General features: G+C 48.0%; 102 protein-coding genes and 1 pseudogene (2 of these 103 running past the window's edge). 28 read left to right on the top strand and 75 right to left on the bottom strand.

Translation table 11 applies throughout. The features are described 5' to 3' along the window. Positions 1–899, bottom strand: partial view of a cache domain-containing sensor histidine kinase gene (locus AC0YNW_RS09140; RefSeq protein WP_475831676.1) — the 5' portion only. It extends 829 nt beyond the left edge of the window; 899 of the gene's 1,728 nt are visible here — the first part of the coding sequence; the start codon lies at positions 897–899; its stop codon lies off the left edge, out of view. 339 nt (positions 900–1,238) lie between these two features. Between AC0YNW_RS09140 and AC0YNW_RS09135 the strand changes: the two genes are divergently transcribed. Next, entirely contained in the window at positions 1,239–1,478 is a 240-nt protein-coding gene (locus AC0YNW_RS09135) for a hypothetical protein (protein WP_475831675.1), read from the top strand. A 199-nt stretch (positions 1,479–1,677) separates the two neighbouring features. On the opposite strand, the gene AC0YNW_RS09130 is transcribed toward AC0YNW_RS09135, so the two are convergent. Then, on the bottom strand, positions 1,678–3,630 hold the full coding sequence (locus AC0YNW_RS09130; RefSeq protein ID WP_475831674.1) for a helix-turn-helix domain-containing protein: 1,953 nt from the start codon (positions 3,628–3,630) through the stop codon (positions 1,678–1,680). Positions 3,631–3,802: 172 nt separating this feature from the next. Here AC0YNW_RS09130 and AC0YNW_RS09125 point away from each other — a divergent pair, with 172 nt between their 5' ends. After that, entirely contained in the window at positions 3,803–4,582 is a 780-nt protein-coding gene (locus AC0YNW_RS09125) for a MerR family transcriptional regulator (RefSeq protein ID WP_475831673.1), read from the top strand. Between the two features lie 115 nt (positions 4,583–4,697). On the opposite strand, the gene AC0YNW_RS09120 is transcribed toward AC0YNW_RS09125, so the two are convergent. The 5 genes from AC0YNW_RS09120 to AC0YNW_RS09100 all read right to left on the bottom strand — a co-directional run bounded on the left by AC0YNW_RS09120 (position 4,698) and on the right by AC0YNW_RS09100 (position 10,188). After that, complete coding sequence (locus AC0YNW_RS09120; protein WP_475831672.1) at positions 4,698–5,819, bottom strand: TolB family protein; 1,122 nt, start codon at positions 5,817–5,819, stop codon at positions 4,698–4,700. Between the two features lie 80 nt (positions 5,820–5,899). Then, positions 5,900–7,360, bottom strand: coding sequence for a sensor histidine kinase (locus AC0YNW_RS09115; protein ID WP_475831671.1), 1,461 nt, complete (start codon positions 7,358–7,360; stop codon positions 5,900–5,902). Next, a complete protein-coding gene (locus AC0YNW_RS09110; protein WP_475831670.1) occupies positions 7,347–8,042 on the bottom strand; it encodes a response regulator transcription factor in 696 nt (231 codons plus the stop codon). The genes AC0YNW_RS09115 and AC0YNW_RS09110 overlap by 14 nt, the downstream gene beginning before the upstream one ends. A 156-nt stretch (positions 8,043–8,198) precedes the next feature. After that, on the bottom strand, positions 8,199–8,858 hold the full coding sequence (gene catA / locus AC0YNW_RS09105) for a type A chloramphenicol O-acetyltransferase (protein ID WP_475831669.1): 660 nt from the start codon (positions 8,856–8,858) through the stop codon (positions 8,199–8,201). Between the two features lie 226 nt (positions 8,859–9,084). Then, the gene (locus AC0YNW_RS09100) at positions 9,085–10,188 is read right to left on the bottom strand and encodes a BclA C-terminal domain-containing protein (protein WP_475831668.1); all 1,104 of its coding nucleotides are present in this window, start codon (positions 10,186–10,188) and stop codon (positions 9,085–9,087) included. A gap of 361 nt (positions 10,189–10,549) precedes the next feature. Between AC0YNW_RS09100 and AC0YNW_RS09095 the strand changes: the two genes are divergently transcribed. Continuing rightward, positions 10,550–11,023 (top strand): S-Ena type endospore appendage, encoded by a 474-nt coding sequence (locus tag AC0YNW_RS09095; RefSeq protein ID WP_475832196.1) that lies wholly within the window; start codon positions 10,550–10,552, stop codon positions 11,021–11,023. A gap of 73 nt (positions 11,024–11,096) precedes the next feature. Here the strand turns inward: AC0YNW_RS09095 and AC0YNW_RS09090 are convergent, their stop codons facing one another. The 5 genes from AC0YNW_RS09090 to AC0YNW_RS09070 all read right to left on the bottom strand — a co-directional run bounded on the left by AC0YNW_RS09090 (position 11,097) and on the right by AC0YNW_RS09070 (position 15,805). Then, a complete protein-coding gene (locus tag AC0YNW_RS09090) occupies positions 11,097–11,483 on the bottom strand; it encodes a DUF3992 domain-containing protein (RefSeq protein ID WP_387470281.1) in 387 nt (128 codons plus the stop codon). 39 nt (positions 11,484–11,522) lie between these two features. Then, entirely contained in the window at positions 11,523–11,885 is a 363-nt protein-coding gene (locus AC0YNW_RS09085) for a DUF3992 domain-containing protein (protein ID WP_387470283.1), read from the bottom strand. Positions 11,886–12,099: 214 nt separating this feature from the next. After that, positions 12,100–12,981, bottom strand: a complete 882-nt coding sequence (locus tag AC0YNW_RS09080) for a DUF6999 family protein (protein ID WP_475831667.1) — start codon at positions 12,979–12,981, stop codon at positions 12,100–12,102. Further along, entirely contained in the window at positions 12,978–14,843 is a 1,866-nt protein-coding gene (locus AC0YNW_RS09075; protein ID WP_475831666.1) for a 3-oxoacyl-[acyl-carrier-protein] synthase III C-terminal domain-containing protein, read from the bottom strand. Before AC0YNW_RS09075 ends, AC0YNW_RS09080 begins: the two co-directional genes overlap by 4 nt. Positions 14,844–14,974: 131 nt before the next feature. Further along, positions 14,975–15,805 carry a ribosomal RNA small subunit methyltransferase A gene (locus AC0YNW_RS09070; RefSeq protein WP_475831665.1) on the bottom strand — a complete coding sequence of 277 codons (831 nt, stop codon included), beginning with the start codon at positions 15,803–15,805 and terminating at the stop codon, positions 14,975–14,977. Positions 15,806–16,435: 630 nt separating this feature from the next. Between AC0YNW_RS09070 and AC0YNW_RS09065 the strand changes: the two genes are divergently transcribed. Beyond that, on the top strand, positions 16,436–17,230 hold the full coding sequence (locus AC0YNW_RS09065) for an MORN repeat-containing protein (protein WP_475831664.1): 795 nt from the start codon (positions 16,436–16,438) through the stop codon (positions 17,228–17,230). 393 nt (positions 17,231–17,623) lie between these two features. Beyond that, positions 17,624–19,477, top strand: a complete 1,854-nt coding sequence (locus AC0YNW_RS09060; RefSeq protein ID WP_475831663.1) for a helix-turn-helix domain-containing protein — start codon at positions 17,624–17,626, stop codon at positions 19,475–19,477. Between the two features lie 173 nt (positions 19,478–19,650). Here the strand turns inward: AC0YNW_RS09060 and AC0YNW_RS09055 are convergent, their stop codons facing one another. After that, the gene (locus tag AC0YNW_RS09055; protein WP_475831662.1) at positions 19,651–20,370 is read right to left on the bottom strand and encodes an SDR family NAD(P)-dependent oxidoreductase; all 720 of its coding nucleotides are present in this window, start codon (positions 20,368–20,370) and stop codon (positions 19,651–19,653) included. 578 nt (positions 20,371–20,948) lie between these two features. On the opposite strand from AC0YNW_RS09055, the gene rsgA reads away from it, so the two are divergent. Continuing rightward, the gene (gene rsgA, locus AC0YNW_RS09050) at positions 20,949–22,010 is read left to right on the top strand and encodes a ribosome small subunit-dependent GTPase A (RefSeq protein ID WP_475831661.1); all 1,062 of its coding nucleotides are present in this window, start codon (positions 20,949–20,951) and stop codon (positions 22,008–22,010) included. Positions 22,011–22,117: 107 nt separating this feature from the next. Here rsgA and AC0YNW_RS09045 read toward each other — a convergent pair whose 3' ends face one another. The 4 genes from AC0YNW_RS09045 to AC0YNW_RS09030 all read right to left on the bottom strand — a co-directional run bounded on the left by AC0YNW_RS09045 (position 22,118) and on the right by AC0YNW_RS09030 (position 26,435). Further along, positions 22,118–23,365, bottom strand: coding sequence for a DUF4153 domain-containing protein (locus AC0YNW_RS09045; RefSeq protein ID WP_475831660.1), 1,248 nt, complete (start codon positions 23,363–23,365; stop codon positions 22,118–22,120). A gap of 24 nt (positions 23,366–23,389) precedes the next feature. Beyond that, positions 23,390–23,602 carry a helix-turn-helix domain-containing protein gene (locus tag AC0YNW_RS09040; protein ID WP_119800105.1) on the bottom strand — a complete coding sequence of 71 codons (213 nt, stop codon included), beginning with the start codon at positions 23,600–23,602 and terminating at the stop codon, positions 23,390–23,392. Positions 23,603–23,612: 10 nt separating this feature from the next. Next, positions 23,613–24,095 (bottom strand): DUF2975 domain-containing protein, encoded by a 483-nt coding sequence (locus AC0YNW_RS09035; RefSeq protein WP_475831659.1) that lies wholly within the window; start codon positions 24,093–24,095, stop codon positions 23,613–23,615. A 240-nt stretch (positions 24,096–24,335) separates the two neighbouring features. Next, positions 24,336–26,435: a serine hydrolase domain-containing protein gene (locus AC0YNW_RS09030; RefSeq protein WP_475831658.1), complete on the bottom strand. Its 2,100-nt coding sequence runs from the start codon at positions 26,433–26,435 to the stop codon at positions 24,336–24,338. Between the two features lie 359 nt (positions 26,436–26,794). Here AC0YNW_RS09030 and AC0YNW_RS09025 point away from each other — a divergent pair, with 359 nt between their 5' ends. Both AC0YNW_RS09025 and AC0YNW_RS09020 read left to right on the top strand, forming a co-directional pair. Then, on the top strand, positions 26,795–27,877 hold the full coding sequence (locus tag AC0YNW_RS09025) for an NAD(P)/FAD-dependent oxidoreductase (protein ID WP_475831657.1): 1,083 nt from the start codon (positions 26,795–26,797) through the stop codon (positions 27,875–27,877). After that, a pseudogene (locus AC0YNW_RS09020) lies at positions 27,874–28,413 on the top strand (YbhB/YbcL family Raf kinase inhibitor-like protein). Before AC0YNW_RS09025 ends, AC0YNW_RS09020 begins: the two are co-directional and overlap by 4 nt. A 152-nt stretch (positions 28,414–28,565) precedes the next feature. Here AC0YNW_RS09020 and AC0YNW_RS09015 read toward each other — a convergent pair. Beyond that, on the bottom strand, positions 28,566–28,748 hold the full coding sequence (locus AC0YNW_RS09015) for an ATP-binding protein (RefSeq protein WP_475831656.1): 183 nt from the start codon (positions 28,746–28,748) through the stop codon (positions 28,566–28,568). A 111-nt stretch (positions 28,749–28,859) separates the two neighbouring features. Between AC0YNW_RS09015 and AC0YNW_RS09010 the strand changes: the two genes are divergently transcribed. Next, positions 28,860–29,552, top strand: a complete 693-nt coding sequence (locus tag AC0YNW_RS09010) for a Dph6-related ATP pyrophosphatase (RefSeq protein ID WP_475831655.1) — start codon at positions 28,860–28,862, stop codon at positions 29,550–29,552. 367 nt (positions 29,553–29,919) lie between these two features. Here AC0YNW_RS09010 and AC0YNW_RS09005 read toward each other — a convergent pair whose 3' ends face one another. The 6 genes from AC0YNW_RS09005 to AC0YNW_RS08980 all read right to left on the bottom strand — a co-directional run bounded on the left by AC0YNW_RS09005 (position 29,920) and on the right by AC0YNW_RS08980 (position 34,410). Further along, positions 29,920–30,378: a type II toxin-antitoxin system VapC family toxin gene (locus AC0YNW_RS09005; RefSeq protein ID WP_475831654.1), complete on the bottom strand. Its 459-nt coding sequence runs from the start codon at positions 30,376–30,378 to the stop codon at positions 29,920–29,922. Between the two features lie 13 nt (positions 30,379–30,391). Beyond that, a complete protein-coding gene (locus AC0YNW_RS09000) occupies positions 30,392–30,700 on the bottom strand; it encodes a hypothetical protein (protein ID WP_387470317.1) in 309 nt (102 codons plus the stop codon). 554 nt (positions 30,701–31,254) lie between these two features. After that, on the bottom strand, positions 31,255–31,686 hold the full coding sequence (locus tag AC0YNW_RS08995; protein WP_475831653.1) for a hypothetical protein: 432 nt from the start codon (positions 31,684–31,686) through the stop codon (positions 31,255–31,257). Positions 31,687–31,710: 24 nt separating this feature from the next. After that, a complete protein-coding gene (locus AC0YNW_RS08990) occupies positions 31,711–32,469 on the bottom strand; it encodes an SDR family NAD(P)-dependent oxidoreductase (RefSeq protein WP_475831652.1) in 759 nt (252 codons plus the stop codon). A gap of 141 nt (positions 32,470–32,610) precedes the next feature. Then, positions 32,611–33,039 carry a MarR family winged helix-turn-helix transcriptional regulator gene (locus AC0YNW_RS08985; RefSeq protein WP_475831651.1) on the bottom strand — a complete coding sequence of 143 codons (429 nt, stop codon included), beginning with the start codon at positions 33,037–33,039 and terminating at the stop codon, positions 32,611–32,613. A 516-nt stretch (positions 33,040–33,555) separates the two neighbouring features. Further along, positions 33,556–34,410: a sulfurtransferase gene (locus tag AC0YNW_RS08980; RefSeq protein ID WP_475831650.1), complete on the bottom strand. Its 855-nt coding sequence runs from the start codon at positions 34,408–34,410 to the stop codon at positions 33,556–33,558. A gap of 355 nt (positions 34,411–34,765) precedes the next feature. Between AC0YNW_RS08980 and AC0YNW_RS08975 the strand changes: the two genes are divergently transcribed. Together AC0YNW_RS08975 and AC0YNW_RS08970 are read left to right on the top strand one after the other, a co-directional pair. Beyond that, positions 34,766–34,912: a DUF1540 domain-containing protein gene (locus AC0YNW_RS08975; RefSeq protein WP_119800084.1), complete on the top strand. Its 147-nt coding sequence runs from the start codon at positions 34,766–34,768 to the stop codon at positions 34,910–34,912. A gap of 250 nt (positions 34,913–35,162) precedes the next feature. After that, positions 35,163–35,471: a putative quinol monooxygenase gene (locus tag AC0YNW_RS08970; RefSeq protein WP_475831649.1), complete on the top strand. Its 309-nt coding sequence runs from the start codon at positions 35,163–35,165 to the stop codon at positions 35,469–35,471. A gap of 64 nt (positions 35,472–35,535) precedes the next feature. Here the strand turns inward: AC0YNW_RS08970 and AC0YNW_RS08965 are convergent, their stop codons facing one another. The 12 genes from AC0YNW_RS08965 to AC0YNW_RS08910 all read right to left on the bottom strand — a co-directional run bounded on the left by AC0YNW_RS08965 (position 35,536) and on the right by AC0YNW_RS08910 (position 56,669). Then, complete coding sequence (locus AC0YNW_RS08965) at positions 35,536–36,867, bottom strand: ABC transporter substrate-binding protein (RefSeq protein ID WP_475831648.1); 1,332 nt, start codon at positions 36,865–36,867, stop codon at positions 35,536–35,538. Positions 36,868–36,896: 29 nt separating this feature from the next. Then, positions 36,897–38,057 carry an efflux RND transporter periplasmic adaptor subunit gene (locus tag AC0YNW_RS08960; protein ID WP_475831647.1) on the bottom strand — a complete coding sequence of 387 codons (1,161 nt, stop codon included), beginning with the start codon at positions 38,055–38,057 and terminating at the stop codon, positions 36,897–36,899. A 15-nt stretch (positions 38,058–38,072) separates the two neighbouring features. Next, on the bottom strand, positions 38,073–38,903 hold the full coding sequence (locus AC0YNW_RS08955; protein WP_475832195.1) for a carbohydrate ABC transporter permease: 831 nt from the start codon (positions 38,901–38,903) through the stop codon (positions 38,073–38,075). Positions 38,904–38,959: 56 nt separating this feature from the next. Continuing rightward, on the bottom strand, positions 38,960–39,862 hold the full coding sequence (locus AC0YNW_RS08950; protein ID WP_475831646.1) for a carbohydrate ABC transporter permease: 903 nt from the start codon (positions 39,860–39,862) through the stop codon (positions 38,960–38,962). A gap of 79 nt (positions 39,863–39,941) precedes the next feature. Next, the gene (locus AC0YNW_RS08945) at positions 39,942–41,060 is read right to left on the bottom strand and encodes a sensor histidine kinase (protein ID WP_475831645.1); all 1,119 of its coding nucleotides are present in this window, start codon (positions 41,058–41,060) and stop codon (positions 39,942–39,944) included. Next, on the bottom strand, positions 41,053–41,757 hold the full coding sequence (locus AC0YNW_RS08940) for a response regulator transcription factor (RefSeq protein WP_387470335.1): 705 nt from the start codon (positions 41,755–41,757) through the stop codon (positions 41,053–41,055). The genes AC0YNW_RS08945 and AC0YNW_RS08940 overlap by 8 nt, the downstream gene beginning before the upstream one ends. Before the next feature lie 50 nt (positions 41,758–41,807). Further along, positions 41,808–42,293 (bottom strand): VanZ family protein, encoded by a 486-nt coding sequence (locus AC0YNW_RS08935; protein ID WP_475832194.1) that lies wholly within the window; start codon positions 42,291–42,293, stop codon positions 41,808–41,810. Positions 42,294–42,405: 112 nt separating this feature from the next. Continuing rightward, positions 42,406–43,302, bottom strand: a complete 897-nt coding sequence (locus AC0YNW_RS08930; protein WP_475831644.1) for a M15 family metallopeptidase — start codon at positions 43,300–43,302, stop codon at positions 42,406–42,408. Between the two features lie 114 nt (positions 43,303–43,416). Further along, positions 43,417–44,292, bottom strand: a complete 876-nt coding sequence (locus AC0YNW_RS08925; RefSeq protein WP_475831643.1) for an alpha/beta fold hydrolase — start codon at positions 44,290–44,292, stop codon at positions 43,417–43,419. Between the two features lie 187 nt (positions 44,293–44,479). Then, positions 44,480–44,863 carry a hypothetical protein gene (locus AC0YNW_RS08920; RefSeq protein WP_475831642.1) on the bottom strand — a complete coding sequence of 128 codons (384 nt, stop codon included), beginning with the start codon at positions 44,861–44,863 and terminating at the stop codon, positions 44,480–44,482. 145 nt (positions 44,864–45,008) lie between these two features. Beyond that, positions 45,009–50,360, bottom strand: a complete 5,352-nt coding sequence (locus AC0YNW_RS08915; protein ID WP_475831641.1) for a cadherin-like beta sandwich domain-containing protein — start codon at positions 50,358–50,360, stop codon at positions 45,009–45,011. Positions 50,361–50,594: 234 nt separating this feature from the next. Next, entirely contained in the window at positions 50,595–56,669 is a 6,075-nt protein-coding gene (locus AC0YNW_RS08910) for an S-layer homology domain-containing protein (RefSeq protein ID WP_475831640.1), read from the bottom strand. A gap of 344 nt (positions 56,670–57,013) precedes the next feature. On the opposite strand from AC0YNW_RS08910, the gene AC0YNW_RS08905 reads away from it, so the two are divergent. Continuing rightward, entirely contained in the window at positions 57,014–57,667 is a 654-nt protein-coding gene (locus AC0YNW_RS08905; RefSeq protein WP_475831639.1) for a hypothetical protein, read from the top strand. A gap of 52 nt (positions 57,668–57,719) precedes the next feature. On the opposite strand, the gene AC0YNW_RS08900 is transcribed toward AC0YNW_RS08905, so the two are convergent. The 8 genes from AC0YNW_RS08900 to AC0YNW_RS08865 all read right to left on the bottom strand — a co-directional run bounded on the left by AC0YNW_RS08900 (position 57,720) and on the right by AC0YNW_RS08865 (position 64,984). After that, positions 57,720–59,174 (bottom strand): alpha/beta hydrolase family protein, encoded by a 1,455-nt coding sequence (locus tag AC0YNW_RS08900; RefSeq protein WP_475831638.1) that lies wholly within the window; start codon positions 59,172–59,174, stop codon positions 57,720–57,722. A 248-nt stretch (positions 59,175–59,422) separates the two neighbouring features. Beyond that, positions 59,423–59,863 carry an SRPBCC family protein gene (locus AC0YNW_RS08895; RefSeq protein ID WP_475831637.1) on the bottom strand — a complete coding sequence of 147 codons (441 nt, stop codon included), beginning with the start codon at positions 59,861–59,863 and terminating at the stop codon, positions 59,423–59,425. Then, positions 59,860–60,309 (bottom strand): SRPBCC family protein, encoded by a 450-nt coding sequence (locus AC0YNW_RS08890; RefSeq protein WP_475831636.1) that lies wholly within the window; start codon positions 60,307–60,309, stop codon positions 59,860–59,862. Before AC0YNW_RS08890 ends, AC0YNW_RS08895 begins: the two co-directional genes overlap by 4 nt. After that, positions 60,306–60,812, bottom strand: a complete 507-nt coding sequence (locus AC0YNW_RS08885; protein ID WP_475831635.1) for a MerR family transcriptional regulator — start codon at positions 60,810–60,812, stop codon at positions 60,306–60,308. The genes AC0YNW_RS08890 and AC0YNW_RS08885 overlap by 4 nt, the downstream gene beginning before the upstream one ends. 228 nt (positions 60,813–61,040) lie before the next feature. Then, on the bottom strand, positions 61,041–61,622 hold the full coding sequence (locus tag AC0YNW_RS08880; RefSeq protein WP_475831634.1) for an LOG family protein: 582 nt from the start codon (positions 61,620–61,622) through the stop codon (positions 61,041–61,043). Positions 61,623–61,640: 18 nt separating this feature from the next. Then, entirely contained in the window at positions 61,641–61,961 is a 321-nt protein-coding gene (locus AC0YNW_RS08875; protein WP_475831633.1) for a MazG nucleotide pyrophosphohydrolase domain-containing protein, read from the bottom strand. A 119-nt stretch (positions 61,962–62,080) separates the two neighbouring features. Further along, positions 62,081–62,761 carry a hypothetical protein gene (locus tag AC0YNW_RS08870; RefSeq protein WP_475831632.1) on the bottom strand — a complete coding sequence of 227 codons (681 nt, stop codon included), beginning with the start codon at positions 62,759–62,761 and terminating at the stop codon, positions 62,081–62,083. A 192-nt stretch (positions 62,762–62,953) separates the two neighbouring features. Next, entirely contained in the window at positions 62,954–64,984 is a 2,031-nt protein-coding gene (locus tag AC0YNW_RS08865) for an ABC transporter substrate-binding protein (RefSeq protein WP_475831631.1), read from the bottom strand. Between the two features lie 298 nt (positions 64,985–65,282). Between AC0YNW_RS08865 and AC0YNW_RS08860 the strand changes: the two genes are divergently transcribed. Continuing rightward, positions 65,283–69,242 (top strand): fibronectin type III domain-containing protein, encoded by a 3,960-nt coding sequence (locus AC0YNW_RS08860; RefSeq protein ID WP_475832193.1) that lies wholly within the window; start codon positions 65,283–65,285, stop codon positions 69,240–69,242. A gap of 486 nt (positions 69,243–69,728) precedes the next feature. On the opposite strand, the gene AC0YNW_RS08855 is transcribed toward AC0YNW_RS08860, so the two are convergent. Beyond that, positions 69,729–70,394 (bottom strand): hypothetical protein, encoded by a 666-nt coding sequence (locus AC0YNW_RS08855; RefSeq protein WP_475831630.1) that lies wholly within the window; start codon positions 70,392–70,394, stop codon positions 69,729–69,731. 52 nt (positions 70,395–70,446) lie between these two features. On the opposite strand from AC0YNW_RS08855, the gene AC0YNW_RS08850 reads away from it, so the two are divergent. Continuing rightward, on the top strand, positions 70,447–70,827 hold the full coding sequence (locus tag AC0YNW_RS08850) for a CopG family transcriptional regulator (RefSeq protein ID WP_475831629.1): 381 nt from the start codon (positions 70,447–70,449) through the stop codon (positions 70,825–70,827). A gap of 116 nt (positions 70,828–70,943) precedes the next feature. Here AC0YNW_RS08850 and AC0YNW_RS08845 read toward each other — a convergent pair whose 3' ends face one another. Further along, complete coding sequence (locus tag AC0YNW_RS08845) at positions 70,944–72,284, bottom strand: aminotransferase-like domain-containing protein (protein ID WP_475831628.1); 1,341 nt, start codon at positions 72,282–72,284, stop codon at positions 70,944–70,946. Positions 72,285–72,431: 147 nt separating this feature from the next. On the opposite strand from AC0YNW_RS08845, the gene AC0YNW_RS08840 reads away from it, so the two are divergent. Both AC0YNW_RS08840 and AC0YNW_RS08835 read left to right on the top strand, forming a co-directional pair. Then, complete coding sequence (locus AC0YNW_RS08840) at positions 72,432–73,388, top strand: DMT family transporter (RefSeq protein WP_475831627.1); 957 nt, start codon at positions 72,432–72,434, stop codon at positions 73,386–73,388. A gap of 6 nt (positions 73,389–73,394) precedes the next feature. Beyond that, a complete protein-coding gene (locus AC0YNW_RS08835; RefSeq protein WP_475831626.1) occupies positions 73,395–74,021 on the top strand; it encodes a nitroreductase family protein in 627 nt (208 codons plus the stop codon). Positions 74,022–74,055: 34 nt separating this feature from the next. Here the strand turns inward: AC0YNW_RS08835 and AC0YNW_RS08830 are convergent, their stop codons facing one another. Next, a complete protein-coding gene (locus tag AC0YNW_RS08830) occupies positions 74,056–75,006 on the bottom strand; it encodes a helix-turn-helix transcriptional regulator (protein WP_475831625.1) in 951 nt (316 codons plus the stop codon). 117 nt (positions 75,007–75,123) lie between these two features. On the opposite strand from AC0YNW_RS08830, the gene AC0YNW_RS08825 reads away from it, so the two are divergent. Continuing rightward, on the top strand, positions 75,124–75,549 hold the full coding sequence (locus AC0YNW_RS08825) for a VOC family protein (protein ID WP_475831624.1): 426 nt from the start codon (positions 75,124–75,126) through the stop codon (positions 75,547–75,549). An 89-nt stretch (positions 75,550–75,638) separates the two neighbouring features. On the opposite strand, the gene AC0YNW_RS08820 is transcribed toward AC0YNW_RS08825, so the two are convergent. After that, positions 75,639–76,061, bottom strand: a complete 423-nt coding sequence (locus tag AC0YNW_RS08820; protein ID WP_475831623.1) for a VOC family protein — start codon at positions 76,059–76,061, stop codon at positions 75,639–75,641. Between the two features lie 75 nt (positions 76,062–76,136). Continuing rightward, positions 76,137–77,117: a sigma-70 family RNA polymerase sigma factor gene (locus tag AC0YNW_RS08815; protein ID WP_475831622.1), complete on the bottom strand. Its 981-nt coding sequence runs from the start codon at positions 77,115–77,117 to the stop codon at positions 76,137–76,139. Between the two features lie 186 nt (positions 77,118–77,303). On the opposite strand from AC0YNW_RS08815, the gene AC0YNW_RS08810 reads away from it, so the two are divergent. The 4 genes from AC0YNW_RS08810 (at position 77,304) to AC0YNW_RS08795 (ending at position 82,294) form a co-directional block, all read left to right on the top strand. Further along, positions 77,304–78,239 (top strand): LytTR family transcriptional regulator DNA-binding domain-containing protein, encoded by a 936-nt coding sequence (locus AC0YNW_RS08810; protein WP_475831621.1) that lies wholly within the window; start codon positions 77,304–77,306, stop codon positions 78,237–78,239. Positions 78,240–78,377: 138 nt separating this feature from the next. Further along, complete coding sequence (locus tag AC0YNW_RS08805; protein WP_475831620.1) at positions 78,378–79,223, top strand: ABC transporter ATP-binding protein; 846 nt, start codon at positions 78,378–78,380, stop codon at positions 79,221–79,223. Continuing rightward, a complete protein-coding gene (locus tag AC0YNW_RS08800) occupies positions 79,220–79,933 on the top strand; it encodes an ABC transporter permease (protein ID WP_475831619.1) in 714 nt (237 codons plus the stop codon). Before AC0YNW_RS08805 ends, AC0YNW_RS08800 begins: the two co-directional genes overlap by 4 nt. 72 nt (positions 79,934–80,005) lie before the next feature. Then, the gene (locus tag AC0YNW_RS08795) at positions 80,006–82,294 is read left to right on the top strand and encodes a preprotein translocase subunit SecA (RefSeq protein ID WP_475831618.1); all 2,289 of its coding nucleotides are present in this window, start codon (positions 80,006–80,008) and stop codon (positions 82,292–82,294) included. Positions 82,295–82,479: 185 nt separating this feature from the next. On the opposite strand, the gene AC0YNW_RS08790 is transcribed toward AC0YNW_RS08795, so the two are convergent. The 9 genes from AC0YNW_RS08790 to AC0YNW_RS08750 form a co-directional block, all read right to left on the bottom strand. Beyond that, positions 82,480–82,845 (bottom strand): cupin domain-containing protein, encoded by a 366-nt coding sequence (locus tag AC0YNW_RS08790; RefSeq protein ID WP_475832192.1) that lies wholly within the window; start codon positions 82,843–82,845, stop codon positions 82,480–82,482. 12 nt (positions 82,846–82,857) lie between these two features. Then, positions 82,858–83,844 (bottom strand): ABC transporter substrate-binding protein, encoded by a 987-nt coding sequence (locus tag AC0YNW_RS08785; protein WP_475831617.1) that lies wholly within the window; start codon positions 83,842–83,844, stop codon positions 82,858–82,860. An 87-nt stretch (positions 83,845–83,931) separates the two neighbouring features. Further along, positions 83,932–84,759: a helix-turn-helix domain-containing protein gene (locus AC0YNW_RS08780; RefSeq protein ID WP_475831616.1), complete on the bottom strand. Its 828-nt coding sequence runs from the start codon at positions 84,757–84,759 to the stop codon at positions 83,932–83,934. Positions 84,760–85,049: 290 nt separating this feature from the next. Continuing rightward, on the bottom strand, positions 85,050–86,135 hold the full coding sequence (locus tag AC0YNW_RS08775; protein ID WP_475831615.1) for an NAD(P)H-dependent flavin oxidoreductase: 1,086 nt from the start codon (positions 86,133–86,135) through the stop codon (positions 85,050–85,052). A gap of 206 nt (positions 86,136–86,341) precedes the next feature. After that, positions 86,342–86,731: a hypothetical protein gene (locus tag AC0YNW_RS08770; protein ID WP_475831614.1), complete on the bottom strand. Its 390-nt coding sequence runs from the start codon at positions 86,729–86,731 to the stop codon at positions 86,342–86,344. Between the two features lie 204 nt (positions 86,732–86,935). Continuing rightward, on the bottom strand, positions 86,936–88,675 hold the full coding sequence (locus AC0YNW_RS08765; protein ID WP_475831613.1) for an ABC transporter ATP-binding protein: 1,740 nt from the start codon (positions 88,673–88,675) through the stop codon (positions 86,936–86,938). Further along, positions 88,672–90,606: an ABC transporter ATP-binding protein gene (locus tag AC0YNW_RS08760; RefSeq protein WP_475831612.1), complete on the bottom strand. Its 1,935-nt coding sequence runs from the start codon at positions 90,604–90,606 to the stop codon at positions 88,672–88,674. The genes AC0YNW_RS08765 and AC0YNW_RS08760 overlap by 4 nt, the downstream gene beginning before the upstream one ends. A gap of 87 nt (positions 90,607–90,693) precedes the next feature. Continuing rightward, positions 90,694–91,644 (bottom strand): ABC transporter substrate-binding protein, encoded by a 951-nt coding sequence (locus AC0YNW_RS08755; protein ID WP_475831611.1) that lies wholly within the window; start codon positions 91,642–91,644, stop codon positions 90,694–90,696. Between the two features lie 256 nt (positions 91,645–91,900). Beyond that, positions 91,901–92,926, bottom strand: coding sequence for a helix-turn-helix domain-containing protein (locus AC0YNW_RS08750; protein ID WP_475831610.1), 1,026 nt, complete (start codon positions 92,924–92,926; stop codon positions 91,901–91,903). Between the two features lie 570 nt (positions 92,927–93,496). Here AC0YNW_RS08750 and AC0YNW_RS08745 point away from each other — a divergent pair. Both AC0YNW_RS08745 and AC0YNW_RS08740 read left to right on the top strand, forming a co-directional pair. Next, complete coding sequence (locus AC0YNW_RS08745) at positions 93,497–93,847, top strand: PadR family transcriptional regulator (protein WP_475831609.1); 351 nt, start codon at positions 93,497–93,499, stop codon at positions 93,845–93,847. After that, complete coding sequence (locus tag AC0YNW_RS08740) at positions 93,813–94,472, top strand: hypothetical protein (protein ID WP_475831608.1); 660 nt, start codon at positions 93,813–93,815, stop codon at positions 94,470–94,472. The genes AC0YNW_RS08745 and AC0YNW_RS08740 overlap by 35 nt, the downstream gene beginning before the upstream one ends. Positions 94,473–94,712: 240 nt before the next feature. Here AC0YNW_RS08740 and AC0YNW_RS08735 read toward each other — a convergent pair whose 3' ends face one another. Beyond that, entirely contained in the window at positions 94,713–94,970 is a 258-nt protein-coding gene (locus AC0YNW_RS08735) for a zinc-binding dehydrogenase (RefSeq protein ID WP_475831607.1), read from the bottom strand. Between the two features lie 8 nt (positions 94,971–94,978). Here AC0YNW_RS08735 and AC0YNW_RS08730 point away from each other — a divergent pair, with 8 nt between their 5' ends. Beyond that, positions 94,979–95,257: a winged helix-turn-helix transcriptional regulator gene (locus AC0YNW_RS08730; protein WP_475831606.1), complete on the top strand. Its 279-nt coding sequence runs from the start codon at positions 94,979–94,981 to the stop codon at positions 95,255–95,257. Positions 95,258–95,623: 366 nt separating this feature from the next. Here the strand turns inward: AC0YNW_RS08730 and AC0YNW_RS08725 are convergent, their stop codons facing one another. The 4 genes from AC0YNW_RS08725 to AC0YNW_RS08710 all read right to left on the bottom strand — a co-directional run bounded on the left by AC0YNW_RS08725 (position 95,624) and on the right by AC0YNW_RS08710 (position 100,367). Beyond that, positions 95,624–97,645 carry a serine hydrolase domain-containing protein gene (locus tag AC0YNW_RS08725; protein ID WP_475832191.1) on the bottom strand — a complete coding sequence of 674 codons (2,022 nt, stop codon included), beginning with the start codon at positions 97,643–97,645 and terminating at the stop codon, positions 95,624–95,626. 358 nt (positions 97,646–98,003) lie between these two features. Beyond that, positions 98,004–98,636, bottom strand: a complete 633-nt coding sequence (locus AC0YNW_RS08720; protein WP_475831605.1) for a flavin reductase family protein — start codon at positions 98,634–98,636, stop codon at positions 98,004–98,006. A gap of 199 nt (positions 98,637–98,835) precedes the next feature. Then, positions 98,836–99,813: a zf-HC2 domain-containing protein gene (locus AC0YNW_RS08715; protein WP_475831604.1), complete on the bottom strand. Its 978-nt coding sequence runs from the start codon at positions 99,811–99,813 to the stop codon at positions 98,836–98,838. Beyond that, a complete protein-coding gene (locus AC0YNW_RS08710; RefSeq protein WP_475831603.1) occupies positions 99,810–100,367 on the bottom strand; it encodes an RNA polymerase sigma factor in 558 nt (185 codons plus the stop codon). Before AC0YNW_RS08710 ends, AC0YNW_RS08715 begins: the two co-directional genes overlap by 4 nt. Before the next feature lie 612 nt (positions 100,368–100,979). Between AC0YNW_RS08710 and AC0YNW_RS08705 the strand changes: the two genes are divergently transcribed. The 3 genes from AC0YNW_RS08705 to AC0YNW_RS08695 are packed head-to-tail and all read left to right on the top strand — an operon-like array spanning position 100,980 to position 102,898. Next, positions 100,980–101,861 carry an SMODS domain-containing nucleotidyltransferase gene (locus tag AC0YNW_RS08705; protein WP_475831602.1) on the top strand — a complete coding sequence of 294 codons (882 nt, stop codon included), beginning with the start codon at positions 100,980–100,982 and terminating at the stop codon, positions 101,859–101,861. Then, positions 101,839–102,420, top strand: coding sequence for an SLATT domain-containing protein (locus tag AC0YNW_RS08700; RefSeq protein ID WP_475831601.1), 582 nt, complete (start codon positions 101,839–101,841; stop codon positions 102,418–102,420). Before AC0YNW_RS08705 ends, AC0YNW_RS08700 begins: the two co-directional genes overlap by 23 nt. 43 nt (positions 102,421–102,463) lie before the next feature. Then, positions 102,464–102,898 (top strand): hypothetical protein, encoded by a 435-nt coding sequence (locus tag AC0YNW_RS08695; RefSeq protein WP_475831600.1) that lies wholly within the window; start codon positions 102,464–102,466, stop codon positions 102,896–102,898. Between the two features lie 590 nt (positions 102,899–103,488). Here AC0YNW_RS08695 and AC0YNW_RS08690 read toward each other — a convergent pair. The 11 genes from AC0YNW_RS08690 to AC0YNW_RS08640 form a co-directional block, all read right to left on the bottom strand. Further along, entirely contained in the window at positions 103,489–104,247 is a 759-nt protein-coding gene (locus AC0YNW_RS08690) for an NYN domain-containing protein (RefSeq protein ID WP_475831599.1), read from the bottom strand. Between the two features lie 412 nt (positions 104,248–104,659). Next, the gene (locus AC0YNW_RS08685) at positions 104,660–105,523 is read right to left on the bottom strand and encodes a sulfurtransferase (RefSeq protein WP_475831598.1); all 864 of its coding nucleotides are present in this window, start codon (positions 105,521–105,523) and stop codon (positions 104,660–104,662) included. A 30-nt stretch (positions 105,524–105,553) separates the two neighbouring features. Continuing rightward, complete coding sequence (locus tag AC0YNW_RS08680) at positions 105,554–106,327, bottom strand: ABC transporter ATP-binding protein (protein ID WP_475831597.1); 774 nt, start codon at positions 106,325–106,327, stop codon at positions 105,554–105,556. 19 nt (positions 106,328–106,346) lie between these two features. Next, positions 106,347–107,375 carry an ABC transporter substrate-binding protein gene (locus AC0YNW_RS08675; RefSeq protein WP_475831596.1) on the bottom strand — a complete coding sequence of 343 codons (1,029 nt, stop codon included), beginning with the start codon at positions 107,373–107,375 and terminating at the stop codon, positions 106,347–106,349. A gap of 30 nt (positions 107,376–107,405) precedes the next feature. Beyond that, positions 107,406–108,188 carry an ABC transporter permease gene (locus AC0YNW_RS08670; RefSeq protein WP_475831595.1) on the bottom strand — a complete coding sequence of 261 codons (783 nt, stop codon included), beginning with the start codon at positions 108,186–108,188 and terminating at the stop codon, positions 107,406–107,408. 45 nt (positions 108,189–108,233) lie between these two features. Continuing rightward, on the bottom strand, positions 108,234–109,601 hold the full coding sequence (locus AC0YNW_RS08665; RefSeq protein ID WP_475831594.1) for an LLM class flavin-dependent oxidoreductase: 1,368 nt from the start codon (positions 109,599–109,601) through the stop codon (positions 108,234–108,236). Positions 109,602–109,649: 48 nt separating this feature from the next. After that, positions 109,650–110,639: an aldo/keto reductase gene (locus AC0YNW_RS08660; RefSeq protein ID WP_475831593.1), complete on the bottom strand. Its 990-nt coding sequence runs from the start codon at positions 110,637–110,639 to the stop codon at positions 109,650–109,652. Between the two features lie 113 nt (positions 110,640–110,752). After that, a complete protein-coding gene (locus tag AC0YNW_RS08655) occupies positions 110,753–111,613 on the bottom strand; it encodes an ankyrin repeat domain-containing protein (protein WP_475831592.1) in 861 nt (286 codons plus the stop codon). A 137-nt stretch (positions 111,614–111,750) separates the two neighbouring features. After that, entirely contained in the window at positions 111,751–112,407 is a 657-nt protein-coding gene (locus tag AC0YNW_RS08650) for a metallophosphoesterase family protein (protein WP_475831591.1), read from the bottom strand. A 213-nt stretch (positions 112,408–112,620) separates the two neighbouring features. After that, complete coding sequence (locus AC0YNW_RS08645) at positions 112,621–113,394, bottom strand: SDR family oxidoreductase (RefSeq protein ID WP_475831590.1); 774 nt, start codon at positions 113,392–113,394, stop codon at positions 112,621–112,623. Between the two features lie 270 nt (positions 113,395–113,664). Beyond that, complete coding sequence (locus AC0YNW_RS08640) at positions 113,665–114,090, bottom strand: NUDIX hydrolase (protein ID WP_475831589.1); 426 nt, start codon at positions 114,088–114,090, stop codon at positions 113,665–113,667. A gap of 114 nt (positions 114,091–114,204) precedes the next feature. Here AC0YNW_RS08640 and AC0YNW_RS08635 point away from each other — a divergent pair, with 114 nt between their 5' ends. Further along, entirely contained in the window at positions 114,205–114,594 is a 390-nt protein-coding gene (locus AC0YNW_RS08635) for a VOC family protein (RefSeq protein WP_475831588.1), read from the top strand. 113 nt (positions 114,595–114,707) lie between these two features. On the opposite strand, the gene AC0YNW_RS08630 is transcribed toward AC0YNW_RS08635, so the two are convergent. Then, positions 114,708–115,343: the 3' portion of a glycosyl hydrolase family 18 protein gene (locus AC0YNW_RS08630; protein WP_475831587.1), read on the bottom strand. Its footprint extends 2,571 nt past the window's final position; 636 of the gene's 3,207 nt are visible here — the last part of the coding sequence; its start codon lies off the right edge, out of view — the gene reads right to left on this strand; the stop codon is at positions 114,708–114,710.

The raw sequence follows: 115,343 nt of genomic DNA, 5'->3' as shown, positions 1-115,343 counted from the left end.
AGCGAAACCAAAATGAATGCATATAGGAGCAGCAGTATCTTTTTCATCAGAATGGCTTTCTGGAACAAGGTCTCATAGGGCACAAGGTTCACTAATGTCCAGCCTGTGAAGCTCATCGTGGATAAGGTGGTCAAATATTTATGCTTTTTCAGTGTCAGCATCTCATATTGTTCGCCTGATCGTTCATTCTGGATCAGAGAGCTAGGCATCCTTTTCTGCTTCCACTGCTCATCATTCCAATAAATAGGCTCATGATTTTCATATATAAGCAATGTATTGTTGAAGCCCGCGGAAGACGGATTGGAGCCGATAGAGTTAATCAAATCATCTGCGTTCACTCGAACAACAAACGTGCCCAGTCTGGGGAAGTCCATGCTTTTGACCCCTCTAATTTCCCTTAAGGAAGTAAATATCTTGGAATCGGGTTCTCCGCCCTTCCACAAGCTTCCGCCTTCCTTCTGCGCCGCCATGTCAATGAACTGCTTGATATACGCTGGCGCAGCAGCATCCTTCGTGGTGCCGAGCCAATAATCATTGCCCCAAAAATCGATTATCGCCACAGAGCGAATCGGATAATTAAAGATACGATACGACAACAGCTTCTCTTCGATGGCCTTAATCGCATAATAAGTTTCACTGCTATTCGTGCCTTGCTTGATCTTCTCCAGCCCCTGCTGAATGTCCGCATCGCTTGCGATCGCTTGTGTCATTCGGTCAATCGCTGCCAGCTTGTCCTCGATTCGCTCGGCATAGAGATACAGCTTCTCGCTGGTTTGCTCATAGACCAGTTGCTCATACAACTTATGCGTCTTTTGCACGTACAGAAGGCTAATACTACTCGTAAGCAGAACGCCGATGAGTATAAACAATACCAGCTTATGCCTGATTCTTATGTTCATTCTGCATTCTCCCTTTGCTCTATCGCCGATTCATAACCCTTTAAAGGAGCAGAGCGTCTCAAATAAAAAAATACTCTATATTTCCCAGTAAAACAATAGGAAATTAAGAGTATGTCGATATATATACCATGTTAAGATAACCGGCACGCTATCATAATGCCCAAACCTCATCCCGTCAAGAGATAATTTGAAATAAAGCGATATAACAGGAGGAGCCCCTCTTTGTCTTCTAGAGGAGCATGTATATGCCCGTATACGAAGCCATATCGCTTTTTCCAATCTGCATGGTTTCTCGTACAATTTGCATTAGATATGACTCTATTTAAAAGGAGAATGAAGATGCATCAAGTGGACAAGATCAGATTTGTGCTTCTTTTCGGAGAACCGCCTGAGGAACCCTGTTACGGGTACATGGAGCTGAACACGGATGGCCATATGATTGCGCTTTTCAATAAGCATGGCGAGGAACTGGACATGAATGGCGGGCATGAAGTAGTCAAGGTGAAGACGCTTGGTCAATTCGATAACGAAGACCGCGATAACTTCTATGACTTGCTGGAGAGCGATGGTGTAGGTTAACCGCACAAAAAACAAAATCCGCCTCCTATGAACTGCCCCTAACCAATGGGGGTGGAGTTCAATAAGGAGCGGACTTTTAGTGCGCGGCATAGCCAGTCTATTTCATTTGCTCTTGTGTTATCCTTTTGTTCTTTTCACCGCAACAGGTCTCTTCATTCAATCTGTTACAGCCCTTATCTTCCTCTCCCGGCGAGTCCTCTCAGTTCTCCAGCATGTGAGGGAACTCGTCCAGCAACATGTCGCTGGTCAGCATGTCCGTGTAATTCCATTTGGTCTCAATAAACGTGACTTTCCCGTTTTGAACGGAAGGAAGCTGCTGCCAGAGGGGGGATTCCAGCAATTCTTCAAATGTATGTTCCGCTTCCGGATTGGCAGGGAACAACACAAACAGGCGATCACCAACAAGCATCTCATGCATCAACTCAGCCGACACTTCAATATACGGGGATCCTTCCGCCGGTTCCAGCCCCTTCACGGTATCCGACATGCTGTAGCCCTTCTCCTGGTACAACAGTTCCGATAACCCTCCTGTTTTCATCAGATACATCACTTTGTTCCAATAATAGATAAGTACCACGGCCGTCTCATCTTCAACGATCTTCCCTTGCTGCCGCAGTTCATCCCACATGCGGCTCGCCTTTTCGTCGTAATCAGCCAGCAGTTGCTCCGCTTCCGCTTTTTTGCCAACAACCTCTCCAATGACCGAAAGGCGTTCATGCAAGGGAAGGGTTTGATCAAAAACAACAGTCGGAGCTATCTTGGACATTTCATCATATTGCTTGTCCATAACATAACCGAGCATCGTCAGATCCGGCTCCAGATCGAGAATCGCCTCCAGATTGGTAGGAAAGCCAATATCCTGCGCTGGCGTCTGCTCCTTATCCTGATAGACCGATTGCTCTATAAATCTACGGTCTATGCCAACTGGCTGAACGCCCAGCGCGAGCAAATCTCCGATTGAGTTGCCTTGAAGCACGATTCGCTGCGGTTTATCCGGGATACTGACTTCATGTCCTTGACTGTCTGTATACAATCTTACGGAAGACGCGGCCCCCGCCTGTTGATTCGTTTGGACCTCTGCCGAGGCTGTCGGCACTGGCAGTGAATTGCCTCCAGCAGTTGAACAAGCACTGAGCATAATGGTCAGACATAACAGCATGACGGTTCCTACGGATAGCTTGATGTTTCGATACATGGGTAAGTCGTCCCCTTTTCTACGTTGATAATGATTATCATAATCGTTATCAGTATAGACGAACCCTTTGCTTTCTGCATTAGACAATATCATCCTCTTCATTGGACGATCTGCAACTTTTATCCGAGTGCGCCCCACAGTCCTGAACTTGCCTGGCGAAATTCCGGTCGTTTTCTTGAAAATGCGTATGAAATAAGACAGGTCATTATAGCCCACGCCCGCGGCAATTTCTTGCAGAGATACTTCCGTATGAAGCAGCAGCTCCTCGGCCTTTTCCATCCGGATCTGAATGAGATAGTCAATCATGCTGCTTCCGGTTTTGCTTTTGAATTGTTTGGCTACGTATGCAGCACTATAGCTCAGCCGTTCGGCAATCATGGACAGCGTAATGGCTTCCTTATAATGATCACGGATATAACGCATCGCTTGTTCTACAAGATCCGGCTTGTCTGTATAATTGGCTTCCATCTGAAGTTGCTTCTCTACTTCGTATATGAATTGGTACAGCTTGGACTTGGTATGAATCCGCCCCAGCAGGCCTGGCTTCAACCAGCTTCGGCGCAGCTCATTCAACTGTTCGAGCAATTCCAATGGATCATGCGGAATATAGGCAAACTGCCTTTGGAACGGACTATTGCTCTCAAACAATCTTCCCACATTCGCAAAGGATTTGATCGATAGCGTTGCTTTATATAGAACAAGGTAGTATTCGAGCTTCTCTCTGACCGAATCAATGTCCAGACGGCCTCCTTTGCCGCTATGTATCACATGAAACCCCTCTGCGGGTTGTTCGATCCCATTAAGCCGGATGGTTGCGGCACCACGCACGATATATAGATAACCCGAAGTGGGAAAACAATAAGAACATAATCCCTCGCCCTGATCCAAAAACATGTGGCGAATATCCATCAGCCGAATATTGGCGAAGTCCCATATTAGCAAATCATCCTCATTCAACTTCGAAACGCCCCCTTTCTAGAATTTATAATTGATAATTGTTATCAATTATAACAGAAGTGTTGGCGGACATATTGAATCCTTTCCATTTTCATTTTTATAATAAATCTAAAGCATACCTTGACCCTCCTCTAAGAGGAGCCTTTACAATCAAACACGAGGTGAGGAAATCATGCGATATACCGTCAAGCAGTTAGCGGAATTAACAGGCGTCACCATTAAGGCGTTGCATCACTATCACAAAATAAAGCTGCTTGAGCCCTGTGAAGTCTCGGAGGCCGGCTACCGTCTGTACGGCACAGATGAGCTTGAGCAGCTCCAGCAAATTTTGTTCTACAAAGAGCTTGATTTCCCCCTCCAAGAAATCAAACAGGCGATGGCGGATGAGCCGAGCAGGCTTCGCTGTCTGGTGAGACAGCAGGAAGCGCTCCGATTGCGCAAGCAGCGAATGGACCGTCTGCTTATCACGCTCGAAGACTCTATCCGCTTCGCTGAGAGAGGAGAACACATGGATCAATCGCAAATGTTCCAAGGATTGAACAAAGAAGAATGGGAGGCCGCATTGTCGGAGCAAAACAGCTACTTGAAGGAAAATTACGAGTACGATATGCTTGCCGGTCAAGAAATCGATCCAGAGCAATTGAACGAGGTATCGCAGGGAGCTGAAGCGTTCATGTCGGGATTGGCGCAAGCCTTGCGTGATGGCTGGAGTCCGACCGATGAGCGATTACAAGAGCTGCTTGCCCGGCATATGGTCTACTTGAATGAGCTAGGGTTTGAGACAACTGCAAAATCTTTTGTGGATCAAGCCGCTTTCTTCGTAGAAGACGACTTTCACCGCAATATGATGGAAAGCCAGCAGACCGGTACGAGCTATTACCTTTACACGGCTGCTGTATTTTACAGAGATAAGGACAGAGAATCGCACCAGGATGAATCGAACGGGCAATAAACTTGCGATTTGAGAGTGACTGAGCTCTTCCAACAAAAAAATACAGAGCTGCAGCTTGAACTAGCTGAGCTCTGTATTTTTGCATTCCTGTATTCGTTCTCTCTATTAATGTCAATTATGGCTGCAAGGAAGAATGAATCTCGACGACGCTGCTGTCGTAGCTGCTGCCGTTCCATACCGAATAGGTCAGCTTGTCGCCCGCAGGGCTCCACGAGGAGTTCACGGCGCTGTCGACATCGGCTGCAATTCGGACGGCTTGGTCCGACAATAGATCGTGGACGTACAAGCCTTTGACTGTCGCCCCGCTTACCTCCGCTTGCATGCTGAATGCGATCAGCCGCTGATCCGCCGACCAGGAAATTCCGCCAAGCTCCGCTCCTTCCGCAATCGTCTTTGCGTTCCCTCCGTCCAGATCGCACAGCGTCAGCTTCACCTTGGAGCCTTCGTATTGCGTCACCAGCAGCTGCTTACCGTCAGGTGAAGGAATGACGCTGCCCACAGAACCGAGCACCATATCCTGGGTCTCTTTGGTATCCAGATGGAGCACCTTCAGCGCTTCATCCGCATTGGAATTATAGTAGACGCGGTTACCAAGCTTGGCTACGATAATCAGTGCTCCTTCGCTCAGTTCCTCAAGCGCGGCAATATCGCCTTTCGTCGTTGCCGTGTAAGCTCCGCCCCCATAAGAAGCGCCTATGACGCTGCCATCATCTGTCCATCTGGCGCTCATGGCTCCTCCAATGGGCTCGCCGGATAGGCTGAACGACTTCAGCGTGTCCAAGTTCATAACATGATACACGGGATCGCCGAGCGTATACTCCTGGTAGATCAGATGTTTGTTGTCGGGAGACAAGCTGGCGCCTCCCAAGAACACGTTCTCCTGTTCTTTCAACGGCACACGTTCTCCCGTATTCAGATTGACGCGGTATAAGCTACGCGGATAGGAATCCGCCAGCTCCTCCAGCTTCATCTTCGCTAACGAATCGTTCTCCTGGGATACGATGACCGTATCCTCATCCAGCCAGCCGAATATTTCCACCTTCTCGTACCGCTTAATGCCGCCCACCGTAATAGCCGGTCCGGCGGCCGGCGTCTTACTGTCGTTATCGATGACGGTGATGGTTTTCCCCGGCTCCCGAATGACCTCGCGATTCCCTCCGTTATCTCCGCTGCAAGCAGTGACCGTAAGCAACAAGGCAAGTACGCATGCTATGATGGCTGCTTTTGTTTTGTCCATTGTATTCGCCTCCCTAATGCATACAATACCAACCGAATGTTGCGATTCAACAATGAGTTGTTTCCAAGTTGTAAACAATTTCAGCGAGTTTGTAACGGGAACGTCATTCGGAACGTCGTGCCGCTGTCATCCGACTTCACGATGGAGATTTTGCCTCCCTGCGTCTCGACATACCGCTTCACCAGCGACAGCCCCAGTCCGGCGCCGCCATGCTCTCTGGATCTGTTCTTATCCACCGTATAGAACGCTTCGAAAATTTGATCTGCGACTCCCCCCGGAATGCCGATCCCCGTGTCGGCTATTTCGATGACAACCTCATTGTCCCTGACGAAGCTGCTTACGCGGATACGACCGTCTGTCTTGTTGTATTTGATGGCATTGTCCAGCAGATTCGCAAGCACAATATTCATATAATCCTTGTCGGCTTCCATATAGGCTTCGTGCAAATCCGTCTCCAGCGCAAGGCCGAACTTGTCCATCTTCCCCTTCAGGCTGTTCAGCACTGACTCAATTGTGCCCCGTACCTCAAGCTTTTCCTTGTTATACTCAAAATCATATTTCTCCATCGCTGACAGTTGCAGCACCTTCTCCACCATTTCGTAGAGCCTCTGCGCCTCTCTGGCAATATGGGTTTTGGCCGTGTTCAGCAGCTCTTCGTCATCGGGATACATGTCGAGCAGATCGAGATAGGCTTTAATGGAGGTCAGCGGTGTCTTGAACTCATGCGTGACATTGCCGATGAACTCCTTCTGCTGCCGATCCAGCTCCGATAGCTTGCGAACAGCAAGCGCCAGCTTCTCCCGCTCCTCGTCCTTATCCCGCATCGTTGCCATGAGCCGTTCGCTCATGGCGGCTATGCCTGCGCCGAGCTCCCCGATCTCGTCTCTCCGCTTCATGTCCGGCACAGCGAACTGTCCCTCTCGGATACGACCTACCGTATCGTTCAGCTTAATGATGCTCCCAGCGAAGGAGTTGAAAAACAAGTACGCCAAGAGGAAGCTGAGCACGAACACGCCTGTTCCAATATAAATGAACAATCGCTTGATCTCATCATAGAAAGCCTGGTGGTCACGGAGGGAATAATAGAATTGGACCACACCAATCTGCTCGCCCCCCGCGCGCAGAGGAGTCAAATAATACATGGACTCGCCTTCCACCAAATAAGCAGTCTTGTTCTCCAACGCATACGCCAGTGTCTGCTTGATGCTGTCGGATGGAGGGGCAGCGGTTCTCCTCCCTATGACGGCGCCGCTCCTATCATACAAGACGACGGGCTGCCCGCTGATCAGCGCTAGCTGCTCGCCGAACGCCGCACCTTTGGTCTCCAGGAATGTCTGAGGTACTTTACTGGATTGCTCCATGATGGATTGGAAGAAATAGACGTTCGCCGTGTCGGCTTGCTGAGCAAGAAGCCTCTCCGTCTGCATGCGTTGATTCCGCTCGATTCCCTGCAAGACCAGCAGGCTGAGCACGAATACCGTGAGCAGCAGAAGGCCGGCGAGGAACAGGCTGAACTTCAGCTTGATGCTAACTCTCACCATGTCCTCCGGACGCCCTGTAGCCGATGCCATGAACGGTCTGGATGGTATCGCCGTAGTCGGGTCCCAGCTTCTTGCGCAGCCTCTGCACATGAATGTCTACCGTACGCGTGCCTCCGTAATAATCCATCCCCCATACCAGGTCCAGCAATTGCTCCCTCTCGTATACCCTATCGGGATTGGCTGCCAGCAGAGCCATCAGATCGAATTCCTTGGGCGTCAGCTCCAGCTTCCGTTCTCCCGCAATAACCGTTCTTCTAGTGACGCTCACCTTCACTCCGCCCAGCTGAATCTCATTTGGCTCCTTCTTCTCTCCAGCGGCCTGTATCCGTCTAAGCAGGGACTTAAGCCGCGCGAGCAGCTCTCGCATGTCGAAGGGCTTCGTCATATAGTCGTCAGCCCCAAGCTCCAGCCCCAGCACCTTGTTCACAATGTCTTCCTTGGCCGTCAGCATTATGACACCGATTCCATCTTTGTCTTGCAGCTTCTTCAGCACGTCGTAGCCGTCCATGCCGGGCAGCATCACATCGAGGATGATAGCGTCGGGACGAGTCTCTCCGAGACGCTTCGCGGCGATATCCCCGCGATCGACGACCTCCACCTCGTAGCCTTCGCGCTTCAGGGCATAGGAGATCGCATCCGCAATCGCTTTTTCGTCTTCGATGACCATAATCTTCGCTTGCATGGCATTCCACCTGCCCCATGTCGTAATCGTTTGCTTCTATTATAAGAGTTTTCCTGCTGGAACAAAAATCCAACTTACTGAAATAAAAGAAGGAGCCGTGCGTCAACACGACTCCAACATGACTGCAACCTATAGGAATGCAGCCCGTGCGCAAGATTAATTTCCGGCCAGCCAGCTCTTGCAGCCAGCGGCCATTGCTTGAAGCTCGTTAAATAACAAGCCTGCATGGTAGCCATCGCATACCGCATGATGAAGCTGCACGGACAAAGGAAGCAACACCTTATCATCCAGCTTCTCGAACTTTCCAATTGTAAAAATAGGCAGCAAATACGTTCCCTCGTTATAAACATTCAGGTTAAACCCCGTGAAGTTAACCCATGGAATGCTGGAGATAGGAAATGTGCTTAGCGGTTCGCCAGGATCAGGGAATAACTGTTTCGCATTCTTGTAGGTTTCCGTCTGCTTTAGATACCCGTCATAAAATCGGATAAACTCTTCACAATACGGAGCCCATATGCTAGAGAAGGTCTGATCCTCTTCATGGAATATAGTGAAGCTGGGAGACATATGGTCCCAGTACCCCAACCGTCCCTCCGCATCAAAACAGGTTCGGAACTCATGATGACGATTAACTACCGTTGTGATCATGTAGATCAGGGCTGGATACAACTTCATCGCCCTGACTCTAAGCTCTGTCCGCAGTTCAGTAATGTCGATATTAGCGGTCATGCTGTAAGTGCATCTTACCTGATTCATATAATGGTCAAAATAAGGCCTTCGTGCCCAGCGCTCCATATCAATCCGATTAAAATTCATTGTTCACCCTCCTAAAATGTTTGTATTTTAGGAGGGACGGTCAACTGCTTTAACCATTACCTTCACGATCCTCATCGTTTTTTGTTTTCCTTGGCACTATTTTAACATGATTCTCGAAAATCATAATTAACGATAGCCTTTCAACCATCATAGATACATTATACCTTGACTCGTACTTGCATGACCACACGCAGCGGATCATACGCTCGGAGCATTCGTGAGCCGTTCAGGCAATTTGGTGGATAGACCATACAATGCCCAGACCGGAAGGGCCGCCCAAGTTCAAATTCAAGGTGAGGCCGCCGGTAACATAGACTAACGTGATTTGATCGCCAGCATTTAACTCCAAGTCTCCAGCGAGCGCTACGTCACCGGAGGCTAGAATAACTCTTATTGTCAAGAGCAATAGGATGCTTACGTCCAGTATAGACAATACTCCGTTAAGAACATCCGTAGTGACAGGGCCAGGAGCTGTTCGTCTTATACGGAAGGACGGAAAAACGCCAGCTCCCGTCTGCACATTAATAGCGGCTGTTGTTGTATAGTTAATCGTCGCTTTAATAGAATATCTTCCCGTATTCGGAACGGTAAATATGCCGGTAACAGGGTTAAAGCTTGCATTTCCATAGTATGGACTTGCCACAGACCAATTACTTAACACAGTAGTACTGTTCACAGTGAGGCTCGTAATTTGCGCCGAAAATCCCGTCGTGGCAAAATTAGGGCCTGTTGGACCTGTTGGACCTGTTGGGCCGGTTGCTCCTGTTGGACCTGTCGGACCCGTCACTCCTGTTGGACCCGTCGGGCCTGTGGGGCCGGTCGCGCCCGTAACTCCTGTTGGACCTGTGGGGCCTGTGGCACCGGTCGCTCCTGTCACTCCAGTTGGGCCTGTCGGGCCCGTGGCACCGGTCGCTCCTGTCACTCCAGTTGGACCTGTCGGGCCCGTGGCACCGGTCGCGCCCGTAACTCCTGTTGGACCTGTCGGGCCTGTGGGGCCGGTCGCTCCAGTTGGACCCGTCGGGCCGGTCGCTCCTGTCTCTCCAGTTGGACCCGTCGGGCCGGTCGCGCCGGTTGCGCCTGTCACTCCAGTTGCACCTGCCGGGCCTGTAGGGCCGGTCGCGCCTGTCTCTCCAGTTGGACCTTCCGGGCCCGTGGGGCCGGCCGGTCCAGTTGGGCCGGTCGGACAAACCTTTTCTTCCGTTCCATCGCAATATAAAGGACAACAAATCGTGTGTCTTTTTCTCGTTCCATCGACAATTCCCTCAACGCCGTATTCACAGCCCGGACCGCATCCAGAGCTGCAGCCCGTCTTGCATCCGCATGATTTCATATGCGACCCTCCTTCTTTCAAGTCACATGGACAGCCATTATTATTACATGTTGAAACCTGATATGTTGCTTATGCCATTGACCTTCTCCTTCATCCGTATTTTAGTAGAATAGGCGAATGACACAATTATGATCATTAGCCTTCAAACGTATAACCAATTACTCCATTCAATCATCTAATATAGTCAGGGATACTGGAAATCGGGCAGGAAAGGAAGTGAATTGGCTTGAGACTATTTGGGCGCACCCCCAGAGAAAAGCTCGTTTATCTCTTCATTTTATTATCTCTGCTGGAGTCGAAGAGATCTCGTATAGCTGCCAGACGAAGACGCAGAAAAAGAAAACAGACTTCTCAATGGCCTATGTTTATGCCCGCAAAAAAAACGCAAAAACGCCGCCGCGTTAAGAAGATACCCTGCAGCCGGCATCCTGTCGATTACACAGCATGGACCCCCCCTCCCGTCGACCCGCCTATTACGCAAGCCGATCCATCAAGCCGATTGATTGAGAAGGAATGCTGTGGCAATCTCTTGTTTCAGGAAAACCAGTATGCCCCGCAGCAAATATGGAAAAGCGCCCCCCTAGTTCAGGCGGCGCTTACACAAATATCGGTTTATAATGAGCGCTCAAGCTCCGGATATATGGAGGTTGTCGTAACGGGGCAGAATAGATCCAGCATACTAGTCCAGCCTGGCAATACCGGAACCTTAACCGTACCCAATGTCAGATCGGTTCAAGTATCCGCGCCAAACCAACCTTCTGAGCAAATTGAAGGAAAATATTTGATTACCTCATTTTTTAAGCTTAAGGCTCACAACGGGTGCCGATCACGCTAAGCCATTCAACATTAAGGAAGATGCAGCTCTCGCTAAAACCTATAACGTTTTTATCCGAAGCAAGGCTAAGTCATCAAGCAAGCGGATAACGGACTGTCGCGCAGAACTCCCCTGCAAAAGGTCCTTCGCCAGCAGCTGCCACAGGGAGGATGACTTGCAATTCATTAAATCTTCGGAAGGTAAATGAAGTGCTGGTACCCGGTGTAAGCGTTATGGGTGTGCCAATAACGGCATTATTTGCTCCAATCGCTTGAACCGTAATAGGCTCCGGGCCAGAGTCGTATTGCAGATACCCCGTGGCAACCAGATTCTGACCGAAATTATTGGTATACACGCTAACAGTAACGACTGCCGCTGCACCGGTGGGAACCTCGCCCGCCCAAGGCATACACACCTTGTCTTGCACATATTCCTGATCCTTACAACATGTCAACGATACGCTCGAACAGTTGCATGCCATCTTCAAATCCACTCCCCGAGATTTTATTCATATAAAAAACTAAGAGACGGGGTACCTGGTCGTGATGCAAAACTCTCCCTGGTAAACTCCAGCCGTAGCCGGAATGGCTACCTGTATAGTCGTAAAGCGACGACTCGTAAAAGAAGTACTCTGTCCGGGAGAAAGAATAAACGTCTCCAAAGCCGTTCCACCGCTATCGAGGATTTCGAGAGTAATCTCATCAGGTCCGGTTGTGTACTGAAGATATCCTGTTCCAACAATATTTCGATTGATGTTATTGGAATAAACGACTACATCGTTTGCCGCTGCGCCGCTTCCATTCCATGGATTGCACACTTTGTCTTGCACATACTTCCTATCGGGGCAACAAGACAATGAGGATGAAGAACTCTTGCATCCCATATGCAGAGCAACTCCTTTATTAAATAGTTTCCTTTACATATGAAATGCTGAATATGCTTGATTTGCGTGGATTTTTACCTACCATTATTATTGTTTTGATAGGTTTCAGAACCGCACAAAAAAACCGTCAGGGTTGATTGCATTCCCTAACGGTTTGTTAATAGTATTCTGGTTTCTCACACCGCTCAAGAAACGAGAAAATGTGCGTTGTGCGTCAAGCAGCAAGCTCCTGCTTGCACTTCAGCTCAACGAGCAGCGCGTGCAATTGCTCTGTTGCAAGCCCATGCAGCACGAGCCGGAAGCCGGCACTCAGCGTTGTCATCGGCACCATTGGATGCTTGTTGTTAATGAGCGCGAGCCGGTCGTTGCTACCAATGATTTTCGAAGCGAGAATGCCGATCGTTTCATCTAATTGCAAGGAATTGGTCGCACGCCAGAAGTCGTTGTCAGACAGAAACAACTGGTAGACCGGCGTGAAGCACTCGATCGCCGTCGTGAGGTCCATGAAGTTCGTCCACCGCTTCGGCAGAGGCTCAATTGGCAGAGGCGCAGACGTAATGGCTGCGAAGTTAAGATGCTCCTGCTTCGTTACCTCAATTCCCTTCTCCCGCAATTCCTTGTTCAAGTTAATGACGAAGTTGTATAAGTTCAGGTCATGAATAAGGAATAGATCATCCTTCACCGGTTCCAGATTCGTGGGCTTAAGCGGATTCATCGTGATATTCACGCCCGGCACATTGTCGCGGATGAACTGCAGCACCTCCGACCCGAGGTAGAAGTGACGCAGAATCATATAGTTCGCGCTCGGACTGACAAATCTACGCATGCCCCAGTACAGCACTCGGTGCAGCAACCGGGAAGATGTGAACGCCTTAGGTATGATGATCTTGTAGATTTGCAGCAAAATGATCATGAGGCGGGCAAGCGGGCGCAGCAGCGGAAGCAGAAACTGCCGTGACCGGCTCGAGCAATCCTTCAAATAGGCAGCCTTCGCTTCTTCATTGAACGGAATACTCTGATCGAGATAGATCGCCAGAAAAGGATTCGGGTCGTCCCGGTCATGCGTCATATTGCGGAAATAATCCGACTCGCTCATACGCAGTTCAACTCCTCTAGTTGCAGCAAATACAGCCGTGCAGTCGTCTTGGCCGTCTTGACGATACGGGCCGCGATGTCTGCCGTTAGCAGCGGGTGCTGCACAACCGTCTCCAGCCGTTCGAAGTGCAGCTCATCGGAATCGCTATGATAGAGCAAGAAAGATACCTGCTCGTCGCTCAGCCCAAGCTGATCGCGAATCATTTCACCCCAATATCGGGCCATCCGGCAGCCTAGCCCCTCGATAATCCACATCGCTCCGATCAAGTCTACGGGATTGTCGCGGCTTGCACGCTGGAATAGATAGGCGGACAAAGCCTCGCTGCCGATATTTTTCTCCCCCGCCTGGATAGCTGCCAGATCTCCTCCGACGGATACATAATTGCGCTCCAGAATTTGAAAATCCCGGTGCTCGTCGCTCGCATGGGCAATGAACGTGGAACGCAAATCGATATTTTCGATTGGTATGTAGGACGCTGCGCGCGCGATCCATTGCGATCCGTCGATGACTTGCTGGCGAATATTCTCCATCAGTGACTTATAATCGTTCATTGTGAATTTCCCTTGGTACAGCTTATGAATAACGGGCACACGGGCAAGCTTCTGCTCGAAGTCGATCCATACGCGCACGAGCTGGCGAACGAGCTGGGCCTGTATATCATTCGTGTTATCGTATTTCAGCTTCGGCGCTTCTGGTTCCCGCTCCTCGAAAGGCGTCCGAGGCACCTCATCCTTCGACCCAACAACAGTCATCAGCATATACGAGGTCTGGAACCGGCCGCTCTCCGGCACCATGCACAATACGCGCTCTCCGGGTGACAGCTTGCCGCTGGCCAGCAGCTCCTCCAGCATAATGTAGATCGATGCTGCTCCCGTATTACCCCGCGTGTACAAATTCGTGAACCATTTCTCCTCCGGAATGATTAAGCCTCCGAGCTTCAGCAGGCGGAATATTTCGTCGCGGAAGAAGTGCGAGGAATAGTGGCACACCATCCAATCGATGGAAGTCGGGTCGATGCCACCTTCCTCTACAAGCTCGAAGAAGCGGTCGACTCCGACCTTCGGCATTTCGTTCACGAGCCGGATATCCTGCTTCAGATTGACCGCGCCATCGTCGGCTGCGTCATGTACCGACGGATAGTCATGCCAGCTGGCATGCTCCTTATTGTCCTTGTTCACCCCGGCGTACATGCATACGTCATAGCTGTTCGCATACGACTTGTTGTCGATCCACTCAATTCGAAGCGATAAGCCGCTAGGGGCAGGGCTATTCTGCAAGATGGCCGCACCTGCTCCGTCCGACAGCATGAAGCGGAGGAAATCGGTATCGAATGGTACGGCACTATCTCTATAGCCCTGCTGCGCTTCGAATCGCGTATGCTTGAAGACGCGGCTTGGAAACTCGCTTGCGCAGGATATCGCTGTGCGGCTCTCGCCTGACAGCACTTGCAGATAGGCATTCTTCATTGCCTGCATGCCGCTGGCGCATACGCCGTGATGGGTTGCGATTTCCATTACAGGCAGATCTGTTTCAGCATGGACCATACTTGCAAAGCCGGGAACGAGCAGGTCTCCCTGCGTCGTGCCCACGGCTAGAAAGTCAATGTCGTTCTCATCTGCACTCGGATTGCGTTTCAACGCATCACGGATGGCGAGAGCCGCCATCTCGGCGTTGCTGTACAAGCTGCGCTGCTCCTTGTCGATGGCATAATGGCGATAGCGGATTTTATTTTGCTCAAGAATGCGTCGCATGGACTTGGAGCTCTTGCCGTTAATTCGTCCCAGGTAATCTTCCATTTCTTCATTCCGGACAGGCTCTCCCGGCAGAAACTTCCCCATGCTCGTCACATAAACATTGTTCATCCTGCAAACCTCCCAATGGATATGGTATATCATCCATAATCGCTGATAAGGAGCTGTACAGGTAGTTCCATCTTTTTGTAGTACTGGTGCATCATGCATATCCAGAATCAATTTTGTGACATGACGACTTTCTATCCTTTCGGCCAACGATGAGGCGCGACATGCTGCAGCATGCTGCAAAAAAGGGACGCCCACTGCTCCAAGGATAATGAAAGAACCATTTGCTCGCGGTCAACGTTTGCCAGTTTCACAGAAGCTTTGATCTGCGCAGGCGTGAAAATCCCCTTTAAGGCATGAACCGCTGCAATCCGGGGCTCGCGCAGCAAGAGCTTGGCAAATCCCACAAACCGGACGCCTTGCTGAATGGGAATTAGCGGACCCTCTCTTCGCTCAATACACAGTACGGCAGCATCCACCCGCGGCGGCGGAGCGAAGTGTGTGCGAGGAATGACCGTTCGCATCTCCAATACAAAATGCATTCTCCACAACAACAAACGCGGGTCCAGAGTCTCGGTCTGCGTTAACCGACGTGCAGCTCCTTTTTCTACAATCAGCACTCCCCGTTGAAACGCCCTTCCCTCGGGACCAAACAGCTTCTCAAGAATAGGCGTTGTAATGGAAAAAGGGATGTTCGCTACCACATGAAATGCTTCCTTAGGCAACCTCAGCAATCGGATGTCGCCTTGAATAATCCGTATGCGGGGATCTCCTTCCGCTTTTGCGCGGAGAACGCGAACAAATTCCGCATCCATCTCCACTGCAATTACTTTGCCAGCTTGATCGGCAAGCGGGAAGGTCAAGCTTCCTTTGCCTGCGCCGATATCAAGCACGGTGTCCGATGAGCTTAACCGGGCCGAAAGAATGAATTGCCGAATCGTCTCGGGATGATGCAGTAAATGCTGTGCCGAGAAATTAGATTTATGTGTTCTTGCGTTACCTTGCTTCTTGTTTTGTTTTCGCATATGATTCTCCCGTTTCGTTAATTTTTCGCAAAACAAAAAAAACGCAGGCATATGCCTGCGGCGAAAAACGGAAGAAAACAAGCTGAATCATGCACATGCAAACAAACGTATGGCACCATACAAAGTTGGCAGACGTTTCCCATGCACATATACACTTTTGCATACGCAAAAAAGAGACAGACTAGCTGTCCCTTGTTCTCCGATACGATCGGGATGTCCTAAAATGGGCAGACTGATTCCGTTTTACTCCGCACGCAGGCAGAGCCTTTGCTCACTATGAAATTTAGTGGGACAAAGGAACAAAACGAATTCTTCTAGTCAAAGCACCCAACATTAGAACAGCCCTCCTTAGCTTGAATTGGACCTATTTTAGCACAGATATGCGCTAGTCGGCAAGAAGTATAGTTGCGTAGCGGTACTGAACGCGACATGCAACTGCTCTCCAGACTTGTGTGCAGGTGCCCCCTACTCATCGCTTCCATTTCAAGTTAACATAAATGATAATACACATATTGCCGATTACTGTTGAACGATGAGTTCGACAAGCTTTTGAATTATCCCGCTTGAGTATCGGCAGTTACGAAGAGTTAGAAGAAATATCAATAAGAGAATTGAAGGGGCAATTTGAAAATGAAAAAGTGGCTTCCATATGCAAGCATCATTTTAAATGTCGTGTTGGTTGGGATCATCCTAGTTATTTTCAATGGGAATAATAGAGAGGACGCCAAAGCTTATCCTGACGGATCTATCTATACGGGCCAAATACGCGAGCAGCAGGCTAACGGTATAGGAGAAAAACATTATCCGGACGGAAAAGTGTTCACAGGTACATGGAAGAATGATGCCATCAGCGGATTTGGCCAAGCTCTCTCCCCAAATGGAGCCTATTATATTGGAAAGTGGTCGGAAGGCAAACATGATCAAGTCGGCATTCGCCGGGACATGAAAGGAAGCTTTTACTATGGAGAATTTTCGCTAGGACAAGAAAGCGGTCAGGGTGCCCTCTTTTTAACGAGCAATGATGCATATATCGGTTCATGGCTTGATGGAAAACGACACGGCTACGGCACATATATCTACCAAGATGGAACCATCTATTCGGGAGAATGGGAAAACGGTGAAAAATCCGGACAAGGCAAGGAATTTTTTGAGGATGGTGATCATTATGCCGGTGAATATAAATTCGGACAGTTTGACGGACAAGGTATCTATACTTTTCAGAATGGCAGTCAATTTGAAGGGGTCTGGAGTTCTGGCAAGCGAAACGGAGAAGGAACGCTGACAGACATCAATCGCACTACCTACACAGGTGAATGGTATGGTGACTGGGACGACAATACTGCTGAGGACATTGTAACCGCGGAGTACTTGAATGGCGAAAGTGCTCAGGGACAATATAGGGACGGGGAATTTATAAGAGAATAAGTATTGGTCTATGAAGCATTCGCGAAGGCATGGCCTCTCGGCTATGCCCCGTAGTTCGCTAACTTCTTCAAGCACTTGCACGCTGTGCGTGCTTGCTACCAGTGACCAAGGTGAGTCCGCAGGTCAGAATCAGAATAATCCCGGCTGATCCTTAATATTGCCAAGGCTGGTAAAAGCGGAGTTAAGTCCTGCCACATACCTCTGCTGTTCTTGCGCGACTGTAATACACGATGATTTCGGTGTCAATACGCTTGTCATGCAGCAGTTGGTGTAGCCGGCGGTGTCCGCTCTTTAAATCGCCATAGATGCACGCAGGAAGAGCGAGAATGGCCGCCGAATCGTACAGGCATAACCCCTGCATCGATCAACTATGCCGTGAGAGGAAGAGTCATTATGGATTGGGAAGCTCATATCGAGCGGTGGAGCCGCACTGCTGTCCAATTGCTGGATATTCGGCAGTATCGTATGGAGAATGGAACTGTACCTGATCACTATGGGGCGCATACCTGCTTTTTCGTAGTGACTACTAGCGGAGAAGCGAAACTGGAGCTGTCGGGAACGATCTATCGAACGCGCTCCCTTCACATTCTGCATGTAGGAAAAGGAGCAACGCTGCGCTTTATGCCGCTGGCAAACGACTTTGCCTGCTATCTGATTCTGTACAAAGCCGTTTGCATCTCGCAGGAGGATCAAGAGGGCTTCCATTTGCCGTATGCTTTTACTCCTTATGCATCGCTGCCTCTACAGGAAAAGTGCCAAGAGATGGATCGTTTGTGGCAGCAATCAAATCCGATGGACAAGCTGCAGGCGCAGGCTGCCTTCCTTCCGTTTGTGTACGAGGTGATGCGACAGATCCGTTCGATCGCAACGGAAAACAACAAAATAAATGTGGTAACCGAAGCGATCCACTATATTCATGAGCACTACAGAGATTCGATGACAGCCGAGGATTTGGCCGGGATGTATAGCTGCAGCACGAGCTACTTGTCCCGCTTGTTCAAGAACCAAATAGGAATAGGCCCGATCGAGTACCTGATTCATGTACGCATTCATAAATCGAAGCAGTTCCTGTTGAAATCAGAGGCTCGAATTCAGGAAATAGCAAGCAGCGTCGGCTATGCAGATGTCTATTATTTCAGCCGCTTATTCAAAAAGCACGCTGGCTGCTCTCCTCTTCAGTATCGCGAGATTAATGGGCAGACGGTTCAGCATAATCCATTTCCTTTGCTAAAATCGTCCATTGTATCTCTAAATCTTACTTCCCATAATGAGAATGAGAGTTATTATCAACAGATTGGGGAAGGGGACACATCGATGTTCAGATTTTCAAGACCAACGCTCGGAGTGATGATGCTGTTATGTACGGCACTGCTTCTGAATGCATGTCAGACAGGCAGTAAAGATAGCGATACGGAGAATACAGCCCTAGAAACGCGTATTTACGAGCATTTGCAAGGCCAAACGTCTATTCCAGTAAAGCCACAGCGCGTGGTTAGTCTCTTCCATTTGGGGGAATTGATGGCGCTTGGTGTAAAGCCGGTAGGTACAACAAGCTTTGTCCTGAAAAATCCGCTGTTAAGCGATACCTCCGATATTGCAGATATTGGCGTTCCGCCGGATGCGGAAAAGATTCTGTCGCTGGAGCCTGATTTGATCGTGACAACAGGACCATTCGCGGAGGTATTCGAAGGCGGGTACGAAGCGCTGAGCAAAATCGCACCAACGATTGTTGTGGAGCAGCACAATGATCCGATCAAGGATGTCGAAATGTTCGGCGATATTCTCGGCAAGCAGAAGGAAGCGCAGCAATGGAATGAGGCGTTTGCGGCAAAAATAGCCGATTACAGAGAGAAGATTAGCCCGTATGTTGGAGCCGATGAAACCTTCTCCATTCTGAATGTGCGGACTGGCAGCCTATTTGTTTACGGTGACACGAATATGGGAGGCAATATTATCTACAAGTATCTGGGCTTGAAGCCACAGAAAAAAGTAGAGTCCGATGTCATTCATGGCGAGACATGGGAAATATCTGCTGAGGTGATCCCGGATTTCATCGGCGACCGGTTGTTTCTGGCTGTCAATGAAGGCGCAGAGGAAGACATGAAGAAGCTGGACAGGCTTATTCAAAATTCCCCAGCCGGAAAAGCGGGAAAAATCTACAACATTGACTTTAATCAATTTCTCCCCAGTGATCCGATTTCCGTCGAACAGCAGCTGAATATTATCGTTGATTTGCTAAAGAAATAAAGCCTGCCAGGAAGTAACCTTTGGCAATGTTACTTCCTTCAGCAGGCTAGATAGTTTGCCCTGTGCTTCGAGCTAAAACAGCTTGCCAATGACGAACAAATCCCGCTCCGTGCGGATATCTCCAGCATTGGCAAGCTGCAGCCTAGGTGAATAGCTGTTCTCTATCTCACATGCTATGCATTCTTATCCATTAACGCCGGAATATTGATTTCTTTGACACAGGCTGCTTTGGACAAGCTAACCACACATCTCACTAGGGAAACCATATCTTGAAGCGGAATCCGTGTGCCGCCATAGGCAGCAAGAGCGCGTTCAGCCCCTTCTTCATACGGAATTTCGGCTGCCAGTTCACCAGGATTAATACACGTCACAGCAATGCCATCCTCTCTCGTATGCTCCCTAAGCGCCTCTGTAATTCCCCGAATCGCAAATTTGGATGCCACAAACGAAACTTGACTGCTGTTCGCATTATTCAAGCCTGCTGTCGAACCAATCAAAATAATTTTCCCTGCATCAGATCTGCGAAGCCGCGGCAATAAGGCTTGAATACATACAATGGCGGAAGTAATGTTCACTTGAATCAGATGTTGGATGTCGGCAGGCTCATCGTTATCGAACGTATAGTGATCCTCAAAACCCTCCTTCTCCCAAATACCTACATTGTAGATGAGAACATCCAATGTTTCATTCTGCAACTTTTCTTGAACAAGTGCGGCTGAATGAAGGTCAGACAAATCCGTCGGTATCCACTCCCGCTGAATGCCGTCCTCTACATCCAAGCTCTCGGGCTTGCTGCGAGCAACGACCCATACTTTATCTCCTTGCTGAGGAACTCCTCTTACAAATGCATCCCCCAATCCCTTGCTGGCTCCAAATACTATATATGTTTTCATCCTTATTCTCCTTTATTTGAATTGAGCTAAACCCCTGCTCTTCATACGTTCTATCGACTCTTTTGTTGCAAATGTCAGTTAGCGCGGTAAAGTTTGGTTTAAATCATATGTCGTCACGATCTTTCATTCCCACTATTGAAAAGTTATGGTATCTTTGAAAAGCGGCAGATTTTTCCTGTCTGTACAGTTTTCCCTTACTATTTTCGCCCATCGAAAGGGGATGTTTCTCAAATGACAATTCATGTAATGGTGATGAACGCCTAAAATTGAATACGGGCAGCATGCGCTTCTAGACAGTCTCTTACGTTCCGGCTCCAGTTAGCTCTACAGGAGTTGTGTGTACGTCTATTTGAGCTTGCATTCGTGCCCAAGTTGTCAAAGTAACCTTTCGTGAATACTGTTAACTGCAGGCACACTCGTTGAGGTGTGTTTTTTGTTGTTGTCCAAAGAAGCGCAGCAGAACAGCCCATGCACAGGAATGGCTGCTTGCTGCGCTTCTTTGTCATGTCTTTTTTCTGAAAGCATGAAAGTTATTTTGCATGAAAACAAACATAAAAAACTTGGAGGCAAAAAATATCATGAATACAAAGATTGAAGATTACGGTATTTCTCCTATCCATGAAACAACAGAACCCCCCGGTCTCATTCCGGGACGAATCACCGCCGTACACAGGGAACGCTATGAGGTTGTCTGCAAGCATGGAGAGATTGGAGCAAGGCTCAAGTCCGGTATTTACTATAACGGAAATGCGTATGAACTGTTCCCTACAGTTGGGGACTATGTACGGCTCCAGTATAATCCCGGCGGCGACAGCTTGATTGTAAAGACCGATGAGCGCAAGTCGTCTTTCTCACGCAGTGACTACTCCGGTCATGGTGCAGCCTATGTGAAGAGCATACTGGAGCAGCTGGTTGCGGCCAACTTCGACTATGTATTTATTATGGCTTCGCTCAATTATGATTTTAATGTGAAGCGGATTGAACGTTACTTGACGATGGCCTGGCAGAGCGGAGCTCAGCCTGTCATTGTACTGACCAAAGCCGATCTGTCCGATCAGGTATCCGAACAGCTTCAGCAGGTCAGAGAGATTGCGATCGGTGCAGACGTATTTGCCATCAGCTCCAAGACTGGCGACGGACTAGATGAATTGAAAGGCTACTTGCAGCCGCGCAAGACCATTGTATTTCTTGGCTCATCCGGCGTTGGCAAATCCAGTCTGGTAAATGCGCTGGCTGGAGAAGAAATGATGAAGGTTTCCGGCATTCGCGAGGAAGACTCCAAAGGCCGCCATACCACGACCCACCGCCAGCTTATGCTGCTGAACAATGGCGTAATGGTAATTGATACACCCGGTATGCGCGAGTTGGGGCTATGGGATGCTGATAGCGGGATTAGCGAGACGTTTGCAGATGTGGAGGCCTTGTTTCACCAATGCAAATTCGCAGATTGTACTCATGAGAAGGAGCCAGGCTGTGCAGTCAAGCAAGCGATTCATAACGGCGCACTTAAGGAGGATCGCTGGCAACGTTACCTGCAATTGAAGAAGGAAAATTTGTTCGTAGCCAATAAGGCTGCATACCTTAGGGAGAAGGATAAATGGCATAAATTATCCGTCATAGACAAGCGAAGGAAAAAGTAAGGACATATCCTCCCCCTATTCCCTTTCCGAAAAAGAGAATAAAAGATAGGAAGGGCATATCAAGCAGTCATGACAACGGCTTGATATGCCCTTTGTGTGGGAGGTTTTCAACTAAAAATCAAAGGAAAAGTAAAGGTAACCAAAGCAGCCCACACTCCGTAGACCGGCAAATACTTTGTAACGGCATCTTGAATGATAGTCGGTCCCGCTTTATTTCCCAGAAAACGCACATAAGAAAGTATAATCCAAATGAGATTGGCAAATATGAGCAGGTTTACGCCTAATACAGCAATTCTGTTGGGCGTAATCCCATAAGAAGAAAGCCTGAACACGATAGCCGATAAAGCAATGCCATCAATGATAAGAGCAAGAGCGATGAGAGCAAAGCTAATATAATCGGAAACGTTCTTCTTCTCACCCGTGCCGCGTTCGGTAATGGTGAAGATGGTGACGGCTAATACGCTAAGGAGCACTCCGTTGAAAAGGAGCAGGAAATTGCGATCCAAGAACGGATTTTTTCCAATCCAGATAACCGCTAGTAAGTAGACCAACAATGTGGCCAAAACAAGCGGACTAAAAATTTTGGCGATATAAGGCGCTATATGTTTTGCAAGCTTAGTGTCCCTCGTGACCAAATAGGCTGCTACGATCGCCAAAGCAGCGGCACCGAATAAAACGACGTTGCGAAAATAAAATTCCGAAATGTCCGTACCGATGAATTGAAATAACTGCATGGTTATTGCGGTTAGTATCATTCCGCATATAGCCATGCAAGCATATAAAATGCTAAATTCCCCGTTAAATTTAAGATAAGCCAATCTTGCGCTTCCTCTGCCGTATTCATTTCCGGTAAACGCCAGACCCATGACTACCCATAAGAAAATAGGCAGATGAAGATAAGCCATGATGATGCTGTCTTTATCGTCTAGCGGGAGCAAGTTCAAATAAAATCCGGAGAGCAGAAATAACGATGAAAGGATATAGATTAGCTTTCTATTGGCGGGGTTATGATACACAAAATAAACAGCTATAAAGGGAAGTATTCCGAAAATAAGGTTTATAGGGGCTATTGCTTCCTGTTCGGTAAAATGAAAAAGGAGCCTCGTGCTAATCCCGGCCAAGATTGCTAAAATGCCTATGAGCCATAACTTTTTGAATATAAAAGGAGGCTTTTCCGTGTTTTCCGTCTCCTTGAAATGCAGTCTTTCCTGCCAAACGGCAAGAACCTGCGAATCGGGGTTTTGTTCCCATGCATAGGAGAACGACTTTTTGAACAGATCGGGTTCCATTCTGAACAGTCTCTCCAACTCACGGGGATTATCCATGTTCTCTGTAATTAGGTTGATGCTGCCCATCGTTATGCCTCCTCTCCTCTATGCTTAGACTTCATCGTCTTTGTATTCCAGTATATCTCCCGGCTGACATTCCAAATGCTTGCAAATGGCCTCCAGTGTTGATAAGCGAATCGCTTTCGCCTTTCCGTTTTTCAATATAGAGAGATTAGCCATCGTAATGCCAACCCTCTCCGAAAGCTCTGTTACGCTCATTTTTCGCTTAGCCAACATCACATCAATATTAATTATAATCGCCATAATGTTCACCTCAGACCGTCAGGTCATTTTCTGATTTGATAGCAATAGCCTCTTTCAACAGCTTCTGAAGAACGGCGGCAAAAACAGCAATAACCATGGAGGCAAAAATGATAACCATCCCGATTATGATAATTCCCGGGGCATCATCTTTGTCCGCCACGAGATAGAATAGCGGCATGCTTAACGCAAACCAACCGCTGATTGCAATCGCGCAGTTTTTGATGTGCTTCAAAGCTCTCACAGATAATTCCGAGAACGCAATGCTCTTGTCGATGTAGCTTAAAAGCTGAAGCGCTTGATATAAAGCGATGTAAAAAGGAATCGCCGGCACATACAAGGCAATGTACACGAGAGCTTCCATATACGTTTTATCCGGATACAATTCCGTAGCGAAATTCGCGATCTCTGGCACCAGAAAGATGCACAAAGCAAGAATCGCAATTCCCATTAGAGCAATAGTCATCTTCAAAAAGAATGTTGTTCCTCGTCTCATAAGAAAGCCCCTCACTTCATTAAATTAGTTCTATAATAACATATATTTATCGTTTTACAATAAAACTATGACGAATTTAGATATATTTTTGTTGTTACAAACTTTACATTCCTCGCCTAAACGCCTTGAACAACACAAAAAAGAGGGCTGAAACAAGCCGCCCTCCCGGCAGCCTATTACAGCCCTCAGTCCGCATCCAACGCGGTCTCTCCTCTCCATAGATTCAATTGCTGTTCCAGTTTACTGGGTAGAAATCTCGAACTGCGCACCTGCATCTCCGGCGAAAACAATGGATCCTCCCGCCGGCAATGCAACCTGATCCTTGTCCTCGATGATGCTGAAGTAGACGCATTTTCCACTCGCATCATAAACCGCGAAGGAGGCATTCGAGGACATACTCACCTTAACGGTATTGCCCACGTCTTCCTCGCTTATCGTATACCACTTAGCGTATCCGCTCGCTGGAATGGTAACGTTTGACTCCTTAGCGATATTCAAGGGCTTGACGTTATCCTCGCTCACTAAGATCATTCCACGTTGTTCCAGGTACTCAACGCCTTCCTCCGTAAAGAATGTTAAACCTGAGAGATCCCGCCCACTCGTTCCCGGTATTTGCAATTCGGAGATTGCCGTATTGGGGCCTGTTATACGTTTATCCAAGACATACCCCGGCAATGGCTTGGACACATCCAATTGATAGGACATCTGGAACAAATAATTGACTGACGTATACTTCTCATTCAACAGATAATATTTTTTGCCATCGCGCCTGCTCCATGCCTCTGTTGTCTCTGTCGGAAGATCTTGGGGCTGAAGCTTCTCGGCAAAGTACATAGAACTAGCTATCTGCCCAAGACCCGGCGCTGAAGCATATGAGTTAAGCAGGAAATAGGTGCGGCCGTTGTCCTCCGTTACGAAGCTGGCCATCATTCTTCCGTCCCCACTCCTGAACGTGCCGTCCGACGTATATCTATAGGACTCGATCAGTTGTTTCGATATGACGGACATAAGGCCGCTTTCCGTAATATTAATGTTCATCGTTGCATCAGACGAGCCATAGATCCCCGCATACTGGAGCATGGACTCCGGCATATCAGCCTTTACCGGCTTGCCATACGACTTCTCAGTCTTGAACTCGGCAATTGTCCCTTTCTCCTTCAGCGCCTGAAGCAGAATCTCGTTCGCCAGAAGCTGGTTGATCCCGCTGTTTCCTCCGGAAGTGACGACCGCGGCTGCTATATCCTGCTCAGGAAGCACAACGAGCGATGCGTGATAGAAAGTAAGTTTCCCGCCTTTGGTCAGCGCCTTCATCCCATATTCACTGAAGGGATACAGATTAACACTGTCCCAGCCAAGGCCGTATGCCAATGAGTTATCCGCATCGTCAGGCCACAAAGACGTCTTGTATTCGTTCTGGGTCATGGCTTCAGCTGATTGGACGGACAATATTTGTTCTGCTCCCCCTGTAAATAGTTGCGAGAATCGAACCAAATCCTCTGCAGTAGAATAGATGCCCCCAGATCCGATTGTGTTGACCGTCTCGTTGGGAAGTTGTCCTGTATAGGCGGGATAATAGAGTCCCGCCATCTCGGCCGTGTTCGGAGAATCGAGCGGCGTCACCGTATTGGCCATGCCTAAGGGCTCCGTAATATATCGATGGATATAAGAGGTAAAGTCCATGCCGCTGACATACTCGACCAGAATCTCGGCCAGCGTAAATCCATCATTGCAGTATACCGAGAATGCGCCCGGGTCCGCCTTCAAGGTCTGTCCGGCCAGTTGCTCCAGCAGTGTGTCGTGAGCGTAAGTATCGTTATCTTCGAATAGATAGACATTTATCCCCGTCGTTCCGTTCAGACCGGAAGAATGATTTAACAGCATACGCGGCGTAATCTGCTTATAACGCTCATCTCTCATCGTAAACTCGGGGATATACTGGACGATCGGCGTATCGAGATCGATTTTCCCCAGGTCGACCAACTGCATGACGGCAACCGTGGTGAATATTTTGCTGACCGAGCCTGTCCCATACATCGTGTCTTTGGTCAGCGGCTTCTGTCCTTGCTCATCATTCTTCCCAGTTTGGCCGGACACGACGATATTGCCATGATCGATAATGGCGTACTGCACACTGTTCGTGTCGTATACTTTCGTGAGAAGATCAGCCTTCTCCCTTGCAACTTTCCGGGTTTCATCGTAGTTGAACACAGCCTCGTTCGGATCGGTCTGCTTCTCTACCGGCGTATAGTCTCCATCACAAGAGGTTAGCAGCAAACTGAAAGCCAGTAATACCAGGAAGGTCAAGCGAGTATTCTTAAACACCTGTCGTAGAAAGCTCATGCTTTGTATCCCCCTTATTTTTGTTAAGATAGATTATAATGGATAAACCTTTGATTTCCCTTTGAAGAACGACTACATCTTGAGATTGTAGTCCAAGCCTCTTGCTGTTTGAATACATTGATCGCATCTCCGTTATGACACTCCATAACCTCGTACCCTTCATTTGATGGACGTATATGAAAATAGGGTAATATATTAAAGTTTATTTGCGAGTCCTCTCACAGAAAATATTCCCAGTCAATTTTATGCTATTGAAATCTCGTTGATTTAATGATGAATGGTTCTCTTGTTCAGCTATGTTCCGACACGGATGATCATGACGCCTATGCTACAATAGAGTGATAAAGGGGGAGTCATGATTGAGTAAGCAAAAAATCGTGATTATTGGCGCAGGGATTGTCGGAGCGTCCGTGGCATATCATCTGGCCAAACGAAACCAAGATGTAACCGTGATTGAACGACACCCCGCCGCGGCGCGTGAAGTCACAGAAAAATCATTTGCCTGGATTCATACGACGCATAAAGTAGCTCCCGTATTCAGGCATTTGTACGATGCGGCCGTGGAAGAATACCATACGCTTCAGCAAGAGCTGTCCGAACTCCAAATTCAATGGCACGGAGCGCTGACTTGGGACAATCCGACCCTAGGGGAGCAACTCCACTTGCAAAAATTAAACCGGGAGCAGCTTGAGGCATTGGAGCCGAACCTGAAGGAATATCCGGAGGAAGCGATGTTTGCCAGCGAAGAAGGCGCGGTGGACCCGATCGTGTTAACGGAGCTGTTGTTGAGCAAAGCGCGGGAGTACGGAGCAAAGGTTCATTTCGATACCACCGTTACGCCGCTGCAGCAAGAAGATTCCCGCCTGGTCGGCGTCCACACGTCCAAAGGTTTTCTGGAGTCGGATATCGTGGTATTGGCCGCAGGTACAGGCATACCGGAACTTTGCAGCCCGTTAGGCTGTCCCGTACCTGTAACGCCGTCGCCTTCCATTCTGATTCGAATGAAAACGGAGAATAGACTCATACGCACATTAATCTCTAATGCACAATTGGAGGCGCGTCAACCGACGGATCAAGTGCTGCTAGCTGCGGAAGATTACATCGACGAGTCTAAGGAAAACGGACCCGATGCGGTCGGCAAGCGAGCGTTCGCGACGTTGAGCCGCAGTTTGAAGGGCGGGGAACAATTAGAACTGGAAGGCATTAAGGTCGGCATGAGACCCATGCCTGAAGATGGCTATCCGATTGTGGGCTACCACGATCACATAAAGGGACTTTATCTGACGGTGATGCATTCTGCGATTACACTGGCACCGCTGATTGCGCGTCTGGCGGCAAGTGAAATCATCGACCGGGAATCAAGAAGCGAATTAGACCCTTGCCGGCTCTCTCGTTTTAAGGACGGCACTATCAAACTTATAAAAGATGGAGGTTCAAAATGAAAAGTGAGCAAAATAACCCGTTAGCCAGATTGCCTGAAGGAGCCAGCTTTCATGTGAAAAGTTCGGATATCCCTGACAACCTTGTATTATCCGCACCGCAGCTTTCAGGAAAATTCGGAGTAGAAGGCGGGCAAGATATTTCGCCCCAATTGAAATGGTCCGGCGCCCCGAAAGGAACAAAAAGTTACGCGGTTACGGTGTATGACCCCGATGCTCCGACCGGATCAGGATTTTGGCACTAGTCTGTCTGCAATATTCCCGTTGACGTGACACAACTGCCATCTGGGGCAGGCGGCGAGGACGGCTCCTGTCTCCCGAACGGAGCTATTCAATTGAACAACGATGCCTCGTTTGCAGGTTATATTGGTGCTGCGCCGCCAATTGGAGATGGACCGCACCGCTACTATTTTATTGTTCATGCTTTGGATGTTGAGGATATAGGTGTCCAGACTAATTCAACACCGGCCTTTCTAGGCTTTCAAATGCTTACCCATACTTTAGGCAGAGCGGTACTAGTAGCAACGTTTGAAAGATAATATACGTGTCCAACGTTAATGCGCGACAAGAAATTTTTGTTGCGCATTTTATTTTTCACATCTTCTTGTCGGATTCTTTTTCATGCTCTAACTGTTCAGAAATGCAATCATTTCTCTATTAACATAATCAGCGCCCTCAATAAATCCATTCTCTAACCAATCGCCGGAAAACGAATCGTAACCGTTGTGCCGCGTCCTGCCACACTGCCAATATAGATAAAACCCTGATGTTGGTCGACGATCCAGCAGGCGATCGATAGTCCTAAGCCCGCTCCATGATTCCCTCTATCTCTAGCGGAATCTCCGTTGTAAAAGCGATTAAAGACGAGTGGCAAATATGCGGACTAATCAGACCGACAAAAAAATCGAACCGCCGAGCCGCTACGCTCCCCGAAGCAAGTCGTGTTACAATTCACAGAACACACTAACAAAGGAGAACGATAGCAATGAAAGAAACGGTGAACTGGAAAAATGGCGCTCATGGGCATAAATTTATAGCTTCTTTTAGCGGGGGAAAAGATAGCGTTCTGGCTCTGTATAAATCTATGTTGGTTGGAGAAGCGATCGGACTGATTGTTATGATGGAGGAAGAAGGAAAACGTTCCAGATCCCATGGAATGCCTCCGGCGCTTATCCATGCCCAAGCTGAATCGATCGGCTTGCCCCTTTATACTGCAGCTGCAAGTTGGGGCGACTATGAAAACAAATTTATGGCTCTTTTAAAACACGCAAAGCGTCAAGGCGCAGAAGTATTAGTCACAGGAGATTTGGATGTGCCTATTGAGGACTGCTGGCATGACAAGGTTACCCAAAATGCCGGCCTAAAGCTTGGCATGCCCCTATGGGAAATGGATCATTATGAAGCCGTCAAAGAGTTTATTGATCTCGGCTTTATATCGACTCTGGTCACAGTAAATCTATCGCTGGGGATGTGGGAAGAAGATTTAGGACGAACGTTAACTTACGACTACATTAAGGAGCTGCAAGCTCGTGGTATTGACCCGTGTGGAGAAGGCGGCGAGTTCCATACCACCGTAATCGATGGCCCCATCTTCAAGCATCCTATTCCTGTTCGCAAATGCAGCATTGTTAAGAACGGCGATTATGCCTTTTTGCCTTTGGAACTACTGGGCACTTGAAGAAGGTAACCTTTGCAATCTGGTCTTTTTTAAATATTCAAACCCTTCCCGTTGGTCGACCTTTCCTTGGGCTTCTCTACAGTAGGCTCCAGGGTTCTTACAACTGCCTTCCTCGAACTCTTGTATGCAAGCTGTTTTCAAGAAGCTCAAAAAGGGCTGCAACAGTCTGCCCATCGGCAATCTGTCACAGCCCATATCCCGCGTATTTTTCCGTCGCGCGCTGCTTATTTCATCTTTATTAACTACGAATGAGATTCTCCCATAACGCCGAAGGAAAAGTGATAGTCTCCAAATATTTGTAGATACTGTTATTGCAACAAAAAAATACAGCCGGCCTCTTAAGGGAGCTGCATTTGTTTAAAGGCTTTTAGTTGGATGGAATGATTCGAATATCCTTATCCAAATTGGCAAGCATCATGTAATTCCGATTGAAAGTAAAGATGCGTTTAATCTGATAATAGGACATAGTGACAGCAGTCAATGCTTCACTGAGAGAGAATCGAAGCTCAGGCCTGTCTATAAGCAGTCTGCGCGATTCCCTCACAAATTCGGGGCCGCTGGAGATGACCTCAAGCTTTCCGTTACTCACTGCTTTATCAATTGCATTCAGAAAAAATTCTGCCTGCTGATAGCTGTATTCATTGCAGAGCCATTCGTGAAGATCAAATATAATGGCGTTGGTCGTCACGTAATTACGTTCAAGATCATGTAAATCCAGAAACAGGGAACGAGCTTTTATGTAGCGGGGGTTTTCAGGGTTCATTAAAGCGGCTAAAGCTGTTTCATCCAGAAAAATGGTATTTTGAACGTTCAAATGGTTATCCATATGTCGGCACTCCTTACTTCTCTAGTTTGCAAATACCATCCAAATACAGAAGCGGGTTATCTTCCTTTTGATCCACTGAGATGGGGGTTGATTCGTATTTGCCGTTTACGCTTACCAGGTACTGGACAATGATTTCATTGACGATCGCTTGCACATTCGTACGTTGCAGATCGGCGATGGCTTTCAGCTCAACATAATATTGCGGATTGAGTTCTATAGTACCTTCTTCTTGATCTTCGCCTTTTGAAGATATGAATCCGGAAGCGGTAGACTTCGCTTTTTCGTATTGATTTTGAATGAAGCGTTTGTATTTATTCTCCATCGAGATTCACTCCTTCTATCTATCTTTTATAAAGTTTCGTCGAATACTGTCGATTAAAGGGGGTGATGTCGGGTGAAAAGCTAATTTCTGGTTTCCTTCAAGATGAAGGGGTTTTTATTAAAATAAAGCAGAATCCACTTTCTCCAACTTCTTGTTTGCAAGTTGTTGAACGAAAACGCAAAAAAAGAGCCGTGACAACTCGCCCTCCTAGCAAGCTGTCACAGCCCTCAAACCGTGTCCAACGCTGTCTCTCGCCTCTAACTCATCCCCCGTCGCCTCATGATTCTCGCTGTATGAGATCCAATTACCCCAGCTTCTTACTCTCCCTCGCCCCCTATGTACACAGTGCTGAACGATGTATCGAGCAACGCCGAGCGTTGTCGCAGTCAGATGCTTGCTGAAAATGTTCTCAGAAGGCGAACGTTGACTCCTTGTTAACTTAGACGCCCCTGAGCACAACGCAAAAAAGTACATCGCCACATAAGCGATGTACTTGAAGCTGCATCCTATATCGCCGCTTAAACTTTCTTCTCGTCCCCCACCGCCACCGGATTCTAGCTGTACGAGATCCAATCGCTCCAACTCGATTCCATGCCGGCCGTCCCGTATATACGGTCGTCCTCACAGGCAAGATGCTGGAATGCGGAAGCCAGACTGTCCGCAAATTTTAATTGAATCGATCCATGCCGCTCGACTTGTCTAGCTGCTGCAGTCTCTTTGACGGCTTCGGGCAGCACGACAACAATCCATCGCAGGTGCGCATGTTGGAGGATCGGCAGAGCTTTCAACATCGAATCCAGAGTGGCGACCGCCCTTTCGGCGATAATCCGATTATCGATCAGGAGGTGAAAGGGCTGCGTCGCCTCTTGCAAAGCCATGTGCGCATCCGCAGCGATATCCCGGAAATCCTCCATTGTTACCACCGGTTCAAAATGCGTCAAAGCCAAAATATGATTTTGCACCAGCCACCCTGCTTTATAACGCATGCTTAACTCCCCTTTGTTATGTGGTCAAATATATTGTCGACTATATGCCCATAGCGCCTCAGCTTCTTGGCCTACGGGCAAAGGAACGCGGAAACGCATTGGGCGATCCTGCTTCCAATGCACCCCCGAATGCTTCTCCAAGATCAGCCGACCCAAATAAGTGCTGCCTTTGGCTATCGGCTGACCGAACATTCGAGACAAAAATCGGAACAGCAACGGTGCCTCTTGGAACAAATTCGTTCGGACCATTCCCGGATAGCAGGTATGTACGCGTAACTGCGGATATCGCTTGGCGAGCTCAGAAGCATAGAGATCGACCGCAAGCGCTGCCTTCATCGCGGATGATAGACCGGCTTGAGGTTCAGCCCAAGAGGTCGAAGCATTCTTGTGGACGCCATTACCTCCTACCATAACGATGCATCCGTCAGGTACGATCTTGTTCTGCTGAAGAAGCATCTCCGATAACGCGAATTTACTCAAATAGTTTGTTGCGAAAGTCGTCTCCAACCCTTCATTGGTAAGCCGTGCCTCTTTGTCGGTAGATATTCCTCCCGCACACAGCGCCAACGCATTAATCGGCCCTTCGAGCTGTTCCGCTAACCGACGTACATCCGACATCTTGGACAGATCTGCATAGAGGTAGTCGGCCCCCAGCTCGGCGGCAATCTTCTCGCCTTGGGTTCGATTACGACCGACGATCATTACCTCCCAACCGCGTTCCGCGGCAAAGCGCGCCGTCCCGTAACCGATTCCGCTTGTTCCTCCTGTAACTACGATTCGCATAATATGCCTCCCCATATTAATTAGGATCCTAGCTATAAAACAAACATAATTCATCTTCATACTAATAAACGCACCATTGCACTCACCCCCCCCCCCTCTTTAATCGTAAGGATCCTAGCTATAAGCGTAGGCGGAAAGCCCCTATTGATAATACTCCTTATCCCCTAGATTCTTGGCCACTCGTTGCAGCCACTGTCCCAGCAAATCTCTCTCGGCTTGCGTGAACCCTTTAAGCATCTCGTTCTCGAATTCCAGAATAAGACCGACCAGCTTACCGAACACCTCGTTGCCCTGCTGCGTGAGCGTCACAACGTTAGCCCTTCCGTCCGTGTGGCTAGGCTTGCGGGAGATGTCTCCCCGAGCCTCCAGCTTATCTAATATTCCGGTCAACGTCGCGGATGTAATTCCACTATGATGCTGGAGCTTCTGCTGCTCCAATCCCCCGGATTGAGCCAAATAACCCAGGATCTCGAATTGCGAAGTCGTCAGATTGAATGTGCTTAACCGCACGTCAAGCTCTTTGCGCATAATAATATAGGTTCTTTTCAAGTAAAGGATAGATTGAGACATGCGGTATGGCTCCATTCTGCGATCATGTCGATATTACTAGCATCCTAATTATATGTTAGATGTTTCCAGAATGTCAACCGACTTCGCCTCATAAGTATCTCAAGTTGCGCTTGTCGTTCAGCCCGACCTTGAATTTCGGCATACAAATAAAACGGAGCTACGACGATTTCCGCACGTAACTCCGTTTCTCTTGTCACGACTAGGGAGTCGATATTCGAACTCACTCGCCTCCTCTATGAAAACATCGTTGATTTCGTGTTGATTATCGATTTTGTTTCCTCAAGTTGTTGACTTGCTCTGGAGTCGGAAGCCAAACAGTTAACACTAACGACTTGGAAGGCAACTCGCCATGGTTAGACAGGCTTAAGTATAACGAGCATGATCACTTGGTCGGCTACGCCCTCTCTGTTAGTACTTTCAGGAGTGATGCGTTGACTCCTTGTTGACTCAGAACATAGAAAAATACATCGCCCGGGCATGCAAGCTACATGGCGATGTATTCAACGGCACATACTGCTACATGTTTTTAGGTTCTTCCTCGTCCCCCACAGCCACCGGATTCTCACTGTACGAGATCCAATCGCTCCAGCTCCCCGCGTACAGCCTTACATTCGTAAAGCCCGCTTCCTGCAGAGCAATTACATTCGGCGTTGCTGTTACGCCCGAGCCGCAATACACGATGAGCTCGCGGTTCTTATCTAGATCGGCGAAGCGCTCCGCTTGCTCTGCCCCATCCTTCCAGCTGCCGGATGCCGTGAGGCCGTCCTTCCAGAATCGATTGATGGCGCCCGGAATGTGGCCCGCTACGCGGTCAATCGGCTCCACCTCGCCACGATAGCGCGGTGCTTCACGGGAATCAATCAGCGTAACGCCATCTCTATCCAACAGCTCCTGCACTTGATCCATCTCCACTAGCATCGTATGCTCGACCGTTGCCAGGAATTTCGTAGGTGCAGGCTCCACAACCTCGTCCGTTACCGGATGTCCTTCATTTGTCCATGCGGCAAATCCTTCGTCCATCACATACACTTGCTCATGGCCCAAATATTTCAGCAGCCACCACAGCCGGGAAGCCATCGCTCCCCCTTGATCGTCGTAAGCTACCACTTTCGTCTCATTGCCGATCCCTGCGCGGCTAAGCGCAACGGTCAGATCGAATATATCCGGCAGAGGATGACGGCCGCCATGCTCATCCACTGGGGCGGACAAATCCTTCTCCAAATCCAGATAGACCGCTTCTGGAATATGAGAAGCCTCATAGGCCTCGCGTCCAGCCTCCGGCTTGCCAAGTACAAAACGGCAATCGGCGATAACGACATCCGGCGCTCCGATTTGCTCCTTCACCCATGCCATGGAAACAATATTGTTCATGTTTAATCCGTCCTTTCACATTCAACCCATGCGTCCTATTATACGGATTTTTGCCTCATCACAAAAGTCCGCTCCATTTTTATTTTCATCTATCATAAAAAAGCCCGCTGCGCCTGCATACAGCGCCACGGGTTCGTGTGGAATACTTCTATGAAATTCCTATGAAATTTCTCGACAGCAACGATAGACAGCTTGCGGTCACGCCTAATTTCGGTGTATTATAAGGTATGAAACACAAATAGCCCTTTGTGCGAAAAAGGGACATGCATGCGAGCGATGACAAGGTGCGAACTTGAATATCGCCTTGCTGTATTCCATTTGTGTCTTCCATCAATCTCATAAGGAGGTGTCCTCAATGGCTAAAGACGTTCTTTGTGAAGTCGACTCCTGCCGTCACTGGAGCAACGGCAACAAGTGTGCTGCTGAACAAATTTACATCGTTTCCAAACACCAAGCTAGCACATCGTCGGAAACAGACTGCAAAACATTCGAAGTTAAATAAGCCACATGGAGAAGGAATACATCAGGTGTTCCTTCTTCTTTTTTGATTTTATCAAGAACGATAATTATTATCAAGTCTTTTCTGCTGGAAAATGTAGTTTCCTTCCCAACTCCACATCTTCATACCTGGCTCAAACCTATACCCCTCTCCACTTCCCATACATTCCCACAGAAAGAAGCTGTCGCTTTTTTACAATACAATAACGGACATCCTAACCTACACTACTTCTAAAACGTTGGGAGCGATGAATATGAGCAGATTTGGAATGTATGTCAAATTCACAGCGAAACCCGGTGAACGGGATGCGCTGGTGGAGATATTGCTGGAGGGCGAAGCCGCCATGCAAGCCATGGAGGAATGCGAGCTGTATATCGTCAATGTCTCGGATACCGAGTCGGATGCCATATGGGTGACTGAGGTATGGAGTAGTCCGGAAGCTCATCGCGCCTCCCTCGACCATGAAGACACCAAAGCCTCTATTGCGCGCGCCATGCCGTTAATCGCAGGAGTGGAGTCAACAACAATTAGACCTGTCGGCGGAAAAGGATTACGATTTTAATACCCGTTCCGTTCACTCGAAGAAGTCCTGCCTCCACATAAGACAGGACTTCCCTGTAAACCAACTATTCGTTCAAAAAGGTCGTAGCCCGGTTTTGAATCAGTCCGGCTGCTTCCTCCGCAGACTTCTGCCCGCTGAAATAAGCGACTGACTCCTCCCCTACAATGGCAATTACTTTCCCGTCGAGAACCGCATATTGATCCGCCTGATCCAACAGTTGATGGAACCGGTCAAATTCCGCATCCTCTGCTTTTACCGTTTTGCCGTCATACAGCTGCAAGGTGCCCGCCTGGATTTGCTCCTTGATCTCGTCCAGCTTCCTCTCGTTCACCGATTTGAGCAGCGAGAATCCGCTGCGTTCCGGTATCGACTGCCCCTCTTCGGACAAGAGGAAGCTGAGCAGCTTCCACGCTTCCTCCTGCACCGGGGATTTCTCCCGAATCGCAAACGTGGAGGATGGGATGATCCGCATCATGCCAGATTGCTCTGCGCTATGCGGCTTTTGCAGCAGCCGAGGGTGATCGAACATGGTATGCGTTACATTAATTACGTCGGCCGGCTCACGCAATACGGCAGAATAAAATAATTGCTTGTCAAGCTGCCCTGGCTCGGCGGTCATTACGCCTTCATCGTACATGTTCTTCACCTGTTTCAGTAATGCCACAAATTCCGGAGTATTGAACTTTGCTTTTTTCGCCGCCTTATCCACGTATGTGCTGTAGCTGTCTACCGTCATTTCCTGCATCAGCATATCCGGTGTATAATCAGCCATTGCATACAAGCCCTCTTCACTCTGCGTCAGCCTCTTACCAATATCGGCAAAATCCTGCCAGGTCCAAGTCTGCTCATTGATGCCCGCGTCCTTCAGCCTCTTTCCATCTCCGATGAACGCTCTCACCGAAAATCCGGACGGAATCGCATAGTTTCCGCCTTTTTGCTTCATCGCCTTTAATACATTCATGTACATATGGTCTGGCTTCAGAGTGTCGTCCTGGTTCATTAAATCCTCCATATTCAGGAGAAGTCCTTTCTCGACATATTCGTTCGCGGGCAACCCGTCTATCAGCTCAAGAACATCAGACCCTTTCCCGGATAATAAAGCCGTATTCATGGACTTCCGGTATTCCTCCGAATCCCCGGCTTTATCCTCCTCTCCAGCCTGCTTATAAGCTTGAATCTGCAGATCGATGTCCGGATGTTTGGCTTCGAATTTTTTCTCCAACGCTTCATAATAGGGTGTAGACTGCATAATGGATAACGTTAGCACGGTTTTTTCATCTTTCGTTGCCGTCCCGTTCTCTTCTGTCTTTGCCCCGCCTTCTCCCGTACCGCAAGCAGTCATAGCTGCCAGCATGATTGCCGCCGATAACACGGTTACACCTAATCTTTTCATCATGTCTCTATACCTCTCATCTTTAAAATTTTTTATTGCAGACGAATCCGGTTCCCGTCCTGCAGCGGCTCGCTGCTTTCCAGAATGATTAGCTCCCCTTCATATAGCCGATCTGCCGGAATCATCGTCTCCCGCTCCGTGAACTCGCTTGCCTCAATCGCAATCTTGCGGGCCACAAACACATTGCCCAAAGCCCCCCTCTGCTGCTCCACCTTGAATATAAATCGCTTCTCGCCTTCCCGATGAATCGCCTCGTTCGGGATCAACCATCCCTTCCCGGCTGAAGCCCGATTCAGCTTAACCGAAACCTGCTCCCCCCCTTTCAGGGTGATGTCGGACACATGGATGCGCAGCTGCTTCTGTCGAATGACTGCTTGCGCTCCCCCGCCGCCTTCGGCCAAGCTCGCGGACCGAGAGCTCTCATCGGCAATCCCATCAATTGTGCCTTCCATTGTGCGTGCTGGCTGCTCCCCCTCCGCTGCGACTCTCAGCTCGATAGGCTGCTTAACCGCAAGACCTAAACGATCAATAAGCTCACCATTTGCCATGATTTCCAGCCGATAGCCCAAGTCGCGGTTTGTGATCAACACATCCGGCTGACCCGTAGAGACGAGACCTTCTACTGCGTTCACCTTCGTCACAACCCCGCCGAACGGAGCGGCCAGCTCTCTTTGCCGGTTCAACTGCTCCCGCAGCCCGTCGATCTTACGCTGCTGCATCGATAGATCGATATTGCGCGTTGCCAGCTCCCGCTTAACGTCCCGCGTAGCCGACTCATTCCCTTCGATCATCGACAATTTGAATTGGTCCTGCACGCCTTCCAGCGCGATCGTCAGCTTCTCCAGCTGCGCAAGCTCGTCCGCAAGCTCCCTCTCGGCTATGGTGCTGTCGTACACGATAAGCTTCTGCCCTTTCTGGACGGCCTCTCCTTCCTTCACAAGAACCTGCCGGACCTTCCAGCCGGCCGGGTTCGGCAGCTCCGCTTGATTAACTGGCAGCAATACACCGCTGCCCTCCAGCTTATAAGCGATTCCTCCAATTGCTGCCTGCTCCGCCCTTACCTTCGGCAAGGTAACCGACTGCAGCGTATTGCTGAATAACGTGAAGAACAGCAGCATTCCAGTCAACAGCAGCAGCACGGCGGATATCCATCTTTTACGATTACGATCAACCCGCTCCTTTGATAGCTCCATCCTTGCCTTCTCCTCCTACCCCTTGATCCCGGACAATTGAACACCTTCGATGAAATACGTCTCCGCATACAGGAACAACAGTACCATCGGAGCCATATACAGCATCGATGCGGCAAACACCGTATCCCATTCGCCGCTTAGCCTCGACAGAAATACCGATAAAGGCTGCTTAAACGGATCATTGATAAAAATCAGCGGCTGCTCGACCATATTCCAATAATCCACAAATAGCAGCACGACCAGAGCGGCAATCCCCGGCTTCACCATCGGCAAAATAACCGTCAGAAATATTCTGAGATGGCCGGCTCCGTCTATCTTGGCCGCTTCGATATAGGCATAGGGAATATGCAGCATGAACTGGCGCAGCATGAATACGCCGAAGGCGGCAAAGATGCCCGGAAGGATCACAGCACCCGAAGTATGCAGCAAGCCCAGCTTATCCGCCATAATATAGTTCGGAACAAGTGTGACCTGAAAAGGCATGAGCATCGTCAGCAGATACACGAGAAACAGAGAATCACGACCACGAAAGTTCAGCTTCGCAAAAGCGTAGGCTGCCAGCGCCGCGACAACCGTCTGTCCAAGGATAATCGGTACGACCAGGCCTGCCGAATTCCAAAATAGCAGCAAATAGTTAGGCGAATAGACCAGCAGCTCGCCGTATTGCGCCAAGGTCACCTTGTCCGGCAGCCATTTTAAATTCACGAATGTATCGGCACCCGTTGACGTTACCTCCGTGAGCTTCCCGATCACCCCATAGTTGATGCTCAGCTCCTGCTTGCTCATCAGCGAATTGGTGAAGGTAATGACAATCGGGGACAATAGCAGCAAACCAATCATCCCCATTAACGCCGTTAACAACACTTTATGTATGGTTGAAATGACTCGCAAAGCTCCTCCTCCTACTCCATAAACTGGCGATACCGGCGCTCCAGGCCGAACATCCCCAGTACGACCGCCATAATGCCGCAGACCATCAACGCTGCCGCCGCCGTCAGCTTCTGAATATCCAGTGACACGAACATGTTGTTCATGTAATGCTGCAGCATATAGATGCTGTCATGCGGGTAATCGCCGGCCATCAAATACGTCTCCCGGAACACCTTGAAGGAATTGATGATCGACATGATCACCACAAAGAACGTCGTTGTGGTCAAATAGACTAGCGTAATGCCGAAAAACTGGCGAACACGTCCGGCACCCTCAAGCTGGGCGGTTTCGTAATAATCCTTTGGGATTTGCTGGAGTCCCGCTAGAAACAAGATGACGTTGTACCCGACGTTTTTCCATAGATACACCGCAATGACCACATTCCGGGCCGTTTCCGTCTTCATCCAGTCCACCCGGTTGATCCCGAACCAGCTAAACGCATAGTTCAAAGCCCCATTCCAGTCAAAGATCATCTGCCAGATGATGATGACAGAGGCGACGGGAACGACAAGCGGCAACACATAGGAGGTCCGCAGCCATTTGCGAAAATAGATTTGCCGGTTCAGCAATAGCGCCAACCCCAGGGACAACGCCAGCATAAGCGGAACGCTCACCGCGCTGAAGTAAAAGGTGTTGGACGCCGCCTTCCGGAACGACTCGCTGGCCAGCAGCTCCCGATAATTCGCCAGGCCCGCGAACCCTCCGCCGGAGGCGCTGCTCATGAATGAATACAGCACCCCCATGACAAACGGGATCAGATAAAATACGGCAAAACCAACTGCGCTCGGCGCGAGAAACAGCCACGCCGCCGCGGTGTCCCGGCGCATCCACCGGGCGAGGCCCCGCGGAGCACGCAAAAAACCCCACTTCTTCATCTTTCAGTCCTCCTGCCGTTGATGCTCTAAGCATAGGCCAGACTGATAAAATAAGAAGTGGGGGAATTCTTAACTTTTCCTAAAATGGATTTGCTTGCACAGTCAAATCCAAGCAAGGCAATCGCACCTCGAATGCGGTGCGAATGACATCGCTTTGCACCGATATGGCGCCTTCATGCTGTTCTACAATGTTTTTGGCGATAAACAAGCCAAGCCCAGTGCTGCCTTCCTGATGGGTTCGCGCACGATCCCCGGTGAAGAACATATCAAACACATGTGGCTGCTCGTCAGGCGGGATGAACCTGCCGTAATTGGTGACTTGAATGACAACCTGCCCATCCTCTTGGCTGCCGCTGATATCGATATACTCGCCATCTGTACCATAACGCACAGCATTGGACAGCAGATTCTCGAACACGCGCGCGAGCAGGTCGCCGTCACCGGAAATCATCAGATTTGGCGCGATTGAAAGACGCGCGGTCAGCTTGTTTTTCTCAAATACCGGATACATTTCTTCGCTTAATTGGGTTAGCAGCTCGCCCAGATCGAGCGGCTCGCAACGAATATTCAGCTTGCCGTAATTCATGCGCGTTATCTCGAACAACTCGTCGATCAGCTTCTCAAGCCGCTGTGATTTCGTGAAGGCTATCGACGTGTAGTGCTTCATTTGATCAGCGGTCAAATCCTTGCCTTGCAGAATAAAGTCCAAATACCCGATGACCGAAGTCAGCGGGGTCCTCAAATCATGAGCAAGATTAAGCACCAGCTGCTCCTTGCTGTTCTCGGCAAAATCGCCCCGTTCCACCGCCTGCTTCAGCTTCTCGCTGGCAAGGTTGATGTCCCGAGCAATGTCCCCGATCTCATCCGTGGTCGGGATATGAACCCGATGGGAGAAGTCGCCCCCGGCGAGCTGGTTAATTCCGCGGGAAATTTCCCGGAAGTAAGCCACGTAACGCCGGGTCAACAGATAGAAGTATAGAAACGAAATTGGAAAAAATAGAATCAGGAACGCGTTAATATCGCCGATATCTCGAATAGCTTCGCGAACCTGGAACATCGGGTCCTCGCGGAGCAGCGTATAGTAATATTGCTGCAGCGCCAAGTAGATCAGAAAGGTAGTCGCGGCGGACAGCAGCATGCTGAACCCGAACAGGCGGACCATCTGGAAGCGGAAGCTTCGGAATTTGGGTTTAGCCATTGAACGCATAACCTACTCCCCACACCGTTCTGATCAGCTTGTTCTTATGCTGGTCCTCCCCCAGCTTCTTGCGCAACGTTCGGATATGCACCATCACGGTATTCCCGCTTTCATAATACGCCTCGCCCCACACCCGCTGGAAAATATGCTCCGAGCTGAATACCTTCTTCGGATGGCTGGCGAGCAGCACCAATATGTCGAACTCCTTGGGCGTAAGCTCGACCGGATCACCGTACAGGAACACATTGCGCTGCTCAGGATAGATCACAAGCCCCCCAGCTTCCAGCATAGACGTATCCGTCGCCGGAGCAGCCACTGACGGGTTCAACTGAATAAAGCGGCGCAGCTGTGCGTTCACCCGAGCCACCAGCTCCATAGGGTTGAATGGCTTGGTCATATAATCATCAGCGCCGCGAACGAGGCCCGTGATTTTATCCAAATCGGTCGCCTTGGCACTAAGAAAAATAATCGGCAGATGAAACTTCTCTCGGATGATCCGGGTCAGCTCGTACCCGTCGATCTTGGGCATCATAATATCCAATATCGCCAAATCCACGGATTGCGTCCAGATCATGCCGAGTGCCTCTTGTCCGTCAACGGCTTTCAGGCAACGGTAGCCCTCTTTGACCAGATGCAGCTCGATCAGATCGGCAATCTCCGCCTCGTCATCCGCAATTAGAATGGTGATCGATTTCATGACATTCTCTCCTTTTCAAGGTCAAGCATAACCGAGTCCGGCCAGCGATTTCAAATGCTCTTTTTGTTCGATGTACCGCGGAAGGTGAGAGTAGCTATCCGGTATATCGCGAAGCCTAGAACTCCTCCCCCTGTATTCAGTAATATATCATCGACATCGAACTGGCCGATCATGAATAGCAACTGGGCAGTCTCCAGGCACAGGCTTAAGAAGAAAGCACAAAACAACACCTTTATTCCAGCCATCCTTTTACGAGTGAACATCAATCCTAACAAAATGCCCAGTGGCATAAAGATCGCCACGTTGCCAAGCAAATTATACATGTCGTGGCCGCTGAACGATAGCAGCGATCTGGAGATTTCCCGGAAGAGAACCAGATTGCCGCTATCTAGACGCTGGGACAGTAAGTCGGGCTGCTGCAGCCCGGCGAGCAGGCGGTTCCATAGAAACCTCATATCCAGAGAGTGAAACTTCAACAAGATGATCTTGATTAGCAAATATACATATAGTACAAGAAGAGCTCGGAGGAGCAGCATGCTCAAGGGACTACTCCCTCCTGCCATGCTTTTATGAGGATTATCGACACTTCTCTTGTTCGTCTCTATTCCGTTTGTTGCCATCGTCCCCATCCTCATATTCATTCGCTCTTCACTCCCCTTGTCCTATTGTTTGGCGGACCGTCACAATAATTCCGTCTTGATTGTTGCCAGAGATTTCATATTCGCCTCGCACTGGCACGTCGACCTTATGATCGCGGGATACCGGATAATAAAAGACCTGATAACGATCCTCCCCAACGCTTGTACTCACCGAGCTCTGTTCCTTCAAGTAATCCAGATACTCCTCCAGCACGAGGTTTTTGTCCTTCATAATGGCGCTATGCGGCAAACCGACATAACGAAAATGCCACGGCTCGAATTGAACGCCTGTAATTGCCGTTTTATCCTCGGGAAAGCGCAAAACAAACCCGTATTTCCATGAGTGGTCGATCAGCCACTTCCCTTCCGGGGCACGACTCATTTCGGCCTGCGAGGAGCCGATATCCATCGATAGGCCGATATTGTGCTCGCTATACCCTGGAGGCATGGCAATCTCTGCTCCCAATGTGCGATACAACTCCTCTTGATCGGCTTCATTCCGAAAGCCGCTGCTGATCAGAAAACTGGATACTCCCTCCTGTGCCGCATCCTTCACCATGGCACGGAACTTCTCCACCAGCCAGGGCGATAGCAAAACGCGATTATCCAGCACGCCGAAGCCGTCGATCAATTCGGGATTTCTAACCAGGCTCACCGCTTCCGACTCCGCGTCAATTCCATCCGGAACAGGATGGTCTTTGTTAATGAGCAGCAGCTCTCCCCTGTAGATCATTTCTTGAGATACGTCTATCGAAAAGCCGTCCCTTTGAACAGGCGCATCAGGCTTAATCCCGTTTTCTATGCGAGGTTTCGATTCGTCAGGCAAGCTGCTCGTCCCCGTCTTCCACTTCGTCAATCCATAGCCAAGCAGCAACAAAACCACAAGACAAAAAACCCATTTCTTCATGATTCAGCTTCCTCCTCATCCTTCTTATCCTTGAAGAATAAAGAAAACTGTTAAAAAAGAAATGGGGTCAATCTTAAAGTTTTTATTAAAATTGAAAACTTGCTTACAGTCAGCTCAGTCCCGCCCCGCTTCGTACAGCTTCTGCGCAACCATAGCAGGCCTTGTGCGCGAATCGGTCATATGGTCCCCGTCTCCCACAATCAGGCGGAAGGTGCCAAGCCGGGAGGACATATGCGGATGCCAGCCATACTCCCCTCCCTCTGCAAAAACGTTATCCTGGTAAAAGAAGAGATAGCTTTTCGGCGTAGGAAGCGCATAGAACGCTTTAAGGTCCAGCTTCTCGAAGAGCGGCTTCGCAGGCTCCGGCATAATGCGCGCGTACATCTGCTTGGCGACCTCCAAGGTTGCCGTATTGACGAATAAGTCACGGAAGATCGGAAAAGGGAGCATAATCGTATCATCATGCGATGCGGCTCTTATCTGCTCGAAGCCTTGCCTCGTTCCGGGCGGCAGCTCGTCGGCAGCAGCTTCTCCGTCTTTTAATACGAACGCATCCCAGAAGACAAGTCGCTTGATCCGCTCCGGAATCTGCTCCGCAACCTTCTGAATGACCGTTCCGCCGAAGCTATGTCCGACGAGTATAATGTCATGCAGATTCATCCTTGTTATATAATCCACAACAGACTTGGTGATCATCGCATGTGTGACCGCTTTGTTCGGGTCATTGCCATGGCCTGCATACTCCGGCGCATAGACGGTATGCCCTCTTCTGCGCAGCTCCGCCGCTATGCCGTCCCAGAAGTATGCATCGGCCCAGGCGCCATGCACAAGCACAAAGGAAAGCAGTTGTTGCGGAGGCAACAGGTAGCTCTCTTGAACCTCTCTGCCGTCACACGACCACGTCCAGCCACTGTAGCTATAAGGATAGTTATCGTAGCCGGGAGCCATGAGCCGGTAGAAATCATACACTTGCGGGTAATAGGGAAACATGGGGCAAACATCCTCTCCATCTATATGATTCAGCTTATGCCTCATGGTTTTGTGAGGTTCTGTTGTCCATTCAAATGGCTTAGCAGCCACAAACCAAAAAGGAGCGGCTTTGGCCCGCTCCTTTATCAGTATTTGGATATGATTTAATCCTAGGTCTGGCCCGATAGGAATGGCAATTTCCATTTATCTACTTATCAATGACTTCCCAATCGAGATCGATAGATGCATCTTCTAAAAAATAGCGAAGTGCAGACTCCACCAGTTCGAATCCAACGATATACTTCTGGGGAAATTCACAGGCTTGGCCGCCCACTGTAATCTCCACAAATTCATTCTCTTCCTCCGAGCTTAGCAAATTGTGAATCGCTATGCTGGATTCAACCGTAACAATGAACTCGTCACTGCCGCCGCCGACCATAATCATGTTGTCCCTATGCTGAATGGTGACCTGGCTGCGCGTGAACCCGTCCATCCGCCGAATAGCTTCGAAGCACTGCTCCATTGATGCATGGGAATGCTCGATAGTGTTCGCTATTGCTCCTTTACGCTCTTCCTCATAAATGTGGATCACCGGGTAACACTCCCTATTAAAAACTTTTAAGATATGTCTATGATATAAAGAGATGGGACAATTTTCAATTGAACCAAGCCTGCATAACCAATGAAGAAAGCCACCGAATCAATCGGCGGCCCTTCAGTGATTCAACTTTAACTTTTTAAATCAAATCAGATTTCTTCAACAATTGTTGCAGCATGATGGTTACTTCCGCTCTTGTGACGATTGCCTTGGCGGCAATAGTCCCGTCACTTCTACCCGTTATAATTCCCGCCTGGATGCAGGCTGCTGCGTCGTTTCTCGCCCACTCGGATACCTGCTCGCCATCAGCGAATGACCGAAGCGTAACAATCGTTTCTTGCTCAGGCAGCCGATCCTTTATCCCCGTAATCGTCATGGCTTTGGAAATCATCATCATAGCTTGCTCGCGTGTGATCATCTCCATTGGCCGGAAGCTGCCGTCTTCAAATCCGCTGATTAATTGATACTGCTTCGCCGTTCGCACCGCGTTGCTATACCAATCTGATTCTTTTACATCGACAAAGCCTGTAGTATCGCTTTTCGGCTTTAGTCCTAGCGCACGCACGACAATAGCTGCAAATTCGGCACGGGTAATCGGTTTGTCCGGGCTAAATAAACCTTCTCCCATACCTTGCACGATCAAACGCGAGCCCATATCATTAATCGCTTGCTTGCCCCAATGACTGGCGATATCGCTAAACTCCACTTTGCTCGATATGATCGAGTAAGGACTGTTTGATAGACTACTAATAATGGCATGATATTGCCCATCTTGTTGAACAACCTTGGTAGGCACATGACGAATTGTTCCATCCTCATCGATCACTACGCCTGTCGTTATAAGACTAGAATCCATATTGTTCGGTATTGCGATCGAACGTTGAATAAAAGCATTAAACGCCTTAACTTCCACCTGCTGATTGCGATAGATCGCTCTTACTGTAAAATCAAGCGGAGGAACGATAAGGGTAATGTTCGCATCTCGTGCAGCATCTTCAACGAACTTAACTTTGTCCGTAGTAAGTGCGGCTAGTTCCACCTGAACTGTGATGTCTTCAAGCGACACTGATGCTCCAAGTTCTCTCACTATGTCATCGATATTGATTTGCCGGGCCGGAATCCTGTAGCTGCCCCTTTCAGACCTGATTTCCAATTCAATATTGTTGTCTGCCAACAGCTTAATCGTAGAGCCGTTTAATTCGCCTATCCAAACATCGGAATGACTGTTGAACGGGATTGTCATCACAGAGTGTTCTCCGCCAAGCTTCAATATCTCAGCAATCTTGTTTGGATCAACGGTTAGTGTAGTCACCGTTTGATCATTTCTTCGTGAAGTGGTCACCGTTCCAACCTTCATCGCTTGTCCATTGATAAAGATCTCAGAATAGGTGTCCGTATCGATTGGATCAGGAGTTCCACCGCTGTTGGGCTTATTGGCACGCGTCACCGTAACCGTATAGCTTTTCTGTGTTGTGCCATCTTCCGCAGTCACTTGAATCGTAATTGTGTTCTTTCCTACGTTTAACGCGACACTTTGTGCCTTACCGCTTGTTTCTTGCACACCGTTTACGGTTACCTTTGCATTAATATCCGCGATTGTTGGTGTGACAGTAAGACTCGTCACTTCGTTCCCTACGGCTGCCGTGTAGCTCGTTGTCGCCGCACTGAATACCGGGGACAATGTTCCTGCGCTCAGCGTCAGTCCGTTCAAGTCAGCGTTCGTTGATGCCACCCGCGTCACCTTGATGGTGTAGTTTTTCTGTGTCGTGCCATCTTGCGCTGTGACTTGAACCGTGATCGTGTTGTCTCCGACGTTCAGCGAGATCGTCTTGTCTTTTCCGCTCGCGACAGCCGATCCGTTCACCTTTACTGTTGAGCCTACAGCCACAGCCGCTGGTGTGATGTCGATGCTCGCTACTTCATTTCCTACGCTTGCCGTGTAGCTCGTTGTCGTCGCACTGAATACCGGAGACAATGTTCCTGCGCTCAGCGTCAGTCCGCTCAAATCGGCGTTCGTTGACGCCGCCCGCGTCACCTTGATCGTATAGCTTTTCTGTGTTGTGCCATCTTGCGCTGTAACTTGAACCGTGATCGTGTTGTCCCCTACGTTCAGCGAGATCGTCTTGCTTTGTCCACTCGCGACAGCCGAACCGTTCACCTTGACTGTTGAGCCCACAGCCACAACCGTTGGCGTGATGTCGATGCTCGTCACTTCATTTCCTACGCTTGCCATGTAGCTCATTGTCGCCGCACTGAATACCGGGGACAATGAACCTTCGCTCAGCGTCAGTCCGCTCAAATCGGCGTTCGTTGATGCTGCCCGTGTCACCTTGATGGTATAGCTTTTCTGTGTCGTACCATCCTGCGCAATAACTTGAACCGTGATGGTGTTGTCTCCGACGTTCAGCGCCTGCGTCTTGGCTTGTCCACTCGCGACAGCCGAACCGTTCACCTTGACTGTTGAGCCCACAGCCACAGCCGTTGGCGTGATGTCGATGCTCGGTACTTCATTTCCTACACTTACCGTGTAGCTCGTTGTCACCGCACTGAATACCGGGGACAATGCTCCTGCGCTCAGCGTCAGTCCGCTCAAATCGGCGTTCGTTGATGCTGCTCGTGTCACCTTGATGGTGTAGCTTTTCTGTGTCGTACCATCTTGCGCAATAACTTGAACCGTGATGGTGTTGTCTCCGACGTTCAGCGCCTGCGTCTTGGTTTGTCCGCTCGTAACAGCCGAACCGTTCACCTTGACTGTTGAGCCCACAGCCACAACCGTTGGCGTGATGTCGATGCTCGTCACTTCATTTCCTACGCTTGCCATGTAGCTCATTGTCGCCGCACTGAATACCGGGGACAATGAACCTTCGCTCAGCGTCAGTCCGCTCAAATCGGCGTTCGTTGATGCTGCCCGCGTCATCTTGATGGTGTAGCTTTTCTGAGTAGTACCGTTTTGCGCTGTGACTTGAACCGTGATCGTGTTGGCCCCGATGTTCAGCGCCTGCGTCTTGGCTTGTCCACTCGCAACAGCTGTGCCGTTCACCTTTACTGTCGCGCCTGCTGCTGCAACCGTTGGCGTGACATCGATGCTCGTCACTCCATTCCCTACGTTTGTGGTGTAGCTCGTTGTTGCTGTGCTGAAAGTTGGAGATAGTGTGCCTGCACTCAGCGTCAATCCGCTCAAATCAGCGTTCGTTGATGCCGCCCGCGTCACCTTGATGGTGTAGCTTTGCTGAGTGGTAACATCTTGCGCTGTGACTTGAACCGTGATCGTGTTGTCTCCTACGTTCAGCGAGATCATCTGGCCTTGTCCGCTCGCGACAGCCGAACCGTTCACCTTTACTGTTGAGCCTACAGCTACAACCGTTGGCGTGACATCAATGCTCGCTACTTCATTTCCTACGCTTGCTGTGTAGCTCGTTGTCCCTGCACTGAATACCGGGGACAATGTTCCCGCACTAAGCGTCAGTCCGTTCAAGTCGGCGTTCGTTGATGCCGCCCGCGTCACCTTGATGGTGTAGCTTTGCTGAGTAGTACCATCCTGCCCTGTGACTTGTACCATGATCGTATTGTCCCCTACGTTCAACGCCTGCGTCTTGGCTTGCCCGCTCGCGACAGCCGAACCGTTCACCATCACCGTGGCATCGCTATCCGAAACCGTTGGCGTCACATCGATGCTCGCCACTTCGTTCCCTACACTTGCCGTGTAGCTTGTTGTCACTGAATCGAAGACCGGAGATAATGTACCCGCACTAAGTGTCAACCCGTTTAGATCGGCGTTCGTTGATAACGCCCGCGTCACGGTCACCGTATACGTCTTCGTGTTGCCACTACTTGATGTTACTATGATCGTTATCGTGTTGGTCCCTGCGTTCAGCGCCAACGTCTTGGCTTGCCCGCTCGCGACAGCCGAACCGTTCACCGTCACCGTGGCATCTGTATCCGAAACCGTTAGCGTCACATCGATGTTCGCTACTTCGTTCCCTACGCTTGCCGTGTAGCTTGTTGTCGACGAATCAAATACCGGAGATAATGTACCCGCACTAAGCGTCAGCCCGCTCAGATCGGCGTTCGTTGATGCCGTCCGAGTCACATTAACCGTGTACGTCTTCATGTTTCCGTTACTTGACGTAATTATGATCGTTATTGTGTTGGCCCCTGCGTTCAGCGGTATCGTCTTGGCTTGTCCGCTCGTGACAGCCGAACCGTTCACCGTCATCGTGGCATCTGTATCCGCAACCGTTGGCGTGACATCAATACTCGTCACTTCATTACCTACGCTTGCTGTGTAGCTTGTAGTCGCCGGGTTGAATGACGGAGACATCGCACCAGCGCTCAGTGTGAGTCCAATCAAATCAGCGCTATCCCCAAACTTCATGAGCCGATCCGCCATAAATGGAATCATCCAAACATTTTCCCCATCGTACACACCGCCCATGAACGCATTATTGCCTTTCGTAAAACCGCTAGGCCAATTGTCAAATCCCGTCATTTGGCCGGTTGCAGCATTAATCTTGATTAACATATTTGCGTTCAGCGGCACGAGCCATATATTCGTACCATCATACACCCCTCCTACAAAGCTTCCGCTCCCTTTTCCAAATCCTCCGGGCCATCCGTTGTATCCGGTCATTTCCCCAGTTACCGTATCCACCTTGACCACATGAGTAGCATTCTGCGGTATCATCCATATATTCGTACCATCGAATACGCCGCCCCCAAATGCATTTGCGCTCTTGGTAAAACCGCTAGGCCAATTGTTGAATCCCGTCATATCCCCGGTTGCCGTGTCCACCTTGATCATACGGTCTGCATTATTCGGAATGAGCCATATGCTTGTTCCATCGAATACAGATCCATAAAACGGGTAACTGCCGAGAATGGTTCCACTAGGCCAGCTATTGTAACTAGTCATTGCTCCTGTCGTTGTATCCAACTTGATTAATCGGCTGCCGGAGTAGGGAGTAAGCCAAATGCTGGTCCCATCAAAAACGCCTCCAATAAATTGATCGCTGCCTCTCGATCCACCTGGCCAGTTGTTATAACCTGTCATTGCGCCGGTAACAGGATCAACCTTGATAATCTGATTAGCACTATATGGAATTAGCCATATATGAGTTCCGTCATATACACCACCCGCAAATGCATTGCTCCCCTTTGCAATTCCGGCGGGCCAGTCGCTATAACCCGTCATTTCTCCAGTGGATGGATCGACCTTGACCAATTGACTAGCGTTATAGGGGATCATCCAAATATTCGTACCGTCATAGACACCACCGACAAAAGCAGAGGACCCTTTTGTAAATCCACCAGGCCATTCCTGATATCCAGTAAAAGCATTTCCCACTACTTCGCTACCAGAAAGGGAGCCGCTAAATCCAATACCATCTTGATTAAAGATGCTTGCAGCCGCTTCAACATTCGATACACCGCCAATGCCTGCGCTGAACTTCCCCGGAATTGTGTTTGCTATAAAAAAAATAATTAAAACCATAATTGCTACTTTTCTACTTGTCCTTCTCACCATACTTCGATCCTTTCGCATAAAGAATTATCCGTCACAACATCATTTCATGGTTGTCTTCACGGTACAACTCTATGATTCCACTCTATCTAGACATCATAAGCTAAAAGATAAAAGTTTGTAGTCCTACTAAAGTAGTACGGAACAAGAAACCCAGCACCGGTTAGGTACTGGGTCGTATCATGAATGGCTATTCTACAAATCTTATTCAGTAGTGACTTCAACCTCACCGCTCAGATAATAATGGGCTTCCAGTGATTGAGAAGCGGAGCCAATCGCCCCTGCTGCCCAATGGGAAGCAGGCACATCTGACCATACATGGCTTCCGATATGAAGTGGACGATGGAGCACTCTGTTCAGTATAGTGACCGCTTCCGCTCTTGTCACACTTCGGCCTGGACGGAAGCTTCCATCCGCATATCCAGTGATCCAGCCTTCACGTTCGGCGGAGGCTATGTCAGAAGCTGCCCAATGCGAGTTCGCATCGGCGAAGCTGCTTGATCCAGATCCCTGCAGCTCGCGCCATCTCGCGAGTATGCTAGCAAGCTCCGCTCGGGTCAGTGGTTTGTTCGGATCAAACGAACCATCCGGGTAGCCGCTCATCCAGCCATTAGCAGCAGCCAATGCAATGGCTTCTGCCGCCCAATGTGATGAAGATACATCAGCAAACTTCGTATTCGTGTTGCTTGCTGTGGAAGCATTGCCCGCCTGACTTGAAAGCTTCATAAGAAGTGTAGCCAGTTCTGCCCGAGTAACCGCCCGGTCAGGTGCGAAGCTGCCGTCTGAATAACCGTTAATATAACTCTCATAGGCGACCCTTACAGGCTCAACCTGCAACACAATGGCACGGCCAGAGGTAGTAGCTTCCAACGCAATACCGATCGCTTGACCCTTGGAATTATAGCGTATGGTTGCCGGCATGATCGAATTTTGATTGCCTTCGAAGTAGACGGCAAGCTTACGCAGCTCGATCTCGTCAAGACCTACTGGTAATGGAAGCACAATTGAACCCATGTTATCTTTTGCATTGGATGAGAAAGCAATAGGTACGCCTACTGGCTTCGGCTGCCACCTCTTGCCCTCTGGCAAATCTGCTACGTTGCGCAGCAGTTGCTCTGTCTCGCTAGATTGGCGCAGTGCCTCTAAATTCACGACCAACTCGCCATCCTCAATGACTTGAACGTCTGCCGGAATCTCATAGACAGCATCGCCAATGCCCAGCATAATTCCGATCGAATGCCCCTTTAGCTGCGACAACGCTTTTGCGGACATTTTGAACGTAACCGCATCAACTTGCTGAGCAGCTTGACCATTAAGCTCAATGCGCAGCTCGTTTTCTCCATCGGATGTGATGAAATCAACCATGGATGCCGCATCGTCAAGCATCAAGTCATAGACTAATTGGCCGTTCTGGCTGCTTCTAATCGTCTCATCAAGCCCTGTCCATTCTTGGCCGTTCAGCTTGGCAGAGAACGCAGTGCTCGATTCGTTTCCAGAGGAAGCTGGCCTCTCGCGTGTGGCTTCGATCGTATAGATCTGCTGTACAGAAGCAAGCGGAGCAGTTACCACTATACGAATGGTATTCACGCCAGGGCTAAGCGATACGGAGATTGAATCTCCTGCAGCAAGTGGATTTCCATTCACAGACACAGATGCCGAAGCCACTTCTGCACCAGCCTTCAACTGAATGGCGCTCACATTGCTTCTCACCTGCAGCGTATAATGCAGCTGTTCTGGTGAGAAAGAGGGTGATAACGAAAGCACCTGATTGGCGTTTTGAACAACAAGTGCAGCTAAGCTGGCATCTGTACTCCGAATATTGTTAATCTTGACCGTTGCTACAGCTTCATTGCCTGCCAGATCGCGGGCATAGACAGTATAGGTTCCGTTGGTTGCTGCATCGAATTCGAGCGTATCTGTAATGTCCTTGCTTTGTCCTTCATGGAAATAGCTAATGGCCTGTTCGCCTTCCGTCCACAGGATTTCTTCGATGGCATTGCCGTCTCCTAAGGCTGTTGCCTTCACCGTTACAGACACCTTGTCTCCAGTTGGCTGAGTCGTATCGGGACTTAACACCAGCATTGGAATAGCAGTATGAATATTACCCACCGTAATTTGCTGCAACGTTTCATTGCCCGCTTTATCTACCGCGATCACGGTATACGTTCCATTCAAAGTTACCTGGAATGAGCCATTCGCAACCTCGCTGGACTGCCATGGAAGGTCAGGCACTGGAGCCGTGGCCGACCAACGCACCTCGCTAAGCCCACTCTCGGCATCCTCTGCCGATACAGTAATGACGACATGCTTGTTGGTTAGATTCGTAGTATTAGGCGTTAGTGTCAATCTAGGCGCTGTTCGATCAATATTGGATATTTGAATCGCAGCTACTGTTTCATTGCCTGCTTTATCTCGTGCATATACGGAATACTTACCATTCTCGATTCCTTCGAACTTCAATGTATCCAGAATGTCGCTTCCTCCGCCAGATGCAAAGTACGCCGGATCTTGTTCGTCTTCAGCCCAGCGAAGAGCCGACAGGATGTTGCCGTCAGCCTCTCCTGCCGTCTTTGCATCTACTCCTACGGTTACTGTTCCATTCGTAGGCGTGACAGGAGAAGGCGTTAATGTCAGCTTCGGCGCTTGCTTGAACACATTCGATACCGTAATCGTGGCAATCGCATGATTGCCCGCTGTATCCTCTACATAAACGGTATAGACGCCATTTTTAGCAGCTACAAATTGATTCGTCAACGGAGTGCCTCCTCCCCCTTGGAAGTAAGCCTTGTCTTGCAGACCTTCTGCCCATAGCTGCTTGCCGATTGCGACATTATCAGCAGCCGCAACCTGCACCACAACATTCGTATTGGTCAGCGTTGTTGTGCTTGCTGTAAGGGAAACAGTTGGCGCTGCATAATCAAGGTTGGCAATCTTAATCGTTTCTACAGCTTCATTACCTGCACGATCACGAGCATAGACCGTATATGCTCCGTTCGTGGTTGTATCAAAGCCAAGCGCATCCGTAATATCATCGCTCTGACCTCCGTGAAAATAGCTGATAGCCTGCTCGCCTTCCGCCCAAAGCACTTCTTCTATTCCATTGCCGTTTCCTGCAGCCGTTGCCTTGACCGTCACAAACACCCTATCTCCCGTTGGCTGAGTCGTACTTGGACTTAGCAGCAGAGTTGGCTTATCTGTCTGAATATTCGTCACGTTAATTTGTTTTATCGTTTCATTGCCGGCCTTGTCTACTGCTTTCACCGTATACATCCCATTCGAGGCTACCTGGAAAGAGCCATTCATGACCTCGTTGGACGACCATGGAAGGTCTGGCACTGGAGCCGTCGCTGACCAGCGCACCTCGCTAATTCCACTTTCATCATCCTCTGCGGTTACCGTGATGACGACATGACCATTGGTTAGAGTTATAGGATTGGACGTTAATGTCAGCCTCGGCGCTACTCGATCAATGTTGGATATATCTATCGTGGCTACCGTCTCGTTGCCCGCTTTATCTCGCGCATATGCCGAATAGTTGCCGTTCTCGGCACCTTCAAACTCCAATTCGTCAAGGATATCTTCTCCTCCACCAGAGGTGAAGAAGGCTTTAGTCCGCTCCCCCTCTGCCCAGCGGAGAGCAACCAATGTATTGCCCTGAGCTTTTCCTTCTGTCTTAACATCAACACCTACGAACACTGTGTCAGTTGTAGGCGTAACAGAAGAAGGAGTTAAGGTCAGCTCTGGCGCCTGCTTGAACAGATTCGATACTGTAATCGCAGCAATCGCATGATTGCCGGCTGTATCCTCTACATAGACGGTGTACACGCCGTTTTGGGCAACCGCAAATTGATTAGTCAAAGCCGTTCCGCTACCCGCTTGGAAATAAGCCGCGTCTTGCAAGCCTTCCGCCCACAGCTTCTTGCCTATCGCCACATTGTCGGCGGCTGCAACCTGCACGACAACATTTGCATTCGTAAGCTCTGTTGTGCTAGCTGTAAGGGAAACGCTGGGCGCTACTCGATCAATGTTAGAAATGTCAATCGTTTCTATCGTTTCATTGCCTGCCAGATCGCGGGCATAGACGGTATATGGCCCATTCGTAGTCACCTCAAAGCTAAGCGCACCAGTAATGTCCTCGCTTTGACCTCCAGGGAAATAACTGACGGGCTGAACTCCTTCCGTCCAAAGCACTTTATCGATTGCATTGCCGTTCCCCGAAGCTGTTGCCTCTACCGTTACAGACACTTTATCACCGGTTGGCTGGGTTGTACTTGGAGTTAACGCCAGCGTTGGCTTTTCTGTCCGAATATTGGTGACGGTAATTTGCTGCAACGTTTCATTGCCGGCTTTATCTACTGCCATCACTATATACGTGCCATTCGCGGTTACCTGGATGACGCCATTCACAACCTCGCTGGACGACCATGGAAGATCAGGTGCTGGGGCAACCGACGACCAGCGCACCTTGCTAATTCCACTTTCATCGTCTTCTGCCGTCACCGTAATGATGACATGACCGTTGGTTAGAGCTGTAGTATTTGGCGTGAGCGTCAGCCTAGGCGCTGTACGATCAATATTGGAGATATTAATCGTAGCTACCGTTTCATTACCGGCTTTATCACGCGCATACACCGAGTACTTGCCATTGTTGACTCCTTCGAACTCCAATTCATCCAGAATGTCCTCTCCTCCGCCAGAGGTGAAGAAGCTAGTATTCTGTTCACCCTCTGCCCATCGAAGAGCAACCAAGATGTTGCCCTCAGCTTCTCTTTCCGTCTGAGCAACCACATCTACAAACACCGTTTCTTTGGTAGGCGTGATTGGAGTTGGGGTTAAGGTCAGTACAGGCGCTTGTTTGAGAATATTGGTTACCGTAATCGAATCAAGCACATAATTGCCCGCTGTGTCCTCCACATAAACGGTATAAACGCCATTTTTCACCGCATCGAATTGGTTGGTGAACGATATGCCTCCTCCCCCTTGGAAGTACGCTTTGTCTTGCAGACCTTCTGCCCATAACTGATTGCCAATTGCGACATTATCAGTAGCGGTCACCTGTACGACAACATTTGTATGTGTCAACGCTGTTGTGCTTGGTGTCAGTGATACGTTCGGCGTTACACGATCAATGTTGGATACCGTTATTGGAAGCAGCGTCACATTGCCAATATGATCCTCAGCGTAGACTGTATAATTTCCATTCGTAATGACCGTAAAGTTGCTTATAAAAGGAATACCATTAGTCGCAAAGTAGCTCTCCGTGTAAGTGCCGGCTGCAAATTTAAGCAGTCTTAAGCCACTTATCGCATCACTCGCTTGTACCTGTACGCCTACATTCTGATTAGTAGCATCACTAGGCGTCAGCGTATACGACAAGCTTGGGCCTGTATTGTCGTAGGTGACTGATGAACCATTGGTTGTACTGTCGAGGACAGGCCCTGGCGCACCATTAGTCGTGAATACAGAAGCAGATACTGATAGTGCTCCTTCATTAATAGCATCAGTCAGTTCAAGACTGGCGCTCCAAGCGGTCCCAGCACCTGTCGCTGTCAGTTCCATATCCGCAATCTTGATTACGGGGGGAGCAATTGGAATATCCGTTTGAAGAGCAACGGTTACCGTATTTCCTTTCTTGGCGTAAGCAGGGTTCCCGCTGTTGGATGAGATCGTGAATGACTGTACAGCTGGAGCCGTTCGATTAATCGCATAGTTAGTAAAAGCATGATTGATCGATTGAGTCCAGCCATCCTGAAAATTAACAAGCGCCACCCACAGTGCGTTAGTCGGAATGGTTAGGGCATTTGTTTCTTCTAGTACATCAACCCCGTTAACCGAATAATGAAATTTCGTATCACGAATCGGTGGTGCCGGTATGCTTGGACTACCGCTACTTGCTACATAAAAAGCTGATATGGTTGCCCAAGTCGCTGTTGATGGTATACTCATCGGGTCATTCGTCTGATTAATTTCACCAAAATTGCTATAGGTGAAAACTTCATTCGAGCTATTATTAGCCCAGCCGTTATCGTAAAAATTGGAAGGCGTAATCCAATCAGCTTCGGTCGGCGGCAACGAGCTTTGCTGCACCACGCCATTAAGACTAAATGTGTATTCCGTGACGGTCCCTGTGTATAAGTTATTGCTTTGTGTCTGGTAGCTCCTCATGACCTTTCCCTGGAAAGCTGCAGCGCTAACCGGAGGAACATAAACAAACGATCCAATTAGCGGCAGCAAAAGCGTAACAACCGCCAAAGCGGATAAAATCTTACTTTTTTTCATATCAAAATTCCTCTCATTTATAAAATTAAATAAAATGTATAAGATAGATTGTTAAAAGCTTTGTTTGCGATACAAAACCAGGCTATCGCCTTGTCTACCACTAGTCATAATATACTATAAACTTCTAAGAGACTATTCCCCATTTGGGGGAGGCAACTAGTAAGAACGTATCAGATACATCGTCAACTCGTAAAGAAATGATAGTCGAATCATTTCAGATTGTAGTCCAACTAAAGTTGTAGTTTGCAAAAAAGGATATATCAGAACTCTGTGTTGATGCCATACTGGAAAGCCATTACAATCAAATGGCTTCGAATTGAATCTCCTGTTACAGGAGATTATATATGATTGCAATTTTGCGGGAAGCGAAGCAGCACCAGGGCGATTCCTTGCGTTATATTCATAAATTGGTCAATGAACGAACCATTAACAGTGAGAAGCGCAAACAGTTCATCACCGAAAAAATGGAGGCCACTCGCGTGTTGGATGGCATTCCTGAGGAATGGCGAGACTCTTTGCTCCATTTTTTTGATAAATATATTATCAATCAAGTGAAGGCATCCGCCAAACAAGCGGACGCTTGGAATGAATTGCAGAAGCTCATCAACGATCCCCAGTTCATCGAGGATATGAGGAACAATCAATTTATGTTCTTTAATATGGTTCTGCAGCCTCCATTTAAGGCCGGGCTGTGGGTCAAGAAGCTGGAACACATTCACAACCGCTTGAATAAAGCATTAAAGCAAAAACTACCGCCAAGCAGCCCGTATGTTCAAGCAATTGTTAATGATACGGCCATGCTGTACACGAATGTGGAGCAGTCTGCTAATAAGGAAGATTTTTTTCGTTATTTTGCCGAGCATTCACAAACGCCTTTAACAGAACGAATGGAAAGATTCGACACGCTGTGCTCGATAATCAGTCCAACCTTTTTGCAATTTTCAAAAGGAAACGTCTTATTGCATCAGGCCATACGGTGGAAGCTTCAGCAGATGTAAAAAAGAACAGACGAGGACATGATGTCCACGATCTGCTCTGTACGTTCTCTAACTAACCTCTCTCCAACGAGAAGTCCGAATGGCTGCCGATAGTCGATTCCAATAGCTTAGTCGGCTGCTGCTTTAAATAGTGGTTGAAGAAATCCAGCGAATAATCGTTAATAAGCCGATGAACCTTGCTCACATTGACTCCCTCCATCCGTTCAAACAGAGGAGAAAGCATGTACATATCAGAGAAGCCCATATGCTTCATATGGTTCATTTTCATCCAATAGTTGCCGCCGACTGCTACATGCTTATACCTCTCCAGCGTGTCTGCAAAGAACTTGTCCAGTTCTGTCCTGGTCGTGCCTTGGGATGCGATGGTCGCATCGCTCATATTTTGAGTTCCGGCTAATGTATCATCGGCGCTCATCATTAGAAATGGCTTTTTCAACCCTTCTTCTGGAATCCGAAGCTTGCCATATAGTCCCCCATCCATATTAATGCCTGCTTTAATTCTGGAATCCGTCATCAGCATTTGGGTCGTGGTCGCTCCGCCAAAAGAATGACCGAACATGCCGATGTTGTTCAAATCCATCCTGCCTGTGAAGCGCTGATTCGGATCATTGCCGGCCAGCCCCTCCACTTGATCCAGCACGAACCTGGCATCCTCCACCCATCTTTCATTCGATCGATCCAGATAGTCGATCGTATTGCTTTCCTGCGGTACGAAATGAACAATACGACCGTCAGGGAAAATGGAGATTGTGCTGTTGTACGTATGATCAATACCTACGACAATATAGCCATGACTGACTAAATGTTCAATTTGAAAAGTATTTTGGGTTTTCACTCCGTTCAAGGAATGGGAGAAAATAAGGACCGGGTAAGTCGGCTCTTGATCGGACATCTCCGCGTTTTCAATCGCATGCGTCTCAACCAAACCAATGCTTGTAAACAATTGCTTCGGCATATGCAAAGCCCTGCCATACCCTTCTGCGAATAGATCCCCGTCCGATACATAGGGGGCGCGCTCACCTTTCGCTTTGGAATCGGCCGGATACCAAATCTGTATCATTAATTCACGTTTGTTTCCAGATCCTGGTGCATAAGCTTCTTCCCGCTTCTCGTCCTTCCAATGATAAGTGACAGTTCCGATCTGGTATGGACCTGACGGCTTGTCGAACTGGATGACCGGAAGCACGAGCGGCAGAGTCAAAGCAGCGAAGGAATAGAACACCGCTAATGCAGCGATTAGCGCAAGCTTTAATGGTGATGCTTTACGGGGAGTTTCCCTCCGTCTGAAGATATACCTGAAAGCAATGATCACGAGCGGTACTACTGTCATGACATATGCCGGGATCATCTGCCAGCGCATGCCCTCCATTAACCACTGCATCAGCACACATACAGCGGAAATGCCGAACCCCATAAGCAATCCCCTCTGCGACTTTTGCTTGCCAAATATCAACCAGCCAAGCATCAAGATATTAAACCCAACAGATAACATTTCAAAAAATCTCATCACCTTGAACCTCCTCATTTACTGTTGCATGATATTGATTTCAACATTACAACCTCCTGTAAGAGGAGATTCAAGTCGTGTGACATTTGTTCAAGACGTGGCGCAGGAGTCAGTGAAAATTCTATCTTTCCATTACTAAAACAAAAATCGCCGTTCGATTCCCGACAGGGATTATGAACGGCGACAATTATAAACTCATAGCATAAGCAGCAGCCTCTTCGGGAAAATGCAGATATCACTTTGCAAAGCTAGTCTGCCAATTCCGCCAGTACCTTGCCAAGCCGGTCAAGGTTCTGTTCATTCCCCTCTACACAGTACGGCTTAGCTTGTTCAAACTCCTCTTTTTTCTTGAAAAGCTGACGGAAGGTGACCCTTGTGCCGCCAGCGAAGCCTTCGAAGGCAGCCGTTACCCGAAATTCATGCCCGGATAAATGATCAAGCACGACCCGCTCCGGCGGTACGATTTCAACAAAGACGTTTTGGTTAGGATAATCCACGCCATCCGGTCCGTGCATGGTGTACCGCCATGTCCCTCCCGGCCTCATATCGCACTCATGAAATGTATTCGTAAAGCCTTGCGGACCCCACCATTGGGCTAATAATTCGGGAGTTGTCCATGCCCGAAACACAAGCTCCTGCGGGACATCGTACTCGCGCGTTGCAATGAGTTCATTTTCTCCTATCGTCATGCTCCCGCCTCATCTTCTACTACCTTGCGCAGTGTGTCCAACATGATGTTTGTTCCGTGTTCTCGTATTTCTGGCGTATCATGTCCGTCAAAGAATGCGCCTTGTTCTGTGAAAATCAGCTTCGTACCATCCTCCACCTTGATAAGCTCGACCGTTGTAATCGAGACGGAGATGCGTACACCACCCGAATCCAGTGTGTACGTATAGACTATACGCTGGTCTGGAACAAGCTCCTGGTAGCTGGCGTCGAAGGTAAAGATCGGCCCTTCCGGCGGCCCGCCGCTGCTGTACTCACGCCCGCCAACCTGAAAATCGAAGATCTCTGGCTTTGAAAACCACTTGGCTTTGGCAATGGGATCGGCCCATGCGTGATAAACCCGCTCCGGTGAAGCCGCATAAACCCGTTCTACAACAAAGGTCCCATGCTTGACGAATCGTTCGTTCATGGATTGTCCTCCTTATGTTTCGGAATTTCGTTCTCTTCAGTAAGAAAGTCTCCCAACAGGTCCAAATGCCGCTCCCAGCTTTTTTGCCGCTCAATGACCGGTTTCTGGAATCCCATCTTCATCACCTGCAGAAGGCTCGTGAAATCTTCAACCGTTAATTCTGCTTTGTTCTGCATAAGCTTGGACACATATCTTAGCTGCTCCAATCGTTTCTGCTGCTGTTTAATCTGTTCTTTGATTTGATCTATCTGCAGTCCCACGATCTCAAGCGGACTGATCTGCCCGCCATTTAAGGCCGATTTTATCTCCTCGAGAGATAATCCCAGTTCCTTAAGCGATAATATCTGGTGCAATCGTGACAAGTCTAATTCATTGTACAGCCTATGTCCGGATTCCGTTTGTCCCGATGGAGCGAACAGCCCGATTTGATCATAAAACCGCAAGGTTCGTACGGTAAGCCCAGTCAGCTTGGCGAGATCCCCGACCTTCCAATGTATCTTCATGAACCACCTCCACTCTTTGGTGCTAGCTATGTACCGGTAGCTTTATTGTAAAACATTACGTTACGTAAGGTGCAAGTGAAATCTTGTAACCAGAGGAGACAGAGGCATGGGCATCTCAGGGAACCATTTCGGTGAAAAAGCGAAAGGAGCTGCTGCTGCATGCTCCTTTTTCAAATCTCTTATGTATTTATCTATTCTCGCAGTTCCTAATACCCCAACCAAATGGCATCAAGTACGCTTTTCATTAAGATAGGTCTTGACTGAGGGGGCAGTATACTTCGAGAACTGACTCAAGATCCCTTCAGGAGTATGATCTGTGATGACCATTGAACGGTACTTGGGCTGCATGAATTGCTCACGCTGCATCACATCAAACATGGATACAATCGGATCAAAATAGTGATTAATATTCAGTAAACCACATGGCTTACGATGTAACCCCAGCTGGCCCCAGGTAAAAATTTCGAAAAACTCTTCCATCGTCCCCGGGCCTCCAGGAAGAGCAATAAATCCGTCAGCCAATTCGGCCATCTTGGCTTTGCGCTCATGCATGGAATCCACCTTAATGAGCTCTGTCAGCCCTTTATGCGCAATTTCGCGATCTTGCAGGAAATAAGGTAGAACCCCGATCACTCGGCCTCCTTGTTCCAACACAGCATCGGCAACAGCCCCCATCAAACCCACATTGGCCCCGCCATAAATAAGGGTGATCTGTTGTTCAGCAAGCACGCGGCCTAGCTTTACTGCACTTTCTTTATATATAGAAGAGGCTCCCTCGCTGGAACCGCAAAATACTGCGATAGAATTCATGACCACACACTCCCATTATTATTCTGTAGAATAGCGTGCTTCAAGCTTTTGCTTATGAGCTTTTAAAATATCCTCGAGCGTTATATCATACTTATTGGCGATGACAATGAGATTACCTAGCACATCTCCAAGCTCTTCGGTTAGATCCAATTTATTTTCCTGATACGAGCCTTCAACCTCATCGGGGCGATCTCGTCCGATCTCCAGCGCACGAATCGCACGCGCTACTTCGCCGGTTTCCTCCGCAAGAAACCCAATCCGCACAAAGATATCCAAGTCGGACCAGTTCCTATGCTGATAGTACTCCTTCACCCACTGTTGAAATTCATTTATATTCATGTTTCCCTCCGCTTGCCAAGCATCTTTTCCATCTAGAATTCTCAAAAAATCATACCATAATGGATAGGCGCTAGCTACGCGCATGAAATAACTCTGTGAACTGGAAAATTTAGTATGCCTTAATTGACTAATAGCTCCTTAACTATATTACATGGCTTATTCTCAATATCATCAGAATAACAATACGGCGGATCTTTTGAATTTGTCCGAATCGAAAAATCGATTTTAAACTGTCCGTTTAGAGCATATTTTTCACTACCATAATAAATAAATACTCTCACGGCATACTTTGCTGGAGGAATAATATCAATTACTTCTTTTAAATCCTCCCTCGATAATTGTGTCCCTTCTCTCTTGCTGAGTTTAACCCAAATATCCCCATTCCAGTACCTAATCGTATCAGAAATACTCTCTTTATCATCAAAATCCAATTTAGTGATATTCTCTGAGAAGGTTGTTTTCAACTCAGCCATATAGCTTTCCACATAAGGCTTCACACGATTTTTTTGAATACCACTTATCATAGCAGACCCTACTTCAATAACCGGCATAGTGAGAATTGCCGCAACAATGATAATTCCTATGGTTGGACCTATATAGCTAGTGGACTGGTAAATAAACCAGCCGACAAATAAAAGCAATAAAATCGCTACAATTGGGAATGCGACTAACCCGAATGCTGCAAGAAAGTCGTCTTCCGTATCAAAAACAGTGAACATAAAAGCCCAAAAACATCCAACACCAACTGCAACCGCAGAGATCAGATAGACCACTTTCCAAACCGTATTCGGATATCCCATATGTATTCTCCTCATCAATTTTAACTTCATCATAAGGAAGGATCTGGGATCCTCATAGTTCTAACTTATTGTAGTACCTGCTTAAATAACGCCCAAGAGGTTGTAACAGGTCACTTGCTCATGATCTGTCACAACCTCTCCGCTTTATTATTCTCTTGTCGGAATTAGATTAATTGCACTATGGCACCTTACCTACTTCTGAGCAATCGGCAGCTTCAACAATGCATCGACAAACGTATTGAGCGAAACGGTTCGGCTGGCGTAATCAAAATCTACCAATGTATCGTTAATGGAATAGAAGCTCACATTGCCCTCCTGTACAGCCGGGATAGTATTCCATATTCCGATAGACGATAGTGTTTTTTCAATCTCTTCGACAGCAGGACCAAAGTTTAAGTAAACGATAATCTCCGCATCGCCGAGGTATTCACCAAGCACTTCCAAGGAAATGGGCGAATAATAGCCCTCTGAATTGGAGTTTCCTCTGTTGAAAAATTCCTTTTCAACGATGTCAGGAGCATGCATCCCCAGATCCTCATACACAATTCCTCTGGTTCTGTCTCCTTGGAACCCTGGCGTCCCTTCTTCCACTCCTTGCAGGAACACAATCTTTTTATCATAAAGACCTGCGTCCATGAGTCGCTGCTTGGCTGCTTCTACCTTATCCTCATATTGCGCGATCCATGATTGGGCTTCATTCGGCATTCCGAATACTTCGCCGAAAAACGTCATTCTCTCGTCCAAGGCAGACATTTCATTGTAAAAAAGGGTAGGGGCGATTTTTGTTAATTGCTCTAACGAAGAAGATGTCCAGGTTGCTGAACCAATAATGAGATCCGGCTCTAAAGCGAGAATACCTTCCAAATCACCGCTAGGAACAATCTTTACATCCGAAACCTGCTGCCCCCACTGTTGTCTCCATGCTTCAGGTCGGTCCGCTGGATCGCCATACTTATCTACCCCCACAATCGTCTTGCCAAAGGGCAGGATGTCCCCAAAATTGTTGCCTACCAGATATACGATCCGCTGCGGGTCCGCTGGAACTTCAACTTCCCCATGCTCAGTTGTGACAATTCGTGTCTGTGCCGCCATCTCCGACTCCTTTACTCCTGTGCTCGACGTTGCTTGGGATTGCGTCTGCGGAACAACCGGAGAATTGGTATTCGTCGGTGTGGCCGATGTACATGCGGATAAAATTAACATAAGGCTTAACGCAGCCACTATAAAAATATCCTTATTTCTCATCTGTCTAAACATGGTAAGCTCCCCGTCTCCTATGAATTTGGCTAGTTTCTCTAGTCCACCCTCATTGTATGGAAGATGAGAATCGTTATCAATATCACTTTTGGTAATGTTAGCTATCATTTTTCTTCTATAGTCACTCGGCGTCATATGAACATATTTTTTGAACATCCGATTCAAATTCAATTCATCTGTAAAACCGCATCCCATTGCCACCTCTTGCATCGTTGCAGCAGGGTTAAGCAAATATCGCTTGGCTGCATTCAGTCTGATATCGTTTAAATATGCCTGCAAGCTTTTGCGCTCGCGCTGTCTGAACGTCTTGCTCAGCAGGCTTCTACTGATGGGAAGCATCTCTGACTGAATCGATACTTGCTCGGCATGATGCTCCATTAAATACTGTTTAACCAGTTCCACATAATCCGGTTCAAAATAATGAATGCTCCCTTGCCCCACTTCCTTGTAGACTTCATAAACAAGCCGATAGAGTGCGATCTTGGAAAACAATTGACTATGTGCAGACCCGCTGCTCCAATGCTCATACATACTCCGGCACTTCTCCATGAAGATGATAGGATTTTGGGGAGAGAACCCATAGATTTGAGTAAACGGATTGATGTGTTCCAGCAGGCGATGAATCTCTCTTTTGTAGAATGGAGCGGCTTCTGCCTTATACAAGACCATATACATCTCCAAACTGGTGTCAGTAGGGTGAATCGACAAATCAGTTCCCTTCCCCGCATGAAGAACACCAAATCTGCCGAACTGGTAGAACCACTGATCCAGCTTCGCGCTAGCCGTTCCTCCAAAAGTGAAAACCAGCGTACTGGTCGGAAGCTTATAGTGTTGCATCGGCTTGTCCGGATGTATGAACTGGTAACGGACATCAATTAGCGATATGGAAGACCGCGACCATAACCTCATAGCTATATCTATCATCTCATTAGTAAAGAAACTGGAACTTCCCATGTAACCTTGCATCTATTCTCGCTCCTTGAATACCCTGTCTACCTGTATGGTAGTCTAAATGAGTTTGATTATCAATATCATTTTAAAATGAGAGCACCAAACAGGACGTAACAGGCCCACTTACCCATAACCTGTCACAGCCTCTGCAGCCGCGTCTGACTTTTAGATTAACGGCCTACCCTAATGACGTGTAAAATATTTAACGAAATTGAGAGAAGAGTTAACTTTCGTTAATAGTATTAATAGCATATTCCTGCTATATTTATGAATGGTTTTTGAGAGCCTATTCAGCAGGAGGACGACAACCGTGATGAAACTTAATTTTATGAATTTGAGGCAACGAATAATATGGCTTGTTATTGCATCGATGTTCGCCGTTAACGGGTTCGGACATACGGGTGGCAAGGCTTACGCGGAAAAAGCGATGCTGACCGATATTGCCGGCTCCTACTCGCAGAATGAAATTGCTGCGTTGGTCGAAGCTGGTATAATGACCGGTTATGGCGATGGCAGCTTCAAGCCAGCAAACCTTATCACAAGAGCCGAATTCGCTACAGTGATAGCCAAGCTGCTCGGTTTGCCGGAGATGCCGGACAAGGCTGCCGTATTCACGGACGTCGGCACCTCGGCTTGGTACAGCGGCTATGTGGGGACGCTTACTCATTCAGGAATGATTAGCGGGACTGCTCCCGGTATTTTTGATCCGCAGTCCTCCATCACAAGAGAGGAAATGGCGGCTCTAATCATTCGTGCATTAGGATTGGAGGAAATTGCCCACAAGCTTGTATTGGAAGAAACATACGCCGATTCGGAGCTTGTATCGGATTGGGCGAAGCCTTATATCTCACTCGCTTACCGTATCGAACTCATCCGAGGCATCATTGATGAACATGGAACTGTGACAATTCAACCTAAGCAAAAAGCGCAGCGGCAAGCGACAGCCAGACTTGCTTATGAGTTCATGAAAAATAAAGAAGTTTATTCGAGAGAAGCCCGGCGGCTCTTGCAGTTATTGGCAAGTCCGAGCCCCGAACCGACAGCCGTTCCATCTGTTTCGCCGACAAGCGAACCGACAGTTGCGCCTTCGGCGACACCCACACCGACGTTGACACCGGAGCCTTCTCCTTCGGCAACGTCGACAACAACACCGACGCCGGAGCCTTCTCCTTCAGCAACGTCGACATCAACACCGACGCCGACACCGAAGCCTTCTCCTTCGGCAACGTCGACAACAACACCGACGCCGACGCCGACGCCTACTCCATCGGCAACGTCGTCACCAACACCGACGCCGGAGCCTTCTCCTTCGGCAACGTCCACATCAACACCGACGCGGGAGCCTTCTCCTTCGGCAACGTCGTCACCAACACCGACGCCGACACCGAAGCCTTCTCCTTCGGCAACGTCAACACCAACACCGACGCCGACACCGAAGCCTTCTCCTTCGGCTACGTCGACACCGACGCCGACACCGGAGCCTTCTCCTTCGGCTACGTCGTCACCGACGCCAACACCGGAGCCTTCTCCTTCGGCTACGTCGACACCGACACCTCAGCCTCCAACTGGTTTGATCGCAGCCAGCGGGGATACCGTTGTCACATTGACTTGGGAGGCTTCGGCAGTTGCATCTTACTATACGGTGTATCAATCAACCGTATCTGGGACAGCGTTCGAAGAAGTGGTCACGAATGTTACAGCAACTACTTTTACTATAACGGGGTTATCCAATGGTACGCTGTATTACTTTATCGTTCGAGCAATCAATGCTGGCGGTGAAAGTGAGGTTTCGGCAGAAGCCTCCGCGACTCCGCAAGTTGACGCTCCTGTCGCTCCCGTATTAAACGGGGCTGTTGCCGGGGACATGCAAGTCACGCTCTCGTGGACTGCCGTGCCTAAAGCCACGAGCTATATCGTTTACACGTCGACTATACAAGGCACGAACTATGTTGAAGCGGCTCGCCACATATCGGGAACAACGGCAACGATAACGGGACTGGATAACGGAACAACCTATTACTTTGTCATGCGAGCAATCAATGCTGGTGGTGAAAGTGAGGTTTCGGACGAGGTCTCCGCGACTCCTCAAGTTGCCACTCCGACGGCTCCCCTATTAAACGGGGCTGTTGCCGGGGACATGCAAGTCACGCTCTCGTGGACTGGCGTGCCGAAAGCCACGAGCTATATGGTGTACACGTCGACTATACAAGGCACGAGCTATGTTGAAGCAGCTCGCCACATATCGGGAACAACGGCGACAATAACGGGACTGGACAACGGCACAACCTATTACTTTGTCGTTCGAGCAATCAATGCCGGCGGTGAAAGTGAGGTTTCGGACGAAGCCTCCGCGACTCCGCAAGTTGCCGCTCCGGCCGCTCCCGTATTCAACGAAGCTGTTGCCGGGGACATGCAAGTCACGCTCTCGTGGACTGCCGTGCCAAAAGCCACGAGCTATATGGTGTACATGTCGACTATACAAGGCACGAGCTATGTTGAAGCAGCTCGCGACATATCGGGAACAACGGCGACAATAACGGGACTGGATAACGGAACCACCTATTACTTTGTCATGCGGGCAGTCAATGCTAGCGGTGAAAGCGAGGTTTCGGACGAAGCCTCCGCGACTCCGCAAGTCGCCGCTCCGGCTGCTCCCGTATTAAACGGGGCTGTTGCCGGGGACATGCAAGTCACGCTCTCGTGGACTGCCGTGCCGAAAGCCACGAGCTATATCGTTTACACGTCGACTATACAAGGCACGAACTATGTTGAAGCGACTCGCCACATATCGGGAACAACGGTGACAATAACGGGACTGGATAACGGAACCACCTATTACTTTGTCGTTCGGGCAGTCAATGCTGGCGGTGAAGGCGAGGTTTCGAACGAGGCCTCTGCGACTCCGCAAGTTGCCGCTCCGGCCGCTCCCGTTTTAAGCGGGGCTGTTGGCTTAGACACACAAGCTACTCTCTTGTGGACTGCTGTACCTAAAGCCACGAGCTATATAGTGTACACATCGACTACATCAGGAACGAACTATGTTGAAGCGGCTCGCGACATTACGGGAACAACGGCGACAATAACGGGACTGGATAACGGAACCACCTATTACTTTGTCGTTCGAGCAGTCAATGCTGGCGGTGAAAGCGAGGTTTCGAACGAGGCCTCTGCGACGCCGCAAGTCGCCGCTCCAGTCGCTCCCGTATTAAACGGAGCTGTTGCCGGAGATCTGCAAGTCACGCTCTCGTGGACTGCGGTGCCTAAAGCAACGAGCTATATCGTGTACACATCGACTACACAAGGGATGAATTATGTTGAAGCGGCTCGCGACATATCGGGAACAACGGTGACAATAACGGGACTGGATAACGGAACCATCTATTACTTTGTCGTTCGAGCAGTCAATGCTGGCGGTGAAAGTGAGGTTTCGGCAGAAGCCTCCGCAACTCCGCAAGTTGCCGCTCCGGCCGCTCCCGTATTAAACGGAGCTGTTGCCGGGAACATGCAAGTCACGCTCTCGTGGACTGCCGTGCCTAAAGCAACGAGCTATATCGTTTATAGGTCGTTTGCTCCAGGCACGAGCTATGTTGAAGCAGCTCGCGACATCACAGGAACAACGGCAACGATATCAGGGTTATCCAATGGTATGTCCTATAACTTTGTCGTTCGGGCAGTTAATGCCGGAGGAGAAGGTCCCGCTTCCAATCGTTTATCGGCAATTCCTAAGCTGCCGCCTCCTAATTCGCCGGTCAACATAAGAGTAACGAACGGGTATCGGCAATCGACCGTGCAGTGGAATGCAACTGCCAATGCAACAGGATATAATTTGTATATGTCGACCGTTCCCGGCAGCGATTACAGCTTGATCGCTTCCAATGTAACAGGGACAAGCTACACGGTAACAGGCCTTACAACAGGCGTCTCCTATTACCTTGTCGTCAGGGCGGTTAACTCTTCAGGAGAGAGTGCTCCCTCCGCCGAAGCGAATGCTATGTCGTATCTTGAGGCACCTAGAGGAAATTCGCATTATAACTATCCATCCGACGTAATGTTATATTGGTCCAAGCCGGCTAACGCGACAAGGGTAAGAGTATTCTGGTCGGTAACGAGCGATGGCCCATTCTCGGAATATCTTCCGCAATATTCGTTCAGCACCAGTGTGGCGTTCAGACCGGTCGTAAACGGAACAACCTATTATTTCAAGTTTATTGCGGTCTATCCTGATGGAGAGAGCCAATTTTCCTCGGTATATACCGTAAATTACAGATATTAAAAGCTATCTTGGCACAAAAAGCCCCCATAGTCTGTGCGCTTGAAAAAGCGTTAAGTCTATAGGGGCATTTTATTTCCTATGGCATGCGGCCTTCATAACCCGCACCCATCTTTATCATTGCGCTGTCTCTTCGCTCTCTACCAGAAGGCTATACGAACGATTGATTATGGCAGCCGTTTGAAGAGATCGGGTATACGGAGACGAAATGATCATATCAGCACTGGTGAAATTATATTTTTCACGACTTGCTCCGCCTGTGCAATGCCCATTTCAGTTAACGGAACAAATTCTCTAAGAGTTGCTCTTCTTTTTTTGTCTCTTTAAGTTCCCAGTTCGGCTCAACGTGTTTGATCAAATAGAAATTCGTCATCTGATCCCTCACACAACTAACATCATTTTTGTATCCTTACAATTCGATAACAATATATTTTATAAAAAGCAACTTTTCCCTCCAAGTTTGCAAGCTATTAACGAGTACCTGAATCATTACTCAAGAGCTTCAAGTTCTTCACGAATCGACCTTAGCTCTTGTATCACCTGATTAAGTATTTCTTTATGTGGCTCAAATTTAATATCTACCTTTTTACCGGATCTACTAATTCTCCAATCTCGTAATGCTTTATCCATAAACAAATCATAAGTTTCATTTAAATGAGTAGCAAAGGCTGCTAATTGTTCCTTAGTCATTAACGGTAACCTGGATTTAAAGTGATTTCCAATTGCTTCGTACTCTTCATCAAATTCTTGAATGAATGCTAAATAATTATCGTAATGGTCATAGTCTGCTTGTATCTCATATGTACCTTTCGCAATGATCGATCTTGAAGGGAATGCCAATAACCAATAAAGACTAGATTGTTCGGCACTAATAGGGATTTGTTCATCATCTTTTGCTGCTAATTCGCCGACAAATGCTCTGAAATTTCTTAATCCCTTTTCCCTTTCAATAAATTCATTCATAACAATTCCTTTTTCAAGCGTAACCTGGTTATGCTTAGCGTCAAAATACATCTTCAGCAAAAATGCATTTACGACAAGCGAAAGGATGAGACAAACAGCTATCACGCTATTTTTATTCACTTTTCTTCCTCCCCAATTAAAAACATTACATTCTATAGCATATAAAAATTGTTTACATCCAATTAATTCCATGATACCATCCATATGGATGGTGTATAGATGATAATTGAAAGGATGTGCTTTCATGTCGGAGACAGAGAAAATTACGATAAACCTTGGTGCTGTTGATTTAGGTCAGATTGATTTATTGGTGGAGCAAGGCTTTTATACCAATCGAACAGATTTGATAAGAACAGGAATACGTAACCAAATCAACTTACATGCCCATGAAATTAAGCAACTAACTCAACAAAAAGCCATAACTATTGGTGTTCAGGTTCTAACCTATGACCATCTTCAATCCCTTTTAAAGCAAGGTCAAAAACTTAATCTTAAGGTTGTTGGCATGCTTATCGTCGAACCTGCAGTTACCATAGACTTGTTTAGAAAAGTCGTTCAAGCAGCCAAAGTGTATGGCATTGTTAAAGCTGACAATGAGATCAAACAGGAAATAAATCGGCAGTAGTATACTCTGTTAAAGACTTTGCTCTTCGTTAGAGGATTCGTTTCTATGCTTGTCCGCTTGCATTTCATAAATTGCAACATGCGAGCGATTGACATCCGCCGCGATCGTATTGATTGCTACCGGCCACCCTTGCGAACTTCCTCTACAATTACCTTGACCCCTTCATCGATCTGCTCTGGCTTTGTCTGGGAAATGCTGATCCGCAGAAACTTCTCCCGTTCCAGATAATTGGATAAGTAGAACCCTTTACTGGATAAGACACTGATATTTCTCGCTGCAAGCCGCTTCAAGAGACTCTCCACATTAACTGTCGGCTTCAGCTTGAAATGCGTATAGATGCCTGAAGGGATATAAGGTACTTCCATGATCCCCGGTTCATTATACCGCTCTACCGATTCATTCAAGGCCAGCATTCGTGACGCGTACAAGCTGCCTATCTTGCGTTTATGCCGCTCGTACATGCCATTTTTAATGTACACTTCAAGCGCCGCCTGGGATAAGAGTGAAGTGTCAGGATATATTTTGTACGTATGAAAAGTCTTCAATAGCCGTTCTGGCAATACAATCGCGCCTACTCTTAAGCCTGGAAAGATGATCTTAGAGAAGCTTTTTACGTAAATGACATGCGAGCCCCCATCGTAAGCGAAAATCGGATCGGATTGCCGGTCAGCGCCCAAGTCAGCCATATAATCATCTTCCACGATAAATACGTCGTATTTTCGGGCCAACTTGGCGATAGTCCTTTTCTCTTCCGTACTATAGGAAGTGCCAAGCGGATTCTGATACCTGGACATGGTATAGAAAAATTTGATGTTGCCGCTTTTGAACCACTGCTCCAATTCCTGCAGGTCTATGCCTGCTGCCGTACGAGCGATGCCATAGACAGGTATGCCTTCCCTCTCAAGAAATCGCAAATAACGATCGTAGCTCGGCTGTTCAACCAATACCGTTTCTTTACCGTTTGGAAATGGCATCTTCGCTAAAACTTCCAGTGCCTGCTGCGCTCCAGAGGTGACAAAGATTCTCTCCATTTTGGTGAATACCTGGTCATTGGCCAAGTGAGAAACAAGCGTGTGGCGAAAAGACTCTAGTCCCAGGGAATCGCCGTACGTAAACAAGTCGTATTTGTAAATATCGATGGCTTTGTTCAGACAATGTTGAAAATCCAAATAAGGAAACGCCTCTACATCCGGCAGTACGGTAGCGAAATAGATCATTTTGCTGTCCCGGTTGTCTCGCCAGTCTCCCGGCTTTACAACCACATAAAAACCGCTTTGCGGGACCGAATAAATCATGTGGCGCTTCTCCAGCTCCGCATAGGCTCTTGTGATTGTGCTGATGCTGCACCCGTAGACTTCCGCGGCTCTGCGAACAGAAGGCAGCTTTTGACCAGCAGGGTATATCCCTTGCCGAATCTTATTCTCCATATCTGTTATGATCGAAAAGTACTTTTTCATTCTGCCCTCCCACTCACGCCGGACCAACTGTATCGATACAGTTAGAGCAACATGACGTTGTTCCGTTTTTCATTCTATCATATCTTCAAATTAACGGTTTAAGACGTTCACGAATACTCCGCCGTTAGTTAGAGAGGATGATGCAACATGAATCAAAAAGAAGCAAGACTTCCCTATTTCATTGCCGTGCTTAACGCGGTCATTATCGGATTGTCATTTCTGTTTGCTAAGCTCGTACTCGATTATGCCGGTCCGATCGACACGCTGGCCTTCCGCTTTGCCCTATCGTTTCTGGTCATGTCTGTTCCGGTAGCTTTCGGCTGGATTAAGCTTTCTTACCGCGGCAAGCCGATCTTCAAAGTGCTGCTGCTGGCAACCATGTACCCGCTTGCGTTCTTCCTGCTTCAAGCGTTTGGGCTGCAGCATGCCACCTCGGCGGAAGGAGGCATTCTGTATGCATTCACCCCAGTCGTTACCATGATTTTCGCCTCCCTATTTCTGAAAGAGGCCATTACCGTTCTACAGAAGCTATCGATCTTTCTGTCGGTGTTCGGCGTCGTGTTTATCTTCGTCATGAAAGGCAGCCGCATCGATCTATCGAACCTGACAGGGATCTCGCTGCTATTGCTGACCTGTGTCGCTTTTGCCGGATATACCGTTCTAGCCCGCTCGCTATCCAAACAGTTCAGACCAGCGGAAATTACTTATTTGATGATGGGCATCGGGTTCTTCTTTTTTATGATCACTTCGTTTACCAGCCATGCGTCCAAAGGAACGCTTCATCACTTATTCGCTCCTTTCGCCAGCGGCACTTTTATCGCATCCATCCTCTTCCTTGGGGTTGTATCCTCACTGCTTACGGCATTAATGGCTAACTACATCCTGTCCAAGATGGAAGCATCTAAAATGAGCGTATTTGCCAATCTCTCTACCATCGTCTCCATAATAGCCGGAGCGGTATTTCTTGGGGAAGAAGTGACGATCTATCACTTAATCGGCTCGGTTATGATTATTGCCGGGGTTATCGGCACGAATAAACTAGGCCGAATGAAAACATTGGAGAACCGAAATAAACAAACGGAATTGAATCGATCAAGGAGTTGAATGTAAATGGCATTAACAACCTATTTTCACGCTATCGTTCGAGAACGTCATTCGGTCAAGCAATATGACGCTTCGTACGAACTGAGCAAACAAGAGATCAAAGAGCTGCTGGAGATCGCGAGCTGTGCACCGTCCGCCTGGAATCTTCAGCATTGGAAGTATCTCTCCATCCATGACCAATCTGCTAAAGAGAAGCTGCTGCCTATCGCATACGGTCAAAAGCAAATCGTCGAAGCCTCTGTCGTCGTAGCTATACTTGGCGACCTGGAGGCCAATCTGAATGCCGTGGACGTCTTGGAATCGGATGTAGAAGCCGGGTTATTGCAGGAAGATATGAAGTCGCGCTTGATCGGCCAAATTAACACAGCATACTCAGACAGATCTGCCTATGCGCGTGAAGAAGCGATTAAGAACGCATCGCTTGCCGCCATGCAGCTCATGCTCGCTGCGAGAGCGAAAGGGCTTGATTCATGTCCGATGGGTGGATTTGGCGCCGATGCCTTTATCGAAGCGTTCAAAGTTCCTTGCCGATATATCCCTATCATGCTAATCGCGATTGGCAAAGCGGCAGGACCCAGTCGTCCAACCTCACGAATTCCGATTGATCAGAAGATTGTCTGGAACAGATTCTAACGACACGGTCAACGCATGTTCGGCTGCGTACCTGCTACTCTTCTTCTTCGTATTGAACCATTATTTCAGACAGCAGCTGCCTAATCGCCGTGCGCAATTCCTTTGGTTGCCGCACCGTAGCTTTCTTGCCGAGCCCAACAAAATAAGAAGCAAAAAACGGGACATCTTTGCTCGCCACATGTCCTTCTAGCCACCCCGTGCTGTCATCGCAAACATGGAGCAGGGAAACCGACCAAGGTTCCGCCTCGCATGCTTCCACACCTTCTTTGGACAGCTCGGCATACAGATATACGCTATCTCCTTCAGGGCGAAACAGCTCCTCCTTGCTCCCCAGATGAATATGCTGCAAGTCAAGCGGCGGGGATTCTGAGGGAACCGCAGAATCAAACCGGTCGCAGCGAAACACACGAAAAGACTTGCTAAGAAAGCAATAGGCCAAGCAATACCACAATCCCTCTTGGGTGAAGATGCCAATCGGTTGAATCTCCCGCTTTCTCCGCTGGTTTTTAGATGCATAATCCACAAGTAAGACAATTTGGCGGATGGCTGCATCCAGCAAGACGGATAAATGCGGTGACTGTGCTTGCCGGGCCGGCGTAATAAAGTCAACTCTGTCTCTCATCTGATCGATCCGGTCACGCACATCTTCCGGCATAAAGTTATAGAACTTGTTCAGTGCAGTTGATGTTTCTGTTTCAAACGGCAGAGACGAATAATGACGCAACGCTTGGACAGCAAAAAATACGGCTGCTGCTTCCCGCTCTGTAAAAGCGATTGGAGGCAAGAGCCGTTCTTGCAAAATCCGGTATCCGCCATGGGGACCTACTTCAGAATACAGAGGTACGCCCATTTCGCTGAGCTCCTGTAAATCCCGAAGAATCGTCCTCGCAGAAACATTGAACTCATTGGCAAGCTCCTTTACCGTAAAACGGCGCTTGCGATTGACCGCAACAATCAATTCTATCAACCGTTTGGCCTTAGACACCTGCTAATCCTCCTCGCTTGAAAAAACAAAATAACTATGACGTAATTTGTCACCATTATCCGATACAATCGAAGATGAGTCCAGTACAACATCAAAACGATAAGGAGTTGAAGCAAGATGAATGTAAAATTCACCCCTTTTATCATGCTCGATGGTCATGCCAATGAAGCAATCCGATTTTACGAGCAGGCTCTCGGCGCGCAAGTTGTGTTCAAACAAACATTCGGAGACATTCCAGAGGAAGGTGACACTTCGGCGATGACCGAAGAAATGAAGAAAAGAATTGCCCATTCCGTAATGGTTGTCGGTGGCTCTGAACTGTTTGTCAGCGATTCAGAGCCCAACCAGCCATTGGTGCGTGGAGACCAGGTCAATATCTGCCTTACTGTGAAGGAAGCATCAGAAGCGGAGCACATTTACGATGCGTTGCGTTCAGAAGGAAAGGTACTCTTGCCCCTGCAACCACTCTATTTCAGTCCCGCCTACGGTATGGTAACAGATCGGTTTGGAGTTACCTTTCAAATTTTCACAGAAAGAAGCTAGGCAGCACTACGATTATCTGCACTGTCTAACAGCAAGTTTAAGGGCCATCCTTTGCGGATTGACCCTTTTCTTTTTCTCGCTTTGTTGATTTAGCTTTCAATTTCCGTATAAATTTGAAAAGTCACGCCGAATTTATCCGTTACATCGCCAAATCCAGGGCTGAACGGTTCTTCATTAAAAGGCATATTGACTTGTCCACCTTGCCGTACGGCTTCATATATTCGTTTGGATTGTTCCACATCGTTCGTCGTGATGCAGATCGTAACCCGTTTTCCGTCTTCGATCGCCGCACCGCCCGGAGCATCCGAAAACATAAGTTCGGATTCACCAACTCGCAGCTTGGCATGTGCCACAAGGTCCTTGAGATCGTCCGTGAACGTATCCGGCATGTCCGGCATATCTCCGTAGGTCATGATGGAAAGAACCTCTGCTCCAACTGCTTGTTCATAGAACCGAATGGCTTCCTTGGTGTTTCCATTCAAAGTAATGTAAGGGGTAAGTTTCACGGTCATCGATTGTTCCTCCTTGGATTTGAATCATCATCTATTATTACTTTCTTCTATATAGACGATCCAGCTGCGGAAAAATCATCGGTGCGTTGTGAAATCCGTATTTGCGTCCAAACAGTCCGGCAAACCAAACCGGCCAAATAATTCGGAATCGATGAAATGATGGACATGCGCGATCCCTCCGTTTTGTATTTCAAGAACATGAATGGCCCACGGGACCAATAATCCGTCACGTCCGGTTGGCATATACTGCGCATAAGCAGGACAATTGCCGTTCGCCCGGATCGGCAGCAGCCGGGAGCCCGCACAATGGCTGCTCGTGATGTGATAGAATGACGACATATTGGGTCTACCGCTAACCCACATTGCAAAAGGCGGCATCGACAAGCTGCTGTTCTCATGGAATAGCGACAATAACGTATCGATGTCGTACTGTTCGAAAGCTTCAATGTAGCGGGCAAGTAGATCTTGATCTGCTTCGTCGTCCAGCTCTTGCAGAGCATCAGACCGGAGATTGGCATGAGCTAGAGTTGCCCGTGCCCGTTGCAAAGCGCTGTTGACGGCTGCCCTGGTCATCCCCATTGCATCCGCAGTCTGATTGGCCGGCCATCGGAAAACATCATGCAGAATCAATACGGCTCGTTGACGGGGCGGCAGCTTTTGCAGGATAGCAATAAACGATAATCGAATGGTCTCCCTGTTAACCACGATATCAACCGGATTGCCGACAGAATCGGGAGCTGGCCATATCCAAGAAGCTCTGGACAAGTTGTCCTTGGGTTCTGTTATCAGGGCGGCAGGTTCTGAGAGATCCATCGGAAGCGCCCGACGCTTCGCGCTCCGTAGCCGGTCTAAGCAAACATTGGTAGCAATTCGATAGATCCACGCTTTGCGCGATGCATCCTGCCGAATCTGGTCCCAGTTCTGCCATATGCGGATAGTGGCATCCTGCACCGCGTCTTCCGCCTCGAAGATGGACCCCATCATTCGATAACAATAGCCGATAAGTTCGGGACGCAGCTCTTCGATTATGTCTACCTCTCCATGCGTCCAGCTCATGTTCGCGTTTCCTCCTTTTGCACTTTAAATCTCCCATATTATAGCATATCCTTATCCCCTATCTGTTGCCCGTTCTTGTCACCGGAAGACATACCGTTATATGTTTCAATAGAAACTGACAAATACTTATCCCAACATTATAATTGTTTCATATATCCTATAGTGGAACTGACTAGGAGGACGGCCATGCAATTTCAACCAATATATGATAATGGGGCATTGTTTCTACCGAAGTTTGAATTACATATGACATTGAATCAATCGATTGGCATTATAACGGACTTGAAGCGAAAGCAACTTTTAATGAATCAATTAGCGGATCATTCCCACTATTATTTATTTCGAGCTGGGCAAAACGAGTACATGCGTTTAACGGTGAAAGAGCTCATCACTTTTCTAATCCAAGTAACGGAGAGGAATGAGCGTGTCGCTTCGTTAATCGATTATTTTGATTTAAAAGAAGAACGGAAGATAAAAATCAAGGATCTCAGCTCATCGAAAAGGATGTATGTGACATTGCTGCGTGTCTTTTTTGCGTATCAGCCTACTCTTGTACTGGAGGAACCCTATTTTTTCTTGGAAGAGCAAGATCGCCGTCATTTCAAACGGATTTTAGATGACCTATCGAAGGAAAAGCAGATTTTAATACTAACTTCAAATTTAGAGGATGCCATGATTTCCTGTGATGCCATTTATCGATTGAACGAACTTGGGTTTCATCAATTGGATATTCGGGACTCAGAAGAGGATAAGCAAGAAGCACAGAAACAAGATGAGGCCAATATAACCCTACAGAAGATATCTGCGAAAAGAAAGGACAAAGTGATTTTATTTAATCCTCCTGAAATCGATTTTATAGAAAGTATCAATGCCTCTATCCTTGTTCACGTCGGTGGAGAAAATTATGACTGTGCTTTGACGTTAACCGAGCTCGAGCAAAGATTGTTGAATTTCGGTTTTTTCAGGTGTCACCGATCCTACATCGTTAATCTGCAAAAAGTAAGAGAGATTATTACATGGACTAAAAATAGCTACAGCTTGCGATTAAATACAGGGAAAGATATCGTGGTTCCGTTATCTCGCTCAAAATTGCAGGAATTAAAAGCGCTGCTTAACATTTAATTTCCGGGGAAATTGTCGAACCATTCAAGCATTGGGTGGTACAATTCAGGCGAAAACAGCTACATTTCGGCGGGTTTTGATGGCTGGAGACATGCAATCTCTATATACTTAAGCGATCAACTTAAGGATGTGGTGTGAATGGCTGTTATCCAGGTCGAACATGTTCGAAAAAGATTTGGAAATAAGGATGCTTTGGAGGATGTGTCATTTTCGATTCCGAAAGGAGAAATTTTTGGTTTTCTAGGTCCGAGCGGTTCGGGAAAAACGACATTAATCAAAATTCTAACTGCGCAATTAAATCCGACAAATGGCCAGGCAAGTGTATTCAACCAGCCATCGGAGATGATGCAACAGTCTGCGCAGAAGATGCGTTTTGGCATTTTGACGGATAACAGCGGTCTATATGAGAGATTATCGATAGAGGAGAATTTAGAGCTGTTTCGTCAATTGTATGGTCTTCCTAAATCTTCGATCGACAAGGTGCTGCAATTTGTTAACTTAAGCGGAGAGCGCAAAAAGAAAGTCAATCGCTTATCAAAAGGGATGCGTCAGCGTGTCTTGTTGGCATGTGCAGTTATTCATGAGCCAGAATTATTATTTTTAGATGAACCTACTTCGGCTTTAGATCCAATAAACTCTGAACATATTTATAAAGGCTTACGCTGCTTAAATGAGCAAGGGACCACGATTTTTTTAACTACACATGATATGGCTGAGGCAGATTTGCTATGCAACCGTGTGGGGATTTTATATCAAGGACAAATCCAAACCATTGGCTCGCCAAAGGAACTTAAAAAACAGCATCGGGAAAACATAGTTCGTGTTGAGTTAATCAATGGGCACGCCTGCGAGCTCCCGATTAATGATGGAACGGCTGATCAAATAGCCGATTGGATGAAACAAGGGTTAATTGATACATTAGAAACGAAAGAGCCCAGTCTAGGTGATATCTTTATTAAAATGACAGGAAGTGAGTTACGATGAGTATCTCATTAAAACGTGCCGGGGCAATATTCGTGAAGGATTACAAAGAGTTTTCACGCAATTACGCGGTCTCCATTATGTTGCTCTTTCCAATTTGCTTTGCACTTATTTTCAAAAGTGCACCCACGTCTTTGTTGCCTGGAGCTATCGGTATTGTTTTTAATACTTCGTTTGTGATAATAGCATGTTTCGTACAAGCATGCTTGATTGCGGAAGAAAAAGAGCGTAACACTTTACGATCATTAATGTTGACTCCGGCTACGACCATGGATGTATTAATCGGTAAAAGCACTTTAGTTTTTGTCATGTCTGCTTTTACTCTGGCTATTGCTACGTATATATTGGGCTATAAGCCAGCAAGTATATGGGCGTTTGTGGCAGCAATCATTCTTTCAATTCTTCTATACACAGCAATCGGGACGATATGTGGTTTATTCTCCAAGACGTTGCTTGACGCATCATTATCTATCATTCCTGTGTTGATCGTATTCACTACGTTACCATATGGAGTGTTGCTAGCGGATAAATATCCGATTTTAAAAGTGCTGGAGTATACACCAAGCGTTCAACTTGTCCATTTGCTAGGTGTAAGCAGTACAGGCTTTACGACGGGAGATTTACTAAAACCCCTTCTAATTATTTTGGCATGGACGGTTGTATTCACGATTGTATCTGTTGTTTTGTATCAACGACGGTTAAAGGACGAGTAGAACAAGATTAGGAAATAGCGACCGCAACTACTATAAAATCGTGTATTTCTACCGAGGGGAGATCAAATTCCGATGAATGTAGCCTTCAAGTTGATGCAAAAATTCAAAGACCGCGTTAACCAGAATAAGCTGAAAGACTATCAGGATAAAGCGGAGCTCATCCGAAAACGGAATTTGGAAGCATGGGACGATGGGCAGCTTCAAGCGGAATCCCTCCGGCTGCAAAAAGAAGCAAAATCGGGCACGCCTTTGGATGAGCTGCTTGTCGATGCCTATGCGTTAGTCTGCGAGGCAGCGAAGAGAACGCTCGGATTACAGCCCTACGATGTCCAGATCATGGCTGCCATTGCTCTGCACGAGAGATTTCTAATCGAGCAGCATACCGGCGAAGGAAAAACGCTATCTGCTGTTATGCCCGCTTATCTAAATGCGCTGACAGGCGAAGGCGTTCATGTGCTGACTTTCAACGATTACTTGGCCAATCGGGATGCGGAGTGGATGGGCCCGATCTACCGTTTCCTCGGGGTAAAGGTACACGCGGTTCAAACTGGCATGAGCCTGTCTGAGAAACGAAAAGCGTACGCCGCGGATATAACCTATGTGACGGCCAAAGAGGCGGGCTTCGATTATTTGCGCGACACGATTGCACTAGAGGAAGCCGATACCGTGCATCGCCCTTTCCACTACGTCATCGTCGACGAAGCGGATTCACTGCTGCTCGACGAAGCGCGGGTCCCCCTGGTCATCGCCAGCGAGTCGGACTCTTCCAGCAACGACGGCATTCCTTTCGCAGAAGCGGCTCGTCAGCTTGTGCCACATGAGCATTACGACTTCGACGAGTCCAAGCGGAACGTTTATTTGAATGAAGCGGGCTCAGCAAAAGTGGAATCACTGCTTGGATGCGGCAATTTGTACGAAAGTCATAATAGCCATTTGTTATCGTCATTAAATTGCGCGCTGCATGTGGAAGTGCTATTAAAAAGAGACGTCGATTACATCGTACGGGACGAGAAAATCGAGCTAATCGACGAATATACCGGACGCGTGGCGGAGAACAGGCATTTGCCGGACGGGCTGCAAGCCGCGCTTACGGCCAAAGAAGGGCTCCAGTCAAAATCCGGAGGGAAAATTCTCGGGACGATTACCCTTCAACACTTCCTTAGCTTATATCCGAAGGCTTGCGGAATGACGGCTACTGCGCACGCTTCCGCAATGGAATTTGATGATATTTATGAGCTGCAGGTCGTGCAAATCCCTCCGAACCGGCCAAACATCCGGATTGACCATCCGCTCCGGATTTATACCCATAAAGCGGCCAAACTTAAGGCGCTTGTACAAGAAATCTCGTCCGTCCATGCGACGGGACGTCCGATTCTCATTGGTACGTCAAGCGTCGAGGAGTCTGACCTGCTGGCGGAGGCGCTAGCGGTCGCCAACGTGCCTTGCCAAGTTCTGAATGCAAAAAACGACGCAAAAGAAGCCGAGATCATCGCCAAAGCGGGAGAAATCAGCGCCGTGACGGTGTCTACGAATATGGCAGGACGAGGCGTCGACATTCAGCTCGGCGGCGGCAACCCCACGCAAGCAGAAGTTGTCGCCAAGCTGGGCGGGTTGTACGTGATTGGTACGCATGTGAACGAAAGCGTGCGGATCGACGACCAGCTGCGCGGGCGTTCCGGACGCCAAGGCGACCCCGGAGCTTCCGTATTTTTCGTAAGCTTGGAGGACGAGTTGATGCTTCAGTTCGGCATCGATAAATGGGTGCGCGGTCTTAGGCAAGACGAGGCGCTCAAAGACCCAGTGATTCACAGCAAAATCTCGCATATTCAGCGCGTTGCTATGGCCCAAAACTTCCATATCCGCAAGGAACTGAACGGTTATTCGGACATGGTGGAGGATCAGAGGAGAATTCTATACGAGGAGCGGCTCGAGATTTTGAAAGGCGAGCAGCCGATGAGTCCTTCGGAGCAGCGGGTGCGGCTTTTTTATATCGACGAGTTCTGGGCTGACCATCTGGCATATGTTTCTTACGTTCGCGAAGGCATCCACTTAGAGAGCCTTGCTAGCCGCCATCCCATCGACGAATTCCATATGCAAATCACCCAAGCATACGAGCAGATTCCTGCTAAAATAAATAGTGAGTCGGCGAATATGCTTGTAAGGCTCGAAGGCTCCAATGATCCGGCGAAGTGGGAAGAGTTCGGTCTGAGGAGCCCTACTTCCACTCGGACTTATATTATCAATGATCAATACCTCCAGAACAAGCGCAGCTCATGGACCCCGGCGACAATAATGGCTTATTATCTTCGCAAGATTTTCAGGCTCTTATTGTGGCCGGTATTCAAGCTGTCAAAATTTTGATTCAGCGTAAACCGATCATCGCCGCCATCATTTTGGCGGCCTTTTTGAATTTATTCGTATGCGGACGGCAACAGCCACATGCGAACGCAAAAAGGGCTGTGACAGATCGCCCGCTAACCTGTCACAGCCCCTAACCGCGTTCGACGCGGCTTCTCAGCTCTTACTCTTATTCCTAACAACAAGCACTAAATCCAAGTATCATTGGCTGCTGTTAATTCGGACTCAGTATCGCCAGTGTTTGCAACACTTTTAGGCTCCACCAACATGAGATGGCATTCCTTTTCAGCGGAAGGCTTCATCTCCACTCCCTTCGGGACTACAAACATCTCCCCTTTGGAAATTTTCACTTGGCCATCGCGGAAATCAAGGATCATCTCCCCTTCGAGCGCCATAAATACTTTGTCGGTATCTTCATGAACATGCCATTCGTAATCCCCGACAATCTTAATAAGCTTAAATTGATATTCATTCATTTCAGCAATAACTTTCAGAGACCACAAGTCGCTGAACTTAGATAGCTTCTCATTCAGATTAATAGATTCGTAATGGATAATAATCACTCCTTATTTTTCAACCTTCAAGGCATTGGTTATATTTTGTAATGCATATTCGATAGCTAACAGGCCCCCAGTAATAGCGGATGTATCCATTAAATAGACATTGCCTTTCTTTACAGCATTCAGATTATGCCATACATTACTTTGTTCTAAGCCATTCATTAATTCTTCCTGTTTTGTAATCTCACCTATAAGGAAAATATGGTCTGCTTGAACAGTTGAAATTCCTTCAAACGTAGTAAGTTTATTATTAAAGCCTTTATTTGCATCATCTGGCGTAAGACCCAAGCCCTTTTCTTTATCAAACGCAAGTCCATAGACAGAATTTTCTTCCCCTAGAAGATTAAAAGTTTTGCCATCCCAAGACAATATAAGCGCTACTGTCTCTCCTTGAATCGACTTTAATGCTTCCCGCCCGCTTATGATTTCTTTCATCATTCTATCAATTACTTTTTCCGCTTCGTCTTCTTTTCCAATAAGCTCGGCTACTGTACGAAGTCCATATTGCCAATCTTCAAGGATATCCTTGGATTTTAACGTTATGACTGGCGCAACTTTTTCCAGCGAATCATACAATTCTTCATGATATTCTGTTGCTAGAATAAGATCAGGCTCAATAGATAGAATTTTTTCAATACTAGGAGACGATTTATCCCCTAAATCTTCAGTTGAATCCAGCTTCCCCTTTAAATAAGATAAAGAAGATAGATACTCTTTATCCGTAGATGCAGCAGGCGGCTCGCTTAATGCAACTAATATTTCAGGATAGAAAAACCATAGTGCGGCTATTTTTTTCGGTTTTTTTTCGATAACAATTTCTTTGCCCAAGGCATCCGTAAATGTTCTTGGCCAATCAGTTGCATTTATATGAGCTGCTGCTGTTGATACGCCTTCTATAGCTGATCCTTTATTTGCAGCAGGCGTTCCAGTGCAGCCTGCTAGTAGGACTGCTAATAATAGCATGGAGATTAGCAGTCCTTTCATCTTTTGCATACGGAATTCCTCCAACATCATGTTTTCTTGGGGTTCTCCGTTATTATAGTAAAGTCATATTTGGATTAGAATGGATGCTTGCTGAAGTTAACATGGATTATTGATGAACTTCTCTCGATATTCAGTAGGAGAACTGCCACATTGTTTCTTGAACACTCTGCTAAAATAAAAAGGGTCAGCAATTCCAACCGTTTGCGCAATTTGTTGTACAGGCGCATCACTTGCATATAACATTTCTTGTGCCATGTTGATCCGATATTTTAATAAATATTCTGCCGGTCCCATACCTGCATGTCTTCTAAATACATAAGAAAGCCGATTTCGATTAACGTTATTCTGTTCTGCAAGCGATGCTATTGTAAGGCTTTGATCATAGTATTCATGAATATACTTAGATACCCGTTCAAATAAAGGTTGTGATTCACAGCTATTTTGCCGATTATCAACACATAATAAGGCTTCATTCAGTACATCGCGAAACAGCATCTCGGTCTGAAACCTCGAAATGCCTCCACGCTGATTATACACATGCCAAAGACGCATAATTAATTCGATAAGACGAGGAGATTGCCCTGTTACTAATTCAAAATGCTGATGAGAAAAGCTTGACTCTTCTAGTTCTGAGTGGCATATACGGTATAAAACAAGGATATACTCCCAGTTGGTTTCACCAAACATTTTATGAGCCAGCCTCATTTTTGCACCCCCATGTACAATCTTTCCTGGAGAAAAGATATAAGGCGTGCCATTAAATTGAAATTGTGTTTTCCCTATAAGAGGAAACACAAATCCAGGAAAAGAATCTGTATAGTCAGCATGAGGCACACCTGGATTGCTAGCGTATCGATATACTCCTTGTACTTGAAAAGGAGTGTGTGCCAGATGCTCTGCTAACTGATTAACGTCGATTTTCACATTGCATCCCTCATTTCAATCCGATTTTAAAGTCAGTTTCACACCCTCGTCCTGCTGCCATGAGGACTCTCGTCTACCTCCACATTATTGATAACAATTCTCATTGTCAACCTATATCAACCAAAACAGTAGATGAGAGAGTAGAATAACGAACAGAAGGCTGCAACAGGTCACATGCTTCTAACCTGTCAAAGCCCCACCCCCGCGTCGGACGCGGCCTTTTAAGCTCTTGCTTTTCCCCCATCGTGCGGGTTCCCCTTGGACGAAATCCAGTTAATTCAATGACGACATCAGGACCGCTCACCAAGTTGACCTATACTATTAATGAGAAGATAGGCCTGTTCAACGGTTTGTTTCACAATCTCGGCAGCTGCGTGATCTTGGGCTAACCTAAGACCTTGGCCAGCCCAGAGTGACATATATTCTGGGTTACTCCCATTAGAGGCTGCTTGGCGAATATCTCTCGTTAATGCATTTTGAATCGGATAGTCGGGTATTGTCCCCTCATAGAAGCTCATATCTTTCATAAAGCCCGTGAGAATGCCACGCGCAGCTTTTCCTGAATAAATTGTTGTAACTTGGGTTGAATCTTCATTAGATGAAAGTATCTTCTGCTTATGAGCTCTATGGGCGCCGCTTTCCATGCTTGCTAAAAAAGCAGTGCCCATCTGTATGGCGGAAGCCCCTAATGCGAGGCTTGCAACAAGCCCACGCCCATCCATGATGCCACCCGATGCGATTACAGGAACTGACACATGATCCACCACTTGAGGAACAAGCGCCATAGTACCAATCATGGTGTCTGTGCTGCTCGTTAAGAACGATCCACGATGTCCTCCCGCTTCACTTCCTTGGGCAACAACTGCATCTACTCCAGCGGCTTCTAGAGCTATAGCTTCAACGACTGTCGTAGCTGTACCAACGATGACAATTTCTTTCTGTTTCATGGATTGAATAATATGGTGCGACGGTATGCCAAAGGTGAAACTAAATACGGAGACATTTTCTTCAAGCACAACTTGTACTTGTTCATCGAATGACTCCGCAAACTTCGGAATAAATGGATTCGGAGCGATACCCATATCCGCGCGATATTTATTAAGATAACCGTTCATCTCGGCAATGGTGTGGTCTGGTGTACTTGGTTGCTCGGGAACGAACAAATTTACAGCAAAGGGGCGATCTGTTTTTTCCCTAATCTCCCTGATCGCATTTCTGATTTGCCCGGGAGTTAAATAACCTGCTCCTAAGCCTCCTAGTCCACCAGCGTTTGAAACGGCCGCAACCAGATCTGGTGTCGTCGGACCACCTGCCATGGGTGCTTGAAGAACAGGGTAATCAATCTTGAGCCTGCGTGTCAGTTCTGTCTTCATCATTTCGAGCTCCCTCTAGGATTCTGTGTCCCAGATCCTCTTGTTCTTAAGTATTGATTATGATATCACATCTTGAAACTATGCTCAGTTCGAAATTCATCCAGATACGCCAGGAAAGGTTGAACGAGAACGCCAAAGAGGACTGCAACAGCCTGCCTCTCGGCAACCTGTCACAGCCCCCCAAACCCGCATACGATGCGACAACCATACTAAACTTTAGCGTGCAAATAAAACCAATTAACGGTCCCATAGCTGCCTTCGAATTGAGCTTGTATAACTACTGGATTAGAATTAGGATTCGTATAAGATGCCCAGCAGCAATCAAGAACGGGACCATTGATCCAAGCGCTTCCGCTAGAGTCTAGCGTGACGGTGACGGACGATCCGTAGATAGGTTCGCGTTGCCCCAGGGGCCCTTTAGACATCAAAGTGACGGTTACTTGAGTATTCGGTTGTCCCGAAATGGACACTTCATAGGCATGTTTAGAGTAACCTGGCGTCCCATATCTCGTCTCTGTCGATTCCGCCGTATACGCGGCATAAGCCGAGCTGGAGAAAGCGAACATCGCAATAAGGACTAATAATAATACTTTTTTCATTATTTCACCTCCTTACTATAAAAGGTAATTGCAAAGAAACCAGCACACTCCCTGATGAAAAATATAGTAAATCAATTATATTATATAAAAAAAGGTAGAAATAAGAAACATATTTTTTTTGTTTGATGTTTCAGCCTATTGGTTCAGACAGGCTTCACGCCGGGGACTGCGTGCTGCCTATGTTAAAAAAGTTCCGAATGATTCTTATTTGAGCTGCCAGCCTGCAGCTTCCTGCTGTAGGGTCCATAAGCTAGCATAGCGTCCAGCCTGGGAGCATAACTCGTCATGCGTGCCTTCTTCTACAAGCCTGCCCTGTTCGAGAAACAGAATTTTGTCCGCATGCTGAACCGTCATCAGACGGTGGGCGATCATAATGACCGTCTTGCTTGCGACTAACTCATTAATGGCCTGCTGGACCTCAGCTTCATTTTCCGGATCAAGCGAAGCCGTTGCTTCGTCTAGCAGAACGATTGATGCATTCTTGAGCAGTGCGCGAGCAATGGAGATACGCTGCTTCTCGCCGCCGGACAATGTGGAGCCGCCCTCGCCAACCGGGGTGTCATACCCTTGAGGCAGCCGGGAAATAAACTCATGGCAACAGGCACGTCTGGCCGCCGCTTCAATCTCTGCTTGCGTTGCATCCAATTTGCCGATGCGTATATTGTTTCCAATTGTATCTTGGAAGAGGTATACATCCTGAAAGACCATCGACATATGCGATAACAACTGCTCAGCATCGGCCTGTTCGAGTGTCTGCTCCCCAATACGGATAGCGCCTTGCTGGACGTCCCAGAAGCGAGCGAGTAAGCGCAAAACTGTGCTTTTCCCGCTGCCCGACGGTCCCACTAAGGCTGTAATGCTTTGCGGCGGAATCGTAAATGACAGCTCCTTCAGAACAGGTGCTTCTGGCCGGTAACCGAAGGTAACCCGGTCGAATACAATCGCACCATTCTCGTCAATACTTCCCGTTCCCGGCATGGGCTGCTCCCGCCTAATATCCATAATGCGCTGGGCACTGTAAGCGGAATAGCGAATCTCCCCATAGTTCATCAATACGGCGGTCAGCGGGTCGAAGATACGGGTGCCCACAAGTAAAAATAGCAGAAAGACAGTCAAAGAAAGTGTTCCTCCGGCAAGCCATATGCTCCCTGCAGCAATCATGATCGTCATGCCTGACCGGGTCAATAGCGTCGCTCCCAGAATGAGCGGGCCCATTAACCCTTCAAGCCGAATCGAAGCCCGCTTGAGCTGGTCAAAGGCAAGACGCAAACGTTCGAATCGCTTGCCCCCCATGTTATGGGCTTTGATTTCTTGAATGCCGCTCAAATATTCCTGCAGTCGGTTGGCAGCTTCATTTTTGGCCCGGATGTGCCCTTCGCTCAAACGCACCTGCAGCGCGTCCGTCAGCCAAAGCAGCAGCAGGCCTGCTGGCACTGCCACGAACATCGCCAGTGCCATCCGCCAATCCAACAGCAGCAAGCCGCCAAACGCCAGCAATGGCAGCATTACTGCACTGATTAATTGGGGCACATTATGCGATATCGTATGCTCGACTTGAGCGTAATCACTTAAAAGCAGGTTAGTCATATCCGCCGGATCACGCTTTCCGAAATAGCCTAACGGGAGACGACGCAAATGTTCAGCCAGACTCATCCGACCCGCAGCAGCTAGGCTATACGCCGCTCTATAAGCTTTGTTGTACAGCAATGAATATACCGCGTATGAGACAGGCAGCCATGCAATCAATATAGCCGCCACCATCCAAAGCCGCCAGGTATTCCACGCAGTACCCGGCTCCGTATAGAAGGTATACATCGTATGAAATAGATCCGCCAGCAGAGCAGCGGGGACGATCTTAACCACGCCATCCAACATAGCGGCAAGTGCAGAAGGAATAAGAGTACGAGGATTCCCACCTGACAGGTTCGTCAAATAATGCTTCACGGCTTCCCCCTCCTCCTATCTGAAGCATGATGTACGTCCGCAACAATATCTTTGGACGATGCAGGAGCAGCTCCAGCTATCTCAACAACTACGGATGTTCCGGCAGCTTCTGCAGTCGCTTGGCCCCTAGCTGTGGCCCGTCCCGCCCCTAGCTTCCAAGAGGCAGCACTAATATGGGATTTCCACATCTGCTCATATAGTCCCTGCAATGCCCGAAGCTCGTCATGAGTCCCACGCTCTACAATTTCTCCTTGTCGGATGACCAGAATCTGTTCTGCCGCCCTTATGGAAGATAACCGATGGGCAATAATAAGCACTGTTTTCCCCTGCACCAGCTTAGCCAACGCCTGCTGAATTTGGTATTCATTTTCGGCATCAGCATATGCGGTTGCCTCATCCAGCACTAAAATCGGAGCATCCTTGATCAGTGCCCGAGCAATAGAGACCCGTTGGGCTTCGCCGCCTGACAGATAAGTGCCTCCTTCTCCGATCATGGTGTCATAGCCTTGCGGAAGCTGCTCAATAAAATCATGACAACGAGCCATAATCGCGGCTTTTGTGACGGCTTCCTTGGAAGCCGTCATATTGCCCATTCGGATATTGGCTTCGATTGTATCGTAGAAGAGATGCACATCCTGAAAAACAAACGATACGAGGTCCATCAGCTTTTCCGTTCCGATCTCCTGGATGGGAATGCCGCCAATCGTAATTCGACCTGCGTTGATCTCCCAAAACCGTAGCAGCAATTGAGCAATTGTAGATTTGCCCCCTCCCGAAGGACCAACAAGTGCAGTCATCTCGCCAGCTTTGGCAACAAAACCGATATCCTTGAGAACAGGCTTGTAATGTTTGCTTTCGCTGCTCTCATAGGCGAAGGAAAGCTGTTCAAACGCAATGTCATAAAAAGACGGCTCTCTAGGAACAGCAGGCTCTTCGACCATTCTTTCCTCAAGCACAGTCTCAATCCGCTTGTAGCCCTCCACAATTTCCCGCATGCCGCTCCCAGCTTGCATCAGCTTCAGCAGCGGTACTGCCATGCCTGGAGTAATCAGCAGAAACAGCACAAATGTAACCGTAAACGCCAGATTGCCAGGCGTATTGGAAGCAAGCGCCAGTCCAGCTGGAATGATGAATGTAAACAACGAACTAACCACCAGAAAAAACAGACCGTATGGCCTTCTGTAAAGGTCGGTTATCCGAAGGGATATATCCCGATAGCGCTCGACTGCATGCCTGAAGGTCAGAAAGCTGTCCGCTTTAATACCGAAAACTTTGACAGCAGGCATCCCGCGAACATACTCAACACCGGTTGCATTCATTTCCTCCACCGCATATTGAAAATCACGGTATGTGTTCCGCCCGCTTTCGCTTGCAAACATTCGGGCTTGCAGCCAGTAGCCGAAGCTGATCGGTACGAGCAGCACCAACGCCATCCTCCAATCCAGCCAGAACAAATAACCAATTAGCAGCAAAGGAATCATGATGGCGCTGACAGTATCCGGAAGCTGATGCGCAATAAATTTTTCGATTTTTTCCACACTGACCTCGATAATTTTTTTCAACTCTCCGGTCGCAGTTCTTGTATGATATCCCATGGGAACTTTGGCCACATGATCGGCAAGACGAACTCTTAATCGGTATAAAATATCAAAGGCCGCAATATGCGAGCACATACCGCCAATATAGAGCGTGATGAGAGCTCCGATTAACGCCGCCAATGCTGCAAGACCCCAATACATAATGAGACTCTTATCAATACCTGCCGGATCGTTGGCATGGAGAAACAACTCCTGCACAATTTGATATACCGCAACAAAAGGGGCCACCTGCAGCAAGCTGGAGATCGTCGAGAAAATGACGGCCACGGACAGAAGTCCTTTTTTCTCTGCGGTAATTTGTAGTAAGCCCGATAACTCGGATTTCAAATCCATGGCAGTAACTCCTTTACATTAGGATTGAACAGCCTGTCCGGATTCATGATTACCCCACCGACTTGATTGAGAGGAGAGAGGATCAACTTACTTCTTGTGCTTCTCCAGAATAAGTGACCCAATCATGTCCAGCAGATGCATCCTGCCCATTGCGGTATAAGAATAATTGTAGTTATCGATATTTGTAATCTGATATACATTGTTCTGCTGAACGGCCTTTAAATTGTTCCATACTTTACTATCACTCATTTTGTTCTCGCTGTTCTCCATGAGCAGCAAATGATCCGGGTTAATAGCAGTGAGTCCTTCTAAACTCATCTCCCGTCCTCCCCAATGATCAGGCTCGGGAATGCCCTCTGTGCGTTTGAAGCCGAAATCTTTATAGATTAACTCCGCACTGCCCGTAGTTGAATAGGCCACCAGATTGCTAGGATAGGTTTCAATCATAGCAAAGCTTTCATCCTGTATAATCGGCGATAGCTTCTCCTTCCAATCCACAACCTTCTGCTCATATTCCGCCAGCCATTTATCCATCACATCCTTTTTATCAAACAGATCGGCCAAAAAGGCAAAGCGTTCCCTCCAAGCATAATAAGGGTGCGGAACAACCACCGTTGGCGCAATCTGCGACAACTTTTCGTACAGGTCTTCATTGAACAGCGTCCCTAATATGATCAAATCCGGCTCAGCAGCTGTGACAAGCTCTATATTAATCGGCTCGGCATACCAGCCCAAATTGATCGTATCGGAGGCCAACTTGTCCTTAATGGTAGGCGTGAATACTTCCCGGGTTCCATAATCCGCATTTGCTGATGCAATCGGCTTAATCCCCAGAAGCAGCAGTTCTTCCGTTGATCCCGATAAATCTGCAATCCGAGTCGGATGAAGCGGCAATTTGATTTTATCCCCTCTAGCATTCTCTATTATTTTGAAAGTCGTTTGACCGTTCTCTCCCTTTTCCCCTGTTGTCTTCGCACTACCGCAAGCTGACAGTACGAACACCATACATGCTATTGCCAAAACTAAAACCTTCTTCATCTCTTACTCCACCCTTTCCAGTATTGAGTATGCTCTAGCGTAGCTGCCAACTGAATGAATTCCGTCCCCGTACGAAGATAGTATTCGTTTCTCCATTTCCGCCCCTAAAACTAATAACGATTATCATTATCAATTAAGTCATAAAAAAAAGAGCTTCGCTTCTCGTTAGGAGGTCATTCAGCCGATATGCCCTACTATCTCATACCTGCCCTGTCAGCTGCTACCCAAATCGGGAGGGGAAAAGGACAAATCCGGATTATTGTAAAGAAAGTACACGCTCCCCGTTCAGCTTCCGGTGATGAGGGAAATATTCAGAAGGTTTCATCCCATATTTGCGCTTAAACTGTTCTGAGAAATGACCTGCCTTGCTAAAGCCTACCGCATAAGCAGCCTCCGTTATATTCACAACTCCCTCTTCCAGCATGGAATAGGCCGCCGTTAGTCTGCAATCAATCACATAGGCATGGACCGGGAAACCGAACAGCTCCTTAAAACCTTTTTTAAGCTTGTATTCGTTCAGGCATACTTGCTTGGATAATTCGCCTAGCCCTGGAGGCATCAGCAGATTGGCATCCAAAATTTCTTTGGCCCGATGAAGGGCAGCAAGATCGGTTCTGGACAAATCCGGCATAGTTAGCGGCTTCTGAAGCAGTGATTCACTAAAGTATAGGGCAATAAGCTCCAATACCTTGGCACTCAAATAAATTTGCTTCACGTCGCCCGTATACCGACAGTGTGTAATCTCGTGCGCAATTTGCTTCATGCCTGGCGTCATCTTACTACTGAATATTCCTCCCTTTTTCTCGAAAAAAGTATGCATGACCTTATCGATAGGAAGATGCTGCAACGATTGGCTGGCCATGTGCCTGTTCAGCTTCAAGGTTAATCCCTGAAAATGCCTGTGGACATCATACTCACAGCAATTGCTGCCCTCCGTGTTGAAGAAGGCCGACACCTCGCCCGAATTAAGTCCGTACTCCTTCCTATTGCCCTCGACATTCCACCAGATCGGATCACCCAGACAAAAACCAATAATGGCTGAGTCCTCTGCTTCTTTGCTGCTCATCACCATATGTTTATGAAAACGCACATCACAAAGCACCAACTCGACAGCAGCAAGTGGCTGCATACGCTGCCAAGAGCCGTTTCCAATCTCAAACGGAACTTTCACTTGATGCTCCAGGGCATCTGCACTGTACATGCGATTCAAATGAGCAGTCAATTCACAGCCTCTATTTTGTTTATTTTCGATTTTACACCAGTGTCGTTGGATGTCCTCCATGCTGTTTTACCCCCGATACTTTTTTTCCATTATATTAGTTTGGATCGAGAAGTTAAACAGGAAAAGCGTCATCCACCTTCAGTTAGATGTATTCAAAACTTACAATCTATTTCGCCTTTCATGATTTCACGGTCCTTGTCCAGTCCGGTAAAATGCTCCTCAAGCTGCTCCCGCTCTTGTAGCTGCCGTCGGCATTCTATGTGACTTTCCAAAAGTAGTTGAGCGCACAGGGAATATGGCCGGCTTCTTAAGCATGCTTTGGGCCGTAGAACTTATTATACGGTTTCTCCATTCTATTTTTTCTGTCCAGTATTATCCCATTGCCCGTGACAAGTGGTCGGCCATTCTGCCTGTGGCGATGATCGTTGTTCTAGTGGAACTACTTGTTTTCTGGGAATTCTACAGTTAAGCATTTAGGGAAAACCGTTCAATAAACCATACAGATTCGCTAACTTGCATTGCAATATAGTCAATGGTATACTACCAATATCAGCTACCTTGCATTGCAATATAGCCTTTGTTTTATAACACAAGTAGTTTGCAATACAAATAGCAAGGAGGGAATATGGCTTGGATAGTCAGATGCTGAAGGGCTTGCTGGAGGGCTGCATACTTTCAATTATTTGGGAGAAGGAAGTATACGGATATGAGCTGAGCGAAAAACTGCATGAGGCAGGGCTGACGATGGTTAAGGAAGGAAGCATTTACCCGCTACTGCTGCGCATGCAAAAAAATGAGCTTATTGTAGGAACCATGAAGCCCTCTGCAACTGGTCCTGACCGAAAATATTATCGTCTTACTGCCAAGGGTGAACGCGCATTGCAGCTGTTTGATGAAAGCTGGGCACAGTTATACATGGCTATCGCTTATTTAAGGAGGAATCGCGATGAACACCAAGCAAATGATTCTATTGAACAATGAACGCCGCAAGCTTTTGAGCGATGAGAATTTGGCCGCTTATGAGAATGCTATGGTTTACATCCGACTGAATGCCCGATCCGAATATATCACGGAAAGTGTATTGCTCGAGCTGCTTGAGCATTTAATTGAAGCACAGCAGCATGAAAAAAACGCTCAGGATGTTTTTGGCGATGATCTTCACGCTTACTGCGATGCACTAATTGCCAACATCCCTCATCAAAGCAAGAAGTCCTGGGTGCTTGATGTGCTCAATTATACGGCCATTCTGCTAGGTTCGCTATTTGCCGTACAAACGATCGTTCAACTGCTCTCTTATTTCATCCCCTCTCTTAAAGTGGAGCATATCAGTATGGTGCCTATTCTGATCATAGTCGTTTTAAGCGGAATTGTTATACTTGTGCTGTTGTATGCACTTAAAGCTACTGTCTTCGGGCGCAAATCCTGGTTTATTCTCAGCGGCGTCACGTATATCTTAGCCCTCGCCATCTATGTATATTCAACCTTTCTGTTTAAAGATGTCTGGACTGTACCCATCAACTTCTGGTCCAGCTTGGCTTTCACCGCTGTCATGTTCGCCTTATCGTGGCTGTTCAAACAGCTATCCAGAAAAGCTGACCGTTCTTGACCATGGCCATCCTCAAGCTGCCGCTTGGGGATCTTCTTTTTGCCATTGATATCCCTTCCATCTGCGGAGTCACATGCGAATACTGTCCAGTGTCATATTGAGCTTGCAATGACCGAGTCGGCTAGACATGGTCTTCAGAGGTGTAAATTATCTGCCACCATTTTGTTGACGCCTTTTTGACCTCGGCACCTCTCAGCGTAACGCAAGAAGTACATCGCCTCATGAGCGATGTACTCTGAGTCACATACTAGCACTCAATAGTATTCTTCCGCGACTATGCCTACCCTCACTTCGCAAGTGTGCCTCCCTTACGTCGCTCAGCGGGTAAATCCTGTCAATTTCCGCTTTAATTGTGCCATCCGCAAGCAGTTGCGCTATCGCTTTATTATCATCATACGTAGGAGATGCGGTGCTATGTTTGGCTGTAACTTTGAATTCATTTGCTTTCTCTTGGGAGGGCGGTTGCACTAACGAGACGAGGCATCCACCCCGTTTCAATACCGACCATGCTCGATCTAGCGCACTTCCCCCGAACAAAACGCTTTGGAAAATTACATAGCGCGTTGCCGCACGTTACGCGAAAAGTACTGACACAACAACTTCGGGAGCTGGAAGATAACGGTGTCGTCATCAGAACCGTATTTCCACAAGTTTCTCCTAAAGTGGAATATTCTCTTAGTGATTACGGCAAGACTCTCATTCCGATTATGAGCTCGCTATCTGGTTGGGGACAAGCACACGCCGAACGCGACAATCATGACAGAGCCAACCAGGCTGATGGCTGATATTCATAATCGGATGCTTCTACAACTTAAACAATCGCAGATACAACCGTTCTGTTTCACAATTGGTCTGTAACATTTCCGCCCCTTCAGATCCATATTAATATTAATCCTATTTATTACATCTACATGACTACTATAATTTGAATGGGCTGTTGTTATCCTGCCTGTTCGTTTAGCGATTTTGCTTCAATGGGCTCTTGTTTGCAAACTGTTGAACGAACAACCCAAAAAGGGCTGTGACAGGTTTGCTCCTAACTTGTCACAGCCCCCAAACCCGCATCCGACGCGGTTTTACGCCTTCTCTTCATCCCCCACCGCAATTGATTCTACTCCTAGTTAATCCAATCGCGCCAGCCATTGGATTAGTTACTGGGCGAAAATCTCGAACTGCGCACCGGCATCTCCGGCAAAAACTATGGATCCTCCCCTAGGCAACGTAACCTGATCCTTGTCTTCAATGATACTGAAGTAGATACATTTGCCATTCGCATCATAAACGGCGAAGGAGGCGTTCGAGGGCATGCTCACCTTAACGTTTTTGCCCACGTCTTCCTCGCTTATCGTATACCACTTAGCGTATCCGCTCGATGGAATGATAACGTTTGACTCCTTAGCGATATTCAGTGGCTTCACGTTATCCTCGCTCACTAAGATCATTCCACGTTGTTCCAGGTACTCAATGCCTTCCTCCGTAAAAAAAGTTAAACCTGAGAGATCCCGTCCATTCACTCCCGGAATTTGCAATTCGGAGATTGCCGTATTGGGGCCTGTTATACGTTTATCCAAAACATACCCCGGCAATTGCTTGGACACATTCAATTGATAGGACATCTGCACCAAATAAACGAACGACGTATACTTCTCATTCAGCAAATAATACCTTTTGCCATCGCGCCTACTCCATGCCTCTGTTACCTCTGACGGAAGAGCCCCAGGCTGAAGTTTCTCGGCAGAGTACATAGAATAGGCTGTCTGCCCAAGGCCCGGCAGCGAAGAATATGAGTTAACCTGGAAATAGGTGCGGCCGTTCTCCTCCGTTACGAAGCTGGCCATCACACTTCCGTCCCCACTCCGGAACGTGCCGTCCGACGTATATCTATAGGACTGGGCCTGATTATTGGTCGGCTGCTCCGGAGTGACGGACATAAGGCCGCTTTCCGTAATATTAATATTCATCGTTGCATCAGACGAGCCATAGATCCCCGCATACTGGAGCATGGACTTCGGCATATCGGCCTTTACCGGCACGCCATACGACTTCTCAGTCTTGAACTCGGCTATTGTCCCTTTCTCCTTCAGCGCCTGAAGCAGGATCTCGTTCGCCAGAAGCTGGTTGTATACGCCGGATCCGCCAGAAGAGACGACAGCTGCCGCTATATCCTGCTCGGGAAGCACAACGAGTGACGCTTGATAGAGAACCGTGGCCCCGCCTTTGGCCAGCGCCTTCATCCCATATTCGCTGAAGGGATACAGATTAACACTATCCCAGCCAAGACCGTATGCCATTGAGTTATCCGCCTCATCAGGCCACAAAGACGTCTTGTATTCGTTCTGGGTCATGGCTTCAGCTGATTGGCCGGACAATATTTGTACCGCTCCCCCTGTAAATAGTTGCGAGAATCGAACCAAGTCCTCTGCAGTAGAATAGATGCCCCCAGATCCTATTGCGTTGGTTGTTTGGTTTGGAAGTTGTCCGGTATAGGCAGGATAATAGAGTCCCGCCATCTCGGCCGCGTTCGGAGAATCGAGCGGTGTCACCGTATGGGTCATACCAAGAGGCTCCGTAATATATCGATGGATATAAGAGGTAAATTCCATACCGCTGACATACTCGACCAGAATCTCAGCCAGCGTAAATCCGTCATTGCAGTATACCGAGAATGCGCCCGGGTCCGCCTTCAAGGTCTGTCCGGCCAGTTGCGTCAGAAGTATGTCGTGGGCGTAAGTATCGTTATCTTCGAATAGATAGATATTTGTCGCCGATGTTCCATTCAGACCGGAAGAGTGATTTAACAGCATACGCGGCGTAATCTGCTTATAACGCTCATCCTTCATCGTAAACTCGGGGATATACTGGACGACCGGCGTATCGAGATCGATTTTCCCCAGATCGACCAACTGCATGACGGCAACCGTGGTGAATATTTTGCTGACAGAGCCTGTCCCATACATCGTGTCTTTCGTGAGCGGTCTCTGTCCTTGCTCATCATTCTTCCCAGTTTGGCCAGACACGACAATATGGCCTTGATCGATAATGGCGTACTGCACACTGTTCGTGTCGTATACTTTCGTGAGAAGATCAGCCTTCTCCCTTGCAACTTTCCGGGTTTCTTCGTAGTTGATCGCAGCTTCATTCGGATCGGTCACCTCGGACGTATTCGGCGCCATCGTCGAATTCTGCGTCTCTACTGGTGTATTGACTCCATCACAAGAGGTTAGCAGAAAACAGAAAGCTAGTAATATCAGGAAGGTCAAGCGAGTATTCTTAAACACCTGTCGTAGAAAGCTCATACTTTGTATCCCCCTTACTTATATTTAGATGGATTATAATGGATAGACCTTTGATTTTCCTTTGAAAAACGATTACATCTTGAGTTTGTAGCCTAAGCCTCGTACCTTTTGAATACGCATGCCAGGGTAACTCGTTTATTGCCTCTTTGTTGACTTCAAAGCATAAAAAAACATCGCCGGGGCGCTTTGGCCACATGGCGATGTATTCAAAATTTATATCCTATTATCTATCTGTCTACGCTTCAGCCGGTCCGAACACCGGGGCTAGCCGGGAATTGGATAGTTGTTCGCTTAGGCCAAAATATTCGCAGAAATTCATGATCATCGGGTTCCATTTGGACGGATCAACATAATTCGGATGCTCTTTCATCGTCAAATGTTGTGCAACGTGAATTTTCCCAATGCGGACCTCCAAGGCAACTAGCGAGCTTGGCTCTTCGAAAGGGTGTATCTTGACGAGCTTCGCCTCCAAGTGAATGGGACATTGTTGCACCCGAGGCGCCATGACCTCCCGGGATGGCAGAGGGGTCAATTTCGACACCCCGAATTTATCCGCTTCGAATCGATAGCCCCTCGCTGCCTTGGATTCCGGGACCGGGTTTCGTCCGGTTAGTAGGGTGAGACGTTCGATCGCCGGGATTAAGTCAATGGACGGTAAGTTCAGCACACATTCTCCCTCTCTTATCATATTTCGAGCAGTCTGCGATTTATGGCTCAGCCCGAGCATGCAAGATCGATTCAACCACCAGGCCGATGACATAGGCGCCAAGTTTGGAGTTCCATCTTCATTTATCGTACTGATCAGCACAACAGATGAGCCAAAATAAAGGATTTTAGGTTTGATTTCAACATGCGTTGTCATACTCATAACGCTCATTCCTCCTCCAGATGATCATGTGCACCCAATGTAGCACAGATAGGGAGGCAATTATACGAATTGGGAATAGGATAGCAAGAACGCAAAATAGAGCTGTACAATATATCATGCTTCAAACGGAATGGCTGCTGATTTGAGATTTACATACTGTAATTGCCTTTCGACTTCCCAAATAGCCACCGGATTCTCGCTAACCCCAGTCCCAATAATCCATCTTCTGTGCCAGTACCCCGATCAGATTTCCTTCATCCAAGCCGAGATAACCCCCAATCCGGAAGGAGTGAGGTACATCGGAATAAGGATAGGTAATCAAGGACATCCGCCCAGATTGCTCCGTCCCGTGCTTATCAGTCAGGCGAATGTCTATCTGATAGCTATAAGCCGTATTTCGTTGCCCAGTCAATGGATTTTTCACCACGTCTCTCGTCGCCCAAATACCGCCCTCCCGCTGAAGCCGATACCCCAACCGCGTAAACTCCTCCATTCCTTGGACAAAACGTTCTTTACTGTAGGCGACAAACGTCTCGTATGTCATGCCCTCATAAATGGCCCGCTGCGCTTCAGAAAGTCCCCGTTCGAGTGATAAGTCATGCTGCAGATCTGCATATTCCTGCTCCATGTTAAAATAATCAAACGCAGACGCATGGTTGCCCTTTTCCAGTTCATCAATAAAGCGCATTGCCTGATAATGATCATAGGCATTGCGAAAGGACAGCCCCTCGCCTGTGGCCTCGTTCAGTCCCAACCAACTGGCAGGCACAATTACTATCAGCAATAGAAGTACCCGCAGCACCCTGGGTCTACGCAAGCGCTGCATAATCTTTACTGCCTGCCGGTCCCTCTCAAGTGGTGAGATGGGCAAGCCCGCTCCAATCAGAGCGCCAGGATCGCCGTGGTCAATATGACTGCCATGATCACCATATTCTTCCTGACCATCAGTCTCGCGGTACGCCCCCTCTTCACTTCCCTGCGGGAATTTCGCCATAATTACCGTATCATTAGCGATCTCCTGCACCATACGTTCGCACAAGCTGCGGCATGCAGGACAGGTCTTGAGATGCTCTTCGACCATGCGATGACTCTGTGGTGTACATTCGCGCTCAACATATAGGGGCAGCAAATCGTGCACAATGCCGCAAACACTCTCGTTATCCAGATTCTGCTTCATTCCTCCACCTCCATTTGCTGAATAAGGCGTTTCTTCGCCCGAGAGTATGTAATTTTAGCCCAGCCTTCCGTTCTACCAAATAACTCAGCAATCTCGCGGAATTTCAGCTCACCAAACACGCGAAGAGTGAATACCTCCTTGTAGGGCTCAGGCATGCCGTGCAGCACGCGATGTAGCGCTGTTGCCTGTTCCCTCTTCACAAGCCCGGCAACAAATTCACCGCGGTTGTGAGGAGTAGCGACCACCTCTTTTTGCTGCATCCGTTGCAGTTGGCTGCTGCGCTGTTCCCTGCTTCCGCGCTTGATTGCATTCAAGTACAAATTACGAGCAATTTTACATAACCAGGTATATAAGGAGCTGTCGCCTCTAAATCTTCCTATATGTAAAAATGCACGATAAAAAGTCTCCTGCGTCAGCTCCTCCGCCTGATCCCAATCCCCTGTCAACGACAGCACATAACGGAAAACCTGATCCGCGTATGCTTTATAGACATCAGCAAAGCCTTCCAGCCCGTCCCCTCCCTTCTGTCCGCTACCTATTAGACAACCAAGCACCTAAAAGGATACAACCTTTTCCAACAAATTTCGGCATAAGCAACATGCACAATATGGGCAACTAGCAAAAACAGAACCTGCGCAGCTGAATGCTAAAACCCTCATACGGTTAATTTTCCACCATATTATACTAGTCCTCGGGCAGATTCCGCTGGTCGAGATCGAGTTCGTGCCCGGGTTTGGAGGTAGCACAAAATGTTTTCAGAAGGTGAGAATTAGCTCATTGTTGATTTTGATCTCCTGAGCCAAACGCAAAGAAGTACATCGCCACATAAGCGATGTACTCCAATTTAGATACTAGTATGCTGACTAAGCTTTCTCCTCTTCCCCCACCGCAATCGGATTCTCGCTATACGAGATTCAATTGCTCCAACTGTCGTACGCCTAAATTAAGGTTCCTTGTATTGGCAAAGATATTGTCACATGTCGAAATTGGGAATATTTACTTGATTATATAGAACAAATAGACTAACATTAATATAGGTAAATTGTACTGTTTTCAAACTTAATATCGAGTCCATAGGAAGAGCAGACTGTCGAAGATCTTGTACCACATATTGCAACTTTTACAAAAGACGTCGAATTATTATTTCAAGAACTGGAGGGGTTAGGATGTCCGTAAGCGACTACTTTAGTCAGTTTTGTTCTAATCTTAGAATGAGTAATTCTACTGTCAGTACAATTCAACAAAGATATAAACAAATAACAAAGCGTATAAATCAGGATTACTGGGATAGCACTTCTGAAACATCTCATAGTCTATATGTTGGCTCGTACGGTCGGGGAACAGAGATTTGGACAAGCGATATTGATATGATCGTGCAATTACCTTATTCGACATATCAAAAATTTAATAATTATAGCGGCAATGGACAATCAGCATTATTGCAAGAGGTAAAAGGTGTTCTTCAAAAAACATATAGTAGCTCCTACATTAAGGGTGACGGTCAGGTAGTAGGGATAAATTTCACTGACAATATTAATTTTGAAATAGTACCAGCATTTCTCAATGATGATCATAGAAGTTACACTTATCCAGACACTAATAATGGAGGAAGTTGGAAAACAACTGATCCAAGGAAAGAAATCGAAGCCATGAATGAAAGGAATAAGGAAACAAATAAGAATTTGAAAAGGCTTTGCCGCATGGCACGTGCGTGGAAAGGGTACTGTGATGTACCAATGAGCGGTATACTAATTGATACATTAGCTTATAAATTTATCGGTCAATGGGAGTATAAAGATAAGTCATATTTATATTATGACTTCATGAGTAGAGACTTTTTTAAATATCTCAAAAATTTAGATACAACGCAAAACTACTGGTTGGCACCGGGAAGTGGTCGTTATGTTTGGAAAGATAAAAACTTCCAAAGTAAGGCTGCAACTGCATACAACAATGCATTAACTGCAATCGACTACCAAGAAAAAGGATATACTACATCAGCGAAACAAACGTGGAGGACAATTTATGGAACGAAGTTCCCAAGTTAGTCAGGGATATAAATTGGAATCACAGATCCGAGAGGCATATGGTCGGATAGTCTATAGTTTCACTTGTCACAATAAAATTGTTCATAGAATGTTGTCCAAGAATGAAAAAATTAAAATACTTCAGATAGTATTCTCTGCCCTTACTACTGGCGGTTTCATTATTTCAATTATCGCAGATGAAAAGATTGCAAGTATTTTAGGTGCTTTTGTCTCAGTCACTCTACTGATTTTGAATGCGTACACTAAGAATTTTGATTTAGTTGAGACTGCTCAAAGTCATCAAAAAGCAGCAGATGCACTCTGGGTAATACGGGAAGAGTACGTATCTCTGTTAACCGACTTCGATATATTGGATGATTCTTCAATAATGGCTAAAAGAGATGAGCTTCAGAATAGAACCGCTGAGGTATATGCCCAGTCGCCAAAAACAGATGCCAAAAGCTACTCTGAAGCTCAAAAAGCATTAAAGACAGAAGAAGAGCAAACTTTCAGCGATGACGAGATTGATGTTATGTTGCCTAATTCCATAAGAAGGAATAATAGAAAGTGGAAAGATTAAAGTTTTTTTCAAATATACCGCTTCGGATAATGGAGGAAGCACAATGGCTATGATACAAAATTATTATCCACTTGACCATATAAAAATTTCACAGGAAACCGTTGAAAAACAAGAAGCAGGAATATTAAATTATCTTAATAAAAACAACTATATTCATTTAAGTGATCAATTATCCAGCATAAGTAGGATAAAGTTAACGTATACAAAAGAGACTTATGACTTTGAAATCGAGAAAGTTAACAACCTATTGTCTGATTTTTTGGCTTTTCAGGAAGCATTGTTTAATTTAATGACAGACGGAAAAATTATTCCAATATATATATCTAACTATTCAAGTTACAATTTAGAAAGAGCAGGTAGAGTTCAAATCACATATGAAGAAAGACAATCAATGATGACAACTTCTGGTACAACAGAAATTTCTATTCCAATATTTGTTCATGGCACTTTTATGCTCAAACCTTCATTAAGAAAATAATGAATCACCGTCCGATTCATATACTTCAATTTAGAAATTTGTTGAATAATTGTTGATTCCGTTTGTCAAAATGCTTTGTTGTTAAATCAAAAAAATAATTCCCTGAGGGCCGTGGAATGCTATACCACTAAGGTGAGGCGTCCCGACCCTGTCTTTGGTTTTTACTGTCATTTTAAGTGTACGAGCAGATATCTACTTAAAGCCGAGCTACGAGTTTTTTCAGGAGCATATTGTTGACTCTTTGTGGACTCTAGAAATAGAAAAGTACATCATCGGGGCGTGTAAGCCGTATGGCGATGTATTCACGCTTTGCATACTGTTATACGCCATGCCCTTCTTCCTCGTCCCCAACCGCCACCGGATTCTCGCTATACGATATCCAATCACTCCAGCTGTCTGTTATGCTCTGAAAATGGTTACAGGCGCAAATTCGTGGTATGGACAGCGCAACTTTGAACCGTTAGCATCATTGCATTACCGCCATCGCTGATCAAGGATCTTCCACTCCACTGCCAAGATCAAGCGCTTGGTTTGCGACACGCCAACGCTATCGACTCGGAAAACGAGAGACTTGATCAAAGTAAGGGATACTAAGTAATTTTATTTCTGACGTATATCAACTTAACCTTTGATCCTGCACTCTTTCTGGTGTCAATCTCGTATCTATCCAAGCTACTTATTAGTGGGGTTAGTTTTTGAAAACCATAATTTCTAGAATCAAAGTCAGGTTTTTTCTTCAATAACAAATTTCCTACATTTGCAAGAAATGCCCACCCATTTTCGTCTGCAAGATCATCTATCGAACTTGAAATTAGATTAATAATCTCATCTCCAATCCTTTCTGTAGCTGATTCATATTCTTGAACTGAGAAGGTAACACTTTCGCCAATTGATATAGAGATATTATTGGCAGCTATTACTTCTATGTATGTAAATTTATCACATGATACTCTGAAAGGCTCCGGCGTTTTTCGCTCACCGAATCCATATACTTTCAAGCCCGATTCCCGTAACCTAGTGGCTAATCTAGTAAAATCACTATCACTTGATAGAATACAGAATCCTTCTACTTTAGATGCGTATAAAATATCCATTGCATCTATAATTAGAGCGGAATCCGTCGAATTTTTGCCGGAAGTGTAACTGTACTGTTGAATAGGTGTAATAGCGTTTTCTAAAAGAGCTGCTTTCCAGCCTGAAATCGTCGGAGCAGTCCAATCCCCGTATATTCTTTTAATAGTAGGAGTACCATACTTAGTTATTTCTTCCAGTATACCTTTGATATTTTTGTAGGATACATTATCAGCATCAATAAGTACTGCTAATCTTAGATCTTTGTCATCAGACATATTCTCTTTTCCCCCTACACAAAGTTAATATTAAATGTACAAAAAACTACAATTGGAAATCATCTACTAGTCATTCTATCACAAAGGAATTTTCATGTTTAGCATAAAGTCATCAATTAATGTATATTTTCAACTTCGACAAGCATAAGCGAGATAAGGGTTGGTACAGTCATTCTCCAGAGGAGAGGCCTCCGGTCTTCTTTGTGTGCGTACAGCCGCAAGGATGCTCATTCCCAGCGGGGTTGTAGACGTATCTGAGATCATAGAAATAGACGCTCGGTCCGAGGCTTCCTGAAAATGGTTTCAGAGAGCGAACGTTGATTCCGTGTTGATCTCGAGCGTAAAAAATACATCGCCCAAGGCCCGCGGCCTGCATGAGCGATGTACTCCGAATCACATACTGCTATGTCGCTTAAGCCTTCTCCTCTTCCCCCACCGCAATCGGATTCTCCCTATACGAAATCCAATCACTCCAGCTCCCCGCATACAGCTTCACATTCTCGTACCCCGCTTCGCGGAGCGCAAGCACATTAGGCGTTGCCGAGATGCCGGAGCCGCAGTAGACGATGATTTCCTCTTCCTTCGGCAGCTTCGCGAAGCGCTCACGGAGCTGCTCCGGCGACTTCCAGGAGCCATCATCGAGCAGCGCATCCTTCCAGAAATAATGGAGCGCACCTGGTATATGTCCCGCGACCGGATCGAACGGCGCTTCCACACCAGAGTATTGCGCGGCGTCACGCGAGTCCACCAGTCTCGCGCCGCTCTTGCCGCTTCCAGCGGATGCGACACGCACCTCGTCTACACCAACGAGCCAATCGGCTTGAACCGCCGGCACAAACTCGCGCGACTCAGCGTCAACCGACGCCTCCGTCGCTACCTCTCCGCCAGCAGCCGTCCAAGCGGAATAACCGCCGTCCAGCACCTGCACGCGCTCCGCCCCCAAGTAACCAAGCACCCACCATAGTCTCGAAGCCGCTGGACCATTGCCATCTTCATAAGCAACGACAGCCGTATCGCGATCAATGCCGAGCGACCCGAACAAGGCAGCCAGCTCCTCTGATGAAGGCAGCGGACTGCGTCCCCCATGCTCCTCTGCCGGGCGGGTCAAGTCTGCCTTGAAGTCGATAAAGTGCGCACCAGGCAGATGCCCCTTCTCATAAGCCTCATGTCCATACGAAGATTCCTTGGGATTAAATCGTACATCCAGAAGCACGATTCGCTCTCCGTTATTCAGCCTTGCCTTCAATTGTTCTACACTCACCACGTTAGACGTCATTCCCTTTCACACTCCGTTTCCATTATAAAATTAGATCGTAAATTCCAGACTGTCCTGCGACTTCACATCATGAATAGCCGCGTATATATCATTCTGTATCTTGAGCAGCTCCACATCGTCGCGCTTGCGCGGACGCGGCTTCGACACTTGGAAGATTTGGTTAATTCGTCCCGGCCTTGGGGAGAGCAAGACGACCCGATCACCCAGGAATACCGCTTCCGACACGTCATGCGTAACGAACACCACCGTCTTCTTCTCCGCTGCCCAAATCTTCAGCAAATCATCTTGCAGTTGAAGCCTCGTCAGATGGTCGACCGCGCCGAACGGCTCATCCATAAGCAGCACCTCGGGACTATTCGCCAGCGCTCTGGCGATACCCGCCCGTTGCTTCATGCCGCCGGACAGATGATGAGGATACTTATGCTCAAATCCACGCAGTCCGACCAGATCAAGATAACGCTGCGCTGCTTCCCGGCGCTCATTCTTCGGAACACCTCGAAATTCGAGCCCCAGCTCTACATTCTTGTATATCGTTCTCCATGGGTATAACGATGGATCTTGGAACACGACGCCCCGCTCAATCCCCGGTCCCTTCAGCTTTTCCCCGCCAAACCAGACTTCGCCGGAGGTGGGCAACTGGAGTCCGGCCAAAATTTCGAGCAGCGTGCTTTTGCCGCAGCCGCTTGGCCCAAGAATACTGAGAAACTCCCCGTCCTCAATCGTCAGATGAATGTCGGAGAGCGTCTCTGTCGGAGTCGCTCCCCCATATACCTTCGATACGCCGCGGATAGAGAAAGCCTCCATACGATCACCCCGCTTACGCTTATTTTTTCAGAATAAAGCTTACGTCCAGCAAATCCTTAATGTCATAAATTTGATCCTGGAAGCCGAGATCGACTTGAACCTGCTGCGTATCCTGCAGCGCGTCCAAATTCACATCCGGGTTGTTCTCCCACAGCACATTCTCGCGCTCGAACGCCATGTCTACCACGGCTGCGTCCACCTTCACATTTTTGAGGAAATAGGCCTTATACTCATCCAGATTGCTCTTCGCATATTCCTGCGACTTGAAATAAGCGCGCAGCAGCTTCTCTACAAGCTCCGGATGCTTCTCGATAAAATCATTGCGGGACACCAATACGCCAGTATGGAAGGTCGGCAAGTAATCCCAGCCTTTCGCTAGAATGGTGCCTGTTCCCTCGATTTCTGCAAGCGATGCGAATGGCTCGTGAATGATCGTGGCATCGACCTGGCCTGAAGTAAGGCTGGCATACGCCGCTTCGTTCACCCCGTTAGCCAGATAAGTGACATCGTCCTTGCTTAGGCCATGCTTGTTCAGAATCGTCTGGGTGTATACGTCGAGACCGCTGCCCAGCACTGCAGCTCCAATGCTCTTACCCTTCAAGTCTTCTACGCTCTCGATACCTGGCTTAGCGATCAGGTAGAACGGGCCTTTCGTGCGGAACATCGACGAGACGATCTTCAGCGGCGCTCCCTTGCCGGCTGCGACGATGACATTCGTCGTAGCGCTGTCGGCAATATCGATGTCCTTGCTCGTCAGAGCTTCAATCGGATTCTGTGTCGTAATCAGCTCAACGTCCAGCCCCTCTTCCTTGAAGAAGCCTTTCTCTATGCCGAATCTTACGGCAAGTCCGCTCACTCCGTTGAATGGCGAATATCTGATCTTCTGAAGCTCCGTAGTTTCTCCTCCCGCTGCCGCATCTGTCGGTGTTGCACCGCCCGAAGCTGCAGGCGTTGCCCCAAGAGAGTTATTGCTGCCGCCGCAGCCTGCGAGCACAAGCGCAAGCGACATGGTGATGATTCCGGTTCCTATCCATTTTCTCTTCCACATGATGACTCTCTCCTTTGAATTCAAGCTTGTTTATGAGGACTTCCATCTAAGCACGACCCGCTTCTCCAGCAGATCGATTGCAGCAATAATGAGCACAGAGACGACTGTCACAACCGTAATAATGGCAAAAGCCTTTGCCGTATCGTACAAGGAAGTAGCTTGCACCAGCAGATTGCCGAGCCCGTCCTTGGATGCCACCATTTCGCCGAACAGCGCGCCAACCAGTCCTGTCGCAGCCGATACCCGAAGGGATACGAAGATCGTCGGCGCCGCGGACGGCAGTATGACCTTCACAATCGTCTGCAGCTTGGAGGCTTCGAATACTCTCGCAACCTTGAGATGCGCCTCCGCTGTCTGCTTGATTCCTGTAATGGTATTGAATGCGATGGTGAAAAAGCAGAATAGAAATACGATCGCAACCTTATGCGATAACCCGATACCGAGCCATAGCATGAGCAGCGGGATAATCGTCACCTTCGGAATCGCGAGCAGCGCCGACAGGAATGGCCGGAAGAACGCCTCCGCATGCGGAACGAGTACAAGGAACAGCCCTGTTGCAATGCCCGCGAATGCGCTAAGCAGATAACCTGCCGCAAATTCCTTGAGCGTCACGATGAGATGATGGAAGATCTCGCCGTCTGCGAACAGCTTGTAGATTTCCTCGATGACCTGCGTCGGCTTGGACAGATACAAGCTGCCGACAATCTCCGCTCTCACGATGTATTCAATAATGCCCAGGCAGGCGAGCAGCAGCACGACCTGCCCGATGATAATGCGCCATCTGTAGCGCTTGTTGCTATCGTAATTGCTCATACGGTTCTCCCCTTCCAGCCCGCCGTCTCATAAAGGCTTCTCGCGTTACTCGCCAGCACCTTGCAACGCAGCCCTCTTGGCGAAACGATTCTCCGGGCGAGACAAGCCGAAGTGTCCTCTGAACGTATCTGCGTCGTATTCTGTACGGAACAGCCCTCGGCGCTGCAGAACCGGCACAACCAGATCGATGAAGAGATCGATTCCGTCCATCATATAAGGAGGGCATATATTGAATCCGTCGGCCGCCCGCTCCACGAACCATTCCTCCATCTGATCCGCGATCTCCTCTGGATCACCGACGATTAGCAGATGTCCTCTCAACGTAGCCGCGAAGTAATGGAACAGCTCCCGCACAGTAATGTCTTCGCGACCTTCCGCACACTGCGCGAGCGCTACCAGCCATTTCACCTCGTCGCCCGGAAGTGTCGACAGCGACAAATCCGGCAAAGGTCCGTCAAGCGGATAAGCTGATAGATCAATGCCAATCCTCGCAGACAGTGGCGCGACATCATAGTTCGTTACGAGCAAGCTATTCAGCTCACGGTACTTGGCATGCGCCTCTTCCTTGGTACGCCCAACGAGAGGCACAAGGCCCGGAAGGATAAATACCTCATCGGGATTACGTCCATACGCAACTGCCTTTGATTTGATCTCCGAGTAGAATTGCTTCGACACCTCCAGCAGAATCTGTCCCGAGAAGACGGCGCTGGAGAGCTTCGCGCCAAGATCACGGCTGCGCTCCGACGTCCCTGCGTTAAGAAGCGGAATCTGTCCTTGCGGCGGCCGGGCTACGTTCAGCGGACCGGCGACGGAGAAGTGCTCCCCTTCATGATTAATCCGGTGCACCTTGCTCCCGTCGACGAACTCGCCAGTCTCCTTGTTCCGGACAAAGGCCTCATCCTCCCAGGAATCCCACAGCTGCTGCACAATCTCCACGAATTCATCCGCATAATCATAGCGCTTGGAGTTGTCCCAATGCTTCTCACGGCTGAAGTTCTGGGCCGCACGCACGTCCATGCCCGTCACGACATTCCACGCAAGCCGACCACCACTCAAGTAATCGAGAGATGCTGTCTGGCGTGCGATCGTGTACGGCTCGGAGTAAGTCGTATTCGCCGTGACGATCAGTCCGATCTTCTCCGTAACGGCCGCAATGCTCGCAATCATCGTGAACGGCTCAAGCCGCACCATCTGTGACGGGAAGGTATGCTGCATGTCCGGGCTTGTGGCGAGGGCATCCCCGAGGAAGAAGAAATCGAATTTCGCTTCCTCCAGTCGCTGAGCGACACGGTGCAGAAATTTGGGGTCAAAAGCTCCGTCGGTTGTCGCTTCCGGCAGCCTCCAGCCAGCCGGATGGTAGCCGGTCGAGAACAAGAATAGACCGAGATGGAGTTGACGCTTAGGTTGAGTCATGGTTTTCATCCTCCTAATGTTGTAGTTTATCTATAAGAAAAGTAGGTTTTATTTCAAAAAAAGACCAATCGTACGGGAGACTTCATCGATTTCAGCAAGCTCTGCTGCCGTCAGCCTCTCCCCGGCATGCTGCAATGCATCCCGAATTTGCTCCGGCTTCGAAGCTCCGAGAATTGCGGAGGATACATAAGAATGGCTCAGCACCCAGGAAAGCGCGAATTGCGCCAGTGTCCAACCTCTCGCTTCAGCCAGCGGCCTGATCTTGTCCACGAGCGCGTACGCCGGATTCGATTCCAGCAGCAGCTCCAGCCTCTTCTCGCCTAAAGCGAGTCTGGAATCCGTCGGCGGGGCTTCACCTTTGCGGTACTTGCCGCTCAAGATCCCTCTGCCCAGCGGACTATAGCTGATGATGCCAACCTTCTCGGATTCGACGAAGGGCACAAGCTCACGTTCAATCCCTCTTGTAATCAGGCTGTATTCCGGCTGCACGCTCTCGAACCGGTGCAGGCCGTGCAGCGCACTTATGCCATGTGACTTCGCCAATTGCCAAGCCGCATAGTTGGAGCAGCCCAGGTAGCGGATTTTGCCTTGCTTCACCAGATCGTCCAGCGCCCGCAGCGTCTCTTCGATTGGTGTGTCGGGATCGAATACGTGCACCTGATACAGATCGATGTGGTCCGTCTGCAATCGGCGCAGACTATTCTCCAATGCGCGGTAGATATGATAGCGGCTCTGTCCGCCATCATTCACTCCCGCTCCTACGTGAGCGCTGAACTTCGTTGCCAGCAGGATGTCATTGCGTCGCCCGCTCAGCAGCTTGCCCAGTATCGCCTCAGCTTCGCCGAATCTTGAACGGTCTTGCGTATCCATTCCGCTCCCGTATACATCTGCCGTATCGACCAGATTAATTCCCGCTTCCAGCGCCGTATCCAGCACCTCCGCCGATGCCTTCTCGTCGATCCATCTCCCGAACGCCATCGTTCCCAAGCTGACTTCAGATACCTTAAGCCCTGTTCTTCCTAATTTACGGTATTGCATGTCAGATTCTCTCCTTCCGCATACGACAAAAAACAGACGGATTCCGCTCTCTAATCAAGCGTCTTCTCCGTCTGTTCGGTCGAATTGTCGTATGTAATTAATGTTATTAATCGTTATAAGGCCAGCAGTTCCGCGGAAGCTGTATGACCAAGAGAGATAGCCAGCTCATATGGCGTCTCGCCGATGTCATTCTTCACTGTCTTGTCAGCCCCGTAGCTGAGGAACTTCTCGATAAGCTGTGGGTTATCGAAGTAGGCCGCCACATGCAGGACATTGAAGCCCCGTCTCAGCTCGCCTTCACATTTGGCATGAAGATCAGCCCCTGCTTCTATCAGCAGGTCTACAAGATGTCCATAGCCGCCGAATACGGTAGCATGAATGGCCGTGTTATTCAGACTGCCGTCGCGGCTGCGGGCATTCACATCTGCGCCTCGGCCGAGCAGCAGCTTTACCGTCTCGGCATTGCCGAAGTGGGTCGCCAGTGACAGCAGCGGAAATCCGTCGTGACTGTAGCTGTTAAGCAGCGCCGGAGATTTGTCCAGCAGCTCCTTCACCCTTGAGCTGTATCCGACAGCGGCAGCTTCGAATACATTCAGCCTGCCAGCGCCATTCTGAAGCAGCAGCTCCTTGATGTCGTTCGCCCTCATGAACGCGGCAAGCAGTACGGGAGTCTCCCCTTGCTTGTTGCTGGCGTTCACAAGGCTTGCATCCTTGTCGATCAGCTCTGCGACCTTGCCGATGTCCCGCAGCTTGACTGCCTCAAACATCTCGTTGCGCAGCCGCTGAAGATTATCGGCTTGCTCCCGCGCCCGCACCAGCAGATCATGGGAAGCGCGTACTCCCATATTGACGAAATGGGTGACCGCTCTTGATCGATTGGACTCGAGTCCTGACTCGACAAGCAGATCCACAGCCTTAAGCGCCTCGTCATCTAATCGGATAGAGAGCACAGCGGTACTTTTTTTCTTAGGCATGGCACTCCTCATCGGTTACATGTAATTAAAATTACAAAATTACTATATCACGGATCGGGACATTTGAATAGCATAAATTCATATAGATTTACAAGGAATTAATTTCGGAGACTCTTTTGACATGAAGCTCCCGCCTATTAACCTGATACATCAATAGCTAGAGTAGGTACAAATATAATTTCAGCGACTTGGCCCTCATTATTTATTTTTACGGCTGAAAGCCCGTTCGGCCGATAAGCCCCTGTATCAATATTCAATGTATTGCTCTCAACATCAAATTCAGCCCTTCCTGACTGGCAAGGCGTATGCCCGATAATCTGTAGTTTGCCTATGTGCTTTAATTTCCCCCTTGTCCACAACACACTCTCTGGATGTGATTCTTCAAATGGATGGTCTGCGGACTGCGAGATGCCAGCGTGACTAATGAATACATGGTCCGTTTCATAGGATAGAGGCCGCGACTTCATCCAGGACATATAGTTAGCCAGCTCTAAGGATTTTCTTTCAAATTGTTTTAACGTCTCTTCCCCGCACTGTTTCAGCCAATTTTCGTTTCCTTCTTCCACATGCACAATAGCCTCAAACTCATGATTTCCCTTCAAAAAGATAGCTTTATCAGAATACTTTTGTTGCAATCCAATCGCATACAGAAGGGTCTCAGGCGAAAACTTCCCTCTATCCAATAAATCCCCAAGCTGCACCAGAATCTGCTTATCGCTATCCCAATGCTCATCTAATAAACTGGAGAAAGTATGAAAACAACCGTGCACATCACCCACTACTAATAGTTCCATATATAACTCCCCAACTATATCTCGTTGTCATTGTCTATTACTATAGCTTTCAATTAGATACATTGTACAGATGCATGTCTTGAATTCTTACCCCCTTACACTCTGTTGTTTTCGTGCAAAAAAACACACCGCCCAAGGCACGCTGCCTTGGGCGATGTATCTTAATTGGATTAATATTCAAACGACTCTCTTAATTACCTACCGCATCTTTCCTCAACCCCAGAATCCGCCATCGGAGTGTATAATCTGTCCGGTAATCCACTGCGCATCATCTTGACAAAGAAAGCCGATTAACTTCGCTGCGTCGTCCGGCTGCCCAATTCTCCCCATTGGGAACTTTGGAAGCAAATATTGCTTCAAGGCATCGTCCATCCATCCGGAATCTGTCGGACCGGGATCAACCGCGTTAACCGTAATCCGCAGAGGTGCAAGCTCTGCCGCCAGTGATACCGTAAAAGCCGAAATCGCTCCCTTAGTCGCCACATATGCCAGATTACCCGGCATCGGCCCCTTGTCCTGCCCTGAAACCAAGTTAACGATCCGTCCTCCATGGCCCGCAGACAGTCTCCTCGCAAATTCCACCGAGAGCATACACGTACCTGTTATGTTCACCGCGCAATGCCTATTCAGAATCTCAGCGCTTATCTCCCGGTAGTCTACTTCTTTACAATAGGTCGCATTATTCACCAGCAAGCTCGGCAAACCTAATTGCCGCTCTGCCTCATCCAGCAGCTTCACTGGCGATAACGGATAGAATAGATCAAGCTCCATCGACTCGGCGCGAACCCCATAGGAACGCAGTTCGTCCGCGAATACGCCAGGCCATTCCTGCTCGGCGCCATACGGCTGATCCTGGTCGTAACGGCACCAATGGGTAAAAAAGATATCCGCTCCTTCACTCGCCAAAGCTCGCGCAATCGCGCTTCCTATCCCTCTGCTGCGACTTACACCTGTAATAATGGCTATTTTCCCTTGCAAACGATTCATCTATAATTCCTCCTGTAGGTGAGGAGGCATGGCAATAGAGTTATAGGAGATGGGAACTTTCCAATAAAAAAACGGACACAAAGGTGTCCGCACCGGTTTCATAACTCATTAACCTTGCGTCCCTTTATAATGGCATAAGAAGGCACACAATCCCCAGGATCGTGTTCCAACACAACATCGCCATTACAAAGTTCCTGCCATTGGTTAATTCCCCTTTCCATCATCTCCAAGGATAAAGTAACACGATTGAGTCAAGGGGTCAATATAGATTTAACGGTGTCGAAGCGTATGCGCTGCTCTGATACTATCTTTTAGCCAAATCGGGGCTTTGGGATGACCTAGAATTTCATCGGTACTCATCCAATAGACAGCATCCACTTCATCCGGGCTTTTGGCATACGCTTCACCCTTGTCATATTCGCACAAGAACACAATATCAAGAACCTCGCTGCCATTCTCTAGCGTAAAGGAGGTGCTTCTAACATAGCTCAGCTTCGTTTTCACCTCAATCCCCACTTCTTCAAGCAGTTCTCTTCTTAATGTCCTCTCTAGGATATCGACCGAGTTGCCTTCGTTCTCGACCGTACCTCCAACAAGAGCAAGCCCCCCTCCCGCATGCTCCTCTTTCTCGCTGCGCCCAATGATGAGCCACTTGTCCTCTTTGAATACAGCACCCTCTACATTGACAAGAAACATACAACTGCCCCCTATTCGAATAGTTATATCCATATTGCGCAATCGAGAAGAAATCCGCCTGTATTACTGCTGATACAATTATCCTAACGCAAACGAAATAAAGGGGGAAGATGGATGATATCAAATGCCGCCCAAATCACAGTCTTTGTTAAGAATCAGGAGGAAGCCAAAACCTTTTACATCGAAAAGCTTGGGTTTGTTGTCTGTGCGGACATCGAGCTAGCACCGGGATGGTCTTATCTAACCGTCGCCCCGAATAAGGACAATCAGACGATGATTGAGCTTGTTCAGGCCGATACGCCAGAAAGAAAAAGGTTGATCGGCAGACAAGCGGCCGACCAAATTCTAATCATGTTCCTTTCGAATGATATTCATAGCGATTATAACGAAATGAAAGCGCGAGGCGTTGTTTTTCACGGAGAACCCAATCGGGTTCCAGGAGGCTGGGGCGTCGGGTTCCAGGATCTGGACGGCAATTTGTTCGACCTTTATCAGCCGGACTAATTTAAAAGCAAAAGCAGCCCATCCTTGTCAGGATGAGGCTGCCTCTGCAATGGCCTTACGGTATGGCGCTTATCGGCCGGAGCGCCACTACGCCATATTCAGCTTACATTCCATTACGGATTCAGCGAATAAGTTACGCCATCGATCGTAATTGTAACGTTGGCAGGGCCGCTAATCGGCAAGTAATAAACAAGGTCGAACAATTCTGACGCTCCCGGTGCAATCGACTTCCAGCCAGGAACCGTAATCGCGATTCGGTGGAAATCACCTTTTAGACCGCCAATATTATTGCCTGTATGACCTGTAGAGATTACGCTGACCTGATCACCGTTCCAGCTACGGAACAAGGCATTAGTCGATGTTGGAACATCAAATTCAATAACAGCTCCACCTGTAATCGTTGTATTGCTGTTATTCGTCAGCTTGATCTTTGTATTGATCGGGAAGTTCTGATCCCCCAATTTAAAGCCTGTAAACTCGATAGTAGCATCAAACTTCTCAGCTGGCATTGCAATTGTCCGGTTTGTGTTGCCATACGGCGTTGTATTCGAGAATTTGTTGTACATAGCGCTTGTCATCGTGTAGCCTACACCATATTCCGATTTACTGGCATCCCAACCATAGTCGCCTGCAAGCTCCCAAATCATCAAACCGCCAATACTGTTTTCAATGGCCCAGTCCGCTTTAGCGTTAATCGATTGCTCGTCTTCTGTGGAGATAAACACACGTTTTGTGCTGTTCCACAACCA

This window comes from Paenibacillus sp. J31R120 (assembly GCF_056269225.1).
The sequence above is the reverse complement of the archived record's forward strand: the minus strand, read 5'-3'. Positions and strand labels throughout refer to the sequence as shown.

Excerpts from the sequence above, each read along its gene's own strand:
- AC0YNW_RS08805 (WP_475831620.1), top strand. The coding sequence starts at position 78,378 with ATGGCTGTTATCCAGGTCGAACATGTTCGAAAAAGATTTGGAAATAAG.
- AC0YNW_RS09055 (WP_475831662.1), bottom strand. The coding sequence starts at position 20,370 with ATGAAAACATATATAGTATTTGGAGCCAGCAAGGGATTGGGGGATGCA.
- AC0YNW_RS09065 (WP_475831664.1), top strand. The coding sequence starts at position 16,436 with ATGAAAAAGTGGCTTCCATATGCAAGCATCATTTTAAATGTCGTGTTG.
- AC0YNW_RS08960 (WP_475831647.1), bottom strand. The coding sequence starts at position 38,057 with ATGGAGCTATCAAAGGAGCGGGTTGATCGTAATCGTAAAAGATGGATA.
- AC0YNW_RS08740 (WP_475831608.1), top strand. The coding sequence starts at position 93,813 with ATGAACACCAAGCAAATGATTCTATTGAACAATGAACGCCGCAAGCTT.
- AC0YNW_RS08655 (WP_475831592.1), bottom strand. The coding sequence starts at position 111,613 with ATGCCTAAGAAAAAAAGTACCGCTGTGCTCTCTATCCGATTAGATGAC.
- AC0YNW_RS09085 (WP_387470283.1), bottom strand. The coding sequence starts at position 11,885 with ATGGGATGCAAGAGTTCTTCATCCTCATTGTCTTGTTGCCCCGATAGG.
- AC0YNW_RS08660 (WP_475831593.1), bottom strand. The coding sequence starts at position 110,639 with ATGCAATACCGTAAATTAGGAAGAACAGGGCTTAAGGTATCTGAAGTC.
- AC0YNW_RS08990 (WP_475831652.1), bottom strand. The coding sequence starts at position 32,469 with ATGCGAATCGTAGTTACAGGAGGAACAAGCGGAATCGGTTACGGGACG.
- AC0YNW_RS08905 (WP_475831639.1), top strand. The coding sequence starts at position 57,014 with ATGATTGCAATTTTGCGGGAAGCGAAGCAGCACCAGGGCGATTCCTTG.
- AC0YNW_RS08675 (WP_475831596.1), bottom strand. The coding sequence starts at position 107,375 with ATGTGGAAGAGAAAATGGATAGGAACCGGAATCATCACCATGTCGCTT.
- AC0YNW_RS08725 (WP_475832191.1), bottom strand. The coding sequence starts at position 97,645 with ATGGCGCCGAATACGTCCGAGGTGACCGATCCGAATGAAGCTGCGATC.
- AC0YNW_RS08825 (WP_475831624.1), top strand. The coding sequence starts at position 75,124 with ATGAATGTAAAATTCACCCCTTTTATCATGCTCGATGGTCATGCCAAT.
- AC0YNW_RS08985 (WP_475831651.1), bottom strand. The coding sequence starts at position 33,039 with ATGTCTCAATCTATCCTTTACTTGAAAAGAACCTATATTATTATGCGC.
- catA (WP_475831669.1), bottom strand. The coding sequence starts at position 8,858 with ATGAATTTTAATCGGATTGATATGGAGCGCTGGGCACGAAGGCCTTAT.
- AC0YNW_RS08795 (WP_475831618.1), top strand. The coding sequence starts at position 80,006 with ATGAATGTAGCCTTCAAGTTGATGCAAAAATTCAAAGACCGCGTTAAC.
- AC0YNW_RS08935 (WP_475832194.1), bottom strand. The coding sequence starts at position 42,293 with ATGCTGCTCCTCCGAGCTCTTCTTGTACTATATGTATATTTGCTAATC.
- rsgA (WP_475831661.1), top strand. The coding sequence starts at position 20,949 with ATGAATACAAAGATTGAAGATTACGGTATTTCTCCTATCCATGAAACA.
- AC0YNW_RS09030 (WP_475831658.1), bottom strand. The coding sequence starts at position 26,435 with ATGAGCTTTCTACGACAGGTGTTTAAGAATACTCGCTTGACCTTCCTG.
- AC0YNW_RS08755 (WP_475831611.1), bottom strand. The coding sequence starts at position 91,644 with ATGAAGAAGGTTTTAGTTTTGGCAATAGCATGTATGGTGTTCGTACTG.
- AC0YNW_RS08715 (WP_475831604.1), bottom strand. The coding sequence starts at position 99,813 with ATGAAGCAGAATCTGGATAACGAGAGTGTTTGCGGCATTGTGCACGAT.
- AC0YNW_RS08875 (WP_475831633.1), bottom strand. The coding sequence starts at position 61,961 with ATGAATATAAATGAATTTCAACAGTGGGTGAAGGAGTACTATCAGCAT.
- AC0YNW_RS08635 (WP_475831588.1), top strand. The coding sequence starts at position 114,205 with ATGATATCAAATGCCGCCCAAATCACAGTCTTTGTTAAGAATCAGGAG.
- AC0YNW_RS08700 (WP_475831601.1), top strand. The coding sequence starts at position 101,839 with ATGGAACGAAGTTCCCAAGTTAGTCAGGGATATAAATTGGAATCACAG.
- AC0YNW_RS08760 (WP_475831612.1), bottom strand. The coding sequence starts at position 90,606 with ATGGATTTGAAATCCGAGTTATCGGGCTTACTACAAATTACCGCAGAG.
- AC0YNW_RS08670 (WP_475831595.1), bottom strand. The coding sequence starts at position 108,188 with ATGAGCAATTACGATAGCAACAAGCGCTACAGATGGCGCATTATCATC.
- AC0YNW_RS08930 (WP_475831644.1), bottom strand. The coding sequence starts at position 43,302 with ATGAAGAAATGGGTTTTTTGTCTTGTGGTTTTGTTGCTGCTTGGCTAT.
- AC0YNW_RS08860 (WP_475832193.1), top strand. The coding sequence starts at position 65,283 with ATGAAACTTAATTTTATGAATTTGAGGCAACGAATAATATGGCTTGTT.
- AC0YNW_RS08750 (WP_475831610.1), bottom strand. The coding sequence starts at position 92,926 with ATGGAGGACATCCAACGACACTGGTGTAAAATCGAAAATAAACAAAAT.
- AC0YNW_RS09115 (WP_475831671.1), bottom strand. The coding sequence starts at position 7,360 with ATGGTGAGAGTTAGCATCAAGCTGAAGTTCAGCCTGTTCCTCGCCGGC.
- AC0YNW_RS08665 (WP_475831594.1), bottom strand. The coding sequence starts at position 109,601 with ATGACTCAACCTAAGCGTCAACTCCATCTCGGTCTATTCTTGTTCTCG.
- AC0YNW_RS08845 (WP_475831628.1), bottom strand. The coding sequence starts at position 72,284 with ATGAAAAAGTACTTTTCGATCATAACAGATATGGAGAATAAGATTCGG.
- AC0YNW_RS09110 (WP_475831670.1), bottom strand. The coding sequence starts at position 8,042 with ATGCAAGCGAAGATTATGGTCATCGAAGACGAAAAAGCGATTGCGGAT.
- AC0YNW_RS08870 (WP_475831632.1), bottom strand. The coding sequence starts at position 62,761 with ATGGGATATCCGAATACGGTTTGGAAAGTGGTCTATCTGATCTCTGCG.
- AC0YNW_RS08840 (WP_475831627.1), top strand. The coding sequence starts at position 72,432 with ATGAATCAAAAAGAAGCAAGACTTCCCTATTTCATTGCCGTGCTTAAC.
- AC0YNW_RS09010 (WP_475831655.1), top strand. The coding sequence starts at position 28,860 with ATGAAAGAAACGGTGAACTGGAAAAATGGCGCTCATGGGCATAAATTT.
- AC0YNW_RS08880 (WP_475831634.1), bottom strand. The coding sequence starts at position 61,622 with ATGAATTCTATCGCAGTATTTTGCGGTTCCAGCGAGGGAGCCTCTTCT.
- AC0YNW_RS08910 (WP_475831640.1), bottom strand. The coding sequence starts at position 56,669 with ATGAAAAAAAGTAAGATTTTATCCGCTTTGGCGGTTGTTACGCTTTTG.
- AC0YNW_RS09070 (WP_475831665.1), bottom strand. The coding sequence starts at position 15,805 with ATGCGAAAACAAAACAAGAAGCAAGGTAACGCAAGAACACATAAATCT.
- AC0YNW_RS09040 (WP_119800105.1), bottom strand. The coding sequence starts at position 23,602 with ATGGCGATTATAATTAATATTGATGTGATGTTGGCTAAGCGAAAAATG.
- AC0YNW_RS08730 (WP_475831606.1), top strand. The coding sequence starts at position 94,979 with ATGCTCGATCTAGCGCACTTCCCCCGAACAAAACGCTTTGGAAAATTA.
- AC0YNW_RS08835 (WP_475831626.1), top strand. The coding sequence starts at position 73,395 with ATGGCATTAACAACCTATTTTCACGCTATCGTTCGAGAACGTCATTCG.
- AC0YNW_RS09000 (WP_387470317.1), bottom strand. The coding sequence starts at position 30,700 with ATGGAGAATAAATACAAACGCTTCATTCAAAATCAATACGAAAAAGCG.
- AC0YNW_RS08965 (WP_475831648.1), bottom strand. The coding sequence starts at position 36,867 with ATGATGAAAAGATTAGGTGTAACCGTGTTATCGGCGGCAATCATGCTG.
- AC0YNW_RS08810 (WP_475831621.1), top strand. The coding sequence starts at position 77,304 with ATGCAATTTCAACCAATATATGATAATGGGGCATTGTTTCTACCGAAG.
- AC0YNW_RS08895 (WP_475831637.1), bottom strand. The coding sequence starts at position 59,863 with ATGACGATAGGAGAAAATGAACTCATTGCAACGCGCGAGTACGATGTC.
- AC0YNW_RS09100 (WP_475831668.1), bottom strand. The coding sequence starts at position 10,188 with ATGAAATCATGCGGATGCAAGACGGGCTGCAGCTCTGGATGCGGTCCG.
- AC0YNW_RS08705 (WP_475831602.1), top strand. The coding sequence starts at position 100,980 with ATGTCCGTAAGCGACTACTTTAGTCAGTTTTGTTCTAATCTTAGAATG.
- AC0YNW_RS08695 (WP_475831600.1), top strand. The coding sequence starts at position 102,464 with ATGGCTATGATACAAAATTATTATCCACTTGACCATATAAAAATTTCA.
- AC0YNW_RS08770 (WP_475831614.1), bottom strand. The coding sequence starts at position 86,731 with ATGAAAAAAGTATTATTATTAGTCCTTATTGCGATGTTCGCTTTCTCC.
- AC0YNW_RS09120 (WP_475831672.1), bottom strand. The coding sequence starts at position 5,819 with ATGGACAAAACAAAAGCAGCCATCATAGCATGCGTACTTGCCTTGTTG.
- AC0YNW_RS08720 (WP_475831605.1), bottom strand. The coding sequence starts at position 98,636 with ATGAGTATGACAACGCATGTTGAAATCAAACCTAAAATCCTTTATTTT.
- AC0YNW_RS08850 (WP_475831629.1), top strand. The coding sequence starts at position 70,447 with ATGTCGGAGACAGAGAAAATTACGATAAACCTTGGTGCTGTTGATTTA.
- AC0YNW_RS08925 (WP_475831643.1), bottom strand. The coding sequence starts at position 44,292 with ATGTTTCCCTATTACCCGCAAGTGTATGATTTCTACCGGCTCATGGCT.
- AC0YNW_RS09045 (WP_475831660.1), bottom strand. The coding sequence starts at position 23,365 with ATGGGCAGCATCAACCTAATTACAGAGAACATGGATAATCCCCGTGAG.
- AC0YNW_RS08980 (WP_475831650.1), bottom strand. The coding sequence starts at position 34,410 with ATGAACAATATTGTTTCCATGGCATGGGTGAAGGAGCAAATCGGAGCG.
- AC0YNW_RS08855 (WP_475831630.1), bottom strand. The coding sequence starts at position 70,394 with ATGGAATTAATTGGATGTAAACAATTTTTATATGCTATAGAATGTAAT.
- AC0YNW_RS08815 (WP_475831622.1), bottom strand. The coding sequence starts at position 77,117 with ATGAGCTGGACGCATGGAGAGGTAGACATAATCGAAGAGCTGCGTCCC.
- AC0YNW_RS09005 (WP_475831654.1), bottom strand. The coding sequence starts at position 30,378 with ATGGATAACCATTTGAACGTTCAAAATACCATTTTTCTGGATGAAACA.
- AC0YNW_RS08975 (WP_119800084.1), top strand. The coding sequence starts at position 34,766 with ATGGCTAAAGACGTTCTTTGTGAAGTCGACTCCTGCCGTCACTGGAGC.
- AC0YNW_RS08650 (WP_475831591.1), bottom strand. The coding sequence starts at position 112,407 with ATGGAACTATTAGTAGTGGGTGATGTGCACGGTTGTTTTCATACTTTC.
- AC0YNW_RS08820 (WP_475831623.1), bottom strand. The coding sequence starts at position 76,061 with ATGACCGTGAAACTTACCCCTTACATTACTTTGAATGGAAACACCAAG.
- AC0YNW_RS08950 (WP_475831646.1), bottom strand. The coding sequence starts at position 39,862 with ATGAAGAAGTGGGGTTTTTTGCGTGCTCCGCGGGGCCTCGCCCGGTGG.
- AC0YNW_RS08775 (WP_475831615.1), bottom strand. The coding sequence starts at position 86,135 with ATGATGAAGACAGAACTGACACGCAGGCTCAAGATTGATTACCCTGTT.
- AC0YNW_RS08685 (WP_475831598.1), bottom strand. The coding sequence starts at position 105,523 with ATGACGTCTAACGTGGTGAGTGTAGAACAATTGAAGGCAAGGCTGAAT.
- AC0YNW_RS08900 (WP_475831638.1), bottom strand. The coding sequence starts at position 59,174 with ATGAGATTTTTTGAAATGTTATCTGTTGGGTTTAATATCTTGATGCTT.
- AC0YNW_RS08680 (WP_475831597.1), bottom strand. The coding sequence starts at position 106,327 with ATGGAGGCTTTCTCTATCCGCGGCGTATCGAAGGTATATGGGGGAGCG.
- AC0YNW_RS08640 (WP_475831589.1), bottom strand. The coding sequence starts at position 114,090 with ATGTTTCTTGTCAATGTAGAGGGTGCTGTATTCAAAGAGGACAAGTGG.
- AC0YNW_RS09135 (WP_475831675.1), top strand. The coding sequence starts at position 1,239 with ATGCATCAAGTGGACAAGATCAGATTTGTGCTTCTTTTCGGAGAACCG.
- AC0YNW_RS08785 (WP_475831617.1), bottom strand. The coding sequence starts at position 83,844 with ATGCAAAAGATGAAAGGACTGCTAATCTCCATGCTATTATTAGCAGTC.
- AC0YNW_RS09080 (WP_475831667.1), bottom strand. The coding sequence starts at position 12,981 with ATGAGCGAGTCGGATTATTTCCGCAATATGACGCATGACCGGGACGAC.
- AC0YNW_RS09090 (WP_387470281.1), bottom strand. The coding sequence starts at position 11,483 with ATGGCATGCAACTGTTCGAGCGTATCGTTGACATGTTGTAAGGATCAG.
- AC0YNW_RS08915 (WP_475831641.1), bottom strand. The coding sequence starts at position 50,360 with ATGGTTTTAATTATTTTTTTTATAGCAAACACAATTCCGGGGAAGTTC.
- AC0YNW_RS09095 (WP_475832196.1), top strand. The coding sequence starts at position 10,550 with ATGTTTATGCCCGCAAAAAAAACGCAAAAACGCCGCCGCGTTAAGAAG.
- AC0YNW_RS09125 (WP_475831673.1), top strand. The coding sequence starts at position 3,803 with ATGCGATATACCGTCAAGCAGTTAGCGGAATTAACAGGCGTCACCATT.
- AC0YNW_RS08645 (WP_475831590.1), bottom strand. The coding sequence starts at position 113,394 with ATGAATCGTTTGCAAGGGAAAATAGCCATTATTACAGGTGTAAGTCGC.
- AC0YNW_RS08890 (WP_475831636.1), bottom strand. The coding sequence starts at position 60,309 with ATGAACGAACGATTCGTCAAGCATGGGACCTTTGTTGTAGAACGGGTT.
- AC0YNW_RS08885 (WP_475831635.1), bottom strand. The coding sequence starts at position 60,812 with ATGAAGATACATTGGAAGGTCGGGGATCTCGCCAAGCTGACTGGGCTT.
- AC0YNW_RS09060 (WP_475831663.1), top strand. The coding sequence starts at position 17,624 with ATGGATTGGGAAGCTCATATCGAGCGGTGGAGCCGCACTGCTGTCCAA.
- AC0YNW_RS08690 (WP_475831599.1), bottom strand. The coding sequence starts at position 104,247 with ATGTCTGATGACAAAGATCTAAGATTAGCAGTACTTATTGATGCTGAT.
- AC0YNW_RS09075 (WP_475831666.1), bottom strand. The coding sequence starts at position 14,843 with ATGAACAATGTTTATGTGACGAGCATGGGGAAGTTTCTGCCGGGAGAG.
- AC0YNW_RS08955 (WP_475832195.1), bottom strand. The coding sequence starts at position 38,903 with ATGGGGATGATTGGTTTGCTGCTATTGTCCCCGATTGTCATTACCTTC.
- AC0YNW_RS08970 (WP_475831649.1), top strand. The coding sequence starts at position 35,163 with ATGAGCAGATTTGGAATGTATGTCAAATTCACAGCGAAACCCGGTGAA.
- AC0YNW_RS08865 (WP_475831631.1), bottom strand. The coding sequence starts at position 64,984 with ATGCAAGGTTACATGGGAAGTTCCAGTTTCTTTACTAATGAGATGATA.
- AC0YNW_RS08800 (WP_475831619.1), top strand. The coding sequence starts at position 79,220 with ATGAGTATCTCATTAAAACGTGCCGGGGCAATATTCGTGAAGGATTAC.
- AC0YNW_RS08945 (WP_475831645.1), bottom strand. The coding sequence starts at position 41,060 with ATGGCTAAACCCAAATTCCGAAGCTTCCGCTTCCAGATGGTCCGCCTG.
- AC0YNW_RS08995 (WP_475831653.1), bottom strand. The coding sequence starts at position 31,686 with ATGCGTTATAAAGCAGGGTGGCTGGTGCAAAATCATATTTTGGCTTTG.
- AC0YNW_RS08940 (WP_387470335.1), bottom strand. The coding sequence starts at position 41,757 with ATGAAATCGATCACCATTCTAATTGCGGATGACGAGGCGGAGATTGCC.
- AC0YNW_RS09035 (WP_475831659.1), bottom strand. The coding sequence starts at position 24,095 with ATGAGACGAGGAACAACATTCTTTTTGAAGATGACTATTGCTCTAATG.